This window comes from Methanoculleus frigidifontis (assembly GCF_030464345.1).
Lineage (GTDB): Archaea > Halobacteriota > Methanomicrobia > Methanomicrobiales > Methanoculleaceae > Methanoculleus_A > Methanoculleus_A frigidifontis.
Window position 1 is genome coordinate 225,567 of sequence record NZ_VCYH01000002.1, and the last position, 115,343, is coordinate 340,909.

Sequence of the window (115,343 nt, forward strand, 5' to 3'; positions counted from 1 at the left end):
GCGAAGGTTTCAGATGCCAGATTCCGGCATTGGAATTAACCGGCTTATATCGCTCCGATTGTCGGGAAACGGCAGGATCGGAAGGCCATATCGATCATATGAGCGAGAGTAATTTTCGAAGGATGTTTGGTATGGGTCGCCCCGAGATCGGCCGTCTGAGGGCTTCTGTGAGGGTGCTTTTTCCGGCGGATCCGGCCGGAATTGCTGGTATTTAAGTATTGCTTGACCAAAAACGGTCTCCTACTTACTGCGTACCTCCGAGGGAGAGCATAAAAAGAAGGGGTCTGGAAAGGAAGGACGTGCAACGGAACACCGGCATTCGGATACGGTATGAGGCGATATGAAACCCGCTATCCGGGACACTCTGAGGGTCACCCCTCACACAATAGTGTTACTTTATTGTATAAAAGTATTACCTAATAATTGAAATATTGCAGTATGTAACAACAATCGCATCGAATGCACCGCAATGGAACCGGGAAGAAGGCCGGAAAGGCGGTAGCCATCGCGGATAAAACTCGGAGGCACGGCGTGATCAGGCCCCCTTTCCCGGGGACAGCGATCCGCAGATAGATCTGTGGGAGTCCCGATAGTCCGGCACAGAGATGGACTCGCACGGAAAGTACAGAGAGAGTCTGATAAATCGCAGCATTTTTCGAAAATAATAATACCACCGGATGAATATACGCAATCAAGTATGAAGAGCCGTCGCATCATCAGCCTGCTGTGTCTCTCCGCGTTTCTCCTTCTCTGCTGCACGCCTGCGGCTTCGGCACTGTACGAGTTTGAGGGAATACCGCTGACACTCTCCGCTCAGGGAGCCGTTCCGGGAGAAGTACTCACCTTCGGCACCTACGGCCTTGCAGAGCCGCCGATGGAATGCACCTTCGATCTTCCGGCAGTGCCGGTCTATGCACGGGTGTACGCAGGGGTATGGGGCGGCACCGAAGACTACACCGGATGGGCAGATATAACCGTGAACGACGCCGGACCTACCCGGTTCGCCCTCTCCGGCACCCGCGACACGAGCCCGGACATCTCTGTCTCCAGCCACGGGATCTACTGGATCGCCGCCGACCCGGCCGGAAACCTCCGGGAGGGCCAAAATACCGTCACCGTCACCACAAGCCGCGGAGAGGCGGGGAACCGTCTGGACGGCCGCGTCTATGCCGTCTGCGTGGTCGCCGTCGTCGAGAAAGCCGGCGGAACGGTCACGCAGTACTGGATCGCCGAAGGGAACGAGAACCTGCACGGCGAGGGATGGGCGGGAAGCAACCCCACCCGGAAGGACACCGCATCGGTCTCGTTCGGACACGCCGACCGCTCCGGCATGACGGCCGCCGAACTCATGATCGTCCTCCTCGCTTCGAACCGGGGCCAGCCCGACTACCTTGCCATGAACGGCCGCGACCTCGGCTCGCCCTCATGCACGGCAGATATCGGCAACGAGCGCTCGTTTGATGCCGACGGCGGCGGCGGAATCGAATCGCGGTACGTCGATGCCGAGCGGTTCGATGTCACCGCCCTTCTCGAACGCACCAACACCGTCCTCTTTGAGCGGGGGAGAGACCAGAACGGCGACGGCACCATAACATCGTCGGGAACGGCGATCGAAGGCGAGGACTACATCCACCCCTGCCTCGCCGTGCTGACCCTGGAGCGGTCCGGCACCGATCCGCTTCCGGACCTCGTCGTCGAACGCATCCGCACCGAAAACGCCTATGCCGGGGAGACGGCGACGGCGGTCGCCGAGATCAAAAACTACGGCTCGCCCCCGGCAACGCCGGTCACCGTCACGTTTGATCTGAACGGCAACCGTATCGGCGAGGATACGGTCACGCCCGACCCGGCCGGCAACGCCGAGGCAACAGTCACCTGGCCGGCGTCCGGCGGAGCGTTCACCCTCACCGCGGCGATAGCGGAGGCAGGCAGCCGGGCATCCGTCGACCTGACGATAGGCTCGCTGCCCGACCTTGCCGTCACGATCGGGACACCCTACCGCGCCGGTGCCGGGGCGGCAGAACCGCCGGAGTCCCCGCTCTCTCTCGTGCCGCTGATCGCCGGTCTCGGCGCGATCGCCTACCTCCGCCGCTCCCGTCCGCCGGGCAGCCTCGGGCTTCTTCCCTGTCTCCTCATCGCCGCACTGCTGACGGGATGCCTCTGCACCGGCGGCACATCGGCAGGCGCCGGCGGCTACGCCGAATACCTGCTCCCGGTCCATATCGAGAACAGCGGCGGAAGCGATGCCCCTTCCTTCCCGGTCACGGTCTATCTCGACGGTGAAAAAGCGGCATACAAACCGGTGGACTTTGGCGTCGCGGCGGGGAGCAGCACAACGGTCACAATCCCACTCTACACCACCCCGGGTACGCACCGGGTGCGGGTTGTTCTGGACGAGACCGGTGCGGTCAGAGAGCAGACGACGGAGAACAACATCGCCGAGGGTTCGTATGGCTTCCCGTAGCTTCACCGTCCTTGGTATCGCTCTCCTCATCGCGCTGGCAGCGCCGGCATCGGCATCCTATGCGGGCGACAAACCCCTGACCACCGTCATGGCCGACGAGATCGGCGGCGGCTACGCCTTCACCCTCGGGAACAGCACCTACAGCGGAACGCTCGAACCCGGCGACACCTACACCGTCGCATTCGAGCAGACGCTCCCCGCCGACGCCCGCATCACCGACGCCCGGGCGTACGTCTACTGGGCATGGAGCAGGGTCGGGCAGCAGGCCGTCTATCCTGCCATGCAGGTCGCACTCCCGGGAGTGGGACGGCAGGAACTCAACCGTTCGCAGCGGTACGTCGACAGCAAAGGCTTCGTCAGTTCGAACGACTTCTTCTCCGGGATGGACGTCTACCCGCTCCCTGCCGCCGCCGTCGCAAAAAACCCTGCAACCGTGACGGTCGCGAACGCGGCGGACGACAACACCTCGTTCGTCGTGCAGGGAGTGGGGCTCCTGATAGTCTACGAGAGCCCCTCCTCCCCCCAGGGGATGCTCTGGGTGAAAGAGGGGTGCGACATGCTCTACAGCAGCTACGGCGTGCAGCCCGAGATGGCCACGAACAGGATCGAGTTTGCGGGCGCAGTCGATACGAGTGCCGTCCGTTCGGCGACCCTGCAGCTCGTCGCCCCCTCCGGCGGATACACCCGGACGGACGTGCCGCAGAAGAACGCCGTCACGGTCAACCGCAACACCGGCGACCGCCTCCCCGCCTTCATCGAAGTCATCCTGGAAGCCCTCTTCCCGGGATACAACGGGAGAGAATGGACCGATGCGTTCGACGCCACCGAACAGACCCAGGTCGGCACCGACACCCGGGATATTGCCCCCTACCTCCGGTCGCGGGAGAACATCGTCACCGTCCGCGATAACGGCGACTACCTCCTGCTGACGAACGCGTTCCTCTGGATCGATCTTGGGGAGGAACAGGCATGACCGCGATCGTTGCAACAGAGCGGCTCACGAAACGCTACGGTACAACGGTGACGGCGCTCGACGATGTCTCGATCGAGATCCGGAGAGGGGAGTTCGCCGCGATCGTCGGCCGCAGCGGCAGCGGCAAGAGCACGCTGATGAATATCCTCGGCTGCCTTGATGCGCCGACCTCCGGCAGCGTTGCCATCGGCGGCCGGCAGGTCGACTACACCGACCGAAGCGCCCTCGTGCACCTGCGGCGGACGGCCATAGGGTTTGTCTTCCAGCAGTTCAACCTCATCCCGAACCTGACGGCCGAGGAGAACGTGGAGTACCCGCTCCTCTTCAACTACCGGGAGAGGGGCGAGCGGACGGAGCGGGCACGGGCGCTCCTCGAACGGGTCGGCCTTCCCGAACGCGCTTCGCATTACCCGGCCGAGCTCTCCGGCGGCGAACAGCAGCGCGTCGCCATCGCCCGTGCGCTCGTCCACGACCCGCTCATCGTCCTCGCAGACGAACCGACCGGAAACCTGGACTCGAAGACCAGCACCGATATCCTCGAGCTGCTCCGCGAGCTGAACCGCGACCGGCAGACGACGTTCGTCGTCGTGACGCACGACCGGGAATGCGAGTCGCTCTTCGACCGGACGATCGGGATGGTCGACGGGCGGGTGGTGGCATGATGGCGAAATGGCTTGAGTATGCACGGATCGCCGGCCGGCAGGCGCTGCGGAAACGGGCACGCCTGCTGCTCACCGCGCTCGGGATCGCCATCGGGGTCGCCGCCGTCGTCGGCATCGTCTCGCTCGGCGAAGGTATCCGCTGCCAGTCCGTAGCGATGATCGAGGAGCAGTCTGACCTGGCGCTGATCGAAGTGACCGCCGGCCTCCACGGGGGGACGATCGTCCCCATCACGGCATCGAAGACGGCCTCGATAGCCTCGCTGCCGCACGTGCAGGCTTCGGCACCGGTGGTGAAGGCTGCCTTCGCCACGCGGCAGCAGACCTATCTCGGGGTCGTCGGCGGCAGGTGGGACGAGATGGTCGCGGTCTTCGATCCGGTTCTGCACCAGGGCAGAGGATACCGTGCCGGGAGCGCCGACGCGGTCATCGGGCGCGACCTCGCCGACCAGCTCCTGCGCTACGAGGGTATCAGGCCGGGCGATACCTTCGGCGTGCTGGTACGGGAGTACGGCGAGTCGGGACTGCCGGAGGACCGCGAGGGCGACCTTGCGGCGGTCGGTATCCTGCAGGAGCGGGACGATGCGCTCGATACCGCCGTCCTCATGGATGCCGCGACCGTTACGGCGCTTGCGGGCGAGCGGGACACCTACGACGCGGTCTACGTCCGGGTGGACAGCCCCGAGAACGTCTTCTCCGTCGTCGAGGGGATCGAGGGGCTCGGCCTGAACGCAAACGGGGCGTTCGAGGAGATAGAATCGGTGAACAACCTCATGGACGTCGTCATCCTCGTCCTCTCCTCCTTCACCGGCATCTCGCTGGTCGTCGGCGCCCTTATGATCGTGAACACCATGATCATCTCGGTCTTCGAGCGGATGCGGGAGATCGGGATCACCATGGCCGTCGGCGCATCGCAGAGCGACGTTGTCGGGCTGATCCTGCTCGAATGCCTCTACATCGGCATCATCGGGGGGCTCATCGGCGACCTGATGGGGATCGGGTTTGCTGCGATCATCAACACAGTCGGAAGAAGCCTGATCCTCGATCGGCTCGGTGCGAACTTCGCCGGATTCGCGGAAGCGGACATAACGCTGATCACGCCGCAGATCCTGGCTGCCGGGATGCTGATAGCCGTCCTCCTCTCCCTGCTCGCCGGCATCTACCCGGCGCTGAAAGCAGCCCGGCTCAATCCGGTGGAGGCCATCCGGCAGATGTAGTTGTGCTACGTTTTCGAAAACTCTTTTTACTTCATGGATGTAATGCACACACTAGTATTCGCGGTTTTCTGCGCTCCGCTGCCCACGTGCCCGGTTCAGAACCGTGAACCGACCGGATCCGGGTGAAATTCCGATGAAAATCCTTTGCAATCCTCTATCCCGGCAGTATGCCCCCGTCGCCGTCGGCGTGCTGCTCGTCCTCCTGCTGCCGAGCGCCGCATCCGCCGATACCTACATCGGCGGGATCCCGCTCTCGACCGTGCAGCAGGGAACAGTCTCCGGCGATCTCTGGTGGGACTCGTTCTACGGCATCGCCGGCCAGCCGATCGGCCAGCCGAATACCCAGGTCAAGACATTCACACTCCCGCAGCACACCGGGATACAGTGGGCACGCGTCTACGTCGCCGTCTACTGCGGGAACCAGCAGAGCAACTACGAAGGAACGGCGCGGGTGCGGCTTGACGGCGACGGCGACGGCACGTATGAACGGACGCTCGGGACGGAGACACTGGACGTTCCCTACACCTTTCCGGGTGAGGGCGGCACCGGTCCGGTCACGGTCAACGGTCACTGCAACCGGGTTTCGAGCGATTACCTGATGTGGTACGACGTCGCCGACGAGATCACCGGCAGCCGCGTCTCCGTCGAGGTGCACACGGATAAGAACGAAGGCTACACGGGCACCTTCGACGGCAGGATCAAGCTCATCACCCTGGTGGTCGCCTACGACGACGGCGACACGGACGAGGTCCGCTACTGGGTCAACCAGGGCCACGACGTCTGCAGCTATCAGGACGATGCCTACGTCGGCGAGTCCGTCTTCTCTGCAGGCAGCATTCCCGACTCCTGGTCCGATGCCCGTCTCGCCATCGCCCACATGGCGAGCTCGGAGGGGGAGTACGAGTTTAACCGCGAGTACCTGGATGCAGGGTCGGCACGGGGCTCCTACGCAGGTTCGCAGTCCTGGGACGTCACGGACACCGTGGAGGTCTCGGACGCCAACTCGTTCGTCTACCGCAGGAGCGCGGAGTTCTTCAAGATCCCGCTCGCCATGCTCACCGTGACCTATCCGGGCGACCGGAACGGCGCGATCCGCGTCACCTCGAGCCCGGCAGGCGCTGACGTCCTGCTCGACGACGAAGAGACGGGAGAGTCGACAAACACGACGCTGCAGGGGGTGCCGGCCGGCGACCATGTCGTCACGGTCTTCAAGGACGGCTACCGCGAACCCGACGAGAAGTGGGTGACCGTCGAGGGCGGCGGCACCGCGGAGGTGCACTTCTCTCTGACACCCATCACCGGAAGTATCCAGGTTCTATCAGAGCCGGCAGGCGCCGCGATCTATCTTGACGGAGAGAAGCAGGCCGCCGTGACCGATGCGACACTGAGCGACGTCCCGGTCGGCGAACATACGGTCACGGTGAAGAAGGCGGGATACCAGGATGCCTCCGAGACCGTCACCGTCGAGGAGGACGAGACAGCAGAGGTCTCTTTCGAGCTCTCGGCCGCTGCGGGCGGCGGAGCGGGAGGGACGACGTCGTCCGGCGGATCCGCCGCGTCGGATACGCAGGGCTACTCGGGCGGGGCTCTCACCCTGTACCGGACGGGAACGCTTTCCGGCGGGTTCCTCTTCGTGAACGCAAGCGGCTACTCGGGCCTCCTCGCCCCGGGAGACGCAAAGGAGTACACCCTCCCGGTGGAGGTTCCCGCCGGCACCACCGTCGAGGCAGCCCGCCTGTACCTCTACTCGACGTGGAGCCACGATGCCCGGACAAGGAACGGCGTTGAGCCGAAGATCTTTCTCTCTGTAAACGGAAAGCAGACCAAAGCGGACGCAACCTACACCGACCGGAAGGGCACAGGTGCATACGACTACCTGATCGGCACCGGGTGCTACGATCTTGCGAAGGTGGTGACTGCGTCCGGCGATCTTCGGATCACCGTCAGGAACGACGGGAGCGGCGATGCGGAGTTCGCCCTCTACGGCGCCGCCCTCGCCGTCGTCTACCGCGATGCCGGCGCCCCCGAGATCACCTACTGGCTCTACGAGGGATGCGACGCGCTCCTCGCATCTCCTGAGTTCGGGACGACGACAGAGACAGCAACGACGAGCATCTCGGTCCCGGGCGAGATCGACGCGGCACAGGCCGACGGGGCGCGCCTGTACGTCGTCGCCACCGCGGCGTCGGGAACGGATGCGGACGAGAACCGCATCGCCTTCAACGACTGGGAGTGGTTCAACCTGCTCGGCGGCGGATCGTCGGCCATCAGCATCGCCGACCTCGCCGTCCAGCCCTACCTGAGCGGCCGTGACAACAGGGTGGAGATCCAGAGCTATATGGCCGGCGCAAAAGGCGACTACCTCGAGAGCAGGAACGTCTTCCTGATCCTCGGCCAGGGTGATACCGCCGGCACCGCTTCTCCCCCGCCCGCACGGGAAACGCCGGCGAACCGCACGGCGGCCGCCACAGCCTCGGCGTATCCCCTCTCCCTTACCGGCGGCCGGGTGCAGGCCAGCCACATCGCCACTCCCGACGGCATGCTGACGCTCCACATCAGCGAGGGGACACGCCTCCTGGACGGCGAGGGCACGCCGGTCACGGCCGTCACGATAGAAAAACTGACCGCAGCCGGAGCAGGGCTCGCCCCCGATATCACCTGGGTCTACCGCATCGGCCCCAATACCGCATCTTCAGACATCCCCATGGTGCTGGCGGCGGAATGCAACGGGACAGCGGGCTCGTTCATCCGGATCGATCCCGGCAGCGGAGCGTGGCGGGAGGTTGCGACGAAGGCCGACCCTGACGCCGCCACATTCTCCTGCCGCATCACCGCGTTCGGCACGTACGCCTTCCGGCCGGACGCAGCGGGAGAGGCGGACACCGTTCAGATCGCCGTTGGCCGGCCGGACGGTGGCGGAGGCCTGCTCGCCACCCTCATCGACGCGATTGTTGCCCCCCTGCTCACGCTCATCTTCGGCCCCGCGCCGGTGGAGACCGGGATCACGGAGATCACGGTGATCGAACCTGCCGGAGATGCGTCCGCGGCACCAACCGGATCGGCGGCGCCCCCCGGCGATGATGATGAGACGCCCCCGTCGCTCCGGGTCCGTTCGAACCCCGCCGGCGCCCGGATCACCCTCGACGGCACCTACCTCGGGAAGACGACGCCCGCGACGATCACGGCCGTTGCAGCAGGCACCCACCGGGTACGGATCGAGCATGACGGTTTTCGGCCGGTCGAACAGGAGGTGATCGTCGACGGCGAAACCGACATCTGCATTGAGCTCTTTGCGGAAGGCGGACTGACGCTGAACCACCTGAAGATCGACGGCATCGACGGACTGGCCGACGGAAACATGCTCGGCGGCGTATACGTCGAGTCCCTGCCTGCCGGGGCAGAGATCTATGTCGACGGGAAAAAAACCGGTCTTTTCACCCCGAAGGTCGTCTACGGCCTGAAAGAGGGGAAACACACGATTAAAATCATGAAGAAGGGTGCACTGGTTGAGGACGGAGACGTTACCGCATGGACGGCTTCGGAGAGCACCTGGGTGTACCCCGATGCCGTCACCGGTGTAGCATTCTACCAGGGCCCCGCCCCCATGGTAAAGAACGTCACCATCGAGTCGGCGGCGTACGCGGGGAAGGGCGTGACCGTCGACGGCAGGTACCCGCTGCACACGATCCCCTGCACCGTCGAGACCGATGACATCCATCCCTATATCACCATCTTCAACGAGGGCAGGTACCTCTCACACCGGATAACGCCGAACGAAATTCTGACGACCGTCACCATCCCCGAGATGCCGCCGGCGACCGGCACCGTCCGGGTCGACTCGGTCCCGTCGGGAGCAGATATTTACCTCGACGGGCACCCGACCGGCTTCTGCACCCCGTATCTCATCGGAGACGTCTCCGAAGGGCCGCACCGCATCCTGGTGTCGAGGAACGGGTACCACCCGGAGGAAGCACAGATCTGGGTGGTTCCCGGCGGTGCAGATCCGGACGACGAGATCACCTTCACCCTCGGCTCCTACGTCTACGGCTCGCTCATGGTGAACAGCACCCCGGCAGGGGCGAAGGTCTATCTCTACGGCAGGGATGCCGGCGTGACGACACCCTGCCTCATTCCCTACCTGGAGATCGGAACATACGACATCAAGTTGAAGGCCGACCGCTCGTCGGAGCTGGTCGAAGGTGTCCTGGTCACGCCCTATGCGGTGCGGGAGATCCGGGTAGATCTGGCGGAAGAATAACGCATCTTTTTTTCAGAAACGCCGCATTCGCCCTGATGCAGAATTATTCGTACAATTTGATAAATTTTCCCACATATTGTGATAGTATAATTCATAAGTTTTATTTAGTATTGAATTTTTAGAGAAACGTAATAATGGTGAGACGATGAAACGACATATTCCACACCTTCTTTTCGTGCTTCTCTGTATTGCACTCCTTGCGCCCTCTGTTTCTGCAACTGGCGCACCGGATCTCGTAATTTCCAGTCTTACGACCAACGGCGGCGAGATCTTCGCTCACGAACCGAACAACGTCACCGCGACCGTCGCGAACATCGGCAATATGGATGCAGGCGCTTTTGACCTGCAGTTTGCGATCGGCGGGAACGACACCGTGGTCGCAATCCCCGGCCTTGCCGTGGGTGCCACGACGACCGTCGAGATCACCGATCCCACGATCCGCGCCTTCGGCGAGTCCGTGACGATCACCGTCACCGCCGATCCCAATGACGAAGTCGCCGAGCTGAACGAGACGAACAACACCGCCACCGTCACCAGGACCGTCGTCTACAACGGCTACAAGGGCAAGCGCTACACCGACGGCGACGACCTGACGACGCGGGTGTCCTTCGCGGGACGGTATGACGTCGTCTACTCCGCCGGGAACACCGCCTACAACGGAGCGCTCTGGACTACCCAGACCTACGGGTGGACCGCAGCCGATCTCCCAATCCCGGCCGGCGCCACGGTGGTCAGCGCCCGGCTCTACCAGGGCTACACCTACAACAAGATGGGCGTCGACCCGGCCTTCACGCTCTCGTTCAACGGCAACACGGTCACGCCTGCCGCGACCTACCAGGACATCAAGAACTTCGGATCCTACAGTTACCCCTACGGGATGTACGTCTACAACGTGACCGACCAGTTCGACCCGGCCGGGAGCAGCATGACCATCACCCCGGAGGCCGGGAACAACTACGGCCTCTACGGCGCCTACCTGGTCGTCGTCTACGAGGACGCCGCGGCCACCGAGAAGACCATTCTGATCAACGACGAGTTCGATATGCTCTACGCCCGCGCCTCCTACGCCGTCACCTCCGACGAGGCGACCGCGTATGCGCCCTTCGCGAACGTCGATACCGCCAACCTCCAGAGCGCCCGGGCGGTCGCCGTCCTCTTCTCGGCCGGCGACGCCGATAAGAGCAAGTTCTTCTTCAACGCCCAGGAGTATGCCGGGTTCTGGACAGACTACCAGACAAATCCGCAGCTCGGGTTCTCGGTCTACGACGTGACCGCCGCCGTGCAGGACGGCACGAACGAGGCACGCCTGCAGAGTTACGACGGCGGCGCGAACGGCGACAACATGTATGCCGCCACCGCCATTCTGGTCGCCGAATACACGGGCAGGCCGAAGGCCGACCTGATAGTCACCGGCATTGCGACCAACGGCGGCGAGATCTTCGCTCACGAACCGAACAACGTCACCGCGACCGTCGCGAACATCGGCGATGCGCCCGCAGGCGCGTTCGACGTCGGGTTCCTCGTCGGGAATTACACCGCCCTGATAAACGTCACCGGCCTTGCCGCGAACGCCACGACGACCGTCGAGATCACCGATCCCACGATCCGCGCCTTCGGCGAGTCCGTGACAATCACCGTCACCGCCGATGCCGGCGACGCCGTTTTCGAGGCAAACGAGACGAACAACACCGCCACCGTCACCAGGACCGTCGTCTACAACGGCTACAAGGGCAAGCGCTACACCGACGGCGACGACCTGACGACGCGGGTGTCCTTCGCGGGACAGTATGACGTCGTCTACTCCGCCGGGAACACCGCCTACAACGGAGCGCTCTGGACTACCCAGACCTACGGGTGGACCGCAGCCGATCTCCCAATCCCGGCCGGCGCCACGGTGGTCAGCGCCCGGCTCTACCAGGGCTACACCTACAACAAGATGGGCGTCGACCCGGCCTTCACGCTCTCGTTCAACGGCAACACGGTCACGCCTGCCGCGACCTACCAGGACATCAAGAACTTCGGATCCTACAGTTACCCCTACGGGATGTACGTCTACAACGTGACCGACCAGTTCGACCCGGCCGGGAGCAGCATGACCATCACCCCGGAGGCCGGGAACAACTACGGCCTCTACGGCGCCTACCTGGTCGTCGTCTACGAGGACGCCGCGGCCACCGAGAAGACCATTCTGATCAACGACGAGTTCGATATGCTCTACGCCCGCGCCTCCTACGCCGTCACCTCCGACGAGGCGACCGCGTATGCGCCCTTCGCGAACGTCGATACCGCCAACCTCCAGAGCGCCCGGGCGGTCGCCGTCCTCTTCTCGGCCGGCGACGCCGATAAGAGCAAGTTCTTCTTCAACGCCCAGGAGTATGCCGGGTTCTGGACAGACTACCAGACAAATCCGCAGCTCGGGTTCTCGGTCTACGACGTGACCGCCGCCGTGCAGGACGGCACGAACGAGGCACGCCTGCAGAGTTACGACGGCGGCGCGAACGGCGACAACATGTATGCCGCCACCGCCATCCTGATCGCCGAATACGCCGCCCCTGCCCCCACGCCGGTTCCGACGGCCGCACCGTCCACCGGAGGCGGCGGCAACGGCGGGAACTCACGGTTCATATTCGATGCCGGAGCGGGCACCATCCTGACCTCTTCTGAAGGGAAGGTGCTCCGCGAAGTCGATATCGCGGCGGCAGACGGCATCGCGGCGCTCGTGATCCCCCAGAACGTCCTGGCGCTGGACGGCGAAGGGTCGCCGGTGCACGAGATATCGATCGAACCCGCCTCGTCGGCATCCTTACCGCAGCCGGCGAACGCACGGTTTGCCTTTGCAGGGAGCGTCTACGACTGCTCGCCTGCAGGAGCCACATTCGATCCCGCGATAGATCTCGTCTTCACCCTCTCCGAGGAGGAGTGGAATGCTCTCCAGAATTCCGACCTGAAGGTGCAGTACTACAATGCAAAGACCGGAGCATGGGAGGACGTTCCGGCGACCGTCGACGCGGCGACCCGCACGGTCACGGCCAGCGTTGCGCACTTCAGTACCTTCGCCCTGGTTGCGGCAGAGGCAGGTTTGGCCAACAGTGCGCCGGCGCCGACGGCAGCGGCACATACACCGGCACCTGCAACGACCTCATCCGCCGCGGGCGCCGCAGAACCGACGCAGGCACCGGGCTTTGAAACGGTGCTTGCGCTCGCCGCCCTTGCCGCTGGAGCCGCCGCGATTGCACGACGGCACTAACCCCCTCTTTTTCGCAGAAGTGTCCGGCCGGCCGGAGATGCAAGGGTTGATGAAAGGCCGGGCGAATACCTACAGAGTGCGCAGACTCCCAGGAACAGAACGGAACACCGGTGACGCATGATTGCGATCGGATCTCTCCCCACGCTCGCCGCCTACCTGATTCAGGCCGTCGTGCTCATAACGGCAGGCATCATCCTCGCCAGTATCATCGCCGAGACCGGGGTTTTCTCACGCCTGACCAGGGTCTCCCGCCCGCTCTGCCGGGTTTGCGGCCTCTCCGAACCCTGCGTGGTCTGCGTCCTCGCGATGGTGGTCAATGCCACGGCAGGAAAGTCAATGCTCGCCGAATACTTCCGCGACGAAAAGGTCCGGAGAGAAGAGGTCATCCCCGCACTGCTGATGGGGACATTCCCGGCCGTCCTCGGCGAGTCGCTCTTCCGCGTCCAGCTGCCGACGGCGCTCGTCCTCCTCGGACCGGTCGTCGGAACGCTCCATACGCTCTTTAACCTCTTCTCGAGTTTCCTCCAGACGCTGGCCGCCATCGCCTTCTCCCACATCTTCCTCAGGACCCATCTCGAGAGCCTGATTCCCGCTCCCGATGAGAAACCGCTCTCGTTCTCGGCCGCAGCCGTCAAACAGGGATTCTTCCGGGCGATACCGACGCTCCGGCGCGTCCTCCCGGCGACCGTGGCGGCGACGCTGGTCTTCTCGGTGCTCTGGGCCTCCGGCGGGATGGACGTCATCGCGGCGATCTTCGATCCGCTGCTCCACCTGGTCGGCCTTCCCGGGGAGAGCAGCGCAGCGCTCGTCGCGCAGTTCGTTCACTTCTCGGCCGGCTACGCCATCGTGGGGTCGCTGATGATCGAGGGCGTGCTCATCCTGAAGACCGCGCTGATCACGCTCGTCATCGGGAGCATGATCATCATCACAAGCATCTACATCAAGTACACGGGCCCGCTCTACCTCTCCCTCTTCGGCAGATACGGCGTCCGCGTGACACTCGTCACCTACGGCGCCAGCATGGGAGCGAAGCTCGTGACGATCGCACTCATCATGGCCTTCTTCTGATGCGCCCATGGCGATATACGAATTCATACGAATTTCACAAAGTTCATAATGGATATTACAAGAATGTAGATCAGTAGCCGTGCCCGGGACCACCGTCCGGGACGAGCAGGGATGTCCATGAAACTATCCGTGATTGCATGGGGAAGCGAGGTGCTGCAGATCGCCGGCGCTGCGGAGGGCCTCGGCATCGAGCTCGACGCATGGCCGGTTCACGGCCTGCGGGAGGATGTGCATCAGGTGGGCGCCTGCAGAAAGGCGCTCGCAGATGCGGACTGTATCCTTGTCCACCCGTCGTACGACCCGTTCTGGGACGATCTCCTCGCCGACCTCCGCGAGGATCTTCCGCTGATCGCTTTTGGCTATGCCGACACCTTCTGGTCCGCCTCGACCGTACCGCCGTCCGTCGCAGCGACGGTGAGCACCTACTTCCTGTATGGCGGAGAGGAGAATATCGCCAATATGCTCCGCTACCTGCTCGCCGAGGTCATGCACCGCGACGCGGCCTACGATCCTCCCCGGCCGATGCCGTGGGAGGGGCTCTACCACCCGGACGCCCCGGAGGTCTTCGATGACGTCGAGGCGTACCTGGCGTGGCACGGCCGCCGCCGTCCCCACTGCATCGGGCTGCTCTTCTCCCGGACGCACTGGGTCGCCGGGGATTGTGCTGTCGTCGACAGTCTTATCCGAAAACTCGAGGAGTTCGCGGACGTCATACCGGTCTTCTGCTACGGGGTGGCGGACGCCGAGCTTGGCACCCGGTCCGCCCGCGATCTGATCGAGACGGTCTTTGCCGGCAGGATCGACGCCCTCGTGGAAGCCCGTTCTTTCATCCATTCAAGCGACGTCGATGCCTACGTCGGGGCGCTCTCCGATCTCGGCGTTCCGGCCTTCCACCCGCTCATCCTCTACCACAGCACCGCAGAGGAGTGGGCAGCGGGCACGGAGGGCATGTCCAGCACCGAGCTCTGCTGGTGCGTCGCGATCCCTGAGTTCCAGGGGCTGATCGAGATGATCCCGGCGGGCGCCGCGGAGAGCAGCGAACGGTCGGGCACGGAGTGCGAGGTGCACGTCCCGCTCGAGGAGCGGATCGACCGGATCGCCGCACGCATCCGGAAGTGGATCACGCTTCGCAAGAAGCCGCCCGCGGAGCGGAAGATCGTCTTTGTCCTGCACAACAAGCCCTGCTCGTCCGTGGAAGCGACGGTCGGGGCGGGCGCCCACCTCGACACGCTCGAGAGCGTCGCCCGGATCCTCCGCGCCATGCGCGATCAGGGCTACGCAGTCGAGTGCCCGGAGAGCGGCGAAGACCTGATCGCCGCCATCATGGGGAAGAAGGCGATATCCGAGTTCCGGTGGACGTCGGTCGAGGAGATAGTCAGGTGCGGGGGCGCCCTCGCCCTGGTGGGCAGGGAGGAGTACGAAGCCTGGTTCGAGACGCTCCCCGAAGACGTGCGCCGGGCGGTCGTCGAGGCATGGGGCGCACCTCCCGGAGAGGAGATGAACGGGGTGCCGCCGGCGATGGTCTACCGGGACGCGATCGTCGTCACCGGCATCCGCTACGGAAACGCCGTCGTCTGCGTACAGCCGAAACGCGGATGCGCCGGGCCGCGGTGCGACGGGCAGGTCTGCAGGATTCTCCACGACCCCGGCATCCCGCCGACGCACCAGTACCTGGCGACCTACCACTGGCTCGAGGAGACGTTCGGGGCCGACGTCATCATCCATGTCGGTACGCACGGGAACCTGGAGTTTCTGCCGGGAAAGAGCGTCGCTCTCTCGGGGAGCTGCTTCCCGGACATCGCCGTCGGCACGGTCCCGCACCTCTATATCTACAACTCGGACAACCCTCCCGAAGGGACGATGGCGAAACGCCGGTCGTATGCGACGATCGTCGACCATATGCAGACCGTCATGACCGAGAGCGACCTCTACGCCGAGCTCAAGGACCTTGAGGAGCAGATCGCGGCATACGGGCGGGCAAAACCGTCCGACGCGGCCCGCGCCCACGCGCTCGAGCATACCATCGTCGACCTTCTCAGGGAGACGAACCTCGCGGACGACGTCCGGCTGGACGAACGCCTGGCACGGGGCGAACCGTTCGAAGCGATCTGCGAGGCGGCGCACCGGGTCGTCACCGGGATCTACAACACGCAGATCCCGGACGGCATGCACATCTTCGGGGATCTTCCGGACGGCTCCCGGCGGACGGAGTGCATCGGCGCCATCCTGCGCTACACCGGAGAAGCCCGCCGCCTCGTCCTGGAGATGACAGGCGGCGGCGTCGATCCCGCCGGAGCCGACAGCATTCTCCTCCGGGAGGTCGACGAAGCGGCGAAAGGCCTGATCGCTGCGTTCCTCGACGGCCTCTCTCCTGCCGCCGCCGCAGAGCGCGCCCTCGGCGACCGGCTCCGCGCCCTCCCGGAGGCGGCGCTTTCCTCCCTGCAGGCGACCGTCCTTGAGATATCCGGGAAGATCGAGGCCTCCGACGAGATCGAAAGCCTCCTCCGTGGCTGCGCCGGCGGCTACATCGAGGCGGGGCCCGCAGGACTGATCACGCGGGGCAGGCCGGACGTCCTCCCGACCGGCAGGAACTTCTACTCGCTCGACCCGTTCCGCGTGCCCACGAAGGCGGCCTGGCGGATAGGCAGCCGTCTCGCCGAGGGCGTGGTGAACAAGTATCGCGAAGAACACGGCGCGATGCCCGAAAACATCGCGATGTACTGGATGGCATCCGACATCATGTGGGCCGACGGCGAAGGGCTCGCCCAGATCCTGGCGCTCATCGGCGTGGAGCCGGTCTGGGTGAACGGAAGGGTCACGACCTACCGGGTCATCCCGCTCGAAGAACTCGACCGGCCGCGGATCGACGTCACCGTCAGGACGAGCGGGATCCTCCGCGACAACTTCTATAACTGCATCGAACTCCTCGACGACGCTATCCGGGAGGTCGCGCTCCTCGACGAACCGGCGGAGATGAACGCTCTCAAACGGCACGAGCAGGGCGGAGCGCCGCAGCCCCGGATCTTCGGCAGCCGTCCCGGCACCTACGGCAACGGGGTCAACCTCGCAGTTCACGCTTCGGCCTGGAAGGAAGAGGCGGATCTTGCGGACATCTTCATTACCTGGAACGGCTTTGCCTACGGCCGCGGGTCGTACGGGGAAGCGGCGCACGATTCGTTTGCAGACCACCTGCGGTCGGTCGACGTCACGTTCAACAAGACCGTGACCGACGAGTACGACCTCCTCGGGTGCTGCTGTTACTTCGGGTCGCACGGCGGGATGACGGCCGCCGCCCGCACCCTCGGCAACAAAGATGTCCCCGTCTACTACGGCGACACGCGGGAGAGCGACCGGGTCGAGGTGCGGACGCTCGCCGAGGAGGTCCGGCGGGTGGTGCGGACGAAGCTCCTGAACCCGGCATGGATCGAGGGGATGCGCCGCCACGGCTACAAGGGAGCCGGCGACATCTCCCGCCGCGTGGGATCGGTCTACGGCTGGGAGGCGACCACGCAGGAGGTCGACGACTGGATCTTCGACGATATCGCGAAGACGTTCGTCCTCGACGATTCGATGCGGCAGTTCTTCGAGGAGCAGAACCCCTGGGCGCTCGAAGAGATCGGCAGGCGCCTGCTGGAGGCGAACGAGCGCGGTCTCTGGGAGGCCGACCCAGACGTCCTCGACGGCCTGCGGGCGGCGTACCTCGAGATGGAGGGCTGGATCGAGGAGCGGATGGGGGATGCGGGCGGCGACGTCCAGGGCGGCGCGATCAGGGTCATCGACGCGGCGGAGGCAAAAGCCTGGAGAAAGAAGCCCGGTGCCGACCGGCCATCGGGAGGCTCCCCTGAAGGATCTCCGGAGAGCCGTGCCGGATGACACGAAAGGCCCTGCGACCCGCGCCATCCGTGTGAGAATCAGCACCTGATCGTAATACTGTTCGGAACATATTTAACACTAAATAATCAATTTCTCTTCTAATGCCACACCACGTGCGACGCGGCGTGCTGCCGTTCACCGCGATCATCGGCCAGGAGACGATGAAGCGCGCTCTGCTCCTGAACGCCGTCAACCCCAGGATTGGCGGGGTACTCATCCGCGGAGAGAAAGGGACCGCAAAGTCCACCGCCGTCAGGGGGCTTGCCGACCTCCTGCCCGAGATCGAGGTCGTCGCCGGCTGCCCGTTCGGGTGCAACCCGGCGGATCAGCGGGAGATCTGCGACATCTGCTGTGAAAAAACAAAGACGGGAGGAGATCTTGCAATCGGAAAGCGGCGGGTCAGGGTCGTCGACCTTCCGCTCGGGGCGACCGAAGACCGCGTCGTCGGGACGATCGACATCGAGCGGGCGATCAAGGAAGGCGTCAGGGCGCTTGAACCGGGTATCCTGGCGCAGGTCAACCGGGGGATTCTCTACATCGACGAGGTCAATCTCCTGGACGATCACGTCACCGACATCCTCCTCGACGCAGCGGCGATGGGCGTCAACACGGTCGAGCGGGAGGGCATCTCGGTCTCGCACCCGGCCCGGTTCATCCTGATCGGGACGATGAACCCGGAAGAGGGCGAACTTCGGCCGCAGCTCCTGGACCGGTTCGGACTCCAGGTGACGGTTGCCGGGATCGCCGAGATCGACCAGCGGATCAGGATCGTGGAGACCGCCGAGGCGTTCGAGAGCGACCCCGAAGGATTCAGGAGAACCTGCGAGGGCGATCTTGCGGCGCTCCGGGAGCAGATAACCGCCGCAAAGCGCCTCCTCCCGCATGTTGCCGTCCCGCCCGATCTCATCCGCAGGACGGCAGAGACCTGCGTCCGTCTCGGCGTCGACACCCACCGTGCCGAGATCGCCGTCATCAGGACGGCAAAGACGATCGCCGCGCTGGAGGGGCGCAGCGAGGTGACGCTTGCCGATATCCGCGAGGCCATGGAGCTTGCCCTGCCGCACCGGATGCGGCGCCGGCCGTTCGAAGAGCCACGGGTAGACCCAGAGCACCTCGACGACCTCCTGCAGGACGACCCGCCCGAACCGGAGAGGGAGACCGAGGACGGGCACCGGGAACCTCCGGACCAGCCGCCCGCTCCGGGAGAGGGAGGCGAGACGGCAGACGGGGATTTGGGGGCTGCAACTACCGTCCACGCCGCCGGCTCCCCGATCGATGCGGCGAAGGTCGAGCGGAAACCGGAGCAGGATAGAAAGACGCGGCGAACGGCGGACGGCAGGCGCGTTCCGACCTACTCGGCGCGAAAGACCGGCAGGTATGTCGCTGCCCGGGAGACGGCGACGCCCCGCGACGTCGCACTCGACGCCACGATCCGCGCCGCCGCGCCGTACCAGAATGAGCGCCCGAAGAACGGCCTTGCCCTTGCCATCCGCGACCAGGACATCAGGGAGAAGGTGCGGATCGGCAGGGTGTCGACCTCATGCCTCTTCCTGGTGGATGCCAGCGGATCGATGGGTGCCGTGCGGCGGATGGAGGCTGCAAAGGGCGCGGTGCTCTCGCTCCTCGAGGAGTCGTACCTGATGCGCGATCGCGTCGGGCTGATCGCTTTTTGCGGAAGCGGTGCGGAAAATCTGCTCCCGCTCTGTTCGAGCGCCGATCTGGCCGTAAAACGGCTCGAAGAGATCCCGACCGGCGGGAAGACGCCCCTCCCCGCAGCGCTCGCCCTTGCCGCTGACGTCTTCCGGCGCGAGACGCGGAAGAACGCCGGCACCATACCGATAATGGTGCTCCTCTCCGACGGGCGGGGAAACGTTTCGCTCTCCGGCGATATCCGCCGCGACATCGAGCGCCTCGCAACCGATATCGGGGAACAGGGCATCCATACCGTCGTCCTGGACACCGAATCGACGGACTCGTCGTACCTCCGGATGCAGCTTGGCTACTGCAGGGAGATCGCCGAGCGTTCCGGCGGCAGGTACTACCCGATAGGCGATCTCGCACCGGAGCAGGTGCACGCGATCGTCGAAGCGGAGCGAAACAGGCTTTTCCAGGAGACCTGAGCGGCCGGGGTGCCGCATTCCCTGCCGCTTTTCTCTTTTTGCCCGGTTTTTAGGCCTGGCTGGAATGCGACACACATCTCGAAAGGTATGATTTGTTAGCACAAGAAGAAACCTTCTTATTACAAAATCGACAACTGAAGTGTGATGACGAGATTTTCGGTGCTCTGCCTCGCCTGTATCGGGCTGCTGCTCCTCTCGGTGCCCGTCTGCGCTTCCTCCTCTCCGATCACCCGGACGCTCTCCACCATAGAACCCTCCGGGGGAGACGAGTTCACCGTGACCCTTTCCATCCGGGATATCGCGATCGGTGGGATCGTCGAGTCGCTGCCGGCGGGATATGTCTTTGTCGGGACAACGCACCCGGCAAGCCGGATTCTGCTCAGGGGGCAGACGATTGCGTTCGCCGTTCTGAACGAGACCGAGATCTCATACACCGTCCGGGCTCCCGCAACCGGAAGCGGAGAGATCACCGGCCGGTGGGAAGACCTCGCCGGTGACGAGACCGGGACGGTTCCGGCATCGCACGTCGCCGTGGACGGCATCGACACGCCCGGCGAGGCCGCGGGAGCGAAACCCGCCGGGACAAACGCGCAGGCAGGATCGCCGTCCGGCATTCTCGCCGCAGCGGCGGCCGTTCTCATCGGCGCCTGCCTGCTTGCAGTGCGGAGGGATGACCGATGATGCGGACGATCCTCCTGGCCGCCCTCGCCGCCCTTCTCTTCCTTGCCGTTCCAGTCTCTGCAGCGGATACTGATTCTCTCCCGGGAGACGCCGACGGTGACGGAACGCTCACCGGCGACGAGGTCTCGGCAACCGTCCTCGCCTACCTCGATGCCGCCTACATGGGCGGGACCGGCACCGACCGCACCGAAGCTCTCGACGCCGCCCAGGTCTACGCGTTCTGGGGCGGCAGGCCGAAGATTGTCACCGACTCGGCCGGGAAGACGGCAACCCTCTACCGGCCGCTCCGGCGGATCGTGGTCTGCAACGGCGAGACGCTGGAGACCCTCCGGTCGATCGGGCTTGACGCCGGCAGGGTCGTGGCCGTCGACAAGTACAGCCTTGAAAAATCGTCGTTCTTCCCCGAATACCAGGGCAAAACAAATATCGGGAGCATCTGGTCGCCGGACATGGAGAAGATCGTGACCGCCCGACCGGACGCGGTCTTCCTCTATGCAACGATCAGCACCGCCGCCTGCGATGATATTCAGCAGAAACTGGAGGCCACGGTTCCCGGAATCCACGTCTTCCGGTTCGACTGCTTCAAACCCGCGACCTATGCCGATGAGGTCCGGGCTATCGCGGCGATGACCGGCCGGGAAGAGCGCGGTGAAGCGTTCATCGCGTTCTACGAATCGGCGATGAACACGATCCGGGACGGTGTCCCTGACGCAGACAGGCCCCGTGTCTACTTCGAGTACTGGATCGACTACAGGACAGTCGCCCGCAATGCAGGGTACAACGAGAAGATCGGGCTCGCGGGCGGAGTGAATCCCTACTCCGGCGAGTCGACGGACTACCCGGATATCGATCCGGAGTCGGTCATCGCCAACAACCCGCAAGTCGTGGTCAAACTGGCCGGACAGGGACTCGAGTTCGGCGGCTATGCCGGGCACGATCTCGATTCGTTCGCCCGGATTCGGTCGGCGCTGCTCCTGCGGCCGGGCTGGACGACGCTCGATGCGGTGAAGAACAACCGCGTCTACGTCATCCACTCGGATATCCTGGGCGGGGCGCAGCATTTCATCGGAACGGCGTACCTGGCGAAGATCATCTCCCCGGAGCGGTTCGGCACCCTCGACCCGCAGGCGATTCACCAGCGCTACCTGACCGACTTCCAGGGGATCGACTTCGACCTTGCCACGCAGGGCGCGTTCGTATACCCGTAACCGGAGATGAGGAGCATGACCGAACAGATCACCCGTCCGGCGGACGGATATGCAGAGATCAGGAGGGTGCGGGGGATCTTCATCGCCGCCCTCCTTCTCGTGCTGGCTCTCCTCGTCGGCGTGGCGGTCACGCTCGGGTCGGCGGATCTCTCGGTGAGCGAGTCGTACCTGGCTATCCTGGCGGGCCTCTTCCCGGGGACATTCCAGGCTCCCGAACTTGCGGAGGTGATCGTCTGGGACTACCGCCTGCACCGCGTGCTCTTCGCCGTCTGCGCCGGGTTCGGCCTTGCGATCGCCGGAACGGTGATGCAGGGGATCCTCCGAAACCCGCTCGCAAGCCCCTTCACCCTGGGCATCGCCTCTGCGGCCGCCACGGGCGCCTCCATCGCCATCGTTCTCGGCGCCGGCTTTCTCGGCGGGGACTACCTGATCATCGGCAATGCGTTCCTCTTCGCCCTGCTCGCCTCGATGGCCATCTACGGGATGGCGCGCTACCGGGGCGTCAGCTCCGAGACGATGATCCTCGGGGGCATCGCGCTCATGTATCTCTTCTCGGCGATCACCTCGCTCCTCCAGTACCTCGGTTCCGCCGAACAGCTTCAGGCGGTGGTCTTCTGGATGTTCGGCTCGATGGACAGGTCTTCGTGGATGAAACTCGGGATCGTCGCCGCAATCCTCGCCGTCATCGTCCCGTACTTCATTATCCGCGCCTGGGACCTCAACGTCCTCGCCGAAGGCGACGAGGTGGCGAGCAGCCTCGGCGTCCCGGTCGAGCGGTCGATGACCGTCTTCATGATACTCTCCTCCCTCGTCACGGCGGCGATCATCTGCTTCACCGGGACGATCGGGTTCATCGGCCTCGTCGCCCCCCACATCACCCGGATGGCCGTCGGCGGCGACCACCGGGTCCTCATCCCCGCATCGGGCCTGGTCGGCGCCGTCCTCCTCCTCGGCGCCGACAGCATAGCCCGCAGCATCCTTGCACCCGAGATCCTGCCGGTCGGGATCGTGACCGCCTTCCTCGGCGTGCCGTTCTTCATGTATCTCTTCCTGCACCGGAGGGATGGAGGATGGTGAGGCTGTCGGTCAGCGATCTTGCGTTCTCCTACCGCGACCGCCCGGTGCTCTCGGATATCGCTTTCTGCGTCGACGCCGGTGAGGTGCTCGGCCTTGTCGGGCCGAACGGGTGCGGCAAGACGACGCTGATCAAATGCGTCGACGGCATCCTGACCCCCTGCCGGGGGAGGGTGGCGCTGGAGGGGCAGGACCTTGCCCGGATGCACCGCCGCGAGGTCGCCCGGCTCATCGCCTACGTCCCGCAGTCCATCACGAATCACACCTCCTCGACGGTCTTTGAGACCGTCCTGATGGGGAGACGGCCGTACCTGAACTGGTCGGTGCGACCGGAGGACGAAGAGAAGGTACAGGAAGCACTCTCGCTCCTCGACCTCGACGACCTGGCGTTCCGGCAGGTCCGGGAACTTTCCGGCGGCGAGCGGCAGCGGGTGATGATCGCCCGGGCTATCGCCCAGGAGACGAAAGCAATTCTTCTCGACGAACCGACGAGCAGTTTAGACGTCCACCACCAGATGGCGGTGATGGAGGTGATCCGCAGCCTTGCAGAAGAGCGGGACCTCTCGGTGGTCATTGCCGTGCACGACCTGAACCTGGCGGCGGCGTTCTGCCACCGGCTCCTCGTGATGAAGCAGGGGTCTATCCAGGGCAACGGGATACCTGCTGATGTTCTCACCGCGGCCACGATACGCGATGTGTACGGCATCGATGCGGTCGTCAAGCACGATCTTGCGACGCCGTATATGGTTCCCGTGCCCTCGGGCAGGCGCCGGGGGAAGACCTGATCGTCTCCGCGTACGATCGGTGCAGGGCCGGAAAAAGAGAGATGACCGCGTTCTGAAGGCTCTTTCCCGTCCGGCCACCGGCGGCTTCCGGAACGCGGCGCCGATCGCCGGCCCTTGCCGCATGCCCCGGGCGGTGATGCGAGCGCCGTGCGGGAGACGGCCTGCCGGTAAGCCCCGCCGGGATCGTCCCGGCCGATGCTCCGCGGAGCACCACAGCGAGAATTGCCGAAAAAGGGTTTAATCGTAGGCGAGCCGGGTTTTTTCATCGGCAAGGGTGGGGGCGGTCAGGGCTTTCCAGAGTTCCGAATCCCATGAGCCAAGCTCCGTGTGCGTGGTGTGGTACTTCTGGGGGATCGGGTGCGTTCCCACAACCACCTCCATGCCATACTTCTCCTGTATGAAGCGGGAAAAGTACGAAATCCGGGGACAGGGGGGATACCCGACAACCATGCCGGTGGCAAGGTGCACGACCTCGGCACCGTTGTTCTTCATCTCCTGCGGCACGTATTCGACGTTCCCGCCGGGACAGCCGTTGCAGGTCGCAAATCCGACGAGTTCAACGTCTTTCCCTTTGTACCGTTCAAATGCGCCTTCGCGGTTGCGCAGTGCCCGCAGGCACTTGCCTCCGGCACAGGTCCGGTAGCGGTCGCAGATGATGATTCCCACTCTGATCGGATCTTCCATAGATATGCTCTCCCTGGTGCAGGATGTTCAGTTATCAATTCTCTACCTGATACGAGAAATATGCTGTGCCGAACGCCTGCAGAGAGGCGGCGAAGAATGTTCCGATTCCCGGAGCACGTTCACGCCTGAGATCTCTGCGACTACCCCCGCCCTCTTCCCGCAGGCAGTGCGCTCTCTGAGAGTCACGCGATTCCCCCGGGTTCGTCCTGCGAGCGTACGGGCTCCTTTGAGCCCGGCATTGGCAGCGCTGCATCGTCCGGACTGCGGCCTACTCCGGGCTGCCCGGGGGAAAGACGGCGACGGGGAGAAGAATCCACATGCCGGAATGTAGATCGCGGATCCGGCTTTCCGCATACTCCTGAACCGTCAACAAAGAAGTATTAGCGATTGACCTTCTTGCACCGGGCAGCAGCGGTCTTGCCGGGAGAGGCATCGGTACGGCAAAAAAGGGAGAGGAACGGCTATGTCAGCCCGGCAAGTTCCCCTTCTCCGGCCATATAGAGCCAGTAGCCCTGCCCCGGCACCATCGTGCGGCTATCGGCGAAGATGCCGCTGCCGCCGTTGACGACGGCGATCTCGTACTCCTGCACCGCCGCGTTCCAACCGATCAGGTTCGTCCAGGCGCTCCGCACCGAGAAGAGTGCGTCCCGCGCCGATGCCGGAACCGTGCAGGGATGGCCGACAGCGTTCCAACCCGGCGCAAGGCTTCTGGCCGGCGGCACTGTCACGCTGTCGCTTGCAAAGAAGAGGCCGACTGAGGTGCTGCGGTTTGCATAGACCCAGTAACCGTCCAGGGGTTCGATCGCGCTGTCGGCGGCGAGAGCGCTCCAGGAGCGCGTCACCGCGTCATACCGGAAGAACGAGTGGCCTGCCGTATCGACGGCACCGAAGACCTTCGCTGCGGTGTTGTTCCCGTCGGAGAGGCGTTTCTGGACCGAGACGAAGTTCCAGCCGCGCGCGAGGCTGAGCGTGGCGTCGGGGACGGGAGCCGGCGGCGGGGCCGGGATAAACTCCCGGAAGATCGTGAAGGTCGCGTTCTCCACGGGTGCATGGGCGGCGTCCAGGATCTGCGACCGGAAGAGTGTCCTGTTCCCGGCCGCCTCAACCGCAGGGATGGTGCCGTCCAGCTGGATGGCAAGCTCGACGGTACCGGCGTAGGAGAGCTCGAAGGCGGTGATCTCGACCCGGCTTCCGCCACGGGTCTGTGAAGATATCAGGATGTCGTCGCGGTAGGTGTATATCCGCCAGCAGGGCTCTGCAAGGTCGGTGTACACTTCAAACGACGCGTTCGGATCGAACGTCTGCAGGAACCGCACCCTGACGGAGGCTGCGACATCCTCTCCGGCAGAGAGCCCTGCGTCCGGCGGGGAAACGGTCACCGAGCGTATCGTATATCCACTGCTGTCCGGGTAGACCGGCGTCGGTGTCGGGTAGGGCCCCTCGCCCAGCGCGAAGGTCGTAGAGCAGGTCACACCGGTCTCCACGCTCTCGACGTTGACGATGTACTCGTCCGGCCGGAACGTAGAGGCGTCGACCTCAAAGAACCAGGTATTGTTGGGTGCACCCCTCTGAACAGTTACTGCGCCGGAGGCGCCGCTAAACCCGATGTACGGCACCCCTGCCATCGGGTCGAAAGACGCGCTCGTCACATCGATCAGCAGCTCGTCGCCGGGAGCCAGGTTGGTCGTGCCGGTGATGGTGAAGGTGCTGCCGGGAGTCTGGTTCCCGATGGGATCGATCCGGAGCCAGGGCTCCTCCACGAGGAATGTCAGCGCGACGTGGGTGTCTTCGACATACGGCGAGTTCAGGGCGTTCACGAGTGCGGCTGCAGCGTCGGACGCCTGCAGGTTGGACAGGTCGATGTTGGCCATACCGGGCGCGGTGATGGTTGCAGTTGTTCCGGGAGCGAGGCGGACGTCCTGCAGCCCGTTCTGCATCGGGTGCTGGACGACGACGAAGTACTGGCCGGTTGCGAGGTTCCCGGTCACGCCGGAGTCGAGGCCGTACTCAAAGGATCCGTCGGACTCCACACTCACGGATTTACTGAGGAGGCGGTAATTCTTGCCGAAGATCCAGACGTAGACATTACCCGGGTTGCCCTCCGCCGTCCCGGAGATGGTGAGGGGATCGCCCTTCGCAACGGTGGTCGAACTCGCGGTCGCTGTTATGGTGGGGGTCTTCAGGACGACGGACTGGGTGGCGTACTGCGCATCTGATACATGAGCCTTGTCGCGCGGCGTGGATACGGCGTAGAGGGTATAGCAACCGGAGTCCAGCCAGGCATTGACCGACGATGTGTCCCACCGGTACTCCCAGGTGTCGTCGGTCTCGACGCTGACCGAAGTGAAGGTGCTGCCCACCTGATCCACAACTGCCGCGGTGAAATCGTTGAGCCTGACACCGCCCGTCGGGAGGTTCGGACCGCACACAAAGAGGTAGGTCGTCGCGGCCTCGGTGTTGGTGCCGGAGAGGACGATCTCCTCGCCGATATAGTAGACGCCGGTGCCGGATGCGGCCATGGTGACGGTGCCCATCTCCACCCGCACCCTGACGTCATCCGACCGGCCGGGATCGGCCGGGTCGACGACCTTGATCGTGAAGGTCTGGTCAGCCGTGGCGACGGTGGTGGTAAACTGAACCGCCCGGGCGCCGGCTGCGCTGGTGATCACCTGAGCTCCCGCATAAGGGACGTCTGCAGCGTCAGGAACACCGTCCATCTGCACGTTGGGCGTAACGGAGGGCTGCCCCGGCGCGATCAGCGGGTACTGATCCGCGTTGAGACCCGCGTCCCTGACGTAGAGCCAGTAGGCCTTTTTGGCCTCGCCGGTGACGGTCACGACGAAGGGATTGCCGCGGACAACGGCGTCCTTGTTCGCCGCCAGCGAGAGAGACCGGATACTGACCTCGAACGAGACCGTGTTCGAGTCATACCCCTTCCCCGCAAGCCCGGTCGCGTCGTTCCAGCGTGCCTGCGCGGTGTAGGTGCCGGCGGCCGCATCGGTAAGGGCTATCCCGCCGACGTAGACCGTGGACGCGTTGATCGGAACGTTGTCGGTGCCGACGCCGCCAAGCTGCGTGAGCCTGCCTCCGGCAGGGGTGGTCACCTCGATATCCACGAAAGCGACCGCCGGGGTGGCGTAGAGCCCATTGACGTTGTTCTGCACCTCGAAGGCGAGCGGCGTGCTCCGGGAGACGGATTTCCCGGCCACGGAGTCGGTGCGGGAGGTATCAAGGACGACGTCGAGAGTTACGGCAGGGGTCTTGACGACGACGTACGGGTTGCCGGCGGCGAGGCCGGAACTGTCCCACGCGTAGTAAGTGCCGGTGATGCCGCCGGCGTCCGCTGCGGAGAGGTCGAAGGTGTTCGCGCTCGGAACATCGATGATGTTGTCGGCGGCACCCGCCGCGAAATCACTGTAGTGGACGAGGCGGGTGATGCCGGGGGCGACGCCGGTCAGGTCCAGGCCTTCCTCGCCGGTGTAGATCGTATCCCCGACACCGATCCCCGCACGTCCGTCCCGGGCCGCGGCCGGGGAGGAGAGGAGGGCGACCACGATCAGGGCGGCAAAGAGCAGGATAGTCTTTCGTGTATGGTTCTGCATAGTATCACGCATGCATGGCAGCAGGCCGACGGGCGGCAGATCCCGGAGGGCACTATCAGGGAAGAGGCCAGGTCGCAGATCTCGACGGCCGGGATCGTCCCCGCAGCCCCCCACATGCCCGGAACCGGCAGGAGCTGTCCGGTAGCGGAAGATTGACCGACGCGGGTACTTAACGCTTGTGAAATGGTATGCAACGGACATGTACACAACCAGCGAAACTGTACGTATTCAACCGTGCTGCATGCCCTTGCGCACCTCCTGAAGGCAGGCACCCGCAAGAAGCCTCACCCCCCATCTCCCGCCGAACCGATACGCTCATAACACCGGGCACCCTCTTGTCGATAGGTGATACCACATGGCACAGGAACAGATGCAGATACAGAAACGGTATGAACTTCCCCCGCTCCCCTACGATGCTGCCGCGCTCGAACCGCACATCTCCCGGGAGCAGCTCTCCCTGCACCACGACAAGCACCACCAGGGCTACGTCACGGGCGCCAACGCCGATCTCGAGAAGCTCGAGCAGGCACGGCAGGAAAATGCCGATATCGACGAAAAAGCGATCCTCAAAGAGTTCGCGTTCAACATCGGCGGGCACATCCTCCACTCGCTCTTCTGGCCAACGATGGCGCCCGCGGGCAAAGGCGGCGGGACGCCCGGAGGGGCGGTTGCAGACGTACTCGACCGGGAGTTCGGCACCTTCGACCGGTTTAAAAAAGAGTTTTCCCGGGCCGCATCCAGCGTCGAGGGGTCGGGATGGGCAGCTCTTGTTATGGAGCCCCTGAGCGGGCGGCCGCGCATCATGCAGATCGAGAAGCACAGCAACAACGTCTATCCCACCGCCCCGATCCTGATGGTTCTCGATCTCTGGGAGCACGCCTACTACGTCGACTATCGGAACAACCGCGGCCAGTTCATCGATGCATTCTGGAACGTCGTCAACTGGGACCAGGTGAACAGCCGGATGGAGAAGATGATCTGACCGGTCACGCCTGCGGCAAGAACCGACGAAATCCACTCATTTTTTCCGCAATCCCGCCCGTATCTGCCAGAGACAGGCAGAGGGGGCATCTTTGGCAACGTTTAATCTGCTTCCCGCCCAACGTACGTAATTCATTCAGGGGCCATTCATTGCTTTTTCTTGAATGAACCGGGCAGTAATGCCGAAAAATAACGTACCAGCACTACGAGGTGCATACCATGTCACGACATATGTTGAGTGAATACGAGTCATACGATCTCCTGCGACAGTACGGAATTCCGGTGCCGGAGTACAGCATTGTACCATCGGCCGCGGAGGCAGGCGAAGCAGCGGAGAAGATGGGGTTCCCCGTCGTCATGAAGATCTCCTCGCCGGAGATCATTCATAAGAGCGATGCCGGCGGCGTCATCGTCGGCGTCGGTTCGACGGCGGCAGCCCGCGAGGCGTTCGACCGGATCGTTGCAAACGCACAGGCATACAACCCGAACGCCGAGATCAGGGGGGTCATCGTCGAACAGCAGGCCGAACCCGGCCTCGAGCTGATCATCGGCGGGAAGACCGATCCTGCCTTCGGGAAGGTTCTGACGTTCGGGATGGGCGGGACGCTCGTCGAACTGATGAAGGACGTCACGCTGCGGATCCTCCCGATCGATGAGGCGGAGATCCGCCGGATGGTCAGGGAGATCAACGGCTACCCCATCATCACAGGCTACCGGGGTATGAAACCGAGGGACGAGGAGACGCTTGTTGCGGCCATCGCCGCAGTCCACCGGTTCTTCACCGAGAACACCCACGTCGTGGAGTTCGACATCAACCCGCTCCGGCTCTACGAGTCCGGCGCCTGCATCGTCGATGCCCGGATCTTCGTCGACGACGAGGCCGAGGAGCGGACGGCGCAGGAACGCCCCTTCGTCCCGCTCGAGTACTTCTCTCCCCGGTCAATCGCCGTCGTCGGCGCATCCTCGGACCCGAAGAAGATGGGGTATGCCGTCATGCACAACCTCCTCCACTTCCCGGGGCAGCTCTACCCGGTGAACAATAAGCGCTCCGACGTCCAGGGACTGAAGGCCTACCCCTCCGTGGCAGCGATTCCAAACCCGGTCGACATGGCGGTCATCACCGTCCCGGCAAACCACGTCCCCGCCGTCATCGAGGAGTGCGGGCAGAAAGGGGTCGCCATCGCCGTCATCATCACCGCAGGGTTCAAGGAGATGGGCGAGACAGGACGGGCGCTCGAGGAGCGGATCGTGGAGATCGCAAAGCGCTACGGCACCCGGATCGTGGGCCCAAACTGCCTCGGCCTGATCATTCCCCCGAAGGGGATCGACACGACCTACGTGCACGAGTCGCCGAAGGCCGGCAACATCGCCTTCATCTCCCAGAGCGGTGCGATCATCAACACCGTCGTCGACTGGAGCATCGTCCACGACATCGGGTTCTCGGCGGTCGTCTCGGTCGGCAACCAGGCGGACCTCAACTTCATCGACTACCTCCGGTTCGTGGAACGCGATCCGAAGACGAAGGGCATCATCCTCTACATCGAGGAGCTCCAGGACGGCAAGACCTTTATGAAGGTCGTCAGCGAGGTCTCGAAGAGCAAACCGGTCGTGGCGATCAAGTCGGGATCGTCTGCAAAAGGTCAGGCTGCCGCCGCCTCGCATACGGGGTCGCTCTCCGGGTCGTACGACGTCTACATGGAGGCGTTCCGCGAGTCGGGCGTCATTCCGGTCCACACCCTGACCGGCGCCTTCCAGGTCGCCGAGATGCTGGCATCCCCGAAGGGCTACCCCCGCGGCAAACGGGCGGTCGTCGTGACGAACGCAGGCGGGTTTTCGGTTCTCTCCTCCGACTACGCCGAGCGCTACGGGATCGAGATCATCGATCTTCCGCCGGAGCTCCTCGAGGAGCTCAACGAGTTCCTGCCCGACTTCTGGAATAAGGGCAACCCGCTCGACCTCCTCGGCGACGCCGGCGAAAAAAGGTTCGAGAAGGTCTTCGACGCGCTGATCCGTCACCAGGACTGCTGGGATCTCGCGTTCGTCATCGGGTTCCCGAACCTGGTGATGCAGTCCGACCAGCTGGCAAACCAGATCGTCCGGTTCGCCGGGAAGACCGAGAACATGATCGTCGGGGCGCTCCTCGGCGGCGACTCGATGGAGCGCGGCCGCGACATCCTGAAGGAGAACGGCATTCCGAGCTTCGAGGAACTGGACTTCACCTTCCGGGTGATGGGCAGGATCCTCTGGCAGCGGTTCCGCTGACCCCCTGTTTTTTCCGCCGGGATCACCGGCATTCCCGCAAGCGGCTCGGCAGGCTACTGCAGATACAGCGTCTCCGCAGCACCCCGATCCGGTGAACCCGCGGGGCCATCCGGCATGGCATCCGGCCGGAAAAGGTCGTTTTCCGGGGATAATTACTTTAAACACCCCATCAAAACGTATTTATAATCTGGCCTCCCCCGGGAGGCGGTGAGTAGCATGACGCAGGCAAAAGAAGGCGACACCGTCAAGGTGCATTACACCGGAAAACTGAGCGACGGAACGGTATTTGACTCTTCAGACGAACAAAGCCCGATAGAGTTCACCATCGGCGAAGGCCAGGTCATCCCCGGCTTTGAAGAGGCAGTCGTCGGAATGGAGCCCGGTGAATCAAAGACCGCAACCGTTCCTTCCGAGAAGGCCTACGGCCCTCACCAGAGCGAGATGATGTTCGAGGTCGGACGCGACCAGTTCCCGCCGGATGTTCAGCCCGAAAGCGGACAGCAGCTGCAGATCCGCCAGCCCGACGGCAGGACGTTCTTCGTCGTCGTCAACGACATTTCGGAGTCGAGCGTGACGCTGGACGCCAACCACCCGCTGGCAGGCAAAGAACTGGTCTTCGACATCAGGCTCGAAGAGATCGTTTCACAGAGCGCTACGGCATAACCGAACGGTCAGCGGGCTTTGCCCCGCCCCCGGTGCATCGCGGCGACCTCTGCGGCGGTCGTCGCCTGCTCCGGATCTTTCTCTCTCCTCCAGCGGACGAACCGCGGGAACCGCAGGGCAAGCCCCCGCTGCCGCCCGGCATCCCAGCTGCAGGTGTGCACCGGGCTTTCGGTGATCTCTGATCCCAGCACCTCGAGCACGTACCGGGGCACGAACCAGACGTCCGGGCGCGCCTGATCGGTGGCCATGACCCGTGCCGGCATGCTCCCGGCCTGCGCATCCCCGAACATCTCCGGGAGCGCCCGGAGTTCTTCGTCCGTAAACCCGGTGCCGAGCTTGCAGACGGTCTGGAAGATATCCTCCTCGTGGTTGTATGCGGCGCAGAGGAGTGATCCGTAGGTGCCGGCCCGCTTTCCCCTGCCGGCGTTGGCGCCGACGACCACGAGGTCGAGGGTGTCGGCAAGGCCCGGGCCGTAACTCTTCTTCCATTTTATCCACTGCCACTCCCGGCCGCCGGCACGGTAGGAGGAGCCTGATGCCGTCGACTTGCAGACGATTCCTTCGAGGCCGCGCCCGATACAGGCCTCGAAGAAGTCCGCGACCACGGCAGGGTCGGTCGTGACGACCCGGCCCGACGCGGCGATGAACGCCCCGGGGCGGAGGAGCGCCTCGAGGATGCGCCGCCGCTCCGGGTACGGTGCCGCAAGATGCGGCGCCCCGTCCGCCAGGAGCACGTCGAAGACCCGGTAGGTCGCCGGGATCCGCTCTGCAAACTCGGCGATCCGGTACTTCCGGCGCCGCCGCATCAGCCGCTGGAAGGGGTGGTACGACCCGGTCTCCGGGTCGTAGGCGACGGCCTCACCGTCGAGGATGCACGAGTCCGCGGCGATATGCGTCCTGACAAGATCGACAATATCCGGGAACTGGCCCGTGACGTCGGTCAGCCGCCGCGAAAACAGCCTGACCTCCTCGCCGTCCTTGTGCGCCTGTATCCGCTCGCCGTCGTACTTCTCCTCTGCAGCAACGACTGCAGAACCGATCTTTTCGAAGATCTCGCCGAACCGGGAGACCCGCTGGGTGAGCATCGGCCGGACCGGCCGAAAGAGCGTGATCCCGATCCGCTCCACGGCCCCAGGCCCGCCCGCTGCGAGGGTGGCCGCCACGTAGCCGATGTCGGAGCAGAGGTTATAGGCGTGTTCGAGCAGCGGCCGCCGCTTCTTCGAGCCGAGAAACGCCGTTGCGAGCGCGTCCAGGAGCGTCATATCGCCGACGCCGAGCCGCATGGTGCCGGTCGCCAGCCGCAGAAGATACCGCCGCTCCGCCGCCGCGGCCCCGGCGATCATCGCGGCGAGGATCTCTCGCCGGACGTCTTCGGAGCCTGGCCCGGCGGCGACGGCGACCCGCAGCAGACCGCGGTGCACGTCATCGACCGTCAGGGCATCGCCGAAGGTGAAGACCCCGGGAAAGATGCGCGTCTCTGCCCCGCCGAGCGCCGCCGCCGCGTCGCCGGCATCACCGGCGGAGCGCACCGCCGCATCGACCATCTCCTGCGGAAGACCAAAAGCAGAGGCGATGGCGGCGCTTGCGGTCCTGACGCCGACACCGAGCGTGATCTCCCGGTAGCCGGCGGCGATCTCGCCGAGCGTGATATAGCAGAGCGTAGCGAGCTCGTCCGGCTCTGCTTCGCGCAGGAGATCGGCAAGAATGGCCGTCATCTCGCGTGAAGAGGCCGTCTCTTCGAGCCGCTCGAATGCGCGGACCAGGCGGGAGAACTGCATGGGAGACCAACCGGACGTTCCTCCGGCGGCGTGCTATTTGTAGGTTGTGCTGCCGAAACACTTATCATTCGCACGCCACATCATGGCGCCGCATGTATAAAAATGTGCGAATACTAGGAGTGCTCGTTCTTCTGGCGCTGTTCATCCCGATGGCTGGGTGTGCGCAGGAGAACGCCACCGGGAATGCCACAGAGGCAGTTCCACCGGAAGTGATCGAGTACGCGACCGACTGGCCGCTGCCGAACTACGACTACAACAACTCGCGTGCAACGATGGACTCGGCGATCGATGCCGATACCGTCAACGACCTCGGCACCGCATGGACGTTCGCCATTCCTGCCACCGGCACGTTCGGCGCAGCGTCCAGCAACCCGATCGTCATGGGCGAGACCGTCTACTTCCAGGACCTCAACGCGAGCGTCTTTGCCCTCGACCTCGGGAACGGTTCGGTGATCTGGGAGCAGCCCTACGACAACGCCTCGGTTGCCGGACCGAACGGGCCTGCGGTGGGCTGGGGCAAGGTCTTCGTGGCAAAGGATCCCTTCAGCATGGCAGCCCTGAACGCGACGACCGGTGAAGAGATCTGGGCGCAGAAACTTGTCCTGAAGACCAACGAGACCGGAACGCTCATCGGTGAGGGGATCGACATCCAGCCGTCGGTCTACGACGGCCTCGTGCTCACCTCGACGGTGCCCGGAACCGGCGACGTCTTCTACGAGCCGGGGAGCATCGGCGTGATCTACGCGCTCGACCAGGAGACCGGCGAGGTCGCCTGGAACTTCAGTACCGTCGATTCTCCGGACCTCTGGGGCAACCCCGACGTGAACAGCGGCGGCGGGTGCTGGTACTCGCCCGCCGTCGATACTGAGCGCAGCGTCACCTACTGGGGCGTCGGCAACCCCGCGCCCTGGCCGGGCACCGAGGAGTGGCCGAACGGAACGAGCCGTCCGGGCCCGAACCTCTACACAAACAGCATCCTCGCCCTGGGAGCGGAGAACGGCAGCCTGAACTGGTATACCCAGACGGTGCCGCACGACCTCTTCGACTACGACCTGCAGATCCCGCCGATCCTGACGAACGCCAGCGTCGCCGGTGAGGAGCAGGACCTCGTCATCGGTGCGGGCAAGATGGGCAGGGTCTACGCCTTCAACCGCGACAGCGGCAGCCTCCTCTGGGTTGCGGTCGTCGGGGAGCACCAGAACGACCAGATCGCCGGCATCCCGCCGAACGAGACCGTGACGGTCTATCCGGGATACTTCGGCGGCGTCGAGACGCCGATGGCCTATGCCGACGGCGTCGTCTTCGTGCCGAGCCTCGATCTCTTTGCGAACTACACGTCCACGCAGGTGGGCGGCCAGGAGCCGTTCAACGAGTCGGTCGGCAGGCTGACGGCCATCGAGGTTGAGACCGGCAAGATCCTCTGGGACAAGGAGCTCGCGTCCCCGAACTTCGGCGGCGCGACGGTGGTGAACGATCTGGTCTTCACGGCGACGTTCGACGGCACGATCCTCGCCTGCGACCGTGCGACCGGTGATGAGGTCTGGAACATGACCGCACCGGCCGGGATCAACGCCTGGCCGGCCGTGGCGAACGACACCATCGTCTGGCCTGCCGGTGCCGGCGACGAGCCGGTGCTGCTCGCCCTCCGGCTCGGTGCGGCGGGCGGGAACGTCACGATGCCGCAGAACGTGACCGGGAACCAGACGGCGAATCAGACGCAGAACATGACTCAGAACCAGACGATGAATCAGACCGCGGGCATGGACAACATGACAATGAATCAGACGACGGGCAACGTGACCGGGATGCCGAACGTGACGATTACGATGCCTGAGAACGGGTCGGGCGTGAGTGCCGGGAACGTGACGGTCGCGATCGAGGTCGCGAACTTCAGCCTCGTCGACAGCCTGGGACAATCGGCCGTGACCGGTGAAGGCCACGTCCACTACTACATGGACGTCGAGCCGCTCCCGACACAGCAGGGCAGCCCTGCGGTGCCGGAGAACGGCTCGTATGCCGTGAGCACCAACACGTCCTATACGTGGGAGAACGTCACGGCCGGCAACCACACCTTTGCAGTCCAGCTCGTCAACAACGACCACACGCCCCTCGACCCGCCGGTGACCGCGGCCGTCAACGTCACCGCAAACCAGACCGCCGAGAACGTGACGGAGAACCAGACGATGCAGGAGAACGTGACAGTCGGCCTTACGGCAGAGAACATCGCCTTCAACACGAGCACCATCACGGTTCCTGCCGGAGCGGCCGTGACGATGGACTTCACCAACCTGGACAACGTGCCGCATAACTTCGCGGCCTACGAGACGGCGGAGGCGAGCGATGCCATCTTCGTCGGCGAGGTCATCGGCCAGGGAGAGATCACCTACACCTTCACGGCGCCGGAGACGCCGGGCACCTATTTCTTCCGCTGCGACGTCCACCCGGTGGCAATGACCGGCGACTTCATTGTGGAGTGATCCCCGAAAAACCCGACCCTTTTTCCGGCATCGCCGGAAGGTAGATACCGGAGCAGCGCAAGACGAAGAGTATCCATGACCAGACGCGCCAGAGAGTCGGTTCCGGGCATCCTCATCTCCCGCATCGGCGGCTTCGTGATATTCCTGATCCTCCTCGGCATCCTGAACCTCATCGCCGGGTCTTACCGGGGCGAGATCTTCCTCGAGGTCGTCGGGTTCCTGAACGCCAACCTCGGACTCCTGGTGCTGATCACCGCCGTCTTCCTCGTCGCCGACCTCTTCGGGGCGCTGCAGTTCCCCTTAAACCTCCCCGCGCCTCTCGTCAACGCCGCTGCAGCCGTCTTCCTGGTGGAGTTTCTCATCCGGCTCTTTGGACTGGTGGCGGAGATCTCGGGCGTCCGGGTCTTCCTGCTCTTCGAGGAATTCTCGTTCCTGATCTATCCGGCGGTCTTCCTGATCGTCCTGATCGGCGGCTACGCCGTGCTGTTCACCTCGGCCGGCGAGAAGAGCGGGCGGGACGGCGGGGACACCAGATCGTGGGACGAGATCGGAGAAGACTTCCGGAAGGTGTTCACCGAGATCCTGCAGAAACTTCGCGAAGAGTTTGGCGGAAAGTAGAGCCGGGAGGGCTATCGATTCCGCTCCATCTCCTCGAAGGTGAGAACCTCGGCATCCGTGACGGCTCCCGTCTCCGCATCCATCCGGATCAGGACGGCAAGCTCGTCTTCGAGGCTCTCCCAGCGGACCAGATCGGGTTTCGTCTCTTTTGCCTGAAACCCGAGATTGTGCAGCGTTTTGCGGAGCCCCTCGTATGTCGGGGTCTCGCGGACCACCGCCTCGACGATATCCTGCATACCCTGCTGCTGCCCGCGCTCGATACGTTCCATCCGGGTCATGGATACACGATCAGGCACCCACTCCAGATAAACATGATCCGCAGAACTTTGCGGCGGCGGATTTACCGCTCCACCGGCGCCAGCTCCTCAAAGGATGCGACACGGTAGCCGGAGTAGCCGCCGCCGAGATTGATCCGGAGCATGACGAGGATCTGCAGGTCGGGCTGCACCCAGATCGCGTAATCGGGCGTGTCGGTCTGCGGTATGAACTGCAGCGACTCCAGTTCTTCCCGCACCCCCGAGTAGTCCGGGTTCGACTGGATCAGCTCCTCGATCTGCACCATGACCTGCCGCTGCTCAAGCGTTGTGATACCGTTCACCATGCTCCACCCGAGAGGCGATCGTCGGTAATAAGCGTGATCCCCGTGCGAAATTCCCGCCCTCCGCGGCGCTCTGCAGGAACATCGCAGCCGGAGTCTCGCGATCCGGGAGAGCGGATACCGGATAACCGGGCGGTTCAATGATTGAACCGGAACGTTGAGACAACCTTATTGGGAACGATTACCCACAGAACTGTACGAAGCTCCGGACGAGAGCGAGGCCGGGGAGTTTCATGCACGAGGACGAAGCAGGGGAAACCATCATTCTCCCGGACGAAGTGGATTCATTCAGGGAACTCTCGGAGTACCTGGACGTGCTCTCGAGCAGCACGCGGCTGAGGATCCTCAAGATCATCGAGAGAAAACCAAAAGACATCAGGCAGATATCCTCGGAGATCCGGACGAGTTACGAGAACACCAAGAAGCATATCGACAAACTGCTCAGTATCGGGGTCGTCCGCAAAGAGGCGGGGCTCTCGCGGCCGACGTCAAAAGGCATTCACCCGGTCTGGAAGTACTCGCTCGTCCCGGGAGGGATGGAAGCAATCGTCCGGAACCTCGGGCTCTTCTCCAATATGCGGCTGGCATCCGCGGACGCCGATCTCAGCGCACGGCTTGCGGCGGTGCGGGGGCAGGTCGCGGAGGAGTTTTCGGGCGGCGTGCCGGCGGTCACCCTCCTCGGCGGACCGGATGACGGGACGGTCTTCCCGCTCGAGGGAGAGCGCATCGCCGTGGGGCGGGGCGACCGGGACGCCGCAGGAGACCTGTCCGCAATCCTCCTCTCCGAGGAGTACGCCGCCGTGACCCGCGTTTCGAAACCGCACGCACGGTTTACGCTGCAGAGCGGGGTCTGGCATATCGAGGACTGCGGGAGCACCGGCGGCACCTTCGTCAACGGTGCGGCTCTTGCGCCGCACCACAGGCAGCCCCTGCAGGACGGCGACCTCATCGACCTTGCCCGGGGCGTTCACGGGGCGTCCTTCGTCTACACCGAGCGGGGCCGCTCGGAGCGGGAGGAGGAAGAGCCCTGACCGCATCTGCCGCGGCGGGGCGGCGGCTGATCGTCCTGCTCCTCTGCATCGCCCTCGCCGCCGCGGTATCGCCGGCGTTTGCGGCGACCTACACCGTCGGCACCGGTGAAGGCGACCTTCCGACGATCCAGAGCGCCGTCGACCTCGCGGCGGACGGCGATACGGTGATCGTGCAGGGCGGCACCTCCAGAGAGTCCGTCACCGTGCCGCGCTCCATCACCCTCCGGGGAACGGACGGGGCGGTGCTGATCGCTCCGGACAATTCTGCTGCGCTCCGTCTTGCGGCCGACGGCGTCCTGGTGGAAGGGTTCTCGATCCTGGCCGCGTCCGGAAACGGCATCGAGGTCGCCGGCGACCGCAGCACGATCCGGGAGAACCGCATCGACGGCGCGGAGATCGGCATCCTCTGCACGGCGGGCCGTAAGAACGAGATAACCGGAAACACCATCAGCAACGCTACCGTTGCGGCGATCGTCCTGCAGGACCCGGGCAGCAACACCATCACCGCCAACACGTTTGCGGGCAACCTGCAGGACGTCCTCAGCGAGGGGCGCTCGAACGGCAACCAGATCAGCGGCAACGCGGAAGAGTCGCTGCCGGCCGCAGCAGCGCGCGCCGCTGCACAGGGGCGAAACCCGGAGAACTCCCGGGCACCGGCAGTAACGGCAGCGACGACAGCGGCGGCGACAACCGGATCGCCGGCCGCTCCCGCCGGCAGGGGCGACAGCGGCGGCGGCAGGATGAACCCGCTCCTCACAGCAGCCCTCCTGCTCGCGGCGGCCGCTCTCCTGGCAGGGGTCGCGTTCGCGTGGCACCGCCGCACGCAGGAGAGACGCGAATCCGGGGATCCTGCCGGAACTCTCCGCTCCCCCGCCGCCACCCTCCCGGCAGCCCGCGCCTTCGGGTTCCCGGGCGAACTGCAGGACAGGTACGACCGGATCGAGTACGTCGGGGAAGGCGGCCTCGGCCGGGTCTTTGGCGCGGTGCGGCGGAGCGACGGGCAGGCCGTCGCCGTGAAGATCCCAATCGCCTTCGACGAAGCGACCGGCCGGGCGTTTTTGAAGGAGATGCAGCTCTGGGAGGAACTCAGGCACCCGAATATCGTGACCGTCTACTCGGTCAACATCCTCCCGGTCCCCTACGTCGAGATGGAGTACGTCCCCCGAACGCTCGAGCAGCTCGAGAAACCCGTAGCGATCGGGACGGCCGTCCGGCTCGTCGCCGGCATTGCCGACGGGCTCGGATACGCCCACGCGTGCGGGGTGATTCACCGCGACATTAAGCCCCACAACATCCTCCTGACGGACGATCTGACGCCGAAGATCACCGACTGGGGCATGGGCAAGGTTCTGCTCCGGGGCGCCGAGACGAGCGGGTCCGGGTTCTCCCCAACCTACGCGGCGCCCGAACAGCTGGCGCCGAAGCAGTACGGCTCGACCGGCCCCGGGACCGATCTCTACCAGCTCGGCGTCGTCCTCTACGAACTCCTGACCGGCGCCGCACCGTTCTCGGGCGAGAGCGTAGGGGAGATCAGCATGGCGATCCTCGGCGATGCGCCGGTCCCGCCGTCACAGGTCCGGCCGGGCACGGAGGCGCTCGACAGCGTTGTTCTCCGGTGCCTGGAGAAGGACCCGGAGCGGCGCTACCGGTCGGCGGCGGACCTCCGGGCCGACCTGACCGGCGACGCGGCCTCGCCGTAACGTTTTTAACCCTCCCGGTGCGAGATGCCACGCGCAAAAGACGTGCCGGGAGATGCAAAAACGATGTTTGATGCGATGAGAGCCTTTTTCAGACGGTGCCGTTCGCTGCAGTTTTACTATCTCGTCATCTCCCTCGTGCTCCTGCTGGCGCTCTACCCCTACGTGGGGCGGACGGGCGCCCTGCTGAAGGTGCTGACCTCGGTGGTGCTGATCACCGGGGTCTATGCCGTGAGCAACCGGCGCCGGCAGATCGCCATCGCCCTTGTTCTCGCGCTCCCCGCCTTTGCCGCGGGATGGCTCTTCCTCATCACGGGGCTCCCCCTCCTCGACACCGTGGAGAGCGCTTTCACGCTCGCGTTCTACACCTTCACCACGCTGGTCGTCCTCTCCCGGGTGCTGACCTCAGAGGAGGTCACCTCCGATACCATCTCCGGGGCGGTATCGGTGTACCTGCTCCTCGGGATCACCTGGGCGACCGCATACGACATCGTCGCAGCGATACATCCCGGCTCATTCGCCTCTGCCGGCATCCTCGCCTACCCGGACTATCTCTACTTCAGCTTCGTCACCCTCGCCACCCTCGGCTACGGCGACATCACGCCGCTCACCGATCAGACGCGGTCGCTCGCCATGCTCGAAGCGGTCACCGGCGTGCTCTACACCGCGGTGCTGATCGCACGCCTCGTCGCGGCGCGGGGCTGGTCACCCCGGCAGGGGAGGGGGCAGTAGGCAGAAATCGGGCATCCGTTTGAGTATTCCCGGTTTTGCCGGCCAATAGGCTACGAATTTTCTCGAAGTCAAAGCAAGCCATATATTTTCCGGAAGACAACAGATAGATGATACTATGCGGGGAAAACTAGCACTCCTGATAGCAGCTCTCCTGGTGCTCTCTGCTGCGGCCATCGGCAGCGCAGCGGCACAGGTTGAGGAACCGAATGAGAAACTCATCTACGCATCGGGCACCGGAAAGGTGACCACCACGCCCGACCAGGCCGTCGTCGCGCTCGCGGTCCAGACCGAGAACGCCGACGTCACGGTCGCCCAGCAGATGAACGCGGAGCAGATGGACGCCGTCATCAACGCCGTCAAGGCGGCCGGGATCCCGGCCGAGAAGATCAAGACCACGGGATACTCGGTCACCCCGGTCACGGAGGACTCGGGCGCGGTCTGGAGCTCCGCGAAGGTCAAGTACTACCGGGTGACGAACACCGTCCGGGTAACCCTGGACGACGTCACGCGGGTGGGCGAGATCATCGATCTCGGGATTGCAAACGGCGCGAACCGCGTGGACTACATCTCGTTCACGGTGAGCGACGAGACGCAGCAGGAGCTCCGGTCGCAGGCGCTGACCGCGGCCGTCCGGCAGGCCCGGAGCGACGCGGATGCGGTGGCGGCCGCACTCGGCAAGACCATCATCGACGTCAGGGAAGTCAACATCGGCAGCAATTACATCCCCCTCCGCTACGACTCCGCCGCATCCTACGCCGGCGGCATGGAGAAGGCGGCAGGCGTCCCGACCCCGATCGAGGTCGGCGAGATGGACGTGACCGCAACGGTCTCGGTCACCTATATCATCAACTAACCTTTTTTCAGAGAGCCGCCTGCCCGGAGTGACATCTATAATATGATCCGGGCAGAACAGGTATCCGGGACGTGCTGGCAATGGTTACCATCACCGAAGTCTACAACAATATCGAGTACAACCCGACCCTGATCCCGGAGAAGGGGTTCTCCTGCTCCCTGCAGGAGGCGGACCTGCTCTTTGATACCGGCGGGCGGGGGGACGTGCTGCTCACCAACATGGAGCGGCTCGGCATCGACCCTGCGGGAGTCCGGCGCCTCGTGGTCTCCCACGACCACTGGGACCACACCGGCGGGATCGCCGCATTCCTCGCGGCAGACCCCGGCGCGGACGTCTTCATCCCCGAAGGCTTTTCGCAGAAGACAGTGGATTTGATCGAAGAGTACACGACGCCGCAGGTCGTCACGGGATGGACGCGAATTTCGGACGGCATCTTCTCGACCGGGCCGCTCGGGGACGCGATCCGCGAGCAGTCCCTCGCCGTTGCAACGCCGAACGGGTTTTTGATCGTGACGGGCTGCGCACACCCGCACGCCGGCAGGATCATCGAGCGGGTCCGGGAGGAAGGACCGGTCTGGGGCATCCTCGGCGGGTTGCACACCGTATCGGAGGCGGATATGGACGCCCTCGGGAGCGTCGCGTACCTCTCGGCGTCCCACTGCACCGACCGCATCGACGACCTGCAGCAGCGCTACCCGGCGGCGTTCCGGCCGGGCGGCGTCGGCAGGATCCACCGGATGCCGTGAGAACGGGGCCCGAGTCCTCTCCTCGGGCCCCGCCGCCACGAAGACACGCACGCGGCCAATCCCAACGCAGGAATCCGCCCGCAGCAGCCTCCGGTACGATCGAGAAAGTTCACCGTATTTTGACAGGTGCGAGGGCGACCCCATACCGGAGCCGGCACACTCCTTCCGCGGAGACCGCTCAGCCCTGCGGCGCGGCCGTTTTGAGCGTGAACCGGAACGCCGCCCCTTCCTCCGGCCGGCCGCACGCCCGATCCTCGACCCAGATCCTGCCGCCGTAGCGCTCCACGAGCGTCCGGACGATAAAGAGCCCGAGACCCTGGCCGCGGCCGGAGGCTCTCCCCCGCTCGAACCGGGTGAAGAGCCGCTCCTTCACCTCGTCCGGCACCCCGGGCCCGGTATCCTCGACCGAGACCAGAACCTCCCGGCCCCGCTCCTCCACCCGGACGGTGACGGTGGCATCCGGGCCGCCGAACTTGACGGCGTTGCCGACGAGGTTCGTAACGATCACCGGCAGAAGGCTGTCCGCCAGCACGCTGACCGGCGTGCCGTCGTACCGGATCGCTGCATCGGGGAAACCTGCCACCTCCTCCCGGATGACCGCGTCGAGGTTCACCGGCACCAGACGGCCGGGTTCCTGCTGCACCCGCCGGAGGGTGGCGACGTTCTGCAGGATCTCGCTGCTCCGCTCAATACTGTCGTGCAGTTTCTCCACGTGCGGCTTTACATTTCCCCCCACCAGCTCCATCAGAAGGTCGGCGTACATGCTGGAGACGTTGTTGGCGTTCCGGACATCGTGGGTCATGATGTCCAGGTAGATGTTCGCCTCGTCGCGTGCCGCCTCGAGTTTTCTGCTCTGCCGGACAAGGTCCTCGGTGCGGCGGATGAGGGCTTTTTCCGCCCGCTTGCGCTCGGTGATGTCCCTGACCATCCAGCGGAGCGATGGAGCCGCGGCCTCCTCAAGGCGCACCGCCGCGATGCTCACGGATACGCAGACGGGCTCTCCCTCAAGCGGCCGGAGGCGCAGCTCGACGTCCTGCTGGGGCTTCCCGTCCGCTGCCCGGGCAATATGGCTCCGAAACTCCTCGCGGCTCCCCTCCCCGATAAAGTGGACGAGATTGCGGTCCTGCAGGCTCTCCTTGTGGACGGCGAGGAGCAACGATGCGGCACGGTTCGCCTCCCGGATCGTCCCGTCCGGGTCCGTCTCCAGGTAGCCGTCCGGGGCTGCGTCGAAGAGATCGTAATAGCGCCGGCGCTCCGTCTCGGCGGTTCTCCGGGCAGCGATAAGCTCCTCTTTCTGCGCGGTGAGCGTCTCGTTGATCTGGTGAAGCTCCTCGTTTGTCAGGCGAAGTTCCTCGTTCGCTGCGGCCAGCTCTTCGGCATACGTCCGGACCTGCTCCAGCGCCTCCCGTGATTCGTGCCGGTGGCGGCGTTGGCACTCCTCCGCCTGCTCACGAAGCGTCGTGTTCTCCCGCCGGAGGTCTTCGACGGTCCGGGAGTATTCCTCCGACGCTTCGTCCAGAAGATCCCGGACCGCGGCGAGCCATGCGGCGCAATCTCCCTCGTTCTCCCGGAAGATCGCCTGCAGGCGCTCCTGCTGCTCCTCCTTCTTGTGTAGCAGGTTCTCTGGGTTCATGAAAACGACCTGAAACGAACCACCGGCCGGAGCACCGGAAGGCCGGACATCGGCGATCAAAAGGGGATCTATCAGGGAGTCATATATACCTGTGGTTGATCCAAAACCGTCGGCGGTCCCGGGGATTGTACCGGCTCTCTTCGCCGGAAACGGGCGCAGGGCAGAAGATGCGCAGGAACGAGATGTGTGAGCGCGAGCGGATCGGCGGCGATGTTGCGGGATCGGTCGGGTGCGGACATACGATTTCTCGGATTCGGCGTGCGCGGGATTGCCGGCCGGCGCTCACCCGGACGCCGGCCGCCCGCTCACGTCCTCGACGGCGAGGAGGATCAGGCCGGGCCCGGCATCCGGACGGATCGACCGGGCGGAGAGCCGCATCCTCCGCCGCCCGATCCCCACCTCGGAGCCTTCGATCTCCGTCTGCCCGGAGGCGACCTCCTCGAGCAGCCTGCGGAGCTCCGTGGTGTCCCACTGCCGGTTCCCGAGATCGGAGAGGAGGTGCCCTTCCGCCTCCCCGGGAGCGAGCCGGAAGAGCGTGGAGAACGAACGGTTCGCCGAGACGATGCGGAGATCGGCGTCCAGCACCGCGAGGGGTTCGTGGACGGTGGCGACGACGCTCTCCGCGTACGTGCGCGCGCGGCGGAGGGATGATTCGAGGTCTTTGAGCGGAGCAATGTCGATAAACGTGACGACCACCCCCTCGATCCGGTTCTCCTCCGTCCGGTAGGGCACGATCCGCATCTCAAACCACCGCCCGTCCCGGGTCTGCACCTGCTTTGTCCGCACCTGCAGGGAATCGAGCACTTCCCTGACGTCGGCCCTGAGCCGTTCGTCTTTCAGGTTGACCGCAAGATCGGTGACCGGCCGGCCGACGTCGCCGGACTGCAGGTTGATGATCGGCCGGATAGGGTCGGTGAACCGCCGCACACGGAGGTCTTCGTCCAGGAAGAGGATAGGTATCCGCGTGGTCCGGAGCAGGTTCTGCATGTCGTCGTGCGTCTCCGAGAGCTCCTCGATCTTCTTCTGGTGTTCGGCGTTGACGGTCAGGAGTTCCTCGTTGAGGGACTGCAGTTCCTCTTTGGAACTCGTCAGCTCTTCGTTCGTGCTCTGCAGTTCCTCGTTCGTGCTCTGGAGCTCCTCGTTCATAGACGTGAGCTCCTCCCGGGAGGCCTGCATATCCTCGATTGTATACTGGAGCCGGGCTCTCGTCTCCGCGAGTTCCTGCTCGAGGGGCGTCATACGGTCGTTCCCGGGAGTGTCGCGATCGGGTGCCTCTTTCGGAGCCGGCTCCCCGGGCGGCTCTTCAAGGTCCTGGAAGACGATACTGTAGAGCATCTCTCCTCTTCCCGCCCGTCTCCCGACCGGCCTGGCCGTGAGCAGGACCCGCCGCTCCCCGCCGTCCCCCCGCACGGAAACCCCCTTCTGAACGAATCGCTGTTTCTCCCGGACGGCCGCGTCGAGGACGGATTCCAGCGCGTCCCGGATCTCACCCTTCGCCATCGCAAAGACGTTCAGCGTCGCCCTTCCGGGCCCGGGTTCCAGGTACCTGCCGGTTCTCCCGTGGAAGTAGAATATGTCGCCGTTTTCGTTCACGATAACGGCCGGGGGGGCGAACTCCTGCAGCAGCCACTCCCGGGCGAGTTCGGAGGCTGCCTCCTCTTCCCGTGCAAAATCCCGCGTTTTCGGTTCCGCTGCCGCAGGGGGCGTGAGCACCGCCGGCAGCTCGAGCCGGGGCGCCTGCGGAGGCGTGACGTCCCGCCGCTGGAAGATCTTCCATCTGCTCTCGACCGTCCTGAACGCGGCGCCGGACCCGGCAACCGATTCGGCCGTCCCGAGGAAGAGGTACCCGCCCGGGTTCAATGCGTACTGGAAGAGCGGGATCAGCCGCTTCTGCAGATCCGCCGAGAGGTAGATGAGGAGGTTTCTGCAGGAGAGGATGTCCAGGTGCGTGAAGGGCGGGTCCGAGATGACGTTCTGCGTGGCGAATATCACGCTGTCCCGGATCTCCTTGCGTATCCGGTACCGGCCGTCCTCCTTCACGAAGAAGCGTTCCAGCCGGCCGGGAGAGATGTCGGCGGCGATGTTGGCGGGATAGATCCCGTGCCGCGCCGTCTCGATCGCCCGCCGGTCCACGTCGGTCGCAAAGATCTGCACCATGTCCGGCCGCTCCAGGGCGTCAAGGCACTCCCGGAGCACGATCGCCATGCTGTATGCCTCTTCTCCGGTCGAGCAGCCCACGACCCAGGCCCGGAGCACGCTTCCTTCCGGCTTTGCAGGGATCAGATCGCTGATCACCTCCTCCTGCAGCGTATCCCACGCCTCCGGGTCGCGGAAGAACCGCGTCACGCCGATCAGAAGTTCGCTTGCAAGGATCTCGATCTCGTGCGGGTTCTCCTGCAGGAACCGCACGTATTCTCCGATGCTCGGGATCTGGTGTATGGCCATCCGCCGCTCGATGCGCCTCCGGATAGTGCTCCGCTTGTACTGGGAAAAGTCCTGGCCGCTCTGCAGGCGGATGAGGGTAAAGATCTTGCGCAGTTCGGCCTCGATCCGGGCTGTGGCGGGCTGCTCCCCCGCAAGAGCCGTGATGGAGAACTTCACGTACTGGACGAGCAGTTCGGGGAGCCTCTCCGCCGGGGCGATGTAGTCGACAAGGCCGGTGGCGATCGCGCTCTCCGGCATGCCGGTGAATTGTGCCGAGTCCGGATCCTGCGCCATCACCATGCCGGTCCGCTCTTTTACGGCGCGGATCCCGAGCGTCCCGTCGCTCCCCGTGCCGGAGAGCACGATACCGATCGCTTTCCCGTTCTGGTCCTCTGCGAGGTGCTGAAAGAAACCGTCGATGGGCATCCGCATGCCGTGCGTCCGGACCGGCTCCAGGTGGCCGATGGTGCCGTGGAAGATGGAGAGATCCGCCGCGGCGGGTTTGACGTACACCGTGTCGGCCTCGACCGTCATGCCGTCCTCGGTCTCCCGCACGGGCATGGCGGTGAACCGCCGAAGGATCTCCGGCAAAAGCCCTTTCTGGGCCGGATCCATGTGCGTGATCAGCACGAACGCGATCCCGGTATCGGGGGGCATCTGCGTGAAGAACAGTTCCAGCGCCTCCAGTCCCCCTGCGGATGCACCGATGCCCACGATCGCCAGGGGTTCGCGCATCTCTTTCGGTTCGTCCTCTGTACGCTCTTCTTGGATCATGCGTGCCCCCAGAACTCCCTGCTGCCGCGCCCAGCATCCCGAACGGGCAGACTGTGGAAGGTATGTTCGCGGTGAGCGGCAATGAACCCTTCCGCATCCCCCGCTTACCCGGCATCCTGCGGCTTTTGCCGCTCGCTCACGTCCTCGACGGCGAGGAGGATCAGGTCGGGCCCGGCATCCGACCGGATCTGCCGGGCATTCAGCTGCATCGTGCGCCGCCCGATCTCCGGGAAGTCGTGCTCCACCTCGTAGTCCTCGAGCTCCGTCTGCCCGGGCAGGATCTCTTCGAGCAGCCTGCGAAGGTCCGGGATGTCCCACTGCCGGTTCCCGATATCGTAGAGGAGGTGCCCTTCCGTCTCTTCGGGAGCGACGCGGAACATCGTGTAGAACGAACGGTTCGCCGAGACGATGCGGAGATCGGCGTCCAGCACCACGAGGGGCTCGCGGACGGTGGCGATGATGTTCTCTGCGTAGGTGCGGGTATACCGGAGAGACGCCTCGAGGTCTTTGATAGAGGTGATGTCGACGAAGGTGACCACCACGCCCTCGATCCGGTTCTCCCTTGTGCGGTAAGGCACGATCCGCATCTCGTACCACCGCCCGTCCCGGGTCCGCACCTGCTTGGTCCGCATCTGCAGGGTGTCGAGCACCTCCCGTGCGTCCTGCACGAGGTCCGCATTCTCGATGTCGATCATGAGATCGGTGATCGGCCGGCCCACGTCGCCGGCCCGCAGGCTGACGATCCGGGTCACGGGCTCGGTGAACCGCCGCACCCGGAGGTCTTCGTCCAGGAAGAGCATGGCTATCTCGGTGCTCTGCAGGAGGTTGCGCATGTCGTCGTTGGTCTGCGAGAGTTCCTCGATCTTCTTCTGGTGTTCAGCGTTGACGGTCAGGAGTTCCTCGTTGAGGGACTGCAGTTCCTCTTTGGAACTCGTCAGCTCTTCGTTCGTGCTCTTCAGTTCCTCGTTCGTGCTCTGGAGCTCCTCGTTCATGGATTTGAGCTCTTCCTGGGAGGCCTGCATGTCCTCGACCGTGTGCTGGAGCCGTGCCCTGGTCTCCGCAAGTTCCCCTTCGATATCCGAATGCCGGGCTTCTTTCGGGCGTTCTTCCCGCCGGTTATCCGTCGGCTGCCCGTGCTCCGGAACCGGTTTCTGCACCGGTTCGAAGACGACCACGAGCAGGTCGCTCGCTCCTTCGTGCCGGCGGATCGGGCGGACGGTCAGGCGGATCACCTGTTCGTCCCCGTTTATCCGTATGGAGACCGGTTCCCGCACGATCACGCGCTTCTCCTGGGCTGCGGCCTTCAGGGCGAAGGTGAGCGGGTAGTGAAGACCCTCGCGTGCCATCGCGAAGATGTTTAAGGTCGCCTTGCCCGGATGGGGTTCCAGGAACTTCCCGGTCCTCCCCTGGAAGTACAGGATATCGCCGTTTTCGTCCACGATGACGGCCGGCGGGGCGTACTGCTCCAGCAGCCACTCCTGGGCGAGCGCGGCGACGGAAGGCTCCGCGGCACCCCTCCGGGTTCCGGGCTCGCCCGCCTGCAGCCCCGCCGGCGGGGCGGTGAACGCGTGGGGCAGTTCCAGCCGGATGTCCATCCCTTCGGGTGTCGGCATGCGCCGGTAGATCTTCCAGGCGGCATCGATGGACCTGAAGTATTCCGGCGGCTCCGGGGCGGCGTAATCGATGCCGAGGAAGAGGATCCCGCCGGGATTTAAGGCATACAGGAAGAGGGGGATCAGCTTCTGCACCACGTCGGGACTCGTGTACAGGAGGAGACTGCGGACGTCGAGGATATCCAGGTGGAGGAACGGAGGGTGGGTCAGGATGTTGTGCTGGGCGAAGACGGTCTTCTCCCGGATCTCCGGGCGGACCTGGTAGGTGTTGTCCCCCTTGGTGAAGAAGCGTTCCAGCCGCTCGGGAGAGACGTCGGTCTCGATGTTTGCGATATACGTGCCGTCCCGCGCCTCGACGACCCGGTCCCGGTCGATGTCGGTCGCAAAGATCTGGTAGCGGACTTCGTCGGTTCTGCCGAGCGACGCGATCGCCTCCTCAAGTTCGATGGCCATGCTGTAGGCCTGCTCGCCGGTGGCGCACCCCGAGACCCAGACCCGGAGCGTGCTGTCGTCCGGTTTCGACCGGATCAGGTCGGGCAGCGCCTGTTTGCGGAAGGTCCCCCATGCATCCGCGTTCCGGAAGAACCAGTTCGGGCCGGTGGGGATCTCCTGCGCGAGAATGTCGATCTCCCGGGGGTGCTCCTGGACGTAGCGCATGTACTCCTCGATCGTCCCGATCCGGTGCAGCCCCATCCGGCGCTCGATGCGGCCGCGTACGAGGCTCTCTTTGAACATCGAGTAATCTTCCCCGGTCCGCGACCGTATCAGGGCGAGGATCTTGGAGCGGGCCTTCCCGTACTCCCTCCCCTCACGTTTCGCCTCGCGGATGCCGTGGTAGGAGGCGATGTACTCGCCGAGCAGTTTCGGGAGTTTGTCCGCCGGCGCGATGTGGTCGGCAAGCCCGGAGACGATCACGCTCCGGGGCATGCTCGGGAACTCCGCGGTGACCGGGTCCTGCACCAGCACCGTCCCGAGCCGCTCTTTTAAGGCGCGAAGACCCAGCACGCCGTCGTGTCCCATGCCGGAGAGGAGGATGCCGACCGCCTTTGAGTCCTGGTCCTGGGCCAGCCAGCGGAAGAAGTGGTCGATAGGGAGCCGCATGCCCCGCTGCCGGGACGGTTTTTCGAGGCTGAAGGTGCCCCCGGAGATGCCGAGATCGGTGTTCGGCGGGATCACGTAGACGCTGTCCGGCCGGATCTGCATGCCCTGCTCTATCTGCATCACCGGCATTGTGGTGTGCCGCTGGAGGATCTCGGGCAGCAGGCTTTTGTGTTCGGGGTCCATGTGGGTGACCACGACGTAGCCCGCCCCGAGGTCGGGGGGGGTGTGCTTGAAGAAGACCTCAAGGGCATCCAGCCCGCCGGCCGATGCCCCGATGCCGGTGATGATGAAAGGCCGCTCTTCCGGCGGCGCGGTCACCTCTTCCGGTGCCACGGCCTTCTTCGGCCCGTCTTCCGGGTCGGGTTCGCCCAGTTTTGCTTCTTTTTCTGTCATTGCCCGGCCACCTCCGCCCTCCGGGGATTTCCCATGAGTCGTACCTGGGTACCACGGGTTCATAAGACCTCCGGGTCAGGGGTACTTGCGCAAGGGAGGTTGATCAAACCGGGCCTTTGCGTGAATAGGCTCTCCCTTTTCTGTCTGTCTGCGTAGATTGCGGGTTTTTCGCAAGAACTCCGGCGGCGTTGCGGCCGAGGTTGCTCCCGGTGGTCGCTGCAGAACAACTGCCCTCCCCCCGGGAGGGGAGCGGGCGGAGGGGGGGAAACGCTCCCGGCCAGGTGATGGAAAAATGAGGATGGCGTAGCGCATTCAATACAGCGGCAGGAGATCGGAAAATGTTCCATCCCAGGCCGTTTCACGCGGCTTTTCGAAGCGTGAACCGGAACACCGCCCCTTCCTCCGGCCGGCCGGAAATCCGATCCTCGGCCCAGATCCTGCCGCCGTAGCGCTCGACCAGGATCTGCACCAGGTACAGCCCGAGGCCTTCGCCGACGCCCCGTTTCTTCTGCTCGTAGCGGTGGAAGATCGCCTCCTTGTCCGCGTCCGGCACGCCCGGGCCGGTGTCCTCGACCGAGACCCGGACGACCCCATCCTCCTCTTCCACCTGTACAGCAATCTCGACGCCGGGACCGCCGTGCTTGACGGCGTTGCCGATGAGGTTGGTGAAGATCACGGAGAGGAGGTCGTCGCCCCGGACCTGCAGATCCGCTCCGCCGTAGAGAACGGTGCTGTCCGGGAAGTGATGGAGGACTTCCCGGATTGCCGCATCGAGATCCACCGGTCGGAGTTCGAGGTTCGTCCGGTGGATCCGGCGGATGGTGGAGACGGCCTTTAAGATCTCAATGCTCTTCTGGACGCTGCGCTGGAGCTTATGCACATAGTCGATCTCTTCCTCTCTCCCCTGGAGCGAATCGATCAAGAGGTCGGCATAGAGGTTCGAGACGTTCTCGGTGTTGCCGATGTCGTGGGTGAGGATGTCGAGGTAGAGGTTTGCCTCCCGGTTTGAGACCTCCAGATCGCTCTGAAGCCGGGTGAGGTCTTCGGTCTGTCGCCGGAGCGCTTCTTCGGCCTGCTTGCGCTCGGTGATGTCGTCAAAGATCACAATGGCGATGGTGATGGTGCCCTGGGCATCGCGGAGAGGGACCGAGGATACAAGCAACGGCAACCGCACGCCGTCCTCCCTTTCAATGAACATCTCGACATTGCGTACATTCTCTCCGGCCAGCAGTGAGCGTCTTACCGGCATCTCTTCGAGCGGGAGCGGCGTGCCGTCGGGTCGTAGGGCTTTCACTTTTGCTGCGTGTTCCTCAAGGTCAAACCCCACATGGTCCAACCCATAGAGCTCCATCGCCCGCCGGTTTACATATGAGAAAGTGCCATCCGCTTCAACGAGAACGACGGCCGAAGGGATGGCCTCTATGATGGTCTCCAGGCGTCTTTTGGCCAGTTTTATCTGCTCGTTAGCCTGTAAGAGCGCTTCTTCGGCCTGCTTGCGTTCGGTGATATCCGTGAACACGCCAAAGGAGCCGGCATAGTTCCCGCCCCTATCCCACTGCGGGGTTGCCGATACCAGAACCCACCGGGCGGTGCCGTCCCTGTGCTTCAGGCGGCACTCGTACCTGCCGCGAAGACCGTGCTGCCGCTGTGCCTGTTGGGCGGCATGGAGGGTCGGCATGTCCTCTTCAAAGAGGAACTCCGGCAACGGCTTTCCAATCATCTCATCGACACGGTAGCCCAGCATCGCTGCCATCGCAGGATTGACACGCAGGGTGCTATGCTGCTTATCCTGTTCCCAGATTCCCTCATTGGCAGTCTCGATGATCGTCCGGTAACTCTCCTCGCTCTCCCGCAGCGCCTCTTCCACCCGCTTCTGCTCGCTGATATCGTCAAAAACCACTACCCCATACCTGATGGCACCGCACGCGTCCCGAACGGGTGTGGAACTGACCTGAACTACTCCCTGGGTTCCATCGCCCCGGAGGATCTCGATCTCCTCGTCCAGCACCACCTCGCCGGTGGTTAAGGATCGGGAGAGGGGCCACTCACCAATCTCGTAGGGACGCCAATCGAGATGGAATCCAGAGCGATCCCAGTCCTGGAGGACGGATTCCTGATGAGGGAACGGCATGCCCCAGATCTCTTTCATCCGCTGGTTGGTGAGGACGATCTTTCCGCTCGGCGCCTCGGCAATGATCACACCCGCCGGCAACTGCTCTAAGACCGTCTGGAGTAACGTGCGTTCATTCTCAATTGCATGGAAGAGGCTCTCCCGCTCCTTCTCGGCCTGTTTGCGCTCGGTGATATCGCTCGCCGTCCCGAACCATTCAACGATCTCGCCGTTTTCGTCCAGTATCGGGATCGCCCGCGAGTGTGTCCAGCCCAGGGTGCCGTCCACGCGCAGGACACGGTGTTCCAGTTCACAGATGCTCTTCGTCCGGATGGCCTCGCTGATCACCTCCAGCACATCCGGTTGGTCGTCGGGGTGGATGTATAGGTCAATCCAGGCACTGTCCGGGCTGTCCGTGTCGGGGATGAACTCTTTGCCCTCCAGATGGCGCATCTCACGCCAGTCCGGACTCGTACGGTAGACAACCTCCGAACTTGCGGTCACGAAGGCGCGGAACCGCTCCTCGCTCTTCCGCAGGGCCTTTTCTGCCTCCCTGCGTTTGCGTATGTCGTTGAAGAGGATGCCGACCCGCCGCTGCCCGGGATCGCCGGTGCGAAAAGCGTAGACGTCATAGTAGTGGCCGAGCGCACAAGCAGGATTTTCGAAGCGCACAGGCTCGCCCGTGAGGGCGATCTTCCCGTAGATCTGAAACCAGTGTTCTTCGTGCTCGGGGGCGATCTCTCGCATCCGTCGCCCAACAGCGTCCTTGATGCCGGTCTGCCTCTCGAACGCCCGGTTCGTCTCCAGGAACCGGTAGTCGACCGGGCAGTCTGCTTCATCAAACAGCACTTCGATCACACAGAAGCCTTCATCAATCGCTTCGAAGAGCGTGCGGTACTTCTCTCCGCTCTCCCGCACGGCCTCTTCCATCCGCTTCCGGTCGGTGATGTCCCGCACCATCCAGCGGAGCGACGCGACGTCAGCCTCCTCCGGGTGTACCGCTGCAATGCTCACGGATGCGTGCACCGGCTCTCGCGCAAGCGGCTGAAGCTGCAGTTCAAAGTTTTGGCGGGGTCTTCCGCCCGCTGCCCGGGCAAGCCGGGTCAGGAACTCGTCCCTGCTCCCCTCCGCGACGAAATGGATGAGGTTGCGGCTCTGCAGGCTCTCCCGGTGGACGGCGAGGAGCGACTGCGCGGCTTGATTGGCCTCCCGTATCGTTCCATCCCGGTCCGTCACCAGGTAGCCGTCCGGCGCACCATCAAAGAGATCGGAGTAGCGTCGCCGCTCCGTTTCGGCGATCACCCTGGCTGCACTCAGCTCGTCTCTCTGCGCGCTGAGTACTTCGTTGATCTGGTGAAGCTCCTCGTTTGCCAGGCGGAGTTCCTCGTTTGCTGCAGTCAGCTCCTCCAAGTATGCCTGGGCCTGGTACTCATGCCTGTGGAGGCCGCGGCATTCCTCCACACGCTCCTGCAGGGCGGCATTCTCCCGCAGGAGCGCCTCGTTTTCTTTCCGGATCTCCTGCGTCCGCTCGTGAACAAGCCGTTCGACTTCGGTGGAGATATCCTGCGCCGCTTCGTCCTGTCCGGTGGGGCTGGAGCTCTTCTGTGTGGTTCGTGGGGGCGCCGGCATCGGGGACTCCTCCTTACTGAAGTATCAAGGGCTTTCTCATGAGCTTTAATAACGGTAGCTCTCCCGGTCTCTGTAGTCATCAAGAATGGTAAACTTTCAAGCAGCGTCCGCTTTTTCTGATCTACTGGTACCCCGAGTTGTGCATGCGAAGAGCCGGATTTTGACCGTCGGACGATCGGGCGAGCTTTTTTGCTCGCGCTGCTCGCTTCGGAACAACCGCCCTGCTCTTTTCGTGGTGTCCGGGAGCACGGACGCCCTCACTCACCCGGCACGATCTTGCGAGCACGTCCGGCTGCTCTCCGCCCGCCGCTCGCATCGCCGGCTCAAGGCCAGGGCATGCATCAGGGCTGATGGATCCCACCTGCGCCCCGCACTACCGGTTACCAAACACCCGGGAAAAATGCCCGGAGAGCACCCCATCGCACCACCGGGGGCGTGAGGGCGGCAGTCCCCCGCCACAGGGGGTGCCGGCCACCTCACAACGAGATCCTGCACTCCCGAAAACCCCCCAAAAAAGAGTATCTCTTCAATCCCCGTCGCGTCCCGTCCAGAAGACCGCATACACCGGGTAGTGGTCCGAGACCGCTTCCGTCATCGTCTGGTTCAGCCCATAGGCTGTGTCGAACCGGAAGACCCCGGCCTCGCCCGCATAGTCGGTGCCGGCGCCGTCGGTGATGATGATCCGGTCGTAGGTGGCGTTCGTGCTCTTCGTGGTGGTGTCGAGGTCGTTGGTGATCAGCCAGGTGTACTCTTCGCCCTTCATCGTCGTGGCACCGCTCTCGTTGAAGTACGACCCGTCGGCGTTCAGGTCGCCCAGGACGATGAAGTCCTGCTCTGCAGGGTAGATCCCGCGGGCGTAGTCCACCACGGCGTCGAGGGCATCGATCTCCTCGGCGGCCTCGTCCGGGTCGGTGTGGACGACGATGGTGACCGCGTCGAAGGTTCCGTCACGCGCCGCGAACGGGGCGATGAACGGCTGGCGGTGGAACGGGTCGGTGCCCTCCGGCTCCGGGTAGGTCGCGCCGGGCGCCGTCAGCGCGATGGTGCTCCGGTCGTAGAAGTAGGCGTACTGCTCCTTGCTGCTCGTCCGGCCGAGCCGCTCGCTCTCGATGTAGGTGTAGTCGGAACCGTCGGCGTTCACGGCCTCGAGGAGTGCCGGCAGGGCGGTGCCGGAACTGTCCCGGACCTCCTGGACGGCGACGAGATCGTAGGTCCGGATGATTTGGGCGAGCACCTCCATCACCTCGGGCTTTCCGGCCTTCGTGACGCCGAAGACCTGGATGTTGAAGGCGCCGATCCGGATCGTGCCGTTCGCCGCCGGCGGGGCTCCGGTTACGGTCGGCGTCGGGGTGGCGGTCTCCTCCAGGGTCGGGATGACGATCGGTGTCGGTGTCGGTTCCGGTGTGCCGGGGAGGGTTGGCACCGTGATATCCGGCACCGAGACGTTGACCGTGCACCCTGCGGTGCAGGTGATGAGCACTATGAGCACTGCACAGATGGGCAGCGCCCGGGAGAATGGAAGTCTGGTCATTGTTTCACACTACGCGGTGCAACGATAAAAATAGAGGGCGTTTGGTCAAGCAACACTTAAATATCAGCAATTCCAGCCGGATCCGGCGAAAAAAGCACCTTCACAGAAGCCCTCGCTCGATCGATCTCGAGCCGGCCCATACCCGACGTCGTCCAAAAATCACCTTCGCTCATACGGCCGCTATGGCCTCGCGATCCTGCCGTCTCCCGGCAATCGGAGCGCGATACGGCGGCTATTTTCAGAGCCTCCATCCGCCCGCAGAACCCTTCGTTAAAATCGAAAAAGAACGCCAATTTGCCCGCATTTCGGTACGTGCGAGGGCGACCCCATACCGGAACCGGCACACTCCTTCCGCGGAGACCGCTCAGCCCTGCGGCGCAGCCTTCTGCAGCGTGAACCGGAAGGCTGCTCCTTCCTCCGGCCGGCCGCACACCCGATCTTCCACCCAGATCCTGCCGCCGTAGCGTTCGACCAGGATCCGCGCCAGGTAGAGTCCGAGACCTTCCCCAACGCCCCGCTTCTTCTGCTCGTAGCGGCAGAAGATCTCGCTCTTCTCATCGTCCGGCACGCCCGGGCCGGTGTCCTCGACCGTTACCAGCACCTCGCCGTTCTGCTCTTCCACCCGGACGGCAACCTCGACACCGGGACCGCCGTGCTTGACGGCGTTGCCGATCAGGTTGGTGAAGAGTATGGGGAGGAGATCGTCTGCAAAGACCGGGTGGTTTGCCCCGTTGCAGAGAACGATGCTGCCCGGGAAGTCCCCGATCGCCCCCTGGACAGCCGCATTCAGATCCACCGGTCTGCATTCGGGGTTCGTCCGGTGGATCCGGCGGACGGTGGAGACCGTCTTCAAGATCTCAATGCCCTTTCGGATGCTGCGCTGCAACTTCTTTGCCCGCTCCGCCGCCTCCCCGTCCAGGGACTCGATCAGGAGGTCGGCGTAGAGGTTCGAGACGTTCTCGGTGTTCCCGATGTCGTGGGTGAGGATGTCGAGGTAGAGGTTCGCCTCCCGCTGGGCGTGTTCAAGATCCTCGTTCAACCGGGCAAGGGTTTCGGCGTGGCGCAGCAGAGCCTCCTCGACCTGTCTGCGGCAGGTGATATCCCGCTGAATTGACCCGACGCAAAACCCTCGCTGGGTGGGAGTTACGAAGACGTTCTGCTGGACGTGGCGAACGCCTCCCTGCGGAGTACGTATCTGCACGTCCAGAAGACGATTGAGGTGCGGATAGGTACCGTCCTGCAGCACCCTTTCCCACAATGCACGATACCGTGCGCGCTGGTCCGATCTGGCCCACTCCTCATTCACAACCCGCGACTGGATCTCCCATGCCGGCTCTCCAAGCACATCCCTGGCTTTCAGCCCGGTTATCAGTTCCATGCCCATGTTCCAGGTAGTGATCCGCCCTGCTTCGTCGGTAAAGAGAATGCCATCCATGGATTTCTCAATCAGGTTCCTCAATTGCTCGTCGCGCTCCAGGATGGCTTCTTCCGCCAGCTTGCGCCCGGTGATATCCGAGATAACGGCGACGCCGAACCGCGGGGCGCCTCCAGCACAGGTAACGGGCGCAGAACTGACCTCAAGGAATCCGGCGGTGCCGTCCGGCCGGGTGAATGCGATCTCTTCGCTCGCGACGCTCTCCCTTTGGGCGATCGACCGGGAGAGCGGCCACTCTTCAGGCGTGTACGGCTGCCCGTCAGGATGAAACCCGAGCTGCCCGAAGAGATCGCAGGCTGCCTCAGCCGGGAATGGGTGATGCCGCAGGATCTGATCTGCCTTCTCATTGCTGAGAATGAGCTCTCCTGACGGTGCGTCGACGACGATCACGCCGGCCGGCATCTGGTCGATCACGGCCCGGAGCATGGCACGCTTGTTCCGAACCCTGTCCAGAAGCCGGTCGCGTTCCTCTTCGGCGTTCCGCGCGCGTTCGTCAAGTGCGTCGAACTGGTCCGCAAGGGTTTCGATGAGACGGCGATCGGCAGGATCGGCTTTTTCCCAGAGGCGCTGCAGGGTAGTCGGCAACCGCTCGCCGGAGGACATCACCCCAGATCTTTTCATTGGTGTACGCTTCGATCATCACCGTTCCCCATTATGGCCTTTCCGATCCGGACCCGGCGTACTCCCGGCCGCTGCACGGGGAAAGAGATGGGTGTGGGATACCTGTACAAAGAAAGATAAAATAGCGTGGGTGCATCCGTTCAGGACGGAAAGAGAGGGATATTCCCTCCCTCACGCCAGGGTCGGCACGGTGTCCGCCCAGGTCTCGACCGTGGTGCGGATGGTGTCGCTCTGGTAGCTCGTGATCCGGACTGCATCGCGGGAGAACGTGACGTAGTAGATCTCCCCGGACGGGTCGTGGCACTTGAGCTGGCACGAGTAGGTGTCGCCCGCTGCGTCGCGAACGGCATCTCCACCCATCGCGGCCTCGAGCGCTGCGTTGCCCATCAGCTCGGTTGCCGCGGCACCGAACGCGGCGACGCTCGGCGCCCGTGCGGAGATCCGGCCGACGGTCTTGGCCGCGATGTCCTCGTAGATCACCTTCGCGGTGTAGGACTCGCGGTTCCGGCTGACGCCGTCATACGTGACGCCGCCCTCCACGTAGTCCACGCACCCAAAGGGGTTGTCAGAGAGCACCGACGCGATGAGTGCATCGAAGGTGCTGATGTCGGCGATCGGAGCGGTGAGTTCCCGGACCGCCGTCTTGGTGTTGTTGGTCTCGACAAAGTCTGCCATTGGTCTGCTCCTGCCTGCCGAGTCCCGGGATGACAGACAATCTAAAGATATTACCCTGAAGGATATTAATCTGCCTTGACCGGGCGGGCCTGGACGGCGATCCCGGGCCACCGGAGCAGGCGATCGAAGCCTTCCGGCGCCGATCGCATCGCCGAAAGGGTGCCGGCAGGGTGGGCGCGGAGCGGCATCCTGCCGCGCACAGAGATTACTTCAAGTAATACTTATCCCCCGCCGGCGCCTATGCACTCTCACGGAGGAGTGCGTACATGCCGGAGGAGAAGACGACCCGGGAGATGGTCTACGAGATCAGCAGGGACGTGAAGTGGATCTGCACGACGCTGCAGCGGATGGAGAAGACGCACGAGGACTTCGAGGCCCGGCTCCGCGGCCTCGAGGGCTGGCGGCAGACGAAGACCGGCGAGGAGCGGCGGACGTGCCGGATCGGCGCCGGCGCCGGCGGCCTCGTGGGCGGGGTCGTGGCGGTGCTGGTCCGGGTGCTCGGCGGGTGGTAGGGCGGCGGTTACGCGCACCGAACATCAGCTGTTCCGAACGCCGGAAAACAAAGGGATGCGTATGCCCGGCCCTGACCGCTTCAGGTAACGATCCTCCTCGTACAGAGCGTGCATTTCTTAGCACCCTCCCCATCTCCCTCCGTGCCTTGCACTGACTTCACCCAACAGCCCAACGGCGTGCGGCATGGTTACTCGCCACGTGCAAGCGCTGTCATGAGACAAGCCGACCCGGCATGCACCGGATACGCGTGCAGGGTATGCGAAAGCCTCATATGCGAGGGGGAAAGTAAGAGGGGGCTGGAGGAATGCATGAATATGGCAGCACTGGGTAAGCCCTCCGTGGCCAAAGTCATTGAATTGATCGGTGCTTCTCCGAACGGGTGGGAGGATGCCGCGGCCAATGCCGTGAAGGAAGCCGCGAAAACCATCAAACAGATCAAGGGAGTCTATCTGAAGGAATGCACCGCGAAGGTTGAAGGCGACAGAATTGTGGAATATCGTGCCACCGTAAAAGTGACGTTTGTCGTGGAACGGGAGAGTTGACCCTTTCCCATCGTTCTTTTCGGGAGCCTTTTTCGAGGTGCCGATGCCAGGTCGGTGAAGATTGATGAAAACTCCTCATCGACTTCTTTAACACCTCTAACGTCCTCCCGGATCGAGGAGATCGGAGACTCCGATATGAGGTTGCATTCCCGGTATCTACCGGAGGAGTGTATCCGGTATACGACCTCCGAGTCGGTCAGGGTCGTGCAGAAGGCCTCGCCGGAGGGCGGGGCGACAGACCGGTGACGGCCGCAGAAGCGATCCGTGCAGGAGCCGGTGAGCAAACCATTATCCCGGACGCCGCCGATCTCCTGGATGGAGCGTGCCGGATGCAGCTGACCGTCATCGCCGGGTTCGGTGTCGGCGATATCGACACCTCCGAGATCAGACCGGCAGTCCTGGAGATAGCGGTCGACCCGGAGCGAGGCCGCGTTGTGGGACGAGATCCTCCTCGGCCACGCGATCAGGGGGGACTTCCGCTGCACCGCAGAACCGATCCTCGATCGATTCCGGATCGCCGTCGGCCAGTACAGCGACCTTGACCGCCTCGAGGAGGCGCTCGCGGAGATCGCGGAGCGGGAGTACGATGCGGCGGGATGCAACGCCGTCGATGTCTATACTGTGCGGGATCTCGTCAGGGGACCGCGGCAGCAGCGGGAGGAGGCGGTCACGAGAAAGGAGACCGACACGATCGAGGACGAGATCGCGACGGGGATCTACGGCGAGTAGTAACGAGAACGCTCATGAGTCCACCCAGGAAGCGACGCCTCATAGTACTCATCCAGGTGAGTACGAATCAGGGTTAGGAACTTCACCAACCGCAAAACGGAACGCACACTTCCGGAAGGGAATGGCGAAATGGCCGGGAGGCCGACCTTCCGATGCACGGGCATTCCATTTTACCCGCCACGCCCAGGCGGTTCCAACCGGACGCTCTTTGAGAGCATGAGCAGAAACGCTCTGAAAAAGAACTTCCCAACTGAGCTGATCTCGTGATACGTCCGCTGAATGAACGCCACGGCATCCGTGGCCAGGCCCCTCCTTTTGCCAGATCCGGGCCTGATTCAGGGTCAATTCACTCTTACAGAACGCTCGTTACGCTACCGGGAACTGCTGCCGGAGGGCAATTTTGATAAGACGGGTAGGACAAAAGTAGCAGAGAGAGATGAGGTACAGTTCGATGACGGGAGACGGAACGCTTGTAAAAATAATTGCGACGTTTGGCATCCTCTTCGCCTTCTGGGCGATGCTATCGACCTATTTTGACGCGTTTCACCTGATAGGAGGGGTTATCTGCTCGGCGATCGTCGCAGTGCTCTCGCACGATCTGCTCATACCCGGGCGCAGGGCGGGCGTGATCAGGAAGACGGGACGATTTATCTTCTGGTATGTTCCCTGGCTCCTGGTGGAGATATTCCACGCGGGCTTTGATGTGGCATACCGGGTGCTCCACCCGTCGATGCCGATCGCTCCGTCGATCATCTCATTCGATACCGGCCTTTCAGGCGATGTGTCACGTACCGTCCTTGCAAACTCGATGACGCTGACCCCCGGGACACTAACGGTAGATGTGGAAGGAGGGGTGTATATCGTGCACTCGCTCTGCCCGACATTCTCCAGAGATGCAACGATGCAGAAGAAGGTAGCGGCGGTCTTTGAGGAGAAGGAATGATCGACGTCTTCACCATATCAGGGATCGTCCTGATATTCACGATATTTCTCTGCCTGTACCGGGTAGTAGCCGGTCCGGATTCCTGCAACCGGTTGATTGCAGTAAATGCGATCGGAACAAAGACGATTATCCTGCTCATCATCATCGGATATATCTACGAGCGGCCACTCTTCCTTGACATCTCCCTCGCGTATGCGATGATCAGCTTCACAGCAACGCTTGCAATGGCCAAATATCTTGAGAAAGGGTGTATCTGCTGATGAACCCTGTAATCGAGGTTCTGTTCTTCGTGCTGATCGCGCTCGGGCTGTTCTTTATGTTCATCGGACCGCTCGGGCTGATACGCATGCCCGACTTTTACACCCGGGCTCACGCATCAGGCAAATGCGATTCGCTCGGAGAGGGGCTGCTCCTGCTCGGGTTCATCCTCTACGAAGGGTTTACCTTCAACATGGTAAAGCTCGTCTTCCTGATCCTGTTCATCTACATACTCACCCCGACGGCCACCTACGCGATTGTCCGGGCCGCCTACGTTATTGGCCTCAAACCATGGAAGGTCGGAGATGAGCGGAGATGATCTGGGAATTTAACTTTGCCATGTTCCTCTTCCTCGTGATCTGCGCGATCGCGGCGATCACCGTGCGGAATCTCCTCTCTGCCGTGGTCATTTTTGCCGCATACTCCCTGATAATGGCGGTGCTCTGGGCGGAGATGAATGCGGTCGACGTCGCTTTTACGGAAGCCGCCGTCGGCGCGGGCATCACGACCGTGCTTTTTATTGCAGTGGTATCGCGAACAACACGGAGGTCAAAGGATTGAGGAAGTGGGCACTTTTTGCGGTGATCGTCGTCGGCGCCCTTCTCCTCTGGGCAGAAGGAGACATCCCGCCGTTCGGGGATCCCGATACTCCGGCAAACACCTACGTCGCGCAATACTACATTGAGAACGCGTACGAGGATGCCGATATGGCCAATATCGTCACCGTGATCCTCACCGACTACCGTAGCTACGATACGCTCGGCGAGGCGACCGTGATCTTTACCGCCGGAATGTCGCTGCTGCTGCTGCTTCGACGGGGTGGACGGCTGTGAAGGAAGACGTCGTCATACGGACGGTCACGCGCATGATCGTCCCCTTTATCCAGCTCTTCGGACTCTACGTGATTCTCCACGGAGCCTCCAGTGCAGGCGGCGGGTTCCAGGGCGGCGTGATATTCGCATCCGCGTTCATCCTGTACGGTATCGCGTTCGGAATCACCGAAGCCCGGAAGCGGATCTATGAAAAGATCACCACCGTCGCCGCCAGTCTCGGGGTGTATATCTTTGCCGGGATCGGCCTTCTCGCGATACTTTTTGGCGGAAATTTCCTCGGGTACTCTGCATTGCCGCTCCCGCTGCCCGGGCCTGAGATCCGGGGACTGATGGCAGAGTTCGTCGAGATCGGTATCGGCATAACCGTGATGGCAGTAATGACCTCAATATTCTACGATATGGCGTCAAAAGAGGAAGTGGAATGATCGAAGAGATAATCACCGCGATCTTTCTGCGGTACAACTACTACATGGCTGTAATCATTATGCTCGTCGGCCTGTATGCGATGATCGCAAAAAGCAACCTCATCAAGAAGATCATCGGGCTCAACATCTTCCAGACGGCCATATTCCTCTTCTATATCTCAACCGCCGATGTGGTCGGGGGCACCGCACCGATTCTCGTCCCCGGCACCGACGCCGTATATGTCAACCCCCTGCCCCACGTCCTCATCCTGACGGCCATCGTGGTTGCCGTGAGCACGACAGCAGTCGCCCTTGCGCTGGTGATACGGGTATATGAGTCCTATGGAACGATAGAAGAGGACGAGATCGTTGAGCAATGGCAGGAATCATCATGATCACAGAGCACTTCCCGATCCTTGTCATTGTCATAGCCCTGGTGGCAGCATACACCACGCTCCTTGCCGGGTGGGTCGACAGGAGATACTCTTTCCCGATTGCTCTGGGCACCATCGCGGTCCAGTTCGCCATCTCGCTCTACCTCCTGTGGGAAGTGGTGACGAACGGGACGATCCACTACAATCTCGGCAACTGGCTCCCGCCGTGGGGTATCGAGTACGTCGTCGACCGACTGAGCGCGTACGTGCTCGTCATACTGCTGCTGCTTTCGCTCCTCTGCTGTATCTACTCGAAGAGAAGCATCGCAAACGAGATCGAGGAGAAGAAGACCGTCGGTTTCTACGTGGTCTTCCTCCTGCTGGTCGCCGGCGTCTGCGGCATCGCCATAACCGGAGATATCTTCAACCTCTACGTCTTCCTCGAGATCTCCTCGATTGCGGCCTATACCCTCGTCGCGGCCGGGCGCGAGAGGCGCGGGTTCATGGCGAGCTTCAACTACCTGGTGATGGGTTCGGTCTCGGCAGGGTTCATCCTGCTCGGCATCGGACATCTCTACGTCGCCACCGGCACCCTGAACATGGCGGATCTCGCCCGCCTGCTGCCGCCGCTCTACGACTCGACCCTCATCCATACGGCCTTTGTCTTCTTCATCGTCGGATTATCCATCAAGACAGCGCTCTTCCCGCTGCACATGTGGCAGCCGGATGCGTATACCTACGCACCGTCGGTCGTGAGCGCCCTTCTATCCACGATCGTCGCGAAGATGGGCGTCTATGCGACCATACGGATCCTCTTCAGCGTCTTTACCGTCGGGTTCATCGTCGACTATCTCCCGATCATGGAGATCTTCGCCTGGGTCGCCGCAGTCGCCATTATTGCAGGATCCGTGCTCGCGATTGCGCAGTACGATATGAAGCGGATGCTTGCATACTCGAGCGTCAGCCAGATGGGCTACATCCTGCTCGGCATCGGGATCGCAAACAGCGTCGCGATGACCGGGGGCATCCTGCACATCCTGAACCATGCCGTCATGAAAGGATGCCTCTTCATGGTGGCCGGCGCAATCGTGTACCGGACGGGCGTTCGGAACATCGACGACTTCAAGGGAATTGCAAAGAAGATGCCGTATACCTCCGCCGCGTTCTTTATTGCCGCGGCGTCGATGATCGGCATACCGCCGACCGTCGGGTTCATGAGCAAATGGTATCTCGCGCTTGGAGCGCTGGACGCGGGCCAGTGGATCTTTGTGACGGTCATCCTTGCAAGCAGCCTGCTCTCCGCGGTATACTTCTGGAGGATCTTCGAGTACGCCTACTTCCGGGCCGAGGAGGGGCACGACCCGCATGCACCCGGAGCGGTCGACGATGCGCCTGCCAGCATGCTCGCCCCGATGCTCGTGCTTGCCGCTGCATGCGTGCTCTTCGGCCTCTTCGTCATCGTGCCGCTCTCGATCATCGAACCCGTGGTAATGACCCTGCTTGGAGGCGGATAGCATGGCGGCGATCCAGTCCTACGCCCCGGTGCTGGCTCTGGCCATACCGTTTGCAGCATCGCTCCTGATCCTGGCCTTCAGGAACCACGAGTTCATCCGCGAGAGCTGGACGGTCATCGCCTCGGTGGTGAACTTCGCGGTCGTGCTCTCCCTGCTGCCGCTCATCCTTGCAGGAAACACGGCCGAGTACGCGATCATGCAGCTCCTGCCCGGGCTTGAGGTGGCGCTCCGGGTCGACGCGTTCGGCCTGATCTTCGCCCTTACCTCGTCAAGCCTCTGGGTCGCGAACTCGTTCTACTCGATCGGGTACATGCGGGCGCTGAAAGAGCACGGGCTGACCCGGTACTTCTTCTGTTTCGCGGTCGCAATCGCGTCGGCGATGGGCATCGCGTTCTCGGCAAACCTCTGGACGATGTTTATCTTCTACGAGATCCTGACGCTCTCGACCTACCCGCTCGTCGTCCACAACGAGAACGAAGCGGCCCGGCAGGCAGGCAGGAAGTATATCGCCTACCTGCTTACGGCAGGGATCTTCTTCCTGTTCTCGCTCATTGTGACCTACGCCCTGACCGGCACCACCGCCTTTGAGCCCGGCGGCATCCTGGCCGGGCACGGGACCGCCCTCATGCAGCAGATCCTGTTTGTGACGTTCCTGGTCGGGTTTGCAAAGGCGGCGTGGATGCCGCTGCACTCCTGGCTCCCGAGCGCGATGGTCGCACCGACGCCGGTCAGCGCCCTCCTGCACGCGGTCGCGGTCGTGAAGGCAGGCGCGTTCGGCATCATCAGGATCGTCTGCTTCATCTTCGGGATCGACCTGATGGCGAATCTCGGCCTCGGGGTGCTGCTCGCCGTCATCGCCTCGATAACCATCATCGTCGCATCGATGTTCGCGCTTGCGCAGGACAACCTGAAGCGGAGGCTTGCCTACTCGACCATCGGGCAGCTCTCCTACATCCTGCTCGGGGTCGCCCTCTTAACGCCGCTCGGCATCACCGGGGCGATGATCCATATCCCCTTCCACGCGTTCATGAAGATCACGCTCTTCTTCTGCGCAGGCGCGATCATCGTCGCCGCAGGCATCGAGAATATCAGCGATATGAAGGGGCTTGCCCGGTCGATGCCGGTCACCATGACGGCGTTCGCCATAGGCGCGATCGCGGTGATCGGGCTTCCGCCCGCCTGCGGACTGATCAGCAAGTGGTACCTCGTGCTCGGCACGGTGCAGGCGCACGAGATCGCGCTGCTGCTGGTGCTCATCGGCAGCACGGTCTTAAACGTCGCCTACTTCTTCCCGATCCTCTATACGGCGTTCTTTGAAGAACCGGAAGGCGGCGCGAAAGGCATCCGGGAGGCGCCGATGATGATGCTCGCACCATTGGTCGCGACCGCGCTCATCTCGATTGCACTTGGCCTCTATCCGGACCTGCCGTTCCTGCGGCTCGCCGAGATGGCGGTCCAGAACCTCATGGGGGTTGTGTGAATGATCGGTATTCCCCCTGCCTTCATCTTTATCATAGGAGCGCTTCTCGTCCCCCTCGTCACGGGGCGTGCCCGGCCGCCGTACCTGGCCGCAGTCGGCCTCATCGGGCTTGCTGCAACGCTTCTCATCAGCCCGCAGACCTCATGGGTCGTCGGGCTCCTGCCCGAGTTCGATCTGGTGCTGCTGCACGCGGACGGCCTGAGCCTGCTTGCAGGCGGTGTATTCGCCTTTGCCGGCCTGCTTGCGCTCATCTATGCGGGCAGACTTCCCTCGACCGCCCACCATACGGCGGCGCTGCTCTACATGGGCGGGGCACTCGGGGTGGTCTTTGCCGGGGACTTCTTTACGGTATTCTTCTTCTGGGAGATCATGGCGATCGCCTCGCTCGTCCTGATCTGGTTCGGGGGATACCCGCGGTCGGCGGATGCAGGATTCCGGTATATCCTGCTTCACATCTTCGGGGGCAGCTGCCTGCTCGGCGGGATTGCGATCCAGTACGCCGCCACGGGATCGATCGCGGTCGGCCCGGTAGATGCGGGAGCAGGATACATGCTCATGCTGATCGGCATCGGGGTGAACGCAGCGTTCATCCCGCTCCATACCTGGGTGCCGGACGCGTACCCGGAGGCGACCATCTACGGGTCGGTCTTCCTCTCCATCTTCACGACAAAGGCAGCAATCTACCTCCTTGCCCGGACGTTCCCGGGACTGGAGGCGCTCGCGTACATGGGCGCGCTGATGGTCGTGTACGGCGCAGTCTTTGCGCTCTTCCAGAACGATATCCGGAGGATCCTCTCGTATTCCATCGTCAGTCAGGTGGGGTATATGGTCGCAGGAATCGGGATCGGCACCGCAATCGGTTTGAGCGCAGGCGCCGCCCATCTGGTCAACGACATCCTCTTTAAGGCGCTCCTCTTCATGGGCATGGGCGCGGTCATTCTCTCGACAGGGAAGAGCAACCTGACCGAACTCGGCGGGCTAGCGCGGAAGATGCCGATAACAGCGGCGTTCTGCATCATCGGCGCCGCCGCCGCCGCAGGGATCCCGGGCCTGAACGGGTTTGTCAGCAAGGGTATGGTCACCGAGGCGGCACACGCCGCCCACCTTGATCCGCTCTCCCTCGTCCTTGCGGGCAGCTCGCTGATCACGCTGGTCTACATGGCACGGCTCATCTACTACACGTTCTTCGCACGAAATGATGCGATATCGGCAGAAGAAGCGCCGTTTCCCATGCTCGCCGCCATGGGCGGAACCGCGGCGGCCTGTATCATCATCGGCGTCTTCCCGGGGCTGCTGCTTGCGGTTCTGCCATTTGCCGAGCACTACGATCCCTTCAGCCTCGGTCACCTGCTTGAGAGCGGGGCCGTCATCCTCGGGGCGGCCGTCCTCTTCGTCCTCGGGAGGCGGGCGCTCGCGCCGCGGACATGGGTGCTCTCCGACGTGGACATCCTGTACCGGCGGGCGGGCACCGGGTTTGTCTGGTTCTGCCAAACCCCCCTGCCGGGATTTGCCGATGCGATCGGCACCGTCCAGCAGGCGATCATCGACCGGCTCGCGTGGTTCACCCAGAACCCGGTCGACGCCACCAAACTCATCGGGGGCTGGATCGTCCTGCCGGTGGCAAAGGTATTCCTGCCCGAAGAATCGGTACGCGACTTTGAGGAGGACCTGATGAAAACGCAGGAGAAATACCCGGGCGATCCTGCACGGCTGCGGAGCACCGGGTACGGGATCTTTCTCGCCTCGCTCTTCTTCCTCTTCTACTTCGTCATCTTCTATTTGACGGTGTAGCGGGGGAGAAGCCCTTTCACCATTCTTTTCCCGTTCGCCGGGCAGAATAGACACCGGGTGGTCCGGGCTCCGGAACTATTCCGTCACCGGCACCAGTTTCCCGTCGAGCTTCGCCTCGATATCAAGCTGCATGAACGCAATGACGTTGTTCACAACGCCCTGTGTATGGCGGACGATCAGCTCGTCGTTCCGGAAGAACTCCCGGTCGGTACTGCTGTTGAACTGCGAACCGTGCGTCCGAAACGCGATCCCGAACGGGGCAAGTACGTAGCCGAGCTGCTGGAAGTTCAGCCAGACGTCCATGGCGGTCTTGATTGCACCGTCTTCGTGGCCGCAGATAAGAATTCCGGCAGCCTTTCCCTCGGTCAGTCCGGGTTTGTTGAGGTGGAAGAGGTTCTCCATGCACGTGGGTCCGGTCGAGAAAGACCTTGAGCCGGGCCGACATGCCGTTCCAGTTGATCGGGGATGCAACAATGACCGCCTTTGATGCGGCGAGCATCGCGCGGAACGCCGGCATATCGTCGTTCTTGTTTCTGCACGGGTAGACGCAGGACTCTGCCTGGACCGCGTAAAAATTCAGGAGACGGGCTGTGGCATACGGGGCAGCCTCCGGGCGGCTTTTCTCCCGTGAAGATAAAACCGCAGACGGCACATCTCCATGCAATCTTCTGATCCGAGTTCGTACTATCGTGTGGGATGCGTTCCCATCTCCCTGACAGACACGTGGTCATCCCGTATTGATTCCGGTAACCGAAATAGGTATGCCCGGTGCACCGGGTGTAAGACCCCGAAAGCCGCGGCTGGGCAGGGTATCGATCGTGCAAAAGGTTTGAATAGAACCTGCATATGGTACGGGGATAAACGGGTTTTTTGGAAAAACAATCTGGGGGAGCATCATTTCGCTGCATTGTGCCGGGCAGAGGACTACCCGATCCGCGTCTGCCCCTGAACACACCCCTCCCCTGGCCGATTCCAGAAAAGCCATATCGCCCTGCGTACAACCTCTCATCCGGATGGACTCTCTGCACGCAGCGCTCGAACAATACTACGGCTACTCCGCATTCTTACCCTACCAGGAAGAGATCGTCCGGGACATCCTCCGGAAGAGGGACGTTCTCGCCGTTCTGGCAACCGGCGGCGGCAAATCGCTCTGCTACCAGCTTCCGGCTCTCGTGGCGGGAGGGCTCACCGTCGTCGTCTCGCCCCTGATCTCCCTCATGAAAGACCAGGTCGACACCCTGGCGGCGCAGGGGGTCGCCGCAGCCACCCTGAACAGCTCGCTCCCCTACGAGGCGATGGTCCGGACACTCCGAGACCTTGAAGCCGGACGGGTCCGCCTGCTCTACGTATCCCCGGAAAAAGCGGTCCAACCCCGGTTCCTCGAGACCCTCCGCGAGCTCCGGGTAACGCTCTTTGCCATCGACGAGGCGCACTGCATCTCCGAGTGGGGGCACCAGTTCCGGCCGGAGTACCGCCGGCTGCGGGTCCTGAAGGAGGAGTTCCCAAAGATCCCCGTGATAGCCCTGACGGCGACCGCAATCCCCACGGTCCGGCAGGACATCCAGCGGCAGCTCGATCTTGCGGACCCGGCCGTGTACGTCGGGAGCTTTGACCGGCAGAACCTGCAGTACGCCGTCACCGGCAAAAAGGGCGGTTACGCCCGGCTCCTCGACTACCTGAAGAGCAACCCGGGCAGATCCGGGATCGTCTACTTCTCGAGCAGAAAGCGCACCGAAGAGGTCGCGGCGAAACTGCAGGAAGACGGCATCCGCGCCCTGCCCTACCACGCCGACCTGCCGGCCGCCTTCCGCGGCCGGGTGCAGGACCTCTTCATCCGGGACGAGATCGACGTGGTCTGCGCAACAAACGCCTTCGGCATGGGGATCGACAAACCCGACGTCCGGTTCGTCATCCACTACGACATGCCAAGGAGCCTGGAGGCCTACGCCCAGGAGAGCGGGCGTGCCGGCCGGGACGGCGAGGAGAGCGACTGCATCCTCTTCTACAGCCCGGGCGACCGGCAGAAGAACATGAAGATCCTCGAGACGGACGCTGTGACCGATCCCGAGTACCACCGGATCGCCCTGCAGAAACTCACCGCCATGGTGCAGTACTGCGAGACCACCCGGTGCCGCCGCCAGTACCTGCTGGACTACTTCGGCGAGGCGTTCGACGGCGTGCCGTGCAACTCCTGCGACGCCTGCCTGCTCCCGAACGAGTTCATCGACGGCCGGGAAGCGGCAGAAAAGATCGTGGCCTGCATCGCCGGGATGCCGGGATCGTTCGGCGTCCGGCAGATCGCGGACGTCCTTGCCGGCTCGCGGAGCAGCAGGGTGACGGCACGGGGCCACCAGGACCTGCCGGCGTACAACTCCGGGAGCGAGTACTCGAGCGAGCAGTGGAGCACGTTCATCCGGGAGCTCGTCGCGAACGGCTGCCTGGACCAGAGCCCGGGGCAGTACCCCGTCGTCACCCTGAACGAGCGGAGCCGGCGCATCCTCGCCGGGGACGAGAACGTGCGGCTTACCCGGCCGAAGGGGCAGCAGGCAGCGAGCCCGGTGCTGCAGGACCGGGATGCGGGGCAGCCGGACACCGCCCTCTTCGAGGACCTCCGAAGGCTCCGCAAGAGCCTCGCCGACGAGCAGGGCGTTCCGCCGTACGTCGTCTTCCCCGACAGGACGCTGAAAGAGATGGCCGGCCGCCGGCCGCAGACGCCGGAAGCGTTCGCGGCGCTCCCCGGCGTCGGGGCTGCGAAACTGGAGAAGTACGCCGGAACCTTCCTCGCTGCGATCCGGAACGCTTCCGGCGGAGAGCCCCTGCCGGACGGCGCCTGCGCCCCGGCAGCGCCGGGCCGCCCGGAGATCGACAATGTCCCGGACGAGGCCCTTCTCGAGGAGGCCTACGCGCTGCAGGAGCATATCCGAAAGCTGCGCGAAGAGATCCGCTCGGCCGACACGCTGCGGAGGGCGCTCCTCGAGCGGGCCAGGAGTGCGGGGGTCTCGGAGAACGAGGCCTACAGCGTGACGGCCAGCGTCAGCCGGAGCCGTCAGATCGTTCCCGAGCGGTTCTACGAGCGATATCCGGAGGTCTTCGTCCGGATAGCACACGTTCCGGTCGGTGCCGCCGAGGAGGCGATCGGGGAGGAGATTCCGGAGGAGTGTATCCGGTATACGACGTCCGAGTCGGTCAGGGTCGTGCGGAAGGCCTCGCCGGAGGACGGGGCGGCAGACCGGTGACGGCCGCAGAAGCGATCCGTGCAGGCACAGGGCGTCTGCACGCAGATACGTCCCTCCCGGACCTGCTGCAGGAGCCGGAGAGCAAACCATTATCCCGGACGCTGCCGATCTCCTGCATGGAGCGTGCCGGATGCAGCTGACCGTCATCGCCGGGTTCGGGGTGGGCGATATCGACACCTCCGAGATCAGACCGGCAGTCCTGGAGATAGCGGTAGACCCGGAGCGAGGCCGCGTCGTGGACGAGATCCTCCTCGGCCACGCGATCACGGGGAACTTCCGCTGCACCGCAGAGCCGACCCTCGATCGATTCCGGATCGCCGTCGGCCAGTACAGCGACCTTGACCGCCTCGAGCAGGCGCTCGCGGAGATCGCGGCGCTGGAATACGATGCGGCGGGATACAACGCCGTCGACAGCTATACTGTCCGGGACCTTGTCAGAGACCTGCGGCAGCAGCGGGAAGAGGCGGTCACGCGAAAGGAGACCGACACGATCGAGGACGAGATCGCGACGGGGATCTATGGTGGCGAGTACTGAGTGCCACTTGTATTCGTGTGAAGCGAATCGATCCTCACCCACCTTTTTCTCGCGCGTTCATCAATCCCAGTGCTGCCGTGAGCCAGTAAAACCCGAAGAGGAGCATCATATACGCATTCCGTGCACCGACGCATACACCACTCACAGCAGATTCCCCACAACACCGGCACCCAAACCCTGCTCGCCGCACCACCGCCGGCCCCTGCAGGGGATCGACCGCGTTCATCGCACCCCCTCCCTCGCGTTCCACTCCCGCACCAGCCGTGCGTAGCACCCCTGGCAGATATTCGCCTGCGCCTCGCGTGAGCGGTAGACTGCCTTTGCGCCGTCGCAGATCTCGCACCGGCCGAGCTCGACCTTCGTCCGCTCAAACGTCCGGTGATCGAGCAGCCCGGGCAGCGGCCGGATGCCGGTTGCAACACTGTTGTACAGGGTGTTGCAAACGGGGTTGTAAACGGGGTTGTAAACAGTTTTCGCGAGGAAAGTCTTCGATACGTCAGGGAATTCCAGATTCCTCGATACATTCTCATTTTCGGGTTTTTCGTTTGCAACCGATCCGAAAACGCACGGCGCCGGGGGTTCGTGCAGGCGATCCGGCTGGCCTTCCAGTGGAGTCGGATCGGGCGTGCCGTGCGATCCGGAAAACGTTGCAAACGATACAGAATCGTCGCGATCGATCTCTGCCGTATCTCCGCCGTTTTCAGAATCCTCCCCGGACTGCCGCGAACACGCACCCGCGATCTCTTTACAACCCTGTTTACAACCCTGTTTACAACCCTGTTTGCAACCATCAGTACAACCACCGTCCGGCGGCGGCGGGGAGTCCTCGTCCCCCGCGTCCGTATCCCCGTCCTCCAGCCAGACCGTGAGCTCTGCCACCCATTCCCGGTAGCGCTCGACGTCGAACTGGAAGTGGTGCTCGTGCCAGCGAACGGTCGTCCCGGTGCTCTCGTCGATCACCGTCGCGTCCACCACACTGACGACCGGGCACTTCTCCAGGAGGCCGCAGTAGACCGTGCCCTTCGCGGTGTAGCCCTGCAGGATCCGCCGCGTCCGGTGGTAGGGCAGCCCGAGCGCCTGCTGCAGCATCCGGACCGTGAACGTCGCCCAGCCCATCCGGGCGATCGTCGCGAGGGCCGCCGCTTCGTTCCGGGTCAGCTTCAAATCCTGCCCGCCCCCCTCACCGTTGATCGCACTGTAGAGCCTGGCCGCCGCGTCGAAGTCCTGCCGGGTCGCCTCGATCCGGACCTCGCCGCCGGCCTCCCGCCGTTCGCGCTGCAGGAACCGCAGCGCCGCATGGCACTTGATCAGGTCGAAGAGCATCGCCGGGTTTCTGCGGTTTTCGACGCTGGAAAACTGGATCCGCCGGGCGAACGGGATCCGGACGAAGATCCGGTGCCGTTTCACGACCGCCCAGAGCGCCCGGGCGGTCAGGACGTCCGGATCGTCGCCCTCCGGCTGCTCGCCCGCTTCCACGCGCTTGAGGTGCTCGAGTACCGCCGCATCCTGCTCGGCCGAGTCGTCGATCCAGACCGTCAGCATCCGGTTCATCACCTGGTCGTCGCCCGGGTTCTCGACCTTCGCGAGCCACCAGACGCACCGCTCCGGTATCGAACAGACCCGGAGCTGCCGGTCCGCCGTGACCGTCCGGTGCTCGATCGGTTCGTGGAAGGACGAGGTCGCTGCTTTCAGGACCTCCTGCAGGTCGTCCGAGAGGGCGGTGTCGTCGAAGAGGATCACCGTCCCGGGCCGGAGATCGTCGGCGTAGTAGAGCGCTTTGTTCGAGACGGTGCCCTTCAGCCGGTAGTCCTCAGGGACGAGGTCGAGCATCGTCGTGCAGGCGTGGGACTTGCCTTTGCCGGAGTTCCCGGAGATGGTGACATGCAGCCCCTTCGTGTTCTCGATGCTCTGCGAGGCGACCGACATCGCCAGGCACTCCGCGACGACCCGGTCGCCGACGTGGGTTTTGTTGAAGGTATCGAGCAGGAATCCGAGCGGGTCGCCTTCTTTCAGGATCGCCATCGCCCGGCGACGGTGCTCGTCATCCGGTGGAGGAGGGGCGGGTCGCTCCTCCTTCGTCTCCGGCCGCTGCACCCGTTTCTCCCGGGGCCGGTAGCGGCCCCGCAGTTCCGGCCAGCGCTGCGCCCCGGCGCCGCAGCTCGTGTGGTGGCAGCCGGCGAAGATCGCGCCGTTCGCGAACTGGATCGCAAACGCCCCGTCCTTGTGCGCCGGGGAGAACGGGCAGTCCTCGAGGACGTAGAGCGTGCCGCCGCGGTAGGGCTTTGCCGACCGGACGGCGATCCCGTTGTCGCAGAGCCAGGCGGCGAGGTCAATGGCTCCGCCGGTCCGCTTCGGCGCCGGCTCTTCGGTCGGGAGCAGCCCGGCGAGGTGCCGGAGCAGTTCCACCGGAACGATGCCCACGTCCTCCGGCACGGAGAGGAGGTCTGCCCGCCGGTGCGGCCGCTCAGGCGTGTTGTCGCCCTTCCGCGAGACGGTGCCGTAGAGTTTCCAGATCCGGGCGGCGTTGTAGTTCGCGGTGTCGACGGTGACCTTTTCGTTCGAGAAGAGGGCGTCGAGGACGGCGAGACACCCTTTGACGAGGTCCGTCGCCGCGGTATCGTTCGGAAGATCGATCCGGTAGAGGAGGTGGGCGCCGTTGCCCGAGTCGGCGATGATCGGCGCCGGGAAGCCCTGCTCTGCGAGCCAGGCGGCGATCAGGCCTGCCGTCTCGAGAGCGAGGTTGTGCTCGGCGTCGGTCGAGGAGACGCCGCTCGGCCGGACCGGGTCGATGTCGACCGGCAGCCAGCGGCGGCGGAGGATGTCGGCATCGGCGGTCGTCGCGTCTTTCCGGGAGAGCCGCATCTTGATCCGGTTCGCCCGGCGGGCGAGGAGCGCACCGTTGACGGGGTTGAGCGTCACATAGATCCCGGCGACCGAGGGGTCGGCGTCGAGGACTTCAGCTCTGCCGGCGAGCTCGGCAGGGTCGTCGAAGTAGCCGGAGTGGACGCCGGCGTCCCCGAGCACCCGTACCTCGACGACGCCGTCCGGGGCGAGCAGGGCCGCCGCCCGGAGGATATTATCCTGCATAGCATCCCTCCTGCAGAAGGGGGAAGAGGGGGGCGCTTGCGGCCTCCCCGCGGGCCACCCGCTGGAAACTGACCAGCGGGATGACGTAGGAGCCGGCGCGGGTGTGGAGCGCCACCGCCCTGCCGCCGCCGGTCACCGCAGCGTGCCCCTCGATCGTCGTCCTGCCCATCGGCGCACTGCCGTCCCGCACGACCCGGACCTGCAGGACCGGCGCCGCCCGGCCGGAGAAGAGCAGCGCCTGTGCGTCCCCGGGATCGATCCGGTAGTGCTCGGCGTCGACCATGACGTGCAGGGTGCCGCCGCTGCCGTAGGCGAGCGTCCCCGGTTCAGTCACCGGCCTTCGCCCCCTGCCGGGTGATGGTGGTGACGGTATAGTAGTGGCCGGCGGCGGCGACGACGTGGATCTCCCGGACCGCCCTGCCGTGCCTGCCGACTGCGGCCGCCACCACCTGCGCAATGAGGTAGAGCGGGACCGTCTTCAATCTCTCATCGCTCATCGCGGGCACGCTCCGGGGGCGGACACGCTTATATCGTTGCAGTCCCGAGTATCATTGGCGGTCTGGTGCATCCCGGTGCTGGAAACATTCGGTTGTGCCCGGCTGCCGCCGCAGAGTATTCTGTGGTCTCTTCTCGATCCGGCCGGGACGCAGGCGCCCCGGGGTTGGTTTTTCGGTTTTGGTTTCATGCGTTGCCTCTCTGCTGCTTGTCGCGGTGCACCGGCTCTCCCGGAGGAAGACGCAGCCGGAGCATCGCTTGATGCAGCGTGGGGACAGACGGCTTAAAAAGGTGCGGGGATGGTGGTGAGCGTGCGGCGAGGCGTTATTTAACCGTTGCTTGACCGCACAAGAGGGATATCCACGGAGATGCGCCAAACCGGGGATCGCGGGCGAAAATGAGGGGTTCGCCGGTTCAGGTACGGCCCGGCCGGCCGCAGGCGGCGAGCACCTGCTCGGGGTCGTAGCGGAGCAGGATCTCCCGCGTCCGCCCCCTGCCGGTCCGGAGCAGCAGGTCGACGATCCCCGCCTCCTCGAGCCGTTTTAACCGGGCGTTGTAGGTCGTCTTCCCGATCGGGGCGTACTCCTGCGCGGCTTCGTAGACCGCTCCCGACGTCACCTCAGCACCGCCGTCCCGTGCGGCTTCGGCGATGCGGGAGAGGAGGGCACGTTCGCTCTCGCTGAGGTTCGCGGCCCGGGTCTGCAGGGCGGGCGCGATGATCGACCGGGAGGCCTCCGTCACGTCGTTTCGGGTGACTGTCCGGCGGCCGTCCGCCTCCGCCCGCACGGCCGCCTTCCGGACGAGGTCGATCCCGACCCGGACGTCCTCCTCCTCTGCGGCGATATCCGTGATGAGGGCGAGGGCCGCCCTCGGCACCACGTTCGGGTAGAGGCCCTGCCGGATGCGGGCGGCGAGGATCTCGCGGATCTCCGTCTTGGTGTACGGCGGGAAGAAGACCTCGGCCGGGTGGAAGACCGACCGGACGCGGACGTCGACTGCGGCGTAGAGGTTCAGGGCAAGGTCGCTCGAGACCGCGAAGACCCCGGCTCTGCGGACGTCCCACTTCTCGGAGAGGCGGAGGAGCCGGTAGAGGAGGTCGTTGAGGTGCCCCGACTCGTGCAGGTAGTTGGCGTCGTCCAGGCAGACGAGGAGCGCGGCGTTCCGGTCGCGGAGCCGCCGGACGATGCTGCCGAGGACGTCGTCGACGTGCGTGCCGGTCGACGGCGGGGCGTAGCCGACGAGTTTTTCGAAGATGCACCGGAAGACGGCGAGCGGTGTGCGGTCCTGCTGGCAGTTCACGTAGACCGGGACGATCGTCTGCGTCGCCTCTTCTATCTCGGAAAAGAGCCGGAGGACGGTGGTGGTCTTGCCGGTGCCGGGAGGGCCGCGGAGGATCGCGCTCTCCGGGCTGCCGCCCCGGACGGCCTGCCGGGCGAGGAGGGCGAGTTCGCGGCTCTGGGCGTCGCGGTGGTGGAGCTGATCGGGGACGTAGGCGAACTCGAAGACCTCGCGGTCGCGAAAGAGCGTCTGGTCGTAGCGGAGGGTGTCTCTCTGTCTCATAGGTAAGCGGTCAGGAGACGGGGTTATTTAACATCGCGGCGGGGGCGGCGAAAGTAAACGAGTGGTTGGAATTACTCCGGCTATCGAGGCTCAACTCAATGAACGGCAGAGGAAGATGGTTGCTCTGCTCGCGACCGGCGAAACGCTGACCAGTCGCAGATGCGAAGAAGAATACGGCATCACCCGCGACACGGCAACGCGGGATTTTCGTCTGTTGATGAACGTGGGGTTGGCCGTCCGGAAGGGTCGCGGACGCTCGACCGGTTACGTCCTTGCGGAGAGGAGATGAGAAGCAAACCGTCGGATAATCGTCGGATTTTATCCCATAATCGTCAGGGAGATCACTTCCGCCTTCCGGTACCGGATCGTCGGATAATCGTCAGATTTGTTCCGGGTATCGTCAGATCACCTCCTGCCAACGGCCGGACGTATCGAGAAGATCAGGATGAGCACGCGAAGGAAGAAACCATCACCATGAACAGCATGGCCGAAACGATCGGCAGCGCCGGCGGTGAGGATGCCTGCATCTTCGGTGACGACATCTCCATCCGAACCCCGATTGAGCAAGGCTTCCGCCCTTCGATCGCACCGGATGGAAGCGTGTTCGCTCCGGCGGCGGCATGACGGATCCGAACGGGACCCTGCGCAGGCCGGCATCGAACGTTTCATCGGCTCGGAGCACCTCGAGCCCGGCTCGCTGCACGTCCGCACCCGGGGCAACGCGGCGGCCGGCACCACCTTCATCCGCCGCTACCGGAGAGCACCCCGTCCCGCCCGCTCGAGGACGAGCCGATAGTCCTCTTCCACGATCTCCCGCATCGCCTGCCGGAGGCACCGGCCGCCGACGAGAGCGGCGTATCCTCATCTCCCTGGCCGCTCCAGAGAACGGCCGAAGACCGCGGGCAGCGGGACCGGGGACCCGTCCTTCGCGAGGCCTTCGATAGGACCGATCATCTATCGCGGGCCCGCAGGTATCCACGCACCGACGGTGCGGCCCCGCGAGTATGCCGAAGAGGTGCCGGCGGTCTTCTCGATGATACCAGGGAATCGGTGCATCATTCATTCCTCCCTTTCAGCCTTGCCTGCTTCACGATACTGTTCGACGTCCCCGGAGCCGGATCGTCTGCCGGGCCCCGATCTTCGCCATCCGGGAAGGATGCTCACTCCTTCTTTCCAGATACAGCGCTTCCACCCGGTGAACCCGGGTGCTGCCCGGAATTTTTTGTATCAGTGAGCACGGGAAGCAGCACCACGAGCTCCTCCTTGAGTGCGGGGATATCTCGGTCGACAACCACCCACACCTCATCGAGATCAACACGGAAATATGCATGAACCAGAATATCCCGGAGACCGACGATCTGCTTCCAGGGAACCCTGGGACAGGCACTTCGTATCTCGGGCGGAAGGCGTGCAGCCGCTTCACCGATTATTTGAAGGTGGTGAACCATCCAGACCTGCACCAGTTCCTCCTGCAGGAACACCTCCTTGCCCCGGACCGCATACCGTTCGATATCGTCGATCGCCTCCAGGATATCGAGGAGCCGCTCGCTCCCATCCCTCATAGGGGCACCAGCTCACTCAGGATCCGTACGCGGTACCGCTCCTTGAGCGCCTTTTCGGTCACCACATCCACCCTGCACCCGAGATCTTCCTCCAGATCCTGGATGAGCGCGATGTGATCGAGAAGGCTTCTGCCCGGCTCCATCTCCACCAGAAGGTCGAGGTCGCTCCCAAAATCCGCCTCGCCCCGGGCGACCGAGCCGAAGACCCGCAGGTTCGTTGCGCCGTGCCGCTCGGCTATTGCAAGAATCCTGGATCGCTTCTTCCGGACTGCATCCAGTGTCACGGACATACCTGTTCAAGGAATTCTATCGGGTGCGGGGGATATAAACCTGCCTCACGGGGGTGTCCATGCGTGAAAATATTCCCGAAGAAATGTTCCTCTTTTCGCCGAAGGCTACTCCCAGAGATACTTTCCGCCGACCGGCACGAATCCGCAGGCCTCTCCAGGCGTTCATACCGCCGGATATTCTCGAGCTCGAGCGCGAGCAGGGGTCTGCCTGTGGAGACCACAGGGTATGAACCCAGGGACCAAGTAGGGACTACGTCGGGACCAAGTCGACGTGCCGGACGACAGAGATGTTCATTCCCTGCCTCGTGGACGTTGTCGGGAGGGATACTTGACGGGTACGCGTTCGGAGTGCCAGCTCGTGGAGATCAATGCCGACAATGAAACAAACCACCGGTAAATTCTCTGAGATCCGCAGAGTTTCTCGTACTTGACGGGTACTTGATGAATCACCCCTTCCGTCGCGGACACTTTCGGGGCGCAGGCCGCAGGTATATACGTTCATCCGGAAAGCCCTTTACAAGGGACAGGCCGGCGTTTCGGCACTCCCAGGGGGACGAAATATGGAAAGAATCTTTATCCGGTCTGACGACACAGGACTTGAAATCCTCTATCCGCCGTATTGTGAAATCTGCGGCAATCCCATTCCCGATAGTTTTGCAGATACGTTTCCCTATTGCGCGGCGTGCAGGAACAGACCGGATAGAGATGACCCTCCCGTCCGTATCCGGGCATTCGGAAAGTATCTCTATGAGAATGAGTTCCCGGGCGACACTCTCAGCAACGAGATCAGAGGGCTGAAGACGGACCAGCGCTTTGTCCCGCGGCTCTGCGAATGCCTGTACTATGCGATCGAGCGCCAGTACCCGGATCTTCGCGATCTCGACGTCGTCATCCCGGTGATGCGGGGCTCCGATGATAGAGCGTACAACCCGTCGGCACTTCTGGCAGAGGGTGTTGCCTCACGCTACGGTATTCCGTATCTGGACGTCCTGTATAAGAGCAAAGTATATCGCTCACTGCATAGTATCCATGATCACCGCGAAAAGGAGAAGGAGATAGCAGGTAATGTCGGGTGCAGGTACCGGTTCAACGGCGAATCGGTTCTCCTGATCGACGACACCTGTATCACCGGAGCGACAAAACGGGAGTGCGCCACGGTGCTGCAGGCGCATGGTGCAGGCGAGGTCTGGTCGCTCGTCCTCGGAAGACTGGTCAACCGGAAACACCTGGAGACACTGAGGAACTACAATGAATAATCTTTCAACCCGGGAGATCGCATTTCTCGCCGCCCTCAATGACAGCCAGTTGCCGAAGAGGCAGGAGTATGCCGAATACTTCCGCGACCCGGCGTTCCTCCGCGATCTCTACGCCGCTGTTTTCGAAAACGATACGGACTCCCTGATGGCTTACCCCGACCATCTCCGCCCTCTCATCGCACGGGCGGAGGATCTTCGGGAGCGGGATCTTCTTCCATTCTTCGCCGACACGATCGCGGCATACCGGCAGAACGGTACCCGGATCCTCCCAATCTTCGATGCAGGGTATCCGAAGAGACTTCCGGAGATCCCGGACCCGCCTCTCATTCTCTACCAGGCCGGCCGCGAGGAGAGCATCGCAAAGCCGGCGGCTGCCGTCGTCGGCACGAGACGGATCAGCAGCGAGGGTATCGCGAGAACCCGGGAAGCGGTTGCCATCCTTGTCCGTCTCGGCTACGTGATCGTGAGCGGCCTTGCCCTCGGGACCGATACCTGCGCTCATACAGCCGCACTGGAGTTCGGCGGCGAGACGATCGCGGTCCTGCCGGGAGATATCGAAGCCGTCGTTCCGCGGCAGAACCGGAACCTCGCCGTAGCGATCACCGCCTCCGGCTCTCTTCTGAGCGAGATAACTCCTCTCACAAAGATGCACAAGGGCAGGTACATCGAGCGGAACCGCATCACCAGCGGCCTCTCCGAAGGCGTGGTGGTCGTCGAAACCGCTGCGTCCGGCGGCTCCGTCCGGCAGGCAGAGGTCGCGTTCCGGCAGGGACGGCCGGTCTACGCCTTGAAGCCCGACGATTCGAACACGGAAGCCATGGCCGGATACCGGCGGCTCGTCTCGAGCGGAGCGGTTCCGGTCGAGTCCCCGCACGACCTTTCCCAGTATTTCGGAAAGCTGCAGCAGAGCCCTGCCTCGCGGGCGACGACGCTTGCGGATTTTTCGTGACCGACGGAGGGGTGGAACCACCCTCCCGCGATCAAAAAAAGCCAGAATTGCGGTTCTTTTTCGATGTTCCCGCCCGTTTCGGATCCCGGATTCCGGCATTTTGAATGGCCGGCGAATCGCGCCCCGATTCACGAAATTCGCCAGGATCCGAGGGCCATATCGGCGATATGAGCGCGAGTAATTCCCGGACGATGGTTACTATGGCCCGCCCCGAGATCGTCCGTCTGAGGGCTTCTGTGAGGGTCGAAATTCCGGCGGATCTGCCCAGGATTCCTGATATTTAAGATTTGCTGAACCCGGAGGCGCCAACCGCCGACGATCTCGGACACCGGTTACGCACCCTGCCCCGCCCGCTCGAGGACGAGCCGATAGTCCTCTTCCGGGATCTCCCGCATCGCCTGCCGGAGGTGCCCGCTCCACAGGGTTTTGTTGGTGACGAACGCAAGGTCCGGGATCAGCGGCTTGAACCCAGGGGTTCGGCGAAGACCGCGGCCGGCTCGACCTTCACGCGGCAGGGGAAGACTTCGTCGCCCATATGCTCCGGCGCCTTAATCCAGCTCGGGAAAATTGCGTGACGCCGGAGGTATCTGTCCGCCTCTCACATGTGGATGCCGGGTGGAAGCGGCTGGTATTTCCGTTCAGGTTATGCTCTTCTCCGACCGGCTGGAGGTGGGATCCCGTTTTTTGTGAATGGATAGGCTCCGGGTCATTTTCTATAAGCTGATGCTTCAGTTTAAAATCGTAAATGTCTCATTTACGACGAAAAACGCCCTAAATGTCTGATTAAAATAGGAACTTTAATAAATCTCCTCGTAAACCACTCCAATATTCAGGTTCCGTGAGTATATGCAGGCAGACTCTTCTGAAATTCAGCCATTCAACGAACTGCCTGAAGCTTTGGTAGAAGAGTTGCTCGATCAGTGCGGAACGATGGGAGAGACGCTCTCCCATTCGTTTCGGCATCTCCTCGAGAGTAAAGTCGAGATTCGGACTGCTTTGGCAGATAACGGTTTACTAAAACACGATTCTGATCTCCTCACGAACCATTCCTATCCGACGAGTTGTGGCGTAGACGGTGCGTACACCCTGGAGCGGCTGCTCTCCACCGACATGGTGGCAGTAGCCGGGGTCGCCGTTGAAGGACTGACGCCGCCGAGCGAGACCCGGCACTGGGAGTATCCCCATCATCTCTGTGAGGTGCTGCCCACCAAACACCATGGCAAAACAGGGCTCGTCACAAGAGCGATCATGTTTGCGATGGAGCTGCACCTGGCCAGTTCAGCGCCGCACGATGTCGTTTTTCTTGACGGGTCGTTCACCACGCCGCTCATCAACATCCAGCAGGCACTGTACACCATCGATGAGGTCGATACCAACCTCTCCAATCTCTTACTCGAACAACTGGAAAGCACACTGGAGGCATATGAGACACTCCTCTACGCCAGACGGTCTGACCAGCAGTTTGTCAGTGTGCCCAAATACACAACCCATAACCAGGTGGCAAAGATCCTCCTGAAAAGCGGCATGTATGAAGACCGGGCTCTCCTCTCCTTTGTATTGCAGGCAGGAGAGTACATCCGGCCGTTCCCCTATCAGGTGCCAGAGAGCATGTGGTCATTTGCAGAACCTTCTCTCAAGGAAATGGGAAATCTGAAGACGATCATCGATGGCATGAGCAACCTGTACGTGGTGTACTACCGCCCCTTCCTCCACTCGCCGACCTTCAGGTTGGAGCTTCCCTACGCGGTTGCGACCAATAGAGACCGCCTTTCCAATGTATTTGAAGCAATAAAACTGCAGAGCGGAGTTCCCGGGATCTTTGAACCCTATCCCCTCTACCTGGCGGACAGAATGGTGAAACAGATGGGTAAGGCCGTCCCTGCAATCAGAAAAGCCACTACGCAGGAGATGCTGCAGTTCTGGGACCAGGCGGAGGCGGAGGTATACCTACTGATGCACGGCTACCGGACCGAAATAGGACGATGAGTGAGAACGATGTCAGGAATCAGGGAGAAGTTTGATCAGACAGAGCGGATCGGCGTCGTGGGATCGCCGTCCTCGACAGCGGGATTGAATATCGATATTCTCGGAACTGCGGTGAAAAAACGCCTCGTGGGGAGTCTCAGCGTCTTTCACTACGCACAGGACGGCAACGATCACTACGCGATGGGCCAGATCACCGAGGTTCAGATGCAGAACGTCTGGACGCAGGATCCGACCATGCGGGGAATTATCCGGCAGAAGGGCCGGGTGGATCCGATCACCGAACGGCAGGATGTGCACACCGCCAACATGATGGTGAGCTCGGTCTTTTCCGAGGGGAGCACGGGCATCGAACCAAGTTCGCTCGGCACGGTTCCCGCGACGGGGACATCGATCCGGTTGCTGAACCAGTCCGTCATGGAGTCTCTCTTCACCAATTATCGTGACGAACTGTTCTACCTGGGAAACGCCTACGGCACGTCGATTCCGATGCCGATGTGGTTCAAGCACTTTGGAAAATCCCAGACCGGGAGCGGCGGTGTCGGGGAGGCGTACCATATCGGGGTGTTCGGGAAGACCGGTTCCGGGAAGTCGGTTCTTGCAAAGATGATGATGATGGGATATGCAAAACACCCGTCGATGAGCATCTTCGTCCTCGATCCTCAGGGAGAGTTTGCCAGCGACCTGACTGCTGAATCCCCCTTACGCAGAGTCATGGTCGAGAAGTTAGGCAGGAATGTCGAGATCTATGACCTCCACAACCTTGTCCTGACCGACAAAGACCTGTTCAAGAAGATCCTGGCCAACTCCGGCTTTTTTGAAGAACTCGGAATTATTATGGACGCGAACCGGAACCGTGCAGCAAATGAGGTCGTAAAGGCGCTCCAGCCGAAGAAGCGGTCGGCAAAGAAGGGCGGCCTGAGCTCGTTCGGGATCGATCCCGAATCGTCAGCGTCTTCCAGTGGCATCGCCCTGCATCACGCCCATACCCGCGAGGCGTTCGACCGGGTGTGGGATGCGCTTGGCCAGGAGCAGGTGCAGAACAATATTTACACATCAAAAGATACCCGCGAGAGGCTCAGCCAGAACTATGATACTGCCGATCCCGATGAGTTTTACGAGCGCTGGAGAAAGATTACCAATCTCTTCACCTACGAACAGAAGGTCAACGCGGTAAATATCCAGAATCTGGTCAAAAAGATCGGTGAGCGGCAGGGGAACACCATCATCATCGATTTCTCGGAGAATAACATCCCGCCGGATACCTATTGGAACGATTCGATCCGGTATGTTCTGATCGGGGAGTTCCTCAAAAAAATAAAAACCGAGGCTGAAGAGGCGTATAAAGCAAAAAGGCTCCTCAACTGCCTCGTGGTCATCGACGAGGCCCACCGGCTTGCACCACGGGAAGAGCCCGAGACCGAGGACATGAGTGCCGTGAGGACCACCCTCATCGACGCCATCCGCACGACACGAAAGTACGGCCTGGGCTGGATGTTCATCAGCCAGACCCTCTCCAGTCTGCACCGCGAGATCATCAACCAGATACGGGTCTATGTCTTTGGCTTCGGCCTGGGGTGGGGCGTTGAGCGGTACGCCCTGACCGACATCATCGGCGGTGCGGAGGATGCGATTCAGCTCTACCAGATGTTCCGCGATCCCCAGAGCACGCTTGGCGAACGGGTATACCCATTCATGACCATCGGCCCGATCTCGCCGCTCTCGTTCTCGGGTACGCCGTTGTTCTTCAACGCGTTGAAGTATCCGGAAGACTTTGTGCGGATGAATTTTGAGTGAGGGAAATCTTTGGATCTGGCCTTATAGTGGAGAAATGTGTGGGAGTATGGCTATCTGGTGGAGTTTGGTGAGGGATCCACCAAGGGGGGAACTGCGCATAGGGAATGAAGGTGACGGGATTCTGGGCGATGATCAGAACGAATTCGAAACCACCGCCACCCAAAGCGTCAATTCCGCAAGTACTTCCCGCCGACCGGAACGAATCGCTCCGGCTTCTCCGGGCGCTCGTAGCGCCGGATATCCTCGAGCTCGAGCGCAAGCCAGGGCCGCTTTTTCGCCTCCCCTTTCCGGACTCGCAACCCTTGCCATTTCTCCTGCTCGCTCTGGTAGGCCGTCACTTCGTCGCGGGTGAGGAAGACGGCGTCGCCGTAGGTAGCGAAGAAGGCGAGCGGATCGTCTGCTATGACAATCCGCTTGATGGTGGCCTCGCCAACATAGCCGGTATCCTCATGTGACTGGTAGAAGACGAGTTTCATGCCTGCGCGGAGATCTTTGAAGACGGTAGCCGGTTTGATGAAGACGGTCTTCCCATCATCGAAGAATCGGGACATGTATTCTTTCGGCACCGGGAAGGTGACGCCGACGATCTCGGACATCGGTTACGCACCCTCCCCTGCCTGTTTGAGAATGAACAGATAGTCCTCCTCCGGGATCTCCCGCATCGCCTGCCGGAGGTGTCCGCTCCACATGGTTTTGTTCGTGATGAACGCCAGGTCCGGGATTAACGGCTTGAACTCCAGGGGTTCGGCGAAGACCGCGACCGGCTCGACCTTCACGCGGTAGGGGAAGACCTCGTCGCCCATATGCTCCGGCGTGACGAAGATGCGGCTCCGGTCTTCGTAGGGTTCCGACGCGACCGCATATGCGCCGGCTATCGCCGAGGGGAGAATTTCGTCGTCCCGTTTCTCCTGTCGGACGAAGAAGAGGATGGTGTCACCAGGTTTCACCCGCTGCATGATATTCTTGTTTCGCTTTGGGACTCCCCAGACGTGCTTCGTTCTGACGACCTCCCAGTTGTCGCGGTTCGAGGAGGCGATCCAGCGTGTCATGCTTGATTCTTTGCGATGGCAATAAAAAAAAGGATGCGATTACTCATGCCTCGCTGATGGCCTTGAACGCTGCCTGCATTGGATCCGAGAAGAACTCCACCCGCAGCTTGTCTAGCAACTCAGGTGGGATACCTCCAAAATCTGCCGCGTTTGTGGTCGGTATTATCACCTGCTTTGCCCCGGCATCCATGGCAACTCTGATCCGATCTCCGAGATACTCGACTCTCGAAAGCACTCCATGGATAGTCATCTCACCAAGGATAATCATGCCACCTGCAAGCGGTTTTTTGACAATTGCAGACAGGATGGCTACATAAAATGCAACGCCCATGTCTTCCGCTTCCTTCCCGTGGCCAGGGCTCATCACCTGAATGTTGAGATCGTAACTTCCGATGTCCTGTTCAAGTCCAAGCTTTTTGCTGTTGACCCGCAGGTAGTTGTACGCCATCTGAGCGGACTCTCTGATGGACTTTGACGTCAGTCCAACGATCTTAAACTTACCAGAACCCGGTATGGCGGCAACCTGTATCCGGAAGAGCATCACTCTGCCCAGTGTGGTGTCCCATCCAATGCTGAAGACGTCGCCGGGCGCCATCGGCCCTTCGGGGATCAGCTTTGTCACTCCTATCTCCGAACATTCGGCGATGAACTCATCACCGTTTTCCTTATCAAGGTACGACAAATTCACCCGGGAGAATTCGATAGGGTTCATCCGCTTCAACTGCTCTTTGACCCGCCGCCGCATCTCCAGGCCGAGATTTATGTACTCTGCCATCTCCTCTTTTGTGCATTTTCCATCGGGATGGATGAGTTTTACGAGGCCGGAGATCGTCCGGACCGCTGCCTTCCTGTCACGCTGGCCGACATGGTTGCCGAATGAGAAGCATGCGTCGTAGGTGTCGGTATAGTTTAGGGGTCTGAGGCCGTTGTGGAAGATCTCTGCGATATAATCAGCAACAAACCCCATGTGCGGGGTGAAGTGCTCGGGCTTCAGCTTCGGCATCTCCCAACCGGGGAGGTACGCATGCCACCGGTCATGGAATGCGGTATCGTTGCGTATGGTTTCAGGGAGGGGGGCAAAGAGGTGCGAAGTGCGGGCGATCGATTCTACATCACCGTCGATATTTCCGTTGAAGATGATGCCCGCCTCGGCGGAGAGTGTGCCCTTGTCGTCACCACGCGAGAACGATCCCTGTTCCATATAGCCCTTGAACATCTGCTTGTTTGCTTCGTTCTTGAAGTGTGACCCCGCCACTTCATCAAACGCCACGAGATCATTTTTGAGAACCAGACCCGGCTTGTCTTTTCGGTTCTTCCAGCCGAAGAGGTCGGGAACCGACCCCTGGCCTCCGGAGAGAAGGATGGCATAGGGAGAAATTTCACGGTAGACGAAAGATTTCCCGGTCTCCCGAGGTCCGAGTTCGATGAGATTGTAGTTCTTCTCAACCATTGGGATAAGGCGGAGGAGCAGGAGCATCTTCACACGCCAGGTGAAGTCAGGGTGCGTCGGCTCATAGCCCATCGACCGAAGCAGTGCATCCACCCATTCCTCTCGTGAAAATTTCTGCCGCCCCTCGATCCACTCATCGATCCTGGCACTGGCGATCTGGATGGGTTTCATATTGGCGATGACGAACGGCCGGGTAACATTGCCGTGGATGATCGTCTCATCATAGACGAGTTCGATGTTCGACCAGACACCACCGGTGAGCACCCGTTCGTATTTTTCTACGTAGTCCTCGTCGATATGCACCTTTTCAAGGCCTGACGTTGCAAGACGAGCCCAGTATTTTCCCCCTTGATCCTTCTCATCGAATGTGACCGTGACGAGATCGATGATCTTCATTGACCCCGACCGTTTCAGGCGAGCCTTGATCAGCTCTCCCTGGTCAGCCCTCACTACCCGTTCCGTGATCGCACTCTTCACGAGCTGGAGGCCTTCTTTGATCTGATCGTCGTCCGTGGTTGAGCAGTATTTCCCAAGCAGATATTCAAGTACATAAACCGGGATTGAGAACCCTACCTTCAGTTTATGGACCAGATCCTTTCGCACTACCCGCCCGGGGAATGCCTCCTCGAGTTTGCGATCAAGTTCATCGATTGTTACATCATGACCAGAAGTCATCGATTTCCACCTTGAGTGTTACATATTCCTCGGCAAGTTGTTCCTCGTCATCTGCATCCTGCACCAGGACAAGAAGCTGCGATCCAAACTCCGGTGCGGAGGCAGCATCGACCAGCGTGAGAGTGACCGTCTGCACGCTCCCTCCCGGCTCTACAGTCACGCCATTATCGTGTCGGAAGACTACCCGCCCGGTTTGGGGATTCTTAATCTTCACATACACCTTGCGGGCAAGGAACTGTGCATCCGCACCGAAGAGTCTCTGCTGCCCTGCGACGCCGGGCTCTATCTGGATTCTGGGCATCTCGCTTGTGATCTGCCCAACCGGTTTGAGAACAACATTCACTTTCTTTGCCTTCGCCGGCCACTGGACACAGACAACGGGAATGACGAGCTCCTGCAGAGTCGCTCCCCCGTGGAAGAACCCAAGGCCACCATAGGTACGGAACGCGTTGACGCTTCGTGGGACGATCGCAACCAAGTCCGATCCCGAGACCGGAAGAGAGAGCGCGGTCTTGTGAGTGAGGTTGCGTCCTACAATAACTCGCCGGGACGCCCAGGAGATATCTCCCGTCGGTTTTTCTTCCTCGATCTCATCGGGATCGGGTTGCCAGTGGAAGAATCCATGATCGGTGACTACGATCACACGACGATACCCTGCGTCCCTGAGTTTCCGCATTGCAGAGGTATACCGTTCGAGATGATCATCGGCACCTTCAAGCCGCAGACTGCCATCGTGGCCGGTCGTGTCAAACTCAGAGCCCTCAACAACAATGAACCGTGACGACGAGGAGGCCTTCTTTACCTTCTTCCCGTCAAGAATCTCTTCAATGGAGAGAGTGGTGCTTGCACCCACATGCTCCTTCAGCCACGCCCGCCAGGTCTCTGCAACAGCAAGGTTCCCCGATCCACCGCAGGTCACCTCAAAGGTCTTCCGGTTCGGTGAAAGACCGACGGTGAGGCTATCTGCTTCTGTCGGAAGGGCATAGGGTTTCCCCAGCGCCGTGATGCTCGGGATCGGGGCTCTCGCAACCTCGACCGTCGCCCGCACTTCAGGCTCACCTTCGTTGATCAGGTCTGCAAGCCGATGCCCGAGATCAAGGCGAAGGGCATCGAGGAAGACAAACGCCGTGGGAGCATCGTTCCCCGTGAGAAACGCCAGGGCACGTTCTCCAGCGGTAGGAAGCTCCATGATAACCTGCGAATCCTGTTCAAGGAGATCCGAGAACGCTCTGCCGATAGCATCAACGCTCCGGAGGTACTTCCTCCGCAATTTGTCCCTGACGTCCTGAAGGTCTTCAGGCAGATCCGGTACCTCCTCAAAGAGGGTTTCGCCGGCTACATCCAGGCTCCAGCCATCCGACCGATACCACTCGAGTGCTTCTTCAGTTCGCGTCCAGCCCTGCTCAACGCCGTTCTGTGCGACCAGCCGCCGGGCGACCCCGCCGAGATTCACAAGGTGCCGCCAGCCAACGGTATCTGTGGCGGTTTGCCCCCAGAACCCGGATTTCCGCTCCCAGAACAGGGGGAGATCTCGCTCAAGGGCTTCGGCTAATGTGTCGATATCATCTATCCCCTGTACCCGGTCCACCGCTTTTCTGAACAGTTCGCTTTCAACCGCACGCGATCCCTTTGATCTCGGGATGACCGTAAGATCTCGTGCCCAGCTGCCGAGAGATATCATAGCATCGGCTTTCTTCACCGCGTATTCGAAGGAGGGGATATAGACGATGTTCTGCTGCCACTGCTGCAGGAGTTCCAGCGCATGATCACGAGCAAGCCCCGGTGGGATGATTCGCTCGGCTTCCGGTGGCGGCGAGTCAGGGTTGGCAGCGGCGGCCTCTGTGCAGAGCAGAACAGCGGTCACTTCCCGTTTCCATATATCTTCATCGAGGAGAGCCGGATCCGGCAACCCGAAGTCCTCCATGGCACGGCGGGCGAAGATCTCAAATTTCCCCTCAGACCTCAGAGCCTCAAATGCACCGCTGCTGCCGGCAAGAACCTCGAGCATCCGACGGTCATTGATGAGTTCCCCTTTTGCCGCCCCTGCAGTGAAATCCTTCCAGTCGGCTTTGGGGCTGTCAAACCGCTCGTAGACGTAGGTAGCAAGGAGAGGGGCAAGTTCTTCCTCACGATCGCCCGGGATCTGCACGCCGAAGTCTCTCAGCGCCGAGAGGAGGCTCGTCTCCCAGATAAAGTCCGCCTCGGGCTCGAAGACCTTGAACCAGGTGATGTCGTCGTGCGATACCGGGAGCCAGACGATGCGGCTTTTTCGTGGTTCCTGCACGAACCGGTTCCGGAGTGCCAGTTCGTGTTCTTCCGGGTCTGCCCAGAGATCGAATCTTTCGGCGTCAGCAGCCTTCTTCAGCAGGTCGAGCCACTCCCGTTGGGGGTCGCACCAGAGGATCCAGCCGTTGTCCTTCTGGAGGGTGGGGCGGATCCTGGAGGTGAGCCAGGCATGGAAACTGGTGGGGGGTTCGGTCATTGTCCTTCCTTCTCATATTCCTGTATCTTCTTCCAAGTACAGTTTCTTGTACTCGGTGAAGGCATACAGATCGGTCATCGATGCGATATAATCGCTTAATATACGCAAGAATTTCGGATCTGAAATAATCTCATAACGGCAATCTTCGAATTCCCGTTCATTGAGATATCTGATTGTTTCATGGTGGAGGTTCAGGTTTTTCAGATACTTTTTTACTCTCTGGATTTCGCAGACCTCTGTATACCTCATCAACACACTATCAGGTAGTTGTTTTGGGTTGGTCAGATATGCCTTAATGATCTGGCGCAGGATAAATTTGGCCTTCCCATTTTCGCGGTGAATTCTGTAGTTGTTAATGATAAACCGTTCCTGGAGATCCTTGAGCCGCGTGAACAATGCGTTTTTTTCAAGAATCGTTTCGGTTGCGAGATCTTCAGTGATCGGATAGTATTCTGGCTTTGGATAGGAGGATTTCTCTTTCCTTGTTAAATAATCCTCCATGTTCTCTTTTATGGTTGCGACAGACTCAAGAACGATGAGACCGATGACCCAGCTGGTAAATTCCTTGAAGCACCGGGTATCAATCCTGGGTTTGCAAGCGTCTGAGTTTTTTATGAAGGGTTGGTCTTCAATATCTTTCAGAAAGCCCTGATCGATGATCTCTCCTATGTGTCCCAGAATCAGTTTTTTGCTCTTATAGTCCCCTTCAATCGCATCTTCGATGTCGTGGCAGACCTGTGCAATTTCATCGGACAAACTGATAATCTGACCCTCTATCGAAGCAGAGAACGCCTGCTCGAAGTGCAACTCTGGCAGGTTGGTAATTGTTTCATACTGGATAAAATCTGGTTCTTTTTTAAAGCACAATTTTGAATGCTTTAAGATGCCCTCAAGGACCGGATAACTGATGTTCAAGCCATCATATGAGGAATATCCCGTTTCGACATCCATCAGCGCCCTGACGCTCTGATAGTTGTGCTTGAACCCAATGCCAACCTTTTCGGGATCTATGTTGAATTTATTCAGGATTTTGCGCTCATCCTTCCCCGTTAACAATTCGTGGATAACGTATTCGCCAATGTGGCCGAAGGGGGTATGGCCGACATCGTGTCCCAGTGCAATCGCTTCGGTGAGATCTTCATTCACGCCAACCAGACGTGCGATAGTCCGGGCGATCTGCGCTACCTCAAGGGTGTGTGTCAGCCGTGTCCTGATGTGCTCATTCATCGTTCCGGTGAAGCAAACCTGCGTCTTATGCATCAACCGTCTGAAAGACTTGCAATAGAGGATCCTGTCTTTGTCGTGCTGGAATGGGCTCCGTTCATCCCTGGCATGGAGTATCGGATATTCCTTTTTTGGCTCCGGGAACTTCCTTTTCGCGCATTCAGCGTCGTTTCGGATGGCAAGAGGGTGGAGTTTTGTCATCTTCACCACCACCCGCACTTCGGCAGCTTCCCTTCCCGGCACCACCGGCGCTCGTCCCCCCGCCACTCGGCCCGGTCGGAGATCGCCTTCTCGAGATCCTTCTTGGCGATCACGTCGGCAGCGAGCAGCCCGGCCTTCTGAAGCGGTACGACATTGACCCGGACCCCGTCGTTGATGTCCGGGATGTAACTCCGCTCCTGCCGGAGGAACGCATCCTGATCGGCAGGTGCGGGCCTTTTGCCGTCGATCGAGCACCAGGCATCGAGCGGCTCTTTCTTCGCGATCTTGTCGAGCGCCTTGCTCAAAAACCCGCTCTCCGCAACCTCAGTGAGGGCGTCGCCGAAGACCTTCAGTTCGGCAACCAGATCGCCGAGCTCCCGGTAGCGCTTCTCCTGTGTCTCCGTCCGCGAGCCGGTGGGGATCCCCTCGATCCCCCGCATCTCGGTCTCGTACTTCTGCCGCAGGGGCCCAACGTACTGGTTCTTGATCTTGTAGAGGCTGTCCCCGTCGAGCTTGTGATAGTAGACCATGCAGGCGAACGCGGGCTGCTGCTTCTTCGTGAACCTGCCGCTCTGCACCTGCCAGGCGATGGGACGCTTCTTGAACTGCTTCGTGTGGTGCTTGAAGAACTCGGTGTGCAGCCAGTCTTCGAGACTCTTGCCCATCACCTCCTCAAACTCCCGCTCGATGGCGGCCGGCGAGCCGCCGGGGAACTCCTCGGCGATCCGCTCCCGCACCCGCTCAAGGAGCGTCGCCTCGCCGGAACCGGAGGTGAGCGGGATGATCCCGTCGGCATCCGCCCAGTCAGGTATCGGCTCGCCTGCCTCGATCTGTTTCGGCCAGCGGTGGCCGAGCATCCGCAGGATCATCACCGTGAAGCGGTCGGCAGTGATCCGCTGCTCTTCGGGGATGCACCGCCAGCCCTCCTGCTCGATGCCCTCTTTCAGGAGCCAGTAGACGGAGATGGGGTGGATCTGCAGTTTCTGGGAGAGCTCTTCGAGGAAGGTCTCGGGGGGGATGGGGATGTAGGCCCCGGCGACGGTTTCTTCCTCGCCGTCATCAGAAGTGTTGTCATCCTCGACCCCGATCTTCGCCCCTGGCCCGCCCTCGTAGAGGGTACGGAGGTTCGCTCTCATGGTGGCGATATCGTCGGGAGAAAGGTTTCGGCGCTCATGTTCAGCGAGGTGGTCGGGGATTTCCTGTGGGATTTCTGGGAGGTCATTGGAGAGGGGTGGGATGGTATCATAGGTGGTGATGAGGGGATGCCAACCGGCGGGAGTGCCGGTTTCGGAAACCACTGCCTCAACAAACGAAGGAGTAACTCCGTATGCAAGGATCGATAAATATTCTATATTACCCTCAAGCAGATGTATCAGCGATGAAACTCGTAGTTCCTTTATATAGGAATCATTAAAATGAGTCTGAAAATCCTTTTTGTAATCAAAATTCCTCTCAATGAGGTCTCTTGATAGTTGGAATTTTTTATATTCAAATGTAATTTTCCCTAGTTTTATTAAAAATCCACTCTTTTCGAAAGATTCTAAATTAGGGAATGTTAATAGTTGTAAATACCCTGTGGTAAATTCCATGCCAGGTGAAGTTAAACGAAGTAAAAATGTGGGTAATCTTGAATTTAAGATTGAAAGTACGGCCCATTTATAATTCTCAGTTGTAAGGATTCCCGGTCCTTTCACACCAACTAAAGTTCCATCGGGAACATATCTTACAGATAAATTCCGATTTGCCACGTAAGAATATGTTAGATGCTCTTTGAAGTAGTACTGCTCATTTGGGGTAATCGAATTATCCACTGATTTTATTCTCTTTCCATCATGGCTCCAGTCGACTTCATAATAATCAAATCCCCACCATTTCGAATATCCACCTCCCTTACAATAAGGAACCCATCGACTACTTGAACCACTTTCCCAAGTATACCTTAAAAACCGAGAAGTATTTCCACAGTCGAGCCCTCGAAAAGGAAGTCCATATCTAGGTAGTTTTTTTTCAGTTCCTAGAAGTGTGAGGACTTCATCAGATACCCAATAAGGTATAGGCGATTCATATATCTTCAGAAAATCAAGTTGAACCTTTTTGAAAAAATTGCCATCGTTACTTTCAATAGAGATTACTAGTTGTTTAGACTTTTCAGATGCAGATTGAACATCTACTAAGCGATATGCACAGAATCGATTATTTTTACTTGGAAGTGCATTTTGTGAAATAAATAACGTGACACTTACAACTTCTCCCCCAATTTCTTCAAAGGCTCGCGGTCCTAGATGAACAAGATTCATAAAAGTTGTTTTTTGCAGTAACTGATTTCTCAATTCAATAAAACTTCTTAAGAACATCCACGTTTGAGGAGTGATCATTGCGATTAGGCCATTTTTTTGGGTAAGACTGAAACCTTGAAGGAGAAACGCAGAATATAAATCCCTCTTTCCAGAGGGATAGTATTTTTGAATGAAATTCTTAAAAGCGGGATTCATATTTTTAGACCCCATATACGGCGGATTCGCCGCCACCACATCATACCGCTTCGACAGCAGCTCGAACAGCCGCACCCCTTTCCCGGCATTCTGCGAGAAGAAGGCATTCACGAGATCGGCCGCCTCGGCCTCTGCAGTGAAGTGGCCGGCAAGCCGCTCGATGACGCCGTCCTTCCACGCCTCCCAGTCCTCGTCGGTCATTGAGCCAGTGAAGCTGGTCTGACCGGTGAGCCCGCTTGTTGAAAGGGTCGTCTGGCCGCCGAGACGCTCCCGGAGGTGGCGGAGCTCCCGTTCCACCGGCTCCTCGATCTGGAGCAGGGAGCCAAGTTCGTCAGCGTGGGCGAGGCCTTCAAAAATCGTCTCGAGCGCCGGCTGGAGAGGTCTATCCTCGGGGTGTTTCTGGAGGAAGGCCGTGAGATGATCCTTCCCCTTCGGCAGGCGGATGTTGGTCGCGATAATATTCTTCGGCGTGCCGGAAAAGTCGAAGACCCGCTCGGCCGCCTTCATCCAGAGGGCTGCCCGGGCGATCTGCACCGCACGCTCGTCGATATCGATCCCGTAGAGGTTGCGGGCGAGGATCTTCTTGCAGATCGTCTCCGGGTCGGTGTACTTGCCCTCCGCCTCGTACATCCGGTAGAAGAGGTCGAAGGCCTCGATGAGGAAGTGGCCGGAACCGCAGGCCGGGTCGAGGAAGGTGATGTTCTCCACGTTCTTCCTCCGCACCGGCGCCCGGTCGGCATCTTTCACGTAGTACTCCCAAGTATCCGCGAGATCCGAGTCGGGGTACATCCCCATCCAGGTGGCGCCGAGCGAGTTCTGGACGAGGAACTTGACCATGTAGGGCTCGGTATAGAGCTGGGTTGCCGGGATGATGTCTGCACCCTGGATCTTCGCCTTCTTCGTCCGGACTTTCTCGAAGACCCGGTCTTTCTCCTCGGTGTTCCAGTACTGGTAAGCCCAGCCGAGGGCATCCGGCGCGGCAAAGACCTCATTCGCCGCCTGGCCGTTGCCGTTCACCGACTCGGTCCCGGAGAGGAAACCGATGCATTTTTTGAGAGCCGCGACCGACGGACGGAGCGCCACGCCGGGAGCCTTCGGGTCGAAGAGCAGGGGAAGATACTTCGCGTGCCGGACGAACGCCTCCTCGAACATCGCAAAAAGCCCGCCGTCCGCACCGCTGCAGCGCTCGGGGTGCCGCTGCACGAGCCGGTTGTGAGCCTGGGATCGCCCACCGTAGACCTCCTTGGTGAGCACGACCTGCGGATCGATGAGATCCCTGGCCTCCATACACCGGAGCACCAGCAGCCGGTTCGCCCAGGAATAGGCCGTCTCCCGGACAAACTCCTCGATGGCCGCCCTCCGGTCGATCCCTACCTCTTCCCGGAGGGTGAGGTAGGCATCGATCACCTCGCGGGCGTGTCGGTCCTCTTCCGATTGATACGCCACCGCATCGGGCGGAAGAGGGTCGCGATCCCACCAGACACCAAGCGAGTTCATCCTGGCTTCGAGGTCGCCCCCGTGCCAGGTGCCGTGCTCGTCGTACCGGCCCTCAAGCAGATGTCTCAGCGCGAGGACGAGCGGTTTTAAGATCTTCTTCTGCTCTGCTTCCATGTCACTCGAACTCCACGTCAAACCCGCGCTCGATGATCCCGCGTACCTTACTATCCAGGGCATCCCGCAGGCAAACCCACTCATCAATAGTGGACACGGTTCTGCGCCCCACATTCTCCCTGAGCGAGATCTTCTCCTTCGGACGCTCCTTTATGCCCTCTTTCGTCAGTCTTTCCCTCTCGCGGCGAGCAACTTCCGTATCGATCTTCTTCCGAAGATCCTCGACTGCACCATTCGCCCTGGAGGGGAGGTTGGCGACCTGTGCCGGCATGGATGCGTTATCAATCTCGGACAACAGCCGCATGAGGGAAGCTCCCCAGCTCTCTGCAAACTCGGCGTCGAGGTTCCTCTCCAAAAGCAGATCCGGAAGCGAGGTGTAGGCATCATCAAGGATGTCCCGTGCCGACTGCTTCCAGCCTGCAATGAGTTCTTTGAGCTCCAGCTCCGCCCGTTGTCGGAGAGAGAGCACCCGGTTCCAGGTCTCAGCATCGGCAAACGATGTACTCATAGCAGCATCCTTCCACGCTGCAATGAATTCGCGGATGCCGCTTCCGCTATCCGTCAGGTGTGCGATCCCGTCGAGCTGATTCTTCAGCGCAAACGTTTCGGTGAATGCACGACCCTGTTTCTCCACGAACGCTGCATGGGCGTGGATGGCTTCATGTCCTTCCTCTAGAACCTCCTGGTTCTGCTCCAGTTCCCGAACCCGATGCACCGGGTTCGTCATCCTGGCAAGTGTCGTCCACGCCGTCTTCCCGTCAGAAAAAGCGCTTGAGACGGGCATGCCCGAACCTTGAGCCCAGAGTTCCACCGTTCGTACCTGGGCGAGGAGTGATTCCGCAAGGGTTCCCGCCGCTTCACCGATAGCTGCGGGCGTCTCGTCGATCCTGCGGGTCTTCATGAGGTGGATCAGGAACGTCCGCACCCCTTCGAGCGTCTCGAGCGGGATCGTCGTCTCTTCAAGTTCGAGCTCCACCCTCCTAAACTGCGACGAGACGCGGAGAGCATCCACCAGTTCGCGGTCGTCCGGATTGGTGTAGGTCTTCTTGTTGATGACCACCTTTACGCTGCCCGCCCGAACCAGAGCCGCAACCCCGACCCGAAGGGCGTTTTGATCCCAGCCGAAGGGGGGCTCTTCAAAGTGTTCAAGGAGCTCTTTTCCGAGAACACGCCGGCCTGCATTCTGTTCGGTAGCCAGGTACATCCGAATCGCATCGAGCACGGGGCTCTGTGCATTGGCGACGCCCGAGGAGTCATACAGCGCAAGTGCCTTCGCTTCGCTTGAACTCGTCGCTTTCCCGGCAAGCACATCCCGGATCGCCTTTTGATCGTCGTGAATCCTTACCGGCACGCGGTCAAAGTTGGTGTAGATCCGGGGATAGAAATCAGCCATCACCGAGAGCAGGGCATCCCCTGCACTCTGACCGGGGGGAATATCCAGTGTCCGCGACGAGCCCCTGAAGATGATCGTCCCCGACCGGATCCCCGTCTTCAGACCGTCAATCACCTTCTTATGGAGTTTCGGCAGATCGACGGTGTCTCGTTCCTGGGCAAGCTTCCTGGCATCCTCGGACTTGTGGGGGTCTCCCTTCCATCGGTCGATCACCTCTTTCATCGCGACATACCGGGTCAGATCCTGCTCGAACCCGGGCACCCGACCGGAGAGGAAGAAAATGGTGTTCTGCTCGTCGGTGTGCACGCTATCGGACTGCAGGTCCTGTACCGTCACTCCACCCACACGCTCAAATGGTGTAATCAGTTTCAGGGTGACTGCTCCGGCAGTGCCGCCGACCTTTTTGTGGTCGATCTCCAGCGTGAACGAGAACTCATGCCCCTTGAAGCTGACTGCATTCGAACCAAGCCACTTACGCCATTGTGAGTCGCGAATGAAGGATTTCCCAAACACTTCTTCCCGTCCGGAGTATCCCATCTGCGTTTCAACCGTGCTCACCTCGTCCTCGAACGTCCGGCGCTCACCAGTGAGGAACTCAAACTCCTCCCCGATCTTGGCAACCAATCCCGCCTTCCGGAGCTTTTCAAGTTCAGGGCGGACCGCCGTGATCGCGCTCGCCAGATCCTCATCCACATCCCGGATCGTCAGCCTGGCGATATTATCGATGGTTCGCGGGATATACGGCAGTTCCCTGATAAGGAACAATGCCTCGGCAACAGCACTGGTAAGCTCGGTCGAGTCCGGAACGACCCTGCTGATACGGGCGATATCGGTACGGACATCCGGGCTCACTTCGCCTTCACCGGCGAGATTGTGGTAAATCTCATCAAATCTCACCAGGACACCGGTGTCTTTCTCCAGATAGCGGACTCTTCCCGCACGGAGAATGTCCTGGGTAATGGCGAGGAGTGTCCGGGTCGATCCGCTCATCTGTTCACCCCGGCCACCCTTCGATCGGAGCGATTTCACAATATCAGGTATCAGGTGCACCTGATAGGGGAGAAACGGGTAGTAGGTCACGAAGGCGTCTTCGGAACAATCCGGCAGCACCTGTGCGGTATTGGCAAGCTCGCCGATCCCTTTCAGGCTCCCGCTTCCACACCTCTCATAGAGTGCTGTAAGTGCCTGTCTTCCGCCGGTATTTTTCCGGAGGAGTCGGTTTTCCAATACCTGTTCAATATTTTCCGTCGTGAGAGCCGGTTTAAACCGAAACCGTCCCTCGATCTTCTTCATGTCACCCTCAAGAGCACGAGCTTCCTTGTACACCGCACCCATATCCCCATGGGTGGTCACCAGAACCCAGATCTTGCCCTGTCCTTTGATCGATGCCTCTTCCACAAACGCCTGTAATCGTGCGAGACGACCGGCATTATTCTCTATCCACTGCCCGGTCTCGTCCATCACCCACATGAACCGCTGTGGTTTCTTTCTCTCCCTTTCATCCCGCTTGAGATCCTCGAGAATGGTATCGATCAGATAGGTTACGTTGATGATACTGCCGGAATCCGCTTCTTTGAGAGCCTGTTCGACATCATGTGGCGTAGGGAAGATGTCCGGCACGATCTCACTGGCCGCAGCGAAGAGGTGTTTTCGGAAATATGTCGGATTTTCACGGACATCATCCCATTTTTTGTTAGCACGTCGTTCGACCGCCTTGTGGAGATCCTCAAGCATTCCCTGACGATCAAGTTCGGCCTCGATCACGCGGGCATAGGTGAGATTACTACAGTAACCACGGGAGAGATAATATTGGGAGAGGAGAAGTTCCGGAAGCTCACGGGTCTTGCTGGCCGTGAGAGTATTCAGATTGAACGCAAGCACCTGGGTATCTGATTGATCCATGCGCTTGAGACTTCTCTGTATGGAGGCACTTCGAATAGAATCAGGGGGGAGACGCGAAACGAACCGTTCACACGCCGAGACATTCTCGATCACCCGGTTTTCGGCGAGCAGTGCCAGGATCTTGGCGAAGTGGGACTTTCCGGATCCAAAATAACCGGAGATCCACATGCCGATCTCGGTCGTCGCCGTCAGGAACGTATCGGTGTAATGTTCAAGAAAATCGTCGAGATACCGCTCGATCATGGGAGTGACAACATAGCTGCCAATCTCAACGGCAAGCTTATGCTCATTGGCCCGTTCTGCCACTTTGATGACCGGCTCAATCTTTTCTTCAACACGCGTTTCAAAAACGTCTGCAATTTTCATAAAAGGTCTCCCCTATACATAAATTCGTCAACTTTCTCAAGGAATTGATAGTGCCGAGGACCGGTTAACCGACCCGGAATGAAGACGATGACCGGACAATTGAGTGCTGACTGAGCATCATTCCACAGGCTCTGCATAATATCCCAGGGACCGGAAACCGGATAGAGAGCAGAAAGCCGCTCAAGGCTCAATACAGGTCTGCCACTCCCCTCCAGGTCCATCTGCGTCCGAACCGCTTCGGCTATTGCACTGTTCCAGAGCCGCGTCAGATCCTCTTTTGCACTCTGTCCCCACTCCGGGTCATTCAGAGCCTCGACAATGTTCTCCACGCCAAATTCAGTAAGAACATCCTGCGTGATTGTAAGAAGATCGACAATCCGCACATCGATATCAGGTCTGAGCGCGTTTGTCTGGGTGTGCCATTCCCGGAAAACCGCTTTTTCAGCGGCAATCGGATAGACGATTGCCAGAAAAGGCACTCCTGACTTTCTCCCGATGAACTCGTACCGTGTCCGAATGCGGGAGACCGCTTCTCCTACTTTCCATTTCCAGTCATCTGTTTTCATTCCGGACTCTCCCACTCTGCAGGCGTCTGAAGAACGACAGTCTCGCCGACACGTTCAAAATGGATCCTTCGATTCAACCCGAGCTGCTGAAGGTAATGGGCAATTTCATCGTCGGTGCACAAGAAAAGGCGCCAGATCGGGTCTTTCAGCACAGTATTCCCCCGCACACCTTCAGCCGTAAGAATATGCAGAATATGTTCAACAACAAAGAGCGGCAAAACCGGCTTGGTAAGCCTCTTCTTCTGCTTTCCCGACAACACCCCAAAATCCCTCAAGGATGAGAGAATGATGGTCGAGAGTCGTTCCCGTGTTGCATCGGTCCACGTGGCAATCTGGGGTTCAGACTCTGCCGATTCATCAAGCATTTTCAGAATGTCGTCAGGTGAAACATCAAGCTGATGAGAGTTCCATTTGCTCCAGAGTCGTTGCGTGATGAAATCAAACGTCAGGTGATCACGAAGAGCATAGTGTACGTACAGCAGGGAGGTAAACTCCGCACTATGAGGGGCGACGCGGTATGCCCCAATAAGATCGTTGATAACCCAGTCGGGCAACTGGAAGTACCGGACGCTAAGCATATTCCAAAATCGTTTCCGGCTGAGAAGCGCTTTTTGCGAGAACAGAGTGCCATTGGTGGCCTGTTCACGAATATTTTCAAGCGGCTCGCCCGCACTCAGCAGAGCAAATACCTTTTCGGACTCTCTGAGCAGCGCCCCGATGAGATTCCGTGCACAATATGGAGCGGTATCGCGATATTGAAGAGAGTTATTCTGCTGATTGAATGAAGACGGGCTCGAATCCATCGATTTTATCATCCTAATGTTGGGATTGCATCTCTTTGAATAAGTCATTTTTCAATTGCCTGCTAAAAAGCAGGGGGAGTTAAAGAAGAACACTTATCCCGGCAGACCAACATCAGCAATACTGTCTCCTCTTCTCACGAAAAATGTGACCCATCTATAGTACATATCCCTCATAACCCTGAATTCAAACTGCCCCTCAATACCCCCGCCTCTCCGGAATCACCCCCCGCACCCCACCCATCGGCTCCTCCATACCCCCGGGCATACCACAGGATCACGTGCAGGTGCATCACCGTCTGCCCGGCGGCCTCGCCGACGTTCGCGCCGATAGTATACCCATCGGGACGGAACCACTCGTCAAGGAACCGTCTCGCCTCCCGCACAAGGTCCAGCAGTGCGGCCTGCTCCGCGTCCGTCGCGTCGAAGAACCCGGCGACGTGCCGGAACGAGACGATCAGCATGCAATGGGATCACGACCGGTACCGATCGCAGCCTGCGTTCCCGTCCGGAAGGTGCCGGGCCGCCGGTCGTCCTCACGGGTCGCCGCTCGTATCACCGGCTGGAGGCCCGGGCATGCTTGCGGCTGCCGTTTTGGTTAAGCAATCCTTAAATATCAGGAATTCCGGCCCAATCCTTCGAGAAAACGACCCTCACAGAAGCCCACAGACGGCCGATCTCGGGCAGAGCCATACCAGACATCCTTCAAAAATTACCCTCGCTCATATCGCCGCTATGGCCTCGCGATCCTGCCGTTTTCCGGCAATCGGAGCGAAATGCAACGTTTAATTCCAGAACCGAAATTTGACCTCAGAACCCTTCGCTAAAATCGAAAAATAAGCCCAATTTACCCTTCGTTCAGAACGAAAAGAGAGGGAGTATCCCTCCCTCACCCCAGCGCCGGCACGCTGTCCGCCCAGGTCTCCACCGTGGTCCGGATAGCGTCGTCCTGGTAGCTCGTGATCCGGACTGCATCACGGCTGAACGTGACGTAGTAGATCTCGCCGGACGGGTCGTGGCACTTGAGCTGGCACGAGTAGGTGTCGCCGGCTGCGTCGCGGACGGCATCCCCACCCATCGCTGCCTCGAGGGCGGCGTTGCCCATCAGCTCCGTCGCGACGGCACCGAACGCGGCGACGCTCGGCGCCCGTGCGGAGATCCGGCCGACGGTCTTCGCAGCGCCGTCCTCGTAGATCACCTTCGCGGTGTAGGACTCGCGGTTGCGGGAGACGCCGTCATACGTGACGCCGCCCTCGACGTAGTCCACGCACCCGAAGGGGTTGTCGTTCAGCACCGACGCGACGAGCGCGTCGAACGTAGCGATGTCGGCGATCGGGACGGTGAGTTCCCGGACCGCCGTCTTGGTGTTGTTGGTCTCGACAAAGTCTGCCATTGGTTTCTCTCCTGCCTGCCGAGTCCCGGGATGACAGACAATACTACAATATTACCCACGAAGATATTAATCTGCCTTGACCGGGTGGGGAGGGGCGGCGATCCCGATGCTGGAGAAGGGAATTATGCAGTCTTCAAGAGCCTATCACGTCGCCGGAAGGCTTCCGGTGAAGGGAGCGGCAGCCGGGATCGTGTCCTGCACGATAATTACCTCAAGTAATACTTATCCCCCGCCGGCGCCTACCCTCTCTCACGGAGGAATGCGAGGATGCCGGAGGAGAAGACGACCCGGGAGATGGTCTACGAGATCAGCAGGGACGTGAAGTGGATCTGCAGGACGCTTGGGGAGATGCAGGAGCAGGCCGGCGACCACGAAGACCGCCTGCGGAGCCTCGAGGGCTGGCGGGAGCGGAAGACCGGGGAAGAGCAGCGAGCGTGCCGGATCGGCGCCGGTGCCGGCGGGCTCGTCGGCGGCGTCGTGGCGGTGCTGGTCCGGGTGATCGGCGGGTGGTAGGAGACTCACATCGACCGCCACCCTCGCCTGCACCGGGTCGAGGCGGGATCACCGCACCCCCTCCTCCCGATTCCACTCCCGAAACACTCCGCCCGGCGCTCATCACTCATATTCGATCAGATCTTCTTATTCATTCATCTCTCATTCATCTCTCATTCATCTCTCATTCATCTCTCATCCATCTCTCATCCATCTCTCATCCATCTCTCATCCATCTCTCATCTATCTCTCATCCATCTCTCATCCATCTCTCATCCATCTCTCATTCATCTCTCATCCATCTCTCATCCATCTCTCATTCATCTCTCATTCATCTCTCATTTTCCCACGCCAGGGGGGCATCTGCCCGGTTTCCGACCCGGATCAGCCCCCTACTTTGCCGGAACGCTCTGGAAATATCCACACATCATGATGGCCTCTCCCGCAGAACATATCGTGTCTCCCTCCTCGATGGGCTCACCTGCTCCAGGATACCACGGTCAACCAGGGCCTTGAGATCCCTGAAAGCCGTCGCTGCCGAGACGCCGGTGAGCGACTGATAGGCACCGCTCGTGATGCTCCCCTCGGCCTTGATTCGTTCCACCGCACGGATCTGCCGTTCGTTCAGTTCCATCTTCCGAAGAGAACTCTCGTTCAGCGTATCCATCCGCATCGTCAGGGTGAACCCGAGCGGATTGCTGGCGAAGACGGGAGCCGGCATACCGGCATCGCGGAAAGCCGTGATGATCCGCTCGATACCCGATCCGTAGCGCTCGATGAGTCCGGCGCGGTAGAAGATATCGGCAACCTTCGGATTGCGGTGGTAGGAGTAGTGCTCTTTCAGGATCATCTCGACGGTGACACCTTCGGGAAGATGGCCGGGATTGTGGAAGCGGATATGGTCATCGAAGATCCGAACCTGCGTCTGGACCGTGTTGTTGAAGTAGTCGCGGTGGATGAGCGCATTGAGAAGCGCCTCCCGGATCGCCGGAAGCGGGTAGTCCCAGATCTCCCTCCTCCGGAACGACTCCTGCATCGCCTCCTCCGAGATGTCGTACCTGACGCCGAGATACTGCTTGATGACCCGCTCGCCCTCCTCAAACTGGTGAAAGAGATTGCCTCCGATCTCGTGGTCGCCGACGATGATATCGGCCCGCTTGAACCGCCCGATTCTGAGGATGCAGTTCTGGAAGTACCGCTGCGGATCTCTGCCGAAGAGGACGATAGCACCGTTGCTGATCCCTCCGTCCCCGGCAAGCCCGAGGCGGCGGAGGACGGCCTCGACCGGTTCGGCCGGATCGACGGCAGCGAGGCGACCTGCCGCCTTTGCACCGGCAAGGAAACGCCGCACCGTCTCCTCATCGATCTCGTCGAGCGGGTACGGCCCGGCGACGCTGTCCCACTCAATGCTTTGCTGGAAGAACCCGCGAAGCTCGTCCGGGAGCATCTCGCGTGTCGTGTCGCCGATGCGGGTGTAGTACCGCCCGTCACAGGCGACCGGGACGCGGCTCCGTTCGACGGCGACGGTAACGACGGACTTCCCCTCGATATCGCGGATCTCAATGACCGGATGAATGCCGAGCCGGGTGGTTATGCTGTCTGCGAGTTTCTTGACGGCATTGTTTCTGAGATCGACGCCGACGACGGCATGATCGCGGTCGCGGACCCCGATGACGGCTATCCCGCCGGCTGTGTTGGCAAAAGCGGACAGGAGCCGATACAGGTTCGTGCTCACCTCTTCCTTGAAATCGATCCGCCGTCCTTCAAAGCGGGTGAGCAGGGAAGGGAGGTCATCCACGCGCTTCACTTCCGGCACCGTACCCGAGCACGGAGATCATATGCTTCTCTCATAGGTATGACGCCCCGCTCCTTCACCTGTCGGTCGGCAGCCTGTTACAGACCGGCAGTGCGTTCATGGTGATGCGCACGATCCGGCCGGGCGCATTGTTTCCGATATCGCTCCTTTGCGGCATGGCGGAATATCTCTCCGGTTGTGCGGTTTTCTGCACGTTTGATGGGTAAGGGGGGAACGGCAGACCAATGATAGTTCTATCCTTCTGCTGAAGGTTCCTTTGTTTGCGGGACGGGATTATGGTTTCGATGGTGGTAAGTACCGTCCGGCAGTGTGCATCGCTTCGCTTCCGGGAGCTCGCTGCGTAACAACCTTTTTTCTCGAGCGTCATCAATACTTCATTGTTCCGACGGCCGGCTGCCGGGGCAGGAGAGCGCAATGGAAGAATTCACCGTAGAGGAGGTGATCGGCTACCAGATTGAGATCATCCTGGCAAGCGATCGTGAAGAAGACCGGGGGCTCGAAGGACAGCTCCTCAATCCCGGGAACCTCGACTTTACCGTGACATTCAGCAGCAACTTCCCGGACCCGTTCGAGAGAGCCGCTTTCGTGCTGCACGGCCTTGCGACGGGGCATGCCTTCGTCCAGGGGAACAAACGGGTCGCATTTCTGCTCGCCGCTCTCATCCTGCTCCGAACACCGGAGCGGTACGCCATCACGAGCTCCGACGAGGAGAACAACCGCTTCGTGCGGGACGTTGCCGAAGGCAAAAAGACCCGGGAAGACATCAGAGTCTGGCTCTGCTCTGCTGCAAAAAAAAGTCGATGATCTATTCGGCCAGAAGCTCGAAAGTCTTCTTGTGCCGCTGCAGAAGCGCCCTGAAGTCTTCGTCCTTCGAGGGCTGCGCCTCCGGCGCCTGCAGCGGATGTGCAACCGTAAACGTCCCGATAGGGCCGGACGTACCGGAACTCTGCACCGAAGCAATTGAGTTTCCGGAGGAGTGATAGCGGTACGGGCCAACGGGTTTCACAAGTCCCTTCTCGTTATCCGAACCTGTTATCCGTGAATACATCTCTCACACCTCCGCTATACGGTCAATTGTTTTCCAGCCAGGAGTCATTGGCGCTACGTTGATATTAATGTTCAGGTCAGGCATGCGGACGGCGCTGATCACTCTCACCGACCGGTATTCGCTTCGCAGGCGTGGGCTCTCAACCGTTGCCTGGAGAAGTTCGTAGTGTATGGACGGGAGCGTTGCAAGCTGGATCTGCTGGAGATGCTGCTGGAAGATCTGGGGCAGGAACTGCGGCGGAGTATTCGCCGGGAGTTGCAGTTGCCGGACCTGCCCTATGGCCTGAGACAGATGGGGGTCGTTCATTACAATATCAAAGGGGTTGAATGGCTCTCTGCATTTCATCTCCCGTTCCAGGTCCTCCCATACCTGCCACATGAGTCTTTCAAGGCCGGAGGGTGCATCCGTGACGTTCAGGCCAATCTCTTTTGCTTCCGTTCTCCCAACCGGATAGCCGTGATGGTAAAATGATTTGTTGAGTGCCTCGGATATTGCCTTGACTGTATTGTGGTCGGCCATGTGGAGACCGAGCAGCTTCGCGCCGAGCGAGAGGGCAAGGTTCGAGCTCCGCTTGGCGGCTCCGATCGGGATTGTACCGACCTCTTTTGCAACCAACTCGAAAGCCCGCTCTTTCTGCTCCTGATCGGAGATGCCCACGTCCGTGCCGACGAAGTCCAGATAATGTGCCAGGTCTTCTGCCGCAAAGTCGAGGTTTGCCTGCTTTCCTTCGACATTCTTAACGATGTGCAGTTGCGGATCAACCGGCCCGAGATTGGAGAACGGGTGCATGACAATTTCATTCGCGCCGAGGGCGAGCAGCGTCGCTGCGCTGTATGCTTCATAGGGTATCAGAACGCCGACTTCGTCAAACCGTTCGCGGAGCAGGCTGATGATCCGCCACGAAACGATGGGGTCGCCGCCCCGGCTGACGATAAGGAGGTCGATCTTCTTCTTGTCCTCCGGGATAGTGAGGATCTGCCGGCAAAATTCCGGTATTACATCAGAGGCGATAACTCCTTCGGCGTTCGGCCGTGAGCTGGTTACGTAGGTGATGAGCGGCCGCCCACGCTCTTTCTCGATCTGCCTGTAGAACTCGACCCTCTCGGCGTAGGTCATGAGAGAACCTTGGATTAAACGGTATATTAAGGTGATGGGTTTCGACGAAGGCCCGGCGCTCCCGCCGGCACCGCCGCCGCCCCCTGCAGGGGATCGACCGGGATCATCGCACCCCCTTTCCCCGGTTCCACTCCCGCACCAGCCGGGCATAACACCCCTCGCAGATATTCGCCTGCTTCTTGCGTGAGCGATACACGGCTTTCCCGGCATCGCAGATCGTGCACCGGCCGAGTTCTCCTTCACCCACGCAAACCATCCGGTGATCGAGCAGCCCGGACAGGTGTTGCAACACCGTTGTACATAGTGTTGCAAAGGGGTGTGCAAACATGAGTGCAAACACTTTTCGCGAGCGAACTCTCTGATAAACCAGGGAATTTCAGATCCGCGAATGAATCGCCATTTTCGATTTTTTCGTTTGCAACAGATCCGGAAACGCACGGTTCGCCCGATCGTGCACGCGATCGGGATGCACATCCGGTGCAATTCCGCCGCCGGCCTCCGGGACGTCCGCAGCGCACCGGGGTCTTTCAACTCCCGCCCGTCCGATCGCCCAGGTATCGGACATCGCGGAGATGCGTCGCGGAGAGAATGAGATCCCGGTTGGCGACGATGTGCCGGTAGTCCCCGGTGTAGAGCATAAACGACTGATTGAGGACTCGCACCGGCGTCTTCGGCAAATGTTTTTGTCGTGCTGCGTGGAGGGCCGGCACCCCCGGTTTCAGTCCACGGGCATATGCACGTTGTTTTCCGGGGTAGTACATGAGAATTGCCATCATGGTGCTCTGATTTCTTCGCCGGCTCATGTTCGATTACATGCCCATTACATATCGGAGAACAAGAAATGCAAGGAGAAATACTAAAATGAACCCCGGAGAATGTGCTCCCTACCAGGACGATCAAACCGTACCCGGGATGAAATTACATATCGTCGTGCCTCTCCCGGGTATCCACACGTTATCCACACCCAGCGGGGCATCCGCACCGTTCCGGGGCTGGAGCGTCGCCCGTTCTGCCGAAACTCCGTGATGCTATCCACACCAGTCATACGCAACCAACTCCGTCACGGCATGTCTCCCTCAGAACCGGATTTCGCCAGCGCAGCACGGCCTTTCTCGGTGAGGCGGTACTTCTGGTGCCGGCTGCTCGGCTTTTCGGGGACGGTGTACTCGATCACTCGGTCGGCCAGGAGCTGGCGGACGACCTTGCTCTGCTGACCCGAGATCTCTTTCTGTCCGAGCCCCCGGGAGAGTTCCGCTTTGGACTTCGGCTCGCTCTCGAGGAGCAGGATTACCCTCGCTTCCAGTGACTCTGGCTGCGACTCTGGCCGTGACTCTGGCCGTGACTCTGGCTGCAGCCCCTGACCGGGAGTCGGGACCCGGCGGACGATCGTCTGGAAAGCCGTCGCTGACGCCAAACTCCGGCTCCGGCAGCCCGATCTTGGTGCAGCGGCGGATCATGTCCCGCGTCCCCGTGCCCATCCGCTCGATCTAGCCGGCCAGGTGCACCGGCGCCGCGAGAAGCGGGTTGCCCGGCACCGACCCGTAGGCCTGCCGCAGCTTCTCGAGCGTCAGGACGGCGCCGCCCGGAGAAGCGCAGGGCTCTGGCGGCCGCAGGGTCGATCCGGCAGTGGCCGGCCGTGGGGACAGCCCCTCCGGTCCGGTCTTGAGCGATGCCGCAGCAGATCTCCATCCTGGCGATCCGCATGAATGCCCCGGAAGCCTTAGCCGGCCGGGCGCGGACGAAAAAAATTATTCCGGGGGTTTTCCCGGCGCTTCATTCAGGCCGTTCGGGAACCAGAGCGTCCTCTGCGGGAACGGGATCTCGATGCCGTTCTCTTCGAGCGCCACTTTGATCTGCCAGAGCAGCTCGGTCCGGACGCCCCACCACTCCCGGGCGGGCGCCCAGATGTAGACGGTCAGGTTGACGCTGTTGTCGCCGAGCGAGTCCACGAAGACCGACGGAGCCGGCTCTTTCAGGGCGAAGGGGTGCTGCCAGATCGTCTCCTTGACGATCCGGATCGCCGTGTCGGCATCGTCGCTGTAGCGGATGCCGACCGTATACTCGAACCGCCGCGCCACGTTCTGCACGTAATTGGTGATGTTCGAAGTGAAGACCTTCTCGTTCGGGATGCGGACGTACACCCCGTCGTAGGTCCGGACGACGGTCGAGAGGACCCGGACGTCCTCGATGTTCCCGGAGATACCCTCGACGCCGATATTGTCGCCGATCTTGATCGGCCGCTCGACCATCAGAAAGAGGCCCGAGACGAGGTTTGATACCACGCTCTGGCTTGCAAACGCGATCACCAGACTGGCGATCCCCCCGGCGACCAGAAGACCGGAGAGGTCGAGGTTCAGGTTCGGCAGCGCGACCATGAGGGCCACGAGGATGGTTGCGTAGTAGACGATCTTTGCGAGCAGTTCAAGGTCGTTTTTTGGCACCTTCTCCGCAAGAGCTTTCCTGACGTTCAGCGCCAGGAACTTCGCGACCGCCACCCCGACCGCAAGAATGACGATGACGACCAGGAGGTTTCCGACGGTGAAGTCCCAGGGGCCGACGGGCGTCTCCAGGACCGCCGTCACGTTCAGGCTCATGCCAGCCCCCACGCCATCAGGTATCCCTTCTTGATGACCGGTATCTCCCGGGCGGTATAGAGCTCGACCGACTTCTTCATCCCGGGCGTGAGCGGCGCGTCGATAAAGTCCGTCTCCGCGAGATTCTTGTTCAGGATCCGCATCTCGGCGGTCATCCCGACGAAGTCGTTGTAGTAGATCTTCATATCGTAGCTCTCAAAGACCGCCCGGGAGACCTCCACCCATTCGCGGTGCATGTTCCGGAGCCGCAGTTCCAGAACCCCTTCTCTCAGGGGTTCGACCTCGGGCATCGCAGCAGAGACCCGGCTCCGGTGCCACCGGGCGATGACGCCGCCGTTCGGCGGGCCGTACAGGGTATACTTCTGGTGATTCAGGCCGAAGATGTCGAGCACCTCCATGTCGCGCCTGGCCTCGAGAAAGATCCCGATCTCGACGGGAAAGGTCAGGTAGACCCGGGTCGTCGACAGCGGTTCGATGACTATCGGGTCGAACTCGATCTGCAGAAAGTTCGTCACCTCTTTGGGCAGGTTCAGCGGCTCCACCGGGTTCACCACGACGCCCCCCGTCTCGGACGCCAGGATCCGCTCGTACTGCTGCCCGCCGCAGTCCCGCCGGTAGACCAGCAGCCCGTCCTGCTGGTCTATTCCGACATCGATGCCGTCATAGGTAAAATGAAAGGAATAGTCGTACCGACCGAACATCACTAGAAGTAGTGCAGATGCTTGATTATTAATGTTCCCACGACATGAAACCGCAGATTTCCGCAGATTTTACGGAAATGAGCCAGGCATCCGGGTTTTTATCCGGGTGCCGCCGCTGCACCGCCCGGGTGCTGCACGGCGGTCTGCCGGCAAACCCCGGAGAAAAAACCGCCCCGCCCCGAGATACGCACAGCGCCGCCGACGGATCGCAGGTCCGCAGCGGCCGGCCGCCCGGCTCGCGTTTTTTCCGGCGCAGCGCTGCGCCGATTGAACCGTGCAGAATCTCCCGAAGCAGAAGATTTTCGTAAAAAAATACATTCCTCCCGGAATGTGCAGGGCGAATATTTGTAAAAGTATAAATATGGCATTCGATTCCTGATATATTTCACGGCGAATAAATAGATACTGTTTTAACCGTCGCTCTACGACATTTGATTGCGAAGCGACAGGGTTTCACGCCCGACGACAGACCGGATACGCCTGGAAATTCGAGCCGGACGATCGTTTGCAGACAGAGCAGCGTCCCGTCGGTCGGTGCCCGGCACTTTCGACCGATACACTAATGAGCACATCGCCGATTGTACCCCCACGGATCGATCGTCGGCAGGGAGGCACCCTCCCGGTGACGGACACCCCCTGCTCTCTCTGTGAGGAGGATAATTATGCAAAGTGAGGAGAGCGTGAAGGCAAACCAGCGGAGAATCAGGGAGATAATGACGGACAGCAAGATAGACGTGGGGATGATCGACCAGTTTCCGCAGCCGGCGCTCGCGCTCGATTATGACGGTGCCGTTCTGGCCTGGAACCGGAAGCTTGAGGAGATCACCGGCGTGCGGGCGCAGGAGGTCGTCGGCAAGGGCGGGTACGAGCACGCCCTGGCTCTCTTCGGCGAGCGGCGGCCGACACTGATCAACACCGTCCTCGGGCAGGACGCTCCCGCCGGCGAATACTACCGGAACCTTACCCGGACAGGAGAGAGCATCTTTGCCGAGTCCTGCACGCCCCTGGCAAACGGGAGGGTGATGGCGTGCACTGCGGCGCCGCTCTACGGCAGCACCGGAAAACGTATCGGTGCAATCGAGACCTTCTGGGACATCACCGAAAAACGGGCCGCCGAGAACGAACTCCGGCGTTCGGAAGAGATGATCCGGACGATGATCGATTCGCTCCCCGACATCTTCTTCACCATCACCTACGACGGCACCTTCCTGCAGTTCTCCTGGAAAGAGGCGCCGAAAGCAGGGATCAACCCGGGCGACCTGATCGGCAAAACTCCGCACGCCCTCCTCCCGCCGCCGGAAGCGGAGTTTCTCATCGCCGCAGCGCAGCAGGTCATCGATACCGGCCAGATCGTCTCACAGAAGCGTACGTTCCGGTGGCACGGAAAAGACTGCGCCTTCCAGATGATGCTGCACCCGCAGCACGACGCCTCGGGGCGGATCGTCGCGGCAACCGGCGTCGCCCGCGACGTGACCGACCACCTCCAGTACGAACGGACCGTGCAGGAGACATGCCAGGCATCGGACCTCTACCTGGACCTGCTCGGCAACGACATCTACAACACCAGCATGGTCGCGGCCACGGTCATCGAGATGCTCCGCGAGAGGCTCACGGGCGAGGAGCAGGAACTCGCGCACCGGGTGAAGGCCACGATCGAGCAGAACATCAACATCATCAAGAACGTCGAACTGCTCAACACGCTCAGCCAGCACCGGCCGTCGCTCGGGCCGGTCGACCTCGACCGCATCATCCGCGACCAGGTCCGGCGGCACCCCGGGATCGCCGTCCGCTACGTCGGCGAGGGCGCCTGTATGATCTGGGCAAACCAGCTCGTCGAGCATATCATCGCCAACCTGATCAGCAACAGCATCAAGTACGGCGGCATGAACGTGGAGATCGAGATCGCGATCCAGGAGACCGAGGAGATCGTGACCCTCAGCGTCGCAGACAACGGCATCGGGATCCCGGACCACCTCAAACCGAACATCTTCGACCGGTTCACCCGGAACGGCGGGAAGAAACCCGGCAACCGCGGTCTCGGGCTCCATATCGTCAAGACGCTGATGGGCCAGTACGGCGGCAGGGTCTGGGCGGCGGACCGCGTCCCCGGCAGTTCGGGAGAGGGCGCCGCAATCAAGATGATCTTCCAGCGGTGCTAAAAAAAAGCGGTGCATCACCCAGAAAAAACCCTTGTACTCCACCTATATAATATCCCAGCGACTATACTCATACACACCATGCCCATATTGGGGATTTATTCAATGAATCGAACCATATGCTTTAAAGAAAGACGATATATCGAAGAGCTTCGTATTCTCACCAGGGCAACCGCCGTCGACTGCATCATCGATGAACGCTTCGACCGGATCATTTACGTCGTTCGCGAAGGGGACATGGGTCTTGCAATAGGGAAGAAAGGGGCAAATATCCAAAAAATGCAGAAGGTACTCGGCCGGCGGGTCGAGATGGTCGAGTTTGCCCGTGACCCGGACGCATTCGTGAAAAATATGTTTAAGCCGGCGGAGGTTCTGGCGCTTGTGCCCGCGGGCGAGAACCGGATCGACGTGACCGTCCGCAAAGGCGATCTCGGCATCGCCATCGGCAAAGGCGGATCCATGATAGAGAAGGCCCGCCTTCTGATCCTGCGGTTCCTGGGGAGCGAGCTTGGCAACGTGCAGATGCAGGAGGACGAGCATGCAGGAGCGTGAGGTCCTCGGCGAACTCTGGGACGTCATCGGTGAGCGGGCAGAGAACCCGTCCGCGGAGTCGTACGTCAGCAGGATCCTGACGCACCGCAAGGGCGTCGACAAAGCGCTCGAGAAGGTCGGCGAGGAAGCGGTGGAGTTTATCATCGCGGCAAAGAACGGGGATGACGCCCGGACGGTCTCGGAAGGCGCCGATCTGCTCTTTCATTTTCTTCTGGCGCTCAAGGCGGCGAATATCGATCTCGCGGACGTCCTCGCCGAACTGGAAGAACGCCGCCGGGGATAATCCCCGTATCAGAGATACTCTTTCAGATCGACCATCTGGGGGAGTTCCTCCCGCTTCACCGACGCCGTCAGGACGACGTCCGGCTCGATCATGATGGGCGCCCCGTACCGCAGAGCGATGGCTATCCCGTCGCTCGGCCGGCAGTCCAGGATCTCGGTCTTATCGTTCTGTTTCAGGACAAGTTTTGCGTAGAATACCCCATCCTCAAGCGCATCGATGTGGAGAGCCTCGAGCGTGATCCCAAAGCTCCCGATGATATCGATGATCAGGTCATGCGTGATGGGGCGGGGGAGCATCTCCATATTGAGGGCATTGCTGATCGAGATTGCCTCCCATAACCCGACATAGATCGGAATAGTGCTGTCGCCGCCGGCATCCAGCACAACGGTCGGGGCCGCTCCCATCTCGCTGACGGACATGAAGACCCCCTGCACGTGGCAACTCTGCACAGACATGTGATCATCTGACATACCCCTTATTCCCTTTAAAGGTTGGGGTCGGTTACCGGGTCTTTTCCGTCCGAACGACGATCTCCCGTCTGACGATGGAGAGACTCGCAAGGAGACCGAGAGCGATGTTGAAGTAGTAGAGGATCAGCCGCCAGAGGAGAACGAAGACGCCCACGATGGACGAATTGACGAATAACCCGTAGAGCGACGTCGCCGTGAGCTCCGCCACGCCCGAACCGCCCGGCGTCAGGGGGATCATCATGATGACGGCGATGATCAGCTGGACGACGAACGACTCGATGAAGTAGGGAGGCTGGCCAAGCCCCATCAGCAGCATGGAGGCGATGATGAACTCGGAGAACCAGAAGAGGCCGGTGAAGAGAAAACCCCACAAGAGCCCCATCCTGCCGTGGTTGACGAACCGGCCGAGGCTCTCGTGGAAGTTGTCGACCTCGCGGTCGATCGCGGCAAGGAAACTCTCGATCCGCTTCATCTTCCATTTCCGCCCGACCCACCCGGAGACGCGCCTTAAAAACCGCTTGAGGTGGTCCGGGTTCTTCACCGAGAAGACGAAGACCAGGACAAAGAGCGTGATGAGGACCCAGGCCGCGTACATCACGATGCTGACGCCGGCGGCAAGGCTGCTCCAGTAACTGCCGAGAAAGAGCATCGCGAACGCCCCGGCCGCCCCGAGGACGATGCCGTCGAGCACCCGCTCCATGATGACGACGGCCGTCGCGTCCCCGATCTTGACATCGGCACGGTAGAGTTCGTGGATCCGCACGGGTTCGCCGCCCGCCTGGGAGGGGGTGATCGCCGCAACCAGCATGTTGGCGAAGACCAGGTTCAGGCAGTGGCGGAACCCGACCCGGTAGCCGAGCGACCCGGTCATCATCTGTATCCGCAGTGCCCAGAAGACGAGTGCGACGACGTGGAGCAGCAGCGCCAGGACGAGGAAACCGGGATCGATCTGCTGGAGCTGCTCGAGCGTGGACTCGTCGGTGGTGAAATAGAGTACGGCGAGCAGCACGAGCGTGCTGAAACTGACCGATACCAAAAGCCACTTAACCTGGGACTTCTTCATGCACACGTGCTCCATACTGCCTTCGGCCGGGCAGGGGTTCTGCAGCCGATGGCGCAACCAAAACGCTGAGAAACCGAACACATAGGTATCTTCCAGGTAGTATTTAACGCTGTTTTCCCCGATTCACGGGCATTCCGTCAGACCCGCTATACCGTAAAGAGGTCGCGCCGCCGGGTGACCCGGAGCAGCCCGGCACGGACGCCGGCGTCCAGCCAGCCGTAGCCGTAGCTGAAGCGGGCAAGGGCGCCGGGAGAGTCGTTCTCCCGGAGGCGGGCGCGCCCGCCGGCGAGGCCGCGGCCTGCCGCGGCGATGCACTCCTCCGCCGCCCGGTGAAGCGGGCTTGCCGGGTCGGGCGCGATCTCCACGGAGACGGCGGCCTCGGCGAGCATCCGCTCGTAGCGGTGCGTCTTCTCGGAGAGGTGATCGGCCAGGGCGGCCGGGACCGCTGCGCCGATCTCGTCCGGGGACGGGGGTTCTGCGCCGCACCGGACGAGGCCGAGCGCCAGCCCGGCGTCCAGCCACCCGAGGCCGTAGGCGAAGCTCGCCAGGGCGTTCACCGGATCGCCGCCCGAAAAGAAGGTGCACCCGTCGGCATGGTAGGCGGCGGCCATCTCCAGGACATCGCATGCTGCCCGGTTGAGCGGGCTTTCCCCCGGAGGACCCGCCGACGCAGCCGCGACCGCCCGGCCGTAGCGGACACCGAACGCCTCGAGCGTCATAGTCCCGCGAACGTCTCCAGGTATTCGCGCTCCACGGGATGGAGGTCGGCAGGCACGATCAGGATATGGAGCGGCGGCCCGAAGTCAAAGGCTTTCAGCCGATCCGCCGTCCCGGCCGCGACGACGGGGCTCTCCGACCCGGCGCGGGCGATCCCGACGTAGAGATCCGGGGCGGGCTGACCCGTAGCCTCCGCCATCTCCTCCAGGAGCCCGACGGCCTCGGGCACCCGCATGTAGCGGTCCGGCTGGATATCGAGGTAGACCAGGGTGTGCAGCCCGCAGTCCAGGTTCGCCCGGACGGTCGCAAGCG

91 protein-coding genes and 2 pseudogenes (1 of these 93 only partly in view) are annotated in these 115,343 nt (G+C 61.7%); 49 read left to right on the plus strand and 44 right to left on the minus strand.

From position 1 onward, the window contains the following. The first annotated feature begins 697 nt into the window (after positions 1–697). From FGU65_RS04085 to FGU65_RS04145, 13 genes are all read left to right on the plus strand, one after another. Positions 698–2,464 carry a DUF3344 domain-containing protein gene (locus FGU65_RS04085; protein ID WP_301663138.1) on the plus strand — a complete coding sequence of 589 codons (1,767 nt, stop codon included), beginning with the start codon at positions 698–700 and terminating at the stop codon, positions 2,462–2,464. After that, complete coding sequence (locus FGU65_RS04090) at positions 2,451–3,437, plus strand: DUF3344 domain-containing protein (RefSeq protein WP_301663139.1); 987 nt, start codon at positions 2,451–2,453, stop codon at positions 3,435–3,437. The genes FGU65_RS04085 and FGU65_RS04090 overlap by 14 nt, the downstream gene beginning before the upstream one ends. Continuing rightward, positions 3,434–4,099 carry an ABC transporter ATP-binding protein gene (locus FGU65_RS04095; RefSeq protein WP_301663140.1) on the plus strand — a complete coding sequence of 222 codons (666 nt, stop codon included), beginning with the start codon at positions 3,434–3,436 and terminating at the stop codon, positions 4,097–4,099. Before FGU65_RS04090 ends, FGU65_RS04095 begins: the two co-directional genes overlap by 4 nt. Further along, positions 4,096–5,313 (plus strand): ABC transporter permease, encoded by a 1,218-nt coding sequence (locus FGU65_RS04100; protein ID WP_301663141.1) that lies wholly within the window; start codon positions 4,096–4,098, stop codon positions 5,311–5,313. Before FGU65_RS04095 ends, FGU65_RS04100 begins: the two co-directional genes overlap by 4 nt. A 133-nt stretch (positions 5,314–5,446) precedes the next feature. After that, positions 5,447–9,571 (plus strand): DUF3344 domain-containing protein, encoded by a 4,125-nt coding sequence (locus tag FGU65_RS04105; protein ID WP_301663142.1) that lies wholly within the window; start codon positions 5,447–5,449, stop codon positions 9,569–9,571. A 145-nt stretch (positions 9,572–9,716) separates the two neighbouring features. Then, on the plus strand, positions 9,717–12,818 hold the full coding sequence (locus FGU65_RS04110; RefSeq protein WP_301663143.1) for a DUF3344 domain-containing protein: 3,102 nt from the start codon (positions 9,717–9,719) through the stop codon (positions 12,816–12,818). A 117-nt stretch (positions 12,819–12,935) separates the two neighbouring features. Further along, positions 12,936–13,886 carry a nucleoside recognition domain-containing protein gene (locus tag FGU65_RS04115; protein WP_301663144.1) on the plus strand — a complete coding sequence of 317 codons (951 nt, stop codon included), beginning with the start codon at positions 12,936–12,938 and terminating at the stop codon, positions 13,884–13,886. A 117-nt stretch (positions 13,887–14,003) separates the two neighbouring features. Further along, on the plus strand, positions 14,004–17,759 hold the full coding sequence (cobN, locus tag FGU65_RS04120; protein ID WP_301663145.1) for a cobaltochelatase subunit CobN: 3,756 nt from the start codon (positions 14,004–14,006) through the stop codon (positions 17,757–17,759). A 101-nt stretch (positions 17,760–17,860) separates the two neighbouring features. Next, positions 17,861–19,879 (plus strand): magnesium chelatase subunit D family protein, encoded by a 2,019-nt coding sequence (locus FGU65_RS04125; RefSeq protein ID WP_301663146.1) that lies wholly within the window; start codon positions 17,861–17,863, stop codon positions 19,877–19,879. A 144-nt stretch (positions 19,880–20,023) separates the two neighbouring features. Then, a complete protein-coding gene (locus FGU65_RS04130; RefSeq protein WP_301663147.1) occupies positions 20,024–20,560 on the plus strand; it encodes a hypothetical protein in 537 nt (178 codons plus the stop codon). Continuing rightward, entirely contained in the window at positions 20,557–21,768 is a 1,212-nt protein-coding gene (locus FGU65_RS04135) for an ABC transporter substrate-binding protein (protein ID WP_301663148.1), read from the plus strand. The genes FGU65_RS04130 and FGU65_RS04135 overlap by 4 nt, the downstream gene beginning before the upstream one ends. A gap of 15 nt (positions 21,769–21,783) precedes the next feature. Continuing rightward, on the plus strand, positions 21,784–22,845 hold the full coding sequence (locus FGU65_RS04140; protein WP_301663149.1) for a FecCD family ABC transporter permease: 1,062 nt from the start codon (positions 21,784–21,786) through the stop codon (positions 22,843–22,845). Continuing rightward, complete coding sequence (locus tag FGU65_RS04145) at positions 22,839–23,627, plus strand: ABC transporter ATP-binding protein (protein ID WP_301663150.1); 789 nt, start codon at positions 22,839–22,841, stop codon at positions 23,625–23,627. Before FGU65_RS04140 ends, FGU65_RS04145 begins: the two co-directional genes overlap by 7 nt. 237 nt (positions 23,628–23,864) lie before the next feature. Here FGU65_RS04145 and FGU65_RS04150 read toward each other — a convergent pair whose 3' ends face one another. Beyond that, entirely contained in the window at positions 23,865–24,311 is a 447-nt protein-coding gene (locus FGU65_RS04150; protein ID WP_301663151.1) for a CGGC domain-containing protein, read from the minus strand. A 461-nt stretch (positions 24,312–24,772) separates the two neighbouring features. Then, on the minus strand, positions 24,773–27,913 hold the full coding sequence (locus FGU65_RS04155) for an MEMAR_RS02690 family S-layer glycoprotein (RefSeq protein ID WP_301663152.1): 3,141 nt from the start codon (positions 27,911–27,913) through the stop codon (positions 24,773–24,775). Here FGU65_RS04155 and FGU65_RS04160 point away from each other — a divergent pair. The 4 genes from FGU65_RS04160 to FGU65_RS04175 all read left to right on the plus strand — a co-directional run bounded on the left by FGU65_RS04160 (position 27,902) and on the right by FGU65_RS04175 (position 31,819). Next, on the plus strand, positions 27,902–28,069 hold the full coding sequence (locus tag FGU65_RS04160; RefSeq protein ID WP_301663153.1) for a hypothetical protein: 168 nt from the start codon (positions 27,902–27,904) through the stop codon (positions 28,067–28,069). The genes FGU65_RS04155 and FGU65_RS04160 overlap by 12 nt on opposite strands. Before the next feature lie 199 nt (positions 28,070–28,268). Next, complete coding sequence (locus FGU65_RS04165) at positions 28,269–28,895, plus strand: superoxide dismutase (RefSeq protein ID WP_301663154.1); 627 nt, start codon at positions 28,269–28,271, stop codon at positions 28,893–28,895. 218 nt (positions 28,896–29,113) lie between these two features. Then, positions 29,114–31,156: an acetate--CoA ligase family protein gene (locus FGU65_RS04170; protein ID WP_301663155.1), complete on the plus strand. Its 2,043-nt coding sequence runs from the start codon at positions 29,114–29,116 to the stop codon at positions 31,154–31,156. A gap of 216 nt (positions 31,157–31,372) precedes the next feature. After that, positions 31,373–31,819, plus strand: a complete 447-nt coding sequence (locus FGU65_RS04175; RefSeq protein WP_301663294.1) for an FKBP-type peptidyl-prolyl cis-trans isomerase — start codon at positions 31,373–31,375, stop codon at positions 31,817–31,819. 8 nt (positions 31,820–31,827) lie between these two features. On the opposite strand, the gene FGU65_RS04180 is transcribed toward FGU65_RS04175, so the two are convergent. Then, positions 31,828–33,597, minus strand: coding sequence for an ATP-dependent DNA ligase (locus FGU65_RS04180; protein WP_301663156.1), 1,770 nt, complete (start codon positions 33,595–33,597; stop codon positions 31,828–31,830). Positions 33,598–33,689: 92 nt separating this feature from the next. Here FGU65_RS04180 and FGU65_RS04185 point away from each other — a divergent pair, with 92 nt between their 5' ends. Both FGU65_RS04185 and FGU65_RS04190 read left to right on the plus strand, forming a co-directional pair. After that, the gene (locus FGU65_RS04185) at positions 33,690–36,074 is read left to right on the plus strand and encodes an outer membrane protein assembly factor BamB family protein (RefSeq protein WP_301663157.1); all 2,385 of its coding nucleotides are present in this window, start codon (positions 33,690–33,692) and stop codon (positions 36,072–36,074) included. Between the two features lie 75 nt (positions 36,075–36,149). After that, complete coding sequence (locus tag FGU65_RS04190; RefSeq protein WP_301663158.1) at positions 36,150–36,692, plus strand: hypothetical protein; 543 nt, start codon at positions 36,150–36,152, stop codon at positions 36,690–36,692. An 11-nt stretch (positions 36,693–36,703) separates the two neighbouring features. Here FGU65_RS04190 and FGU65_RS04195 read toward each other — a convergent pair whose 3' ends face one another. Further along, complete coding sequence (locus FGU65_RS04195) at positions 36,704–36,970, minus strand: hypothetical protein (protein WP_301663159.1); 267 nt, start codon at positions 36,968–36,970, stop codon at positions 36,704–36,706. A 62-nt stretch (positions 36,971–37,032) separates the two neighbouring features. Next, complete coding sequence (locus tag FGU65_RS04200; RefSeq protein ID WP_301663160.1) at positions 37,033–37,293, minus strand: hypothetical protein; 261 nt, start codon at positions 37,291–37,293, stop codon at positions 37,033–37,035. A gap of 230 nt (positions 37,294–37,523) precedes the next feature. On the opposite strand from FGU65_RS04200, the gene FGU65_RS04205 reads away from it, so the two are divergent. The 5 genes from FGU65_RS04205 to FGU65_RS04225 all read left to right on the plus strand — a co-directional run bounded on the left by FGU65_RS04205 (position 37,524) and on the right by FGU65_RS04225 (position 42,349). After that, a complete protein-coding gene (locus tag FGU65_RS04205) occupies positions 37,524–38,321 on the plus strand; it encodes an FHA domain-containing protein (protein ID WP_301663161.1) in 798 nt (265 codons plus the stop codon). Positions 38,322–38,491: 170 nt separating this feature from the next. Then, positions 38,492–40,021, plus strand: coding sequence for a protein kinase domain-containing protein (locus FGU65_RS04210; RefSeq protein ID WP_301663162.1), 1,530 nt, complete (start codon positions 38,492–38,494; stop codon positions 40,019–40,021). Positions 40,022–40,045: 24 nt separating this feature from the next. Next, the gene (locus FGU65_RS04215; RefSeq protein ID WP_301663163.1) at positions 40,046–40,750 is read left to right on the plus strand and encodes a potassium channel family protein; all 705 of its coding nucleotides are present in this window, start codon (positions 40,046–40,048) and stop codon (positions 40,748–40,750) included. A 115-nt stretch (positions 40,751–40,865) separates the two neighbouring features. Continuing rightward, positions 40,866–41,603, plus strand: a complete 738-nt coding sequence (locus FGU65_RS04220) for an SIMPL domain-containing protein (RefSeq protein ID WP_301663164.1) — start codon at positions 40,866–40,868, stop codon at positions 41,601–41,603. Positions 41,604–41,683: 80 nt separating this feature from the next. Further along, positions 41,684–42,349: an MBL fold metallo-hydrolase gene (locus tag FGU65_RS04225; protein WP_301663295.1), complete on the plus strand. Its 666-nt coding sequence runs from the start codon at positions 41,684–41,686 to the stop codon at positions 42,347–42,349. 178 nt (positions 42,350–42,527) lie between these two features. Here FGU65_RS04225 and FGU65_RS04230 read toward each other — a convergent pair whose 3' ends face one another. The 8 genes from FGU65_RS04230 to FGU65_RS04265 all read right to left on the minus strand — a co-directional run bounded on the left by FGU65_RS04230 (position 42,528) and on the right by FGU65_RS04265 (position 58,476). Then, the gene (locus FGU65_RS04230) at positions 42,528–43,982 is read right to left on the minus strand and encodes a PAS domain-containing sensor histidine kinase (RefSeq protein ID WP_301663165.1); all 1,455 of its coding nucleotides are present in this window, start codon (positions 43,980–43,982) and stop codon (positions 42,528–42,530) included. 282 nt (positions 43,983–44,264) lie between these two features. Further along, the gene (locus FGU65_RS04235) at positions 44,265–47,180 is read right to left on the minus strand and encodes a chemotaxis protein CheB (protein ID WP_301663166.1); all 2,916 of its coding nucleotides are present in this window, start codon (positions 47,178–47,180) and stop codon (positions 44,265–44,267) included. Positions 47,181–47,284: 104 nt separating this feature from the next. Then, on the minus strand, positions 47,285–50,287 hold the full coding sequence (locus FGU65_RS04240) for a chemotaxis protein CheB (RefSeq protein WP_301663167.1): 3,003 nt from the start codon (positions 50,285–50,287) through the stop codon (positions 47,285–47,287). 358 nt (positions 50,288–50,645) lie between these two features. Further along, the gene (locus FGU65_RS04245; protein WP_301663168.1) at positions 50,646–54,026 is read right to left on the minus strand and encodes a PAS domain S-box protein; all 3,381 of its coding nucleotides are present in this window, start codon (positions 54,024–54,026) and stop codon (positions 50,646–50,648) included. Between the two features lie 526 nt (positions 54,027–54,552). Beyond that, positions 54,553–55,557, minus strand: a complete 1,005-nt coding sequence (locus tag FGU65_RS04250) for an exonuclease/endonuclease/phosphatase family protein (protein ID WP_301663169.1) — start codon at positions 55,555–55,557, stop codon at positions 54,553–54,555. A gap of 364 nt (positions 55,558–55,921) precedes the next feature. Further along, positions 55,922–57,613, minus strand: a complete 1,692-nt coding sequence (locus tag FGU65_RS04255; protein WP_301663170.1) for a sensor histidine kinase — start codon at positions 57,611–57,613, stop codon at positions 55,922–55,924. A gap of 171 nt (positions 57,614–57,784) precedes the next feature. After that, positions 57,785–58,288 (minus strand): hypothetical protein, encoded by a 504-nt coding sequence (locus FGU65_RS04260; RefSeq protein WP_301663171.1) that lies wholly within the window; start codon positions 58,286–58,288, stop codon positions 57,785–57,787. Between the two features lie 65 nt (positions 58,289–58,353). Beyond that, a complete protein-coding gene (locus tag FGU65_RS04265; RefSeq protein ID WP_301663172.1) occupies positions 58,354–58,476 on the minus strand; it encodes a hypothetical protein in 123 nt (40 codons plus the stop codon). 78 nt (positions 58,477–58,554) lie between these two features. Between FGU65_RS04265 and FGU65_RS04270 the strand changes: the two genes are divergently transcribed. From FGU65_RS04270 to FGU65_RS04330, 13 genes are all read left to right on the plus strand, one after another. After that, positions 58,555–58,800, plus strand: a complete 246-nt coding sequence (locus FGU65_RS04270; RefSeq protein ID WP_301663173.1) for a hypothetical protein — start codon at positions 58,555–58,557, stop codon at positions 58,798–58,800. A 309-nt stretch (positions 58,801–59,109) separates the two neighbouring features. Beyond that, positions 59,110–59,343, plus strand: a complete 234-nt coding sequence (locus tag FGU65_RS04275; protein ID WP_301663174.1) for a dodecin family protein — start codon at positions 59,110–59,112, stop codon at positions 59,341–59,343. Positions 59,344–59,775: 432 nt separating this feature from the next. Further along, positions 59,776–60,072: a hypothetical protein gene (locus tag FGU65_RS04280; protein WP_301663175.1), complete on the plus strand. Its 297-nt coding sequence runs from the start codon at positions 59,776–59,778 to the stop codon at positions 60,070–60,072. A 451-nt stretch (positions 60,073–60,523) separates the two neighbouring features. After that, complete coding sequence (locus FGU65_RS04285) at positions 60,524–61,015, plus strand: Na+/H+ antiporter subunit E (RefSeq protein WP_301663176.1); 492 nt, start codon at positions 60,524–60,526, stop codon at positions 61,013–61,015. Then, complete coding sequence (locus FGU65_RS04290) at positions 61,012–61,275, plus strand: monovalent cation/H+ antiporter complex subunit F (protein WP_301663177.1); 264 nt, start codon at positions 61,012–61,014, stop codon at positions 61,273–61,275. The genes FGU65_RS04285 and FGU65_RS04290 overlap by 4 nt, the downstream gene beginning before the upstream one ends. Continuing rightward, entirely contained in the window at positions 61,275–61,592 is a 318-nt protein-coding gene (gene mnhG / locus FGU65_RS04295; RefSeq protein WP_301663178.1) for a monovalent cation/H(+) antiporter subunit G, read from the plus strand. Before FGU65_RS04290 ends, mnhG begins: the two co-directional genes overlap by 1 nt. Then, positions 61,589–61,834, plus strand: a complete 246-nt coding sequence (locus FGU65_RS04300) for a hydrogenase subunit MbhD domain-containing protein (protein WP_301663179.1) — start codon at positions 61,589–61,591, stop codon at positions 61,832–61,834. The genes mnhG and FGU65_RS04300 overlap by 4 nt, the downstream gene beginning before the upstream one ends. After that, entirely contained in the window at positions 61,831–62,106 is a 276-nt protein-coding gene (gene mbhE / locus FGU65_RS04305; RefSeq protein WP_301663180.1) for a hydrogen gas-evolving membrane-bound hydrogenase subunit E, read from the plus strand. Before FGU65_RS04300 ends, mbhE begins: the two co-directional genes overlap by 4 nt. Further along, a complete protein-coding gene (locus tag FGU65_RS04310) occupies positions 62,103–62,531 on the plus strand; it encodes a Na(+)/H(+) antiporter subunit B (RefSeq protein WP_301663181.1) in 429 nt (142 codons plus the stop codon). Before mbhE ends, FGU65_RS04310 begins: the two co-directional genes overlap by 4 nt. Next, the gene (locus tag FGU65_RS04315) at positions 62,528–62,905 is read left to right on the plus strand and encodes a cation:proton antiporter subunit C (RefSeq protein WP_301663182.1); all 378 of its coding nucleotides are present in this window, start codon (positions 62,528–62,530) and stop codon (positions 62,903–62,905) included. Before FGU65_RS04310 ends, FGU65_RS04315 begins: the two co-directional genes overlap by 4 nt. Continuing rightward, entirely contained in the window at positions 62,887–64,398 is a 1,512-nt protein-coding gene (locus FGU65_RS04320; protein ID WP_301663183.1) for a monovalent cation/H+ antiporter subunit D family protein, read from the plus strand. Before FGU65_RS04315 ends, FGU65_RS04320 begins: the two co-directional genes overlap by 19 nt. Position 64,399: 1 nt before the next feature. Beyond that, the gene (locus tag FGU65_RS04325; protein ID WP_301663184.1) at positions 64,400–65,878 is read left to right on the plus strand and encodes a monovalent cation/H+ antiporter subunit D family protein; all 1,479 of its coding nucleotides are present in this window, start codon (positions 64,400–64,402) and stop codon (positions 65,876–65,878) included. Beyond that, positions 65,879–67,669: a Na(+)/H(+) antiporter subunit D gene (locus tag FGU65_RS04330; protein WP_301663185.1), complete on the plus strand. Its 1,791-nt coding sequence runs from the start codon at positions 65,879–65,881 to the stop codon at positions 67,667–67,669. A 75-nt stretch (positions 67,670–67,744) separates the two neighbouring features. Here the strand turns inward: FGU65_RS04330 and FGU65_RS04335 are convergent, their stop codons facing one another. The 3 genes and pseudogenes from FGU65_RS04335 to FGU65_RS15880 form a co-directional block, all read right to left on the minus strand. Next, positions 67,745–68,071 carry a carbonic anhydrase gene (locus FGU65_RS04335; RefSeq protein ID WP_301663186.1) on the minus strand — a complete coding sequence of 109 codons (327 nt, stop codon included), beginning with the start codon at positions 68,069–68,071 and terminating at the stop codon, positions 67,745–67,747. 13 nt (positions 68,072–68,084) lie between these two features. Then, a pseudogene (locus FGU65_RS16000) lies at positions 68,085–68,321 on the minus strand (NAD(P)H-dependent oxidoreductase); the annotation flags it as partial. Continuing rightward, positions 68,254–68,577 (minus strand): annotated as a pseudogene (locus FGU65_RS15880) (rubredoxin-like domain-containing protein); the annotation flags it as partial. The pseudogenes FGU65_RS15880 and FGU65_RS16000, both read right to left, overlap by 68 nt. Positions 68,578–68,682: 105 nt before the next feature. Here FGU65_RS15880 and recQ point away from each other — a divergent pair. Together recQ and FGU65_RS04345 are read left to right on the plus strand one after the other, a co-directional pair. Next, on the plus strand, positions 68,683–70,905 hold the full coding sequence (gene recQ, locus FGU65_RS04340; protein WP_301663187.1) for a DNA helicase RecQ: 2,223 nt from the start codon (positions 68,683–68,685) through the stop codon (positions 70,903–70,905). A gap of 130 nt (positions 70,906–71,035) precedes the next feature. Continuing rightward, positions 71,036–71,440, plus strand: a complete 405-nt coding sequence (locus tag FGU65_RS04345) for a hypothetical protein (protein ID WP_301663188.1) — start codon at positions 71,036–71,038, stop codon at positions 71,438–71,440. Between the two features lie 222 nt (positions 71,441–71,662). On the opposite strand, the gene FGU65_RS04350 is transcribed toward FGU65_RS04345, so the two are convergent. From FGU65_RS04350 to FGU65_RS04365, 4 genes are all read right to left on the minus strand, one after another. Then, a complete protein-coding gene (locus FGU65_RS04350; protein ID WP_301663189.1) occupies positions 71,663–74,527 on the minus strand; it encodes an MTBMA_p00010-related P-loop-containing protein in 2,865 nt (954 codons plus the stop codon). Continuing rightward, entirely contained in the window at positions 74,517–74,861 is a 345-nt protein-coding gene (locus FGU65_RS04355; RefSeq protein WP_301663190.1) for a hypothetical protein, read from the minus strand. The genes FGU65_RS04350 and FGU65_RS04355 overlap by 11 nt, the downstream gene beginning before the upstream one ends. Next, a complete protein-coding gene (locus FGU65_RS04360; RefSeq protein ID WP_301663191.1) occupies positions 74,854–75,024 on the minus strand; it encodes a hypothetical protein in 171 nt (56 codons plus the stop codon). The genes FGU65_RS04355 and FGU65_RS04360 overlap by 8 nt, the downstream gene beginning before the upstream one ends. Before the next feature lie 412 nt (positions 75,025–75,436). Then, positions 75,437–76,582 carry an ORC1-type DNA replication protein gene (locus FGU65_RS04365; RefSeq protein ID WP_301663192.1) on the minus strand — a complete coding sequence of 382 codons (1,146 nt, stop codon included), beginning with the start codon at positions 76,580–76,582 and terminating at the stop codon, positions 75,437–75,439. A 285-nt stretch (positions 76,583–76,867) separates the two neighbouring features. Between FGU65_RS04365 and FGU65_RS04370 the strand changes: the two genes are divergently transcribed. Then, on the plus strand, positions 76,868–77,206 hold the full coding sequence (locus FGU65_RS04370) for a hypothetical protein (RefSeq protein ID WP_301663193.1): 339 nt from the start codon (positions 76,868–76,870) through the stop codon (positions 77,204–77,206). A 536-nt stretch (positions 77,207–77,742) separates the two neighbouring features. Here the strand turns inward: FGU65_RS04370 and FGU65_RS04375 are convergent. Both FGU65_RS04375 and FGU65_RS04380 read right to left on the minus strand, forming a co-directional pair. After that, entirely contained in the window at positions 77,743–78,144 is a 402-nt protein-coding gene (locus tag FGU65_RS04375; RefSeq protein ID WP_301663194.1) for a HepT-like ribonuclease domain-containing protein, read from the minus strand. Then, positions 78,141–78,434: a nucleotidyltransferase family protein gene (locus FGU65_RS04380; RefSeq protein WP_301663195.1), complete on the minus strand. Its 294-nt coding sequence runs from the start codon at positions 78,432–78,434 to the stop codon at positions 78,141–78,143. Before FGU65_RS04380 ends, FGU65_RS04375 begins: the two co-directional genes overlap by 4 nt. A gap of 560 nt (positions 78,435–78,994) precedes the next feature. Here FGU65_RS04380 and FGU65_RS04385 point away from each other — a divergent pair. The 4 genes from FGU65_RS04385 to FGU65_RS04400 all read left to right on the plus strand — a co-directional run bounded on the left by FGU65_RS04385 (position 78,995) and on the right by FGU65_RS04400 (position 84,419). Then, positions 78,995–79,690 carry a ComF family protein gene (locus tag FGU65_RS04385; protein WP_301663196.1) on the plus strand — a complete coding sequence of 232 codons (696 nt, stop codon included), beginning with the start codon at positions 78,995–78,997 and terminating at the stop codon, positions 79,688–79,690. Further along, a complete protein-coding gene (locus FGU65_RS04390) occupies positions 79,683–80,639 on the plus strand; it encodes a DNA-processing protein DprA (protein ID WP_301663197.1) in 957 nt (318 codons plus the stop codon). The genes FGU65_RS04385 and FGU65_RS04390 overlap by 8 nt, the downstream gene beginning before the upstream one ends. 846 nt (positions 80,640–81,485) lie before the next feature. Then, positions 81,486–82,625: a DNA double-strand break repair nuclease NurA gene (locus FGU65_RS04395; RefSeq protein WP_301663198.1), complete on the plus strand. Its 1,140-nt coding sequence runs from the start codon at positions 81,486–81,488 to the stop codon at positions 82,623–82,625. Between the two features lie 9 nt (positions 82,626–82,634). Then, on the plus strand, positions 82,635–84,419 hold the full coding sequence (locus tag FGU65_RS04400) for an ATP-binding protein (RefSeq protein WP_301663199.1): 1,785 nt from the start codon (positions 82,635–82,637) through the stop codon (positions 84,417–84,419). Positions 84,420–84,586: 167 nt separating this feature from the next. On the opposite strand, the gene FGU65_RS04405 is transcribed toward FGU65_RS04400, so the two are convergent. The 11 genes from FGU65_RS04405 to FGU65_RS04455 all read right to left on the minus strand — a co-directional run bounded on the left by FGU65_RS04405 (position 84,587) and on the right by FGU65_RS04455 (position 102,023). Continuing rightward, positions 84,587–85,015, minus strand: coding sequence for a DUF365 domain-containing protein (locus tag FGU65_RS04405; protein ID WP_301663200.1), 429 nt, complete (start codon positions 85,013–85,015; stop codon positions 84,587–84,589). A gap of 3 nt (positions 85,016–85,018) precedes the next feature. Then, a complete protein-coding gene (locus tag FGU65_RS04410; protein WP_301663201.1) occupies positions 85,019–85,468 on the minus strand; it encodes an EVE domain-containing protein in 450 nt (149 codons plus the stop codon). Between the two features lie 43 nt (positions 85,469–85,511). Beyond that, positions 85,512–87,593: a protease Lon-related BREX system protein BrxL gene (gene brxL / locus FGU65_RS04415; protein WP_301663202.1), complete on the minus strand. Its 2,082-nt coding sequence runs from the start codon at positions 87,591–87,593 to the stop codon at positions 85,512–85,514. Then, complete coding sequence (locus tag FGU65_RS04420; RefSeq protein WP_301663203.1) at positions 87,577–90,075, minus strand: PglZ domain-containing protein; 2,499 nt, start codon at positions 90,073–90,075, stop codon at positions 87,577–87,579. The genes brxL and FGU65_RS04420 overlap by 17 nt, the downstream gene beginning before the upstream one ends. Before the next feature lie 12 nt (positions 90,076–90,087). Continuing rightward, positions 90,088–91,500 (minus strand): deoxyguanosinetriphosphate triphosphohydrolase family protein, encoded by a 1,413-nt coding sequence (locus tag FGU65_RS04425; protein WP_301663204.1) that lies wholly within the window; start codon positions 91,498–91,500, stop codon positions 90,088–90,090. A 2-nt stretch (positions 91,501–91,502) separates the two neighbouring features. Beyond that, the gene (pglX, locus tag FGU65_RS04430; protein WP_367652354.1) at positions 91,503–95,717 is read right to left on the minus strand and encodes a BREX-1 system adenine-specific DNA-methyltransferase PglX; all 4,215 of its coding nucleotides are present in this window, start codon (positions 95,715–95,717) and stop codon (positions 91,503–91,505) included. Continuing rightward, positions 95,605–99,264, minus strand: a complete 3,660-nt coding sequence (gene brxC / locus FGU65_RS04435) for a BREX system P-loop protein BrxC (RefSeq protein ID WP_301663205.1) — start codon at positions 99,262–99,264, stop codon at positions 95,605–95,607. The genes pglX and brxC overlap by 113 nt, the downstream gene beginning before the upstream one ends. Further along, the gene (locus tag FGU65_RS04440) at positions 99,261–99,830 is read right to left on the minus strand and encodes a hypothetical protein (protein ID WP_301663206.1); all 570 of its coding nucleotides are present in this window, start codon (positions 99,828–99,830) and stop codon (positions 99,261–99,263) included. Before FGU65_RS04440 ends, brxC begins: the two co-directional genes overlap by 4 nt. Beyond that, entirely contained in the window at positions 99,827–100,645 is an 819-nt protein-coding gene (locus FGU65_RS04445) for a BrxA family protein (RefSeq protein ID WP_301663207.1), read from the minus strand. The genes FGU65_RS04440 and FGU65_RS04445 overlap by 4 nt, the downstream gene beginning before the upstream one ends. A 158-nt stretch (positions 100,646–100,803) precedes the next feature. After that, a complete protein-coding gene (locus FGU65_RS04450) occupies positions 100,804–101,094 on the minus strand; it encodes an HIT family protein (protein WP_301663208.1) in 291 nt (96 codons plus the stop codon). Between the two features lie 425 nt (positions 101,095–101,519). Continuing rightward, positions 101,520–102,023, minus strand: a complete 504-nt coding sequence (locus tag FGU65_RS04455; RefSeq protein WP_301663209.1) for a hypothetical protein — start codon at positions 102,021–102,023, stop codon at positions 101,520–101,522. 267 nt (positions 102,024–102,290) lie between these two features. On the opposite strand from FGU65_RS04455, the gene FGU65_RS04460 reads away from it, so the two are divergent. Continuing rightward, positions 102,291–102,536: a hypothetical protein gene (locus FGU65_RS04460; protein WP_301663210.1), complete on the plus strand. Its 246-nt coding sequence runs from the start codon at positions 102,291–102,293 to the stop codon at positions 102,534–102,536. 406 nt (positions 102,537–102,942) lie between these two features. Here FGU65_RS04460 and FGU65_RS04465 read toward each other — a convergent pair whose 3' ends face one another. Continuing rightward, positions 102,943–104,322, minus strand: a complete 1,380-nt coding sequence (locus FGU65_RS04465) for an ATP-binding protein (RefSeq protein ID WP_301663211.1) — start codon at positions 104,320–104,322, stop codon at positions 102,943–102,945. 423 nt (positions 104,323–104,745) lie between these two features. On the opposite strand from FGU65_RS04465, the gene FGU65_RS04470 reads away from it, so the two are divergent. Beyond that, the gene (locus FGU65_RS04470) at positions 104,746–105,135 is read left to right on the plus strand and encodes a type II toxin-antitoxin system death-on-curing family toxin (protein ID WP_301663212.1); all 390 of its coding nucleotides are present in this window, start codon (positions 104,746–104,748) and stop codon (positions 105,133–105,135) included. Between the two features lies 1 nt (position 105,136). Here the strand turns inward: FGU65_RS04470 and FGU65_RS04475 are convergent, their stop codons facing one another. The 6 genes from FGU65_RS04475 to FGU65_RS04500 form a co-directional block, all read right to left on the minus strand. Further along, positions 105,137–105,337: a hypothetical protein gene (locus tag FGU65_RS04475; protein WP_301663213.1), complete on the minus strand. Its 201-nt coding sequence runs from the start codon at positions 105,335–105,337 to the stop codon at positions 105,137–105,139. 45 nt (positions 105,338–105,382) lie between these two features. Then, positions 105,383–106,495 carry an SDH family Clp fold serine proteinase gene (locus FGU65_RS04480; RefSeq protein WP_301663214.1) on the minus strand — a complete coding sequence of 371 codons (1,113 nt, stop codon included), beginning with the start codon at positions 106,493–106,495 and terminating at the stop codon, positions 105,383–105,385. 527 nt (positions 106,496–107,022) lie between these two features. Further along, positions 107,023–107,157, minus strand: coding sequence for a hypothetical protein (locus FGU65_RS04485; protein WP_301663215.1), 135 nt, complete (start codon positions 107,155–107,157; stop codon positions 107,023–107,025). Positions 107,158–107,555: 398 nt separating this feature from the next. Then, on the minus strand, positions 107,556–107,909 hold the full coding sequence (locus tag FGU65_RS04490; protein ID WP_301663216.1) for a Fic family protein: 354 nt from the start codon (positions 107,907–107,909) through the stop codon (positions 107,556–107,558). Positions 107,910–108,243: 334 nt separating this feature from the next. Next, complete coding sequence (locus FGU65_RS04495) at positions 108,244–109,089, minus strand: mechanosensitive ion channel family protein (RefSeq protein WP_301663217.1); 846 nt, start codon at positions 109,087–109,089, stop codon at positions 108,244–108,246. Then, on the minus strand, positions 109,086–109,790 hold the full coding sequence (locus tag FGU65_RS04500) for a DUF432 domain-containing protein (RefSeq protein ID WP_301663218.1): 705 nt from the start codon (positions 109,788–109,790) through the stop codon (positions 109,086–109,088). The genes FGU65_RS04495 and FGU65_RS04500 overlap by 4 nt, the downstream gene beginning before the upstream one ends. A gap of 662 nt (positions 109,791–110,452) precedes the next feature. Here FGU65_RS04500 and FGU65_RS04505 point away from each other — a divergent pair. The 3 genes from FGU65_RS04505 to hisE all read left to right on the plus strand — a co-directional run bounded on the left by FGU65_RS04505 (position 110,453) and on the right by hisE (position 112,781). Then, positions 110,453–111,949 carry a sensor histidine kinase gene (locus tag FGU65_RS04505; protein ID WP_301663219.1) on the plus strand — a complete coding sequence of 499 codons (1,497 nt, stop codon included), beginning with the start codon at positions 110,453–110,455 and terminating at the stop codon, positions 111,947–111,949. Between the two features lie 102 nt (positions 111,950–112,051). Beyond that, positions 112,052–112,498: a NusA-like transcription termination signal-binding factor gene (locus FGU65_RS04510; protein WP_301663220.1), complete on the plus strand. Its 447-nt coding sequence runs from the start codon at positions 112,052–112,054 to the stop codon at positions 112,496–112,498. Then, positions 112,485–112,781, plus strand: coding sequence for a phosphoribosyl-ATP diphosphatase (gene hisE, locus FGU65_RS04515; protein ID WP_301663221.1), 297 nt, complete (start codon positions 112,485–112,487; stop codon positions 112,779–112,781). The genes FGU65_RS04510 and hisE overlap by 14 nt, the downstream gene beginning before the upstream one ends. Positions 112,782–112,789: 8 nt before the next feature. Here the strand turns inward: hisE and FGU65_RS04520 are convergent, their stop codons facing one another. From FGU65_RS04520 to dph5, 4 genes are all read right to left on the minus strand, one after another. Then, entirely contained in the window at positions 112,790–113,236 is a 447-nt protein-coding gene (locus tag FGU65_RS04520) for a bifunctional nuclease family protein (protein WP_301663222.1), read from the minus strand. A gap of 46 nt (positions 113,237–113,282) precedes the next feature. Next, positions 113,283–114,314, minus strand: a complete 1,032-nt coding sequence (locus FGU65_RS04525; RefSeq protein WP_301663223.1) for a lysylphosphatidylglycerol synthase transmembrane domain-containing protein — start codon at positions 114,312–114,314, stop codon at positions 113,283–113,285. Positions 114,315–114,460: 146 nt separating this feature from the next. Continuing rightward, a complete protein-coding gene (locus FGU65_RS04530; protein WP_301663224.1) occupies positions 114,461–115,033 on the minus strand; it encodes a DUF357 domain-containing protein in 573 nt (190 codons plus the stop codon). Continuing rightward, positions 115,030–115,343: the final stretch of a diphthine synthase gene (gene dph5, locus FGU65_RS04535; RefSeq protein WP_301663225.1), read on the minus strand. It continues 439 nt past the right edge of the window; only the last 314 of its 753 coding nucleotides appear in the window; the start codon falls outside the window, past its right edge; it ends in the stop codon at positions 115,030–115,032. Before dph5 ends, FGU65_RS04530 begins: the two co-directional genes overlap by 4 nt.

Excerpts from the sequence above, each read along its gene's own strand:
- FGU65_RS04275 (WP_301663174.1), top strand. The coding sequence starts at position 59,110 with ATGAATATGGCAGCACTGGGTAAGCCCTCCGTGGCCAAAGTCATTGAA.
- mnhG (WP_301663178.1), top strand. The coding sequence starts at position 61,275 with ATGAACCCTGTAATCGAGGTTCTGTTCTTCGTGCTGATCGCGCTCGGG.
- FGU65_RS04455 (WP_301663209.1), bottom strand. The coding sequence starts at position 102,023 with ATGGCAGACTTTGTCGAGACCAACAACACCAAGACGGCGGTCCGGGAA.
- recQ (WP_301663187.1), top strand. The coding sequence starts at position 68,683 with ATGGACTCTCTGCACGCAGCGCTCGAACAATACTACGGCTACTCCGCA.
- FGU65_RS04230 (WP_301663165.1), bottom strand. The coding sequence starts at position 43,982 with ATGAACCCAGAGAACCTGCTACACAAGAAGGAGGAGCAGCAGGAGCGC.
- FGU65_RS04085 (WP_301663138.1), top strand. The coding sequence starts at position 698 with ATGAAGAGCCGTCGCATCATCAGCCTGCTGTGTCTCTCCGCGTTTCTC.
- FGU65_RS04170 (WP_301663155.1), top strand. The coding sequence starts at position 29,114 with ATGTCACGACATATGTTGAGTGAATACGAGTCATACGATCTCCTGCGA.
- FGU65_RS04320 (WP_301663183.1), top strand. The coding sequence starts at position 62,887 with ATGGCAGGAATCATCATGATCACAGAGCACTTCCCGATCCTTGTCATT.
- FGU65_RS04445 (WP_301663207.1), bottom strand. The coding sequence starts at position 100,645 with ATGATAAAATCGATGGATTCGAGCCCGTCTTCATTCAATCAGCAGAAT.
- FGU65_RS04505 (WP_301663219.1), top strand. The coding sequence starts at position 110,453 with ATGCAAAGTGAGGAGAGCGTGAAGGCAAACCAGCGGAGAATCAGGGAG.
- FGU65_RS04420 (WP_301663203.1), bottom strand. The coding sequence starts at position 90,075 with ATGACCGAACCCCCCACCAGTTTCCATGCCTGGCTCACCTCCAGGATC.
- FGU65_RS04290 (WP_301663177.1), top strand. The coding sequence starts at position 61,012 with ATGATCGACGTCTTCACCATATCAGGGATCGTCCTGATATTCACGATA.
- FGU65_RS04530 (WP_301663224.1), bottom strand. The coding sequence starts at position 115,033 with ATGACGCTCGAGGCGTTCGGTGTCCGCTACGGCCGGGCGGTCGCGGCT.
- FGU65_RS04520 (WP_301663222.1), bottom strand. The coding sequence starts at position 113,236 with ATGTCTGTGCAGAGTTGCCACGTGCAGGGGGTCTTCATGTCCGTCAGC.
- FGU65_RS04315 (WP_301663182.1), top strand. The coding sequence starts at position 62,528 with ATGATCGAAGAGATAATCACCGCGATCTTTCTGCGGTACAACTACTAC.
- brxL (WP_301663202.1), bottom strand. The coding sequence starts at position 87,593 with ATGACTTCTGGTCATGATGTAACAATCGATGAACTTGATCGCAAACTC.
- FGU65_RS04160 (WP_301663153.1), top strand. The coding sequence starts at position 27,902 with ATGGTTCTGCATAGTATCACGCATGCATGGCAGCAGGCCGACGGGCGG.
- FGU65_RS04395 (WP_301663198.1), top strand. The coding sequence starts at position 81,486 with ATGCAGGCAGACTCTTCTGAAATTCAGCCATTCAACGAACTGCCTGAA.
- FGU65_RS04185 (WP_301663157.1), top strand. The coding sequence starts at position 33,690 with ATGTATAAAAATGTGCGAATACTAGGAGTGCTCGTTCTTCTGGCGCTG.
- FGU65_RS04510 (WP_301663220.1), top strand. The coding sequence starts at position 112,052 with ATGAATCGAACCATATGCTTTAAAGAAAGACGATATATCGAAGAGCTT.
- FGU65_RS04440 (WP_301663206.1), bottom strand. The coding sequence starts at position 99,830 with ATGAAAACAGATGACTGGAAATGGAAAGTAGGAGAAGCGGTCTCCCGC.
- FGU65_RS04470 (WP_301663212.1), top strand. The coding sequence starts at position 104,746 with ATGGAAGAATTCACCGTAGAGGAGGTGATCGGCTACCAGATTGAGATC.
- FGU65_RS04345 (WP_301663188.1), top strand. The coding sequence starts at position 71,036 with ATGCAGCTGACCGTCATCGCCGGGTTCGGGGTGGGCGATATCGACACC.
- FGU65_RS04150 (WP_301663151.1), bottom strand. The coding sequence starts at position 24,311 with ATGGAAGATCCGATCAGAGTGGGAATCATCATCTGCGACCGCTACCGG.
- FGU65_RS04115 (WP_301663144.1), top strand. The coding sequence starts at position 12,936 with ATGATTGCGATCGGATCTCTCCCCACGCTCGCCGCCTACCTGATTCAG.
- FGU65_RS04190 (WP_301663158.1), top strand. The coding sequence starts at position 36,150 with ATGACCAGACGCGCCAGAGAGTCGGTTCCGGGCATCCTCATCTCCCGC.
- FGU65_RS04335 (WP_301663186.1), bottom strand. The coding sequence starts at position 68,071 with ATGGAGAACCTCTTCCACCTCAACAAACCCGGACTGACCGAGGGAAAG.
- FGU65_RS04165 (WP_301663154.1), top strand. The coding sequence starts at position 28,269 with ATGGCACAGGAACAGATGCAGATACAGAAACGGTATGAACTTCCCCCG.
- FGU65_RS04250 (WP_301663169.1), bottom strand. The coding sequence starts at position 55,557 with ATGACCAGACTTCCATTCTCCCGGGCGCTGCCCATCTGTGCAGTGCTC.
- FGU65_RS04215 (WP_301663163.1), top strand. The coding sequence starts at position 40,046 with ATGCCACGCGCAAAAGACGTGCCGGGAGATGCAAAAACGATGTTTGAT.
- pglX (WP_367652354.1), bottom strand. The coding sequence starts at position 95,717 with ATGTGGGGCGCAGAACCGTGTCCACTATTGATGAGTGGGTTTGCCTGC.
- FGU65_RS04460 (WP_301663210.1), top strand. The coding sequence starts at position 102,291 with ATGCCGGAGGAGAAGACGACCCGGGAGATGGTCTACGAGATCAGCAGG.
- FGU65_RS04390 (WP_301663197.1), top strand. The coding sequence starts at position 79,683 with ATGAATAATCTTTCAACCCGGGAGATCGCATTTCTCGCCGCCCTCAAT.
- FGU65_RS04220 (WP_301663164.1), top strand. The coding sequence starts at position 40,866 with ATGCGGGGAAAACTAGCACTCCTGATAGCAGCTCTCCTGGTGCTCTCT.
- FGU65_RS04205 (WP_301663161.1), top strand. The coding sequence starts at position 37,524 with ATGCACGAGGACGAAGCAGGGGAAACCATCATTCTCCCGGACGAAGTG.
- FGU65_RS04255 (WP_301663170.1), bottom strand. The coding sequence starts at position 57,613 with ATGAAAAGATCTGGGGTGATGTCCTCCGGCGAGCGGTTGCCGACTACC.
- FGU65_RS04140 (WP_301663149.1), top strand. The coding sequence starts at position 21,784 with ATGACCGAACAGATCACCCGTCCGGCGGACGGATATGCAGAGATCAGG.
- FGU65_RS04145 (WP_301663150.1), top strand. The coding sequence starts at position 22,839 with ATGGTGAGGCTGTCGGTCAGCGATCTTGCGTTCTCCTACCGCGACCGC.
- FGU65_RS04110 (WP_301663143.1), top strand. The coding sequence starts at position 9,717 with ATGAAACGACATATTCCACACCTTCTTTTCGTGCTTCTCTGTATTGCA.
- FGU65_RS04235 (WP_301663166.1), bottom strand. The coding sequence starts at position 47,180 with ATGATCCAAGAAGAGCGTACAGAGGACGAACCGAAAGAGATGCGCGAA.
- FGU65_RS04105 (WP_301663142.1), top strand. The coding sequence starts at position 5,447 with ATGAAAATCCTTTGCAATCCTCTATCCCGGCAGTATGCCCCCGTCGCC.
- hisE (WP_301663221.1), top strand. The coding sequence starts at position 112,485 with ATGCAGGAGCGTGAGGTCCTCGGCGAACTCTGGGACGTCATCGGTGAG.
- FGU65_RS04260 (WP_301663171.1), bottom strand. The coding sequence starts at position 58,288 with ATGGCAGACTTTGTCGAGACCAACAACACCAAGACGGCGGTCCGGGAA.
- FGU65_RS04195 (WP_301663159.1), bottom strand. The coding sequence starts at position 36,970 with ATGACCCGGATGGAACGTATCGAGCGCGGGCAGCAGCAGGGTATGCAG.
- FGU65_RS04285 (WP_301663176.1), top strand. The coding sequence starts at position 60,524 with ATGACGGGAGACGGAACGCTTGTAAAAATAATTGCGACGTTTGGCATC.
- FGU65_RS04365 (WP_301663192.1), bottom strand. The coding sequence starts at position 76,582 with ATGAGACAGAGAGACACCCTCCGCTACGACCAGACGCTCTTTCGCGAC.
- cobN (WP_301663145.1), top strand. The coding sequence starts at position 14,004 with ATGAAACTATCCGTGATTGCATGGGGAAGCGAGGTGCTGCAGATCGCC.
- FGU65_RS04495 (WP_301663217.1), bottom strand. The coding sequence starts at position 109,089 with ATGAGCCTGAACGTGACGGCGGTCCTGGAGACGCCCGTCGGCCCCTGG.
- FGU65_RS04245 (WP_301663168.1), bottom strand. The coding sequence starts at position 54,026 with ATGCCGGCGCCCCCACGAACCACACAGAAGAGCTCCAGCCCCACCGGA.
- FGU65_RS04385 (WP_301663196.1), top strand. The coding sequence starts at position 78,995 with ATGGAAAGAATCTTTATCCGGTCTGACGACACAGGACTTGAAATCCTC.
- FGU65_RS04500 (WP_301663218.1), bottom strand. The coding sequence starts at position 109,790 with ATGTTCGGTCGGTACGACTATTCCTTTCATTTTACCTATGACGGCATC.
- FGU65_RS04525 (WP_301663223.1), bottom strand. The coding sequence starts at position 114,314 with ATGAAGAAGTCCCAGGTTAAGTGGCTTTTGGTATCGGTCAGTTTCAGC.
- FGU65_RS04240 (WP_301663167.1), bottom strand. The coding sequence starts at position 50,287 with ATGACAGAAAAAGAAGCAAAACTGGGCGAACCCGACCCGGAAGACGGG.
- FGU65_RS04410 (WP_301663201.1), bottom strand. The coding sequence starts at position 85,468 with ATGACACGCTGGATCGCCTCCTCGAACCGCGACAACTGGGAGGTCGTC.
- brxC (WP_301663205.1), bottom strand. The coding sequence starts at position 99,264 with ATGAAAATTGCAGACGTTTTTGAAACGCGTGTTGAAGAAAAGATTGAG.
- FGU65_RS04350 (WP_301663189.1), bottom strand. The coding sequence starts at position 74,527 with ATGCAGGATAATATCCTCCGGGCGGCGGCCCTGCTCGCCCCGGACGGC.
- FGU65_RS04380 (WP_301663195.1), bottom strand. The coding sequence starts at position 78,434 with ATGTCCGTGACACTGGATGCAGTCCGGAAGAAGCGATCCAGGATTCTT.
- FGU65_RS04090 (WP_301663139.1), top strand. The coding sequence starts at position 2,451 with ATGGCTTCCCGTAGCTTCACCGTCCTTGGTATCGCTCTCCTCATCGCG.
- FGU65_RS04425 (WP_301663204.1), bottom strand. The coding sequence starts at position 91,500 with ATGACAAAACTCCACCCTCTTGCCATCCGAAACGACGCTGAATGCGCG.
- FGU65_RS04265 (WP_301663172.1), bottom strand. The coding sequence starts at position 58,476 with ATGCCGCTCCGCGCCCACCCTGCCGGCACCCTTTCGGCGATGCGATCG.
- FGU65_RS04330 (WP_301663185.1), top strand. The coding sequence starts at position 65,879 with ATGATCGGTATTCCCCCTGCCTTCATCTTTATCATAGGAGCGCTTCTC.
- FGU65_RS04375 (WP_301663194.1), bottom strand. The coding sequence starts at position 78,144 with ATGAGGGATGGGAGCGAGCGGCTCCTCGATATCCTGGAGGCGATCGAC.
- FGU65_RS04135 (WP_301663148.1), top strand. The coding sequence starts at position 20,557 with ATGATGCGGACGATCCTCCTGGCCGCCCTCGCCGCCCTTCTCTTCCTT.
- FGU65_RS04480 (WP_301663214.1), bottom strand. The coding sequence starts at position 106,495 with ATGACCTACGCCGAGAGGGTCGAGTTCTACAGGCAGATCGAGAAAGAG.
- FGU65_RS04225 (WP_301663295.1), top strand. The coding sequence starts at position 41,684 with ATGGTTACCATCACCGAAGTCTACAACAATATCGAGTACAACCCGACC.
- FGU65_RS04450 (WP_301663208.1), bottom strand. The coding sequence starts at position 101,094 with ATGCTGATCGTCTCGTTCCGGCACGTCGCCGGGTTCTTCGACGCGACG.
- FGU65_RS04125 (WP_301663146.1), top strand. The coding sequence starts at position 17,861 with ATGCCACACCACGTGCGACGCGGCGTGCTGCCGTTCACCGCGATCATC.
- FGU65_RS04370 (WP_301663193.1), top strand. The coding sequence starts at position 76,868 with ATGAGAAGCAAACCGTCGGATAATCGTCGGATTTTATCCCATAATCGT.
- FGU65_RS04300 (WP_301663179.1), top strand. The coding sequence starts at position 61,589 with ATGATCTGGGAATTTAACTTTGCCATGTTCCTCTTCCTCGTGATCTGC.
- FGU65_RS04200 (WP_301663160.1), bottom strand. The coding sequence starts at position 37,293 with ATGGTGAACGGTATCACAACGCTTGAGCAGCGGCAGGTCATGGTGCAG.
- FGU65_RS04155 (WP_301663152.1), bottom strand. The coding sequence starts at position 27,913 with ATGCAGAACCATACACGAAAGACTATCCTGCTCTTTGCCGCCCTGATC.
- FGU65_RS04270 (WP_301663173.1), top strand. The coding sequence starts at position 58,555 with ATGCCGGAGGAGAAGACGACCCGGGAGATGGTCTACGAGATCAGCAGG.
- FGU65_RS04175 (WP_301663294.1), top strand. The coding sequence starts at position 31,373 with ATGACGCAGGCAAAAGAAGGCGACACCGTCAAGGTGCATTACACCGGA.
- FGU65_RS04100 (WP_301663141.1), top strand. The coding sequence starts at position 4,096 with ATGATGGCGAAATGGCTTGAGTATGCACGGATCGCCGGCCGGCAGGCG.
- FGU65_RS04405 (WP_301663200.1), bottom strand. The coding sequence starts at position 85,015 with ATGTCCGAGATCGTCGGCGTCACCTTCCCGGTGCCGAAAGAATACATG.
- FGU65_RS04360 (WP_301663191.1), bottom strand. The coding sequence starts at position 75,024 with ATGAGCGATGAGAGATTGAAGACGGTCCCGCTCTACCTCATTGCGCAG.
- FGU65_RS04400 (WP_301663199.1), top strand. The coding sequence starts at position 82,635 with ATGTCAGGAATCAGGGAGAAGTTTGATCAGACAGAGCGGATCGGCGTC.
- FGU65_RS04180 (WP_301663156.1), bottom strand. The coding sequence starts at position 33,597 with ATGCAGTTCTCCCGCCTGGTCCGCGCATTCGAGCGGCTCGAAGAGACG.
- FGU65_RS04130 (WP_301663147.1), top strand. The coding sequence starts at position 20,024 with ATGACGAGATTTTCGGTGCTCTGCCTCGCCTGTATCGGGCTGCTGCTC.
- FGU65_RS04325 (WP_301663184.1), top strand. The coding sequence starts at position 64,400 with ATGGCGGCGATCCAGTCCTACGCCCCGGTGCTGGCTCTGGCCATACCG.
- FGU65_RS04095 (WP_301663140.1), top strand. The coding sequence starts at position 3,434 with ATGACCGCGATCGTTGCAACAGAGCGGCTCACGAAACGCTACGGTACA.